The organism is Streptomyces phaeofaciens, from assembly GCF_014648915.1.
GTDB classification, from domain to species: Bacteria; Actinomycetota; Actinomycetes; order Streptomycetales; family Streptomycetaceae; genus Streptomyces; species Streptomyces phaeofaciens.
Genome location: NZ_BMSA01000002.1, coordinates 339,193 through 454,535, shown reverse-complemented (window position 1 = coordinate 454,535; position 115,343 = coordinate 339,193). Strand labels below are relative to the sequence as shown.

At 72.5% G+C, this 115,343-nt stretch carries 96 protein-coding genes and 1 pseudogene (2 of these 97 only partly in view); 42 read left to right on the top strand and 55 right to left on the bottom strand.

Translation table 11 applies throughout. The annotated features are described in order from the left end of the window. Positions 1-635, top strand: the 3' end of a protein-coding gene (locus IE275_RS05540) for a S9 family peptidase (RefSeq protein ID WP_189708135.1). The gene continues 1,501 nt to the left of window position 1, outside the view; only the last 635 of its 2,136 coding nucleotides appear in the window; its start codon lies off the left edge, out of view; the stop codon is at positions 633-635. A gap of 161 nt (positions 636-796) precedes the next feature. Here the strand turns inward: IE275_RS05540 and IE275_RS05535 are convergent, their stop codons facing one another. The 5 genes from IE275_RS05535 to IE275_RS05515 are packed head-to-tail and all read right to left on the bottom strand — an operon-like array spanning position 797 to position 6,436. Then, complete coding sequence (locus IE275_RS05535) at positions 797-1,870, bottom strand: ABC transporter ATP-binding protein (RefSeq protein ID WP_189708133.1); 1,074 nt, start codon at positions 1,868-1,870, stop codon at positions 797-799. Continuing rightward, positions 1,863-2,837: an ABC transporter ATP-binding protein gene (locus IE275_RS05530; RefSeq protein WP_189708131.1), complete on the bottom strand. Its 975-nt coding sequence runs from the start codon at positions 2,835-2,837 to the stop codon at positions 1,863-1,865. The genes IE275_RS05535 and IE275_RS05530 overlap by 8 nt, the downstream gene beginning before the upstream one ends. Before the next feature lie 7 nt (positions 2,838-2,844). After that, entirely contained in the window at positions 2,845-3,876 is a 1,032-nt protein-coding gene (locus IE275_RS05525) for an ABC transporter permease (protein WP_373299174.1), read from the bottom strand. Continuing rightward, a complete protein-coding gene (locus IE275_RS05520) occupies positions 3,869-4,792 on the bottom strand; it encodes an ABC transporter permease (protein WP_189708129.1) in 924 nt (307 codons plus the stop codon). Before IE275_RS05520 ends, IE275_RS05525 begins: the two co-directional genes overlap by 8 nt. 6 nt (positions 4,793-4,798) lie before the next feature. Further along, entirely contained in the window at positions 4,799-6,436 is a 1,638-nt protein-coding gene (locus tag IE275_RS05515; RefSeq protein ID WP_189708127.1) for a peptide ABC transporter substrate-binding protein, read from the bottom strand. A 592-nt stretch (positions 6,437-7,028) separates the two neighbouring features. On the opposite strand from IE275_RS05515, the gene IE275_RS05510 reads away from it, so the two are divergent. The 6 genes from IE275_RS05510 to IE275_RS05485 all read left to right on the top strand — a co-directional run bounded on the left by IE275_RS05510 (position 7,029) and on the right by IE275_RS05485 (position 14,098). Next, positions 7,029-8,018, top strand: coding sequence for an ABC transporter permease (locus tag IE275_RS05510; protein WP_189708125.1), 990 nt, complete (start codon positions 7,029-7,031; stop codon positions 8,016-8,018). Positions 8,019-8,097: 79 nt separating this feature from the next. After that, the gene (locus IE275_RS05505; protein WP_189708729.1) at positions 8,098-9,858 is read left to right on the top strand and encodes an ABC transporter substrate-binding protein; all 1,761 of its coding nucleotides are present in this window, start codon (positions 8,098-8,100) and stop codon (positions 9,856-9,858) included. A 101-nt stretch (positions 9,859-9,959) separates the two neighbouring features. Further along, complete coding sequence (locus IE275_RS05500) at positions 9,960-10,940, top strand: ABC transporter permease (protein WP_189708123.1); 981 nt, start codon at positions 9,960-9,962, stop codon at positions 10,938-10,940. Positions 10,941-10,987: 47 nt separating this feature from the next. Next, entirely contained in the window at positions 10,988-12,025 is a 1,038-nt protein-coding gene (locus tag IE275_RS05495; protein WP_189708121.1) for an ABC transporter ATP-binding protein, read from the top strand. Positions 12,026-12,051: 26 nt separating this feature from the next. Beyond that, entirely contained in the window at positions 12,052-13,113 is a 1,062-nt protein-coding gene (locus IE275_RS05490) for an ABC transporter ATP-binding protein (protein WP_189708120.1), read from the top strand. Between the two features lie 217 nt (positions 13,114-13,330). After that, positions 13,331-14,098 carry an AfsR/SARP family transcriptional regulator gene (locus tag IE275_RS05485; RefSeq protein WP_189708118.1) on the top strand — a complete coding sequence of 256 codons (768 nt, stop codon included), beginning with the start codon at positions 13,331-13,333 and terminating at the stop codon, positions 14,096-14,098. A 29-nt stretch (positions 14,099-14,127) separates the two neighbouring features. Here IE275_RS05485 and IE275_RS05480 read toward each other — a convergent pair whose 3' ends face one another. After that, entirely contained in the window at positions 14,128-17,433 is a 3,306-nt protein-coding gene (locus IE275_RS05480; RefSeq protein WP_189708116.1) for an AfsR/SARP family transcriptional regulator, read from the bottom strand. A gap of 399 nt (positions 17,434-17,832) precedes the next feature. Then, complete coding sequence (locus IE275_RS05475) at positions 17,833-18,339, bottom strand: DinB family protein (protein WP_189708114.1); 507 nt, start codon at positions 18,337-18,339, stop codon at positions 17,833-17,835. A gap of 100 nt (positions 18,340-18,439) precedes the next feature. Here IE275_RS05475 and IE275_RS05470 point away from each other — a divergent pair, with 100 nt between their 5' ends. Continuing rightward, positions 18,440-19,207, top strand: a complete 768-nt coding sequence (locus IE275_RS05470; RefSeq protein WP_189708111.1) for a class I SAM-dependent methyltransferase — start codon at positions 18,440-18,442, stop codon at positions 19,205-19,207. A gap of 31 nt (positions 19,208-19,238) precedes the next feature. Here IE275_RS05470 and IE275_RS05465 read toward each other — a convergent pair whose 3' ends face one another. The 7 genes from IE275_RS05465 to IE275_RS05435 form a co-directional block, all read right to left on the bottom strand. Continuing rightward, positions 19,239-20,378 carry an ABC transporter ATP-binding protein gene (locus tag IE275_RS05465; protein ID WP_189708109.1) on the bottom strand — a complete coding sequence of 380 codons (1,140 nt, stop codon included), beginning with the start codon at positions 20,376-20,378 and terminating at the stop codon, positions 19,239-19,241. 9 nt (positions 20,379-20,387) lie between these two features. Further along, a complete protein-coding gene (locus IE275_RS05460; RefSeq protein WP_189708107.1) occupies positions 20,388-21,449 on the bottom strand; it encodes an ABC transporter ATP-binding protein in 1,062 nt (353 codons plus the stop codon). A 21-nt stretch (positions 21,450-21,470) separates the two neighbouring features. Continuing rightward, positions 21,471-22,451 carry an ABC transporter permease gene (locus IE275_RS05455; RefSeq protein WP_189708104.1) on the bottom strand — a complete coding sequence of 327 codons (981 nt, stop codon included), beginning with the start codon at positions 22,449-22,451 and terminating at the stop codon, positions 21,471-21,473. Between the two features lie 89 nt (positions 22,452-22,540). Beyond that, entirely contained in the window at positions 22,541-24,346 is a 1,806-nt protein-coding gene (locus tag IE275_RS05450) for an ABC transporter substrate-binding protein (protein WP_189708102.1), read from the bottom strand. 50 nt (positions 24,347-24,396) lie between these two features. After that, complete coding sequence (locus tag IE275_RS05445) at positions 24,397-25,431, bottom strand: ABC transporter permease (protein WP_189708100.1); 1,035 nt, start codon at positions 25,429-25,431, stop codon at positions 24,397-24,399. Between the two features lie 653 nt (positions 25,432-26,084). After that, entirely contained in the window at positions 26,085-27,992 is a 1,908-nt protein-coding gene (gene typA / locus IE275_RS05440) for a translational GTPase TypA (RefSeq protein WP_189708098.1), read from the bottom strand. 203 nt (positions 27,993-28,195) lie between these two features. Then, positions 28,196-30,436 (bottom strand): ABC transporter family substrate-binding protein, encoded by a 2,241-nt coding sequence (locus tag IE275_RS05435; RefSeq protein WP_189708095.1) that lies wholly within the window; start codon positions 30,434-30,436, stop codon positions 28,196-28,198. A 293-nt stretch (positions 30,437-30,729) separates the two neighbouring features. On the opposite strand from IE275_RS05435, the gene IE275_RS05430 reads away from it, so the two are divergent. The 4 genes and pseudogenes from IE275_RS05430 to IE275_RS05415 all read left to right on the top strand — a co-directional run bounded on the left by IE275_RS05430 (position 30,730) and on the right by IE275_RS05415 (position 34,598). Continuing rightward, positions 30,730-31,020 (top strand): Rv0250c family protein, encoded by a 291-nt coding sequence (locus tag IE275_RS05430; RefSeq protein WP_189708093.1) that lies wholly within the window; start codon positions 30,730-30,732, stop codon positions 31,018-31,020. A gap of 26 nt (positions 31,021-31,046) precedes the next feature. Next, a pseudogene (sdhC, locus tag IE275_RS05425) lies at positions 31,047-31,876 on the top strand (succinate dehydrogenase subunit SdhC). 17 nt (positions 31,877-31,893) lie between these two features. Further along, positions 31,894-33,834, top strand: coding sequence for a fumarate reductase/succinate dehydrogenase flavoprotein subunit (locus IE275_RS05420; RefSeq protein WP_189708091.1), 1,941 nt, complete (start codon positions 31,894-31,896; stop codon positions 33,832-33,834). Then, the gene (locus tag IE275_RS05415) at positions 33,831-34,598 is read left to right on the top strand and encodes a succinate dehydrogenase/fumarate reductase iron-sulfur subunit (RefSeq protein ID WP_189708089.1); all 768 of its coding nucleotides are present in this window, start codon (positions 33,831-33,833) and stop codon (positions 34,596-34,598) included. The genes IE275_RS05420 and IE275_RS05415 overlap by 4 nt, the downstream gene beginning before the upstream one ends. 62 nt (positions 34,599-34,660) lie before the next feature. On the opposite strand, the gene IE275_RS05410 is transcribed toward IE275_RS05415, so the two are convergent. The 3 genes from IE275_RS05410 to IE275_RS05400 form a co-directional block, all read right to left on the bottom strand. Then, positions 34,661-35,599: a class I SAM-dependent methyltransferase gene (locus IE275_RS05410; RefSeq protein WP_189708087.1), complete on the bottom strand. Its 939-nt coding sequence runs from the start codon at positions 35,597-35,599 to the stop codon at positions 34,661-34,663. Positions 35,600-35,717: 118 nt separating this feature from the next. After that, on the bottom strand, positions 35,718-36,707 hold the full coding sequence (locus tag IE275_RS05405) for a phosphotransferase family protein (RefSeq protein WP_189708085.1): 990 nt from the start codon (positions 36,705-36,707) through the stop codon (positions 35,718-35,720). A 25-nt stretch (positions 36,708-36,732) separates the two neighbouring features. Then, on the bottom strand, positions 36,733-37,935 hold the full coding sequence (locus tag IE275_RS05400) for a glycoside hydrolase family 18 protein (RefSeq protein ID WP_189708083.1): 1,203 nt from the start codon (positions 37,933-37,935) through the stop codon (positions 36,733-36,735). 155 nt (positions 37,936-38,090) lie between these two features. Between IE275_RS05400 and IE275_RS05395 the strand changes: the two genes are divergently transcribed. Next, entirely contained in the window at positions 38,091-39,605 is a 1,515-nt protein-coding gene (locus IE275_RS05395; protein ID WP_308435634.1) for a hypothetical protein, read from the top strand. Positions 39,606-39,623: 18 nt separating this feature from the next. Here the strand turns inward: IE275_RS05395 and IE275_RS05390 are convergent, their stop codons facing one another. The 6 genes from IE275_RS05390 to IE275_RS05365 form a co-directional block, all read right to left on the bottom strand. After that, positions 39,624-42,263 (bottom strand): SpoIIE family protein phosphatase, encoded by a 2,640-nt coding sequence (locus IE275_RS05390; RefSeq protein ID WP_189708081.1) that lies wholly within the window; start codon positions 42,261-42,263, stop codon positions 39,624-39,626. 270 nt (positions 42,264-42,533) lie between these two features. Further along, on the bottom strand, positions 42,534-42,962 hold the full coding sequence (locus IE275_RS05385; RefSeq protein WP_189708079.1) for an ATP-binding protein: 429 nt from the start codon (positions 42,960-42,962) through the stop codon (positions 42,534-42,536). A 169-nt stretch (positions 42,963-43,131) separates the two neighbouring features. Further along, on the bottom strand, positions 43,132-43,542 hold the full coding sequence (locus IE275_RS05380) for a (deoxy)nucleoside triphosphate pyrophosphohydrolase (RefSeq protein ID WP_189708078.1): 411 nt from the start codon (positions 43,540-43,542) through the stop codon (positions 43,132-43,134). A gap of 30 nt (positions 43,543-43,572) precedes the next feature. Continuing rightward, positions 43,573-43,791, bottom strand: a complete 219-nt coding sequence (locus tag IE275_RS05375) for an SPOR domain-containing protein (protein WP_189708075.1) — start codon at positions 43,789-43,791, stop codon at positions 43,573-43,575. 350 nt (positions 43,792-44,141) lie between these two features. Then, positions 44,142-44,894 (bottom strand): GntR family transcriptional regulator, encoded by a 753-nt coding sequence (locus tag IE275_RS05370; RefSeq protein WP_189708073.1) that lies wholly within the window; start codon positions 44,892-44,894, stop codon positions 44,142-44,144. 160 nt (positions 44,895-45,054) lie between these two features. Continuing rightward, the gene (locus tag IE275_RS05365; protein ID WP_189708071.1) at positions 45,055-46,299 is read right to left on the bottom strand and encodes a DUF4190 domain-containing protein; all 1,245 of its coding nucleotides are present in this window, start codon (positions 46,297-46,299) and stop codon (positions 45,055-45,057) included. 327 nt (positions 46,300-46,626) lie between these two features. Here IE275_RS05365 and IE275_RS05360 point away from each other — a divergent pair, with 327 nt between their 5' ends. Continuing rightward, positions 46,627-47,436, top strand: coding sequence for a GHMP family kinase ATP-binding protein (locus tag IE275_RS05360; RefSeq protein ID WP_229870115.1), 810 nt, complete (start codon positions 46,627-46,629; stop codon positions 47,434-47,436). Here IE275_RS05360 and metF read toward each other — a convergent pair. From metF to IE275_RS05345, 3 genes are read right to left on the bottom strand one after another with little or no spacing between them, the layout of a single operon-like run. Further along, complete coding sequence (metF, locus tag IE275_RS05355; protein WP_189708067.1) at positions 47,420-48,310, bottom strand: methylenetetrahydrofolate reductase [NAD(P)H]; 891 nt, start codon at positions 48,308-48,310, stop codon at positions 47,420-47,422. The genes IE275_RS05360 and metF overlap by 17 nt on opposite strands. A 14-nt stretch (positions 48,311-48,324) precedes the next feature. After that, positions 48,325-49,737: a nitrosuccinate lyase gene (locus tag IE275_RS05350; protein WP_229870114.1), complete on the bottom strand. Its 1,413-nt coding sequence runs from the start codon at positions 49,735-49,737 to the stop codon at positions 48,325-48,327. After that, positions 49,734-51,725 (bottom strand): FAD/NAD(P)-binding protein, encoded by a 1,992-nt coding sequence (locus tag IE275_RS05345; RefSeq protein WP_189708065.1) that lies wholly within the window; start codon positions 51,723-51,725, stop codon positions 49,734-49,736. The genes IE275_RS05350 and IE275_RS05345 overlap by 4 nt, the downstream gene beginning before the upstream one ends. Before the next feature lie 191 nt (positions 51,726-51,916). On the opposite strand from IE275_RS05345, the gene IE275_RS05340 reads away from it, so the two are divergent. From IE275_RS05340 to IE275_RS05315, 6 genes are all read left to right on the top strand, one after another. Continuing rightward, entirely contained in the window at positions 51,917-52,930 is a 1,014-nt protein-coding gene (locus tag IE275_RS05340) for an NADPH:quinone reductase (RefSeq protein ID WP_189708063.1), read from the top strand. 101 nt (positions 52,931-53,031) lie between these two features. Continuing rightward, the gene (locus tag IE275_RS05335) at positions 53,032-54,237 is read left to right on the top strand and encodes a 3-hydroxybenzoate 6-monooxygenase (protein ID WP_189708061.1); all 1,206 of its coding nucleotides are present in this window, start codon (positions 53,032-53,034) and stop codon (positions 54,235-54,237) included. A gap of 138 nt (positions 54,238-54,375) precedes the next feature. Further along, a complete protein-coding gene (locus IE275_RS05330) occupies positions 54,376-54,930 on the top strand; it encodes an SRPBCC family protein (protein WP_189708059.1) in 555 nt (184 codons plus the stop codon). Between the two features lie 342 nt (positions 54,931-55,272). Continuing rightward, complete coding sequence (locus IE275_RS05325; protein WP_189708057.1) at positions 55,273-56,547, top strand: cytochrome ubiquinol oxidase subunit I; 1,275 nt, start codon at positions 55,273-55,275, stop codon at positions 56,545-56,547. A 12-nt stretch (positions 56,548-56,559) separates the two neighbouring features. Then, complete coding sequence (locus IE275_RS05320) at positions 56,560-57,330, top strand: cytochrome d ubiquinol oxidase subunit II (RefSeq protein WP_189708055.1); 771 nt, start codon at positions 56,560-56,562, stop codon at positions 57,328-57,330. Between the two features lie 119 nt (positions 57,331-57,449). Then, positions 57,450-59,627 carry an MMPL family transporter gene (locus tag IE275_RS05315; RefSeq protein WP_189708053.1) on the top strand — a complete coding sequence of 726 codons (2,178 nt, stop codon included), beginning with the start codon at positions 57,450-57,452 and terminating at the stop codon, positions 59,625-59,627. 66 nt (positions 59,628-59,693) lie between these two features. Here the strand turns inward: IE275_RS05315 and IE275_RS05310 are convergent, their stop codons facing one another. Both IE275_RS05310 and IE275_RS05305 read right to left on the bottom strand, forming a co-directional pair. Continuing rightward, a complete protein-coding gene (locus IE275_RS05310) occupies positions 59,694-61,628 on the bottom strand; it encodes a helix-turn-helix domain-containing protein (RefSeq protein WP_189708051.1) in 1,935 nt (644 codons plus the stop codon). Positions 61,629-62,001: 373 nt separating this feature from the next. Continuing rightward, positions 62,002-63,726 (bottom strand): MFS transporter, encoded by a 1,725-nt coding sequence (locus tag IE275_RS05305; protein WP_189708049.1) that lies wholly within the window; start codon positions 63,724-63,726, stop codon positions 62,002-62,004. 109 nt (positions 63,727-63,835) lie between these two features. Here IE275_RS05305 and IE275_RS05300 point away from each other — a divergent pair, with 109 nt between their 5' ends. Next, on the top strand, positions 63,836-64,369 hold the full coding sequence (locus IE275_RS05300; protein ID WP_229870113.1) for a MarR family winged helix-turn-helix transcriptional regulator: 534 nt from the start codon (positions 63,836-63,838) through the stop codon (positions 64,367-64,369). 89 nt (positions 64,370-64,458) lie between these two features. Here the strand turns inward: IE275_RS05300 and IE275_RS05295 are convergent, their stop codons facing one another. From IE275_RS05295 to IE275_RS05280, 4 genes are all read right to left on the bottom strand, one after another. After that, complete coding sequence (locus IE275_RS05295) at positions 64,459-65,673, bottom strand: IS701 family transposase (protein WP_229870112.1); 1,215 nt, start codon at positions 65,671-65,673, stop codon at positions 64,459-64,461. A 652-nt stretch (positions 65,674-66,325) separates the two neighbouring features. Continuing rightward, complete coding sequence (locus tag IE275_RS05290) at positions 66,326-67,351, bottom strand: Gfo/Idh/MocA family protein (protein WP_189708047.1); 1,026 nt, start codon at positions 67,349-67,351, stop codon at positions 66,326-66,328. Between the two features lie 22 nt (positions 67,352-67,373). Next, positions 67,374-68,165, bottom strand: coding sequence for an arylamine N-acetyltransferase family protein (locus IE275_RS05285; RefSeq protein WP_189708045.1), 792 nt, complete (start codon positions 68,163-68,165; stop codon positions 67,374-67,376). A gap of 35 nt (positions 68,166-68,200) precedes the next feature. Continuing rightward, a complete protein-coding gene (locus IE275_RS05280; protein ID WP_189708043.1) occupies positions 68,201-69,226 on the bottom strand; it encodes a 3-oxoacyl-ACP synthase III family protein in 1,026 nt (341 codons plus the stop codon). Between the two features lie 280 nt (positions 69,227-69,506). Between IE275_RS05280 and IE275_RS05275 the strand changes: the two genes are divergently transcribed. Both IE275_RS05275 and IE275_RS05270 read left to right on the top strand, forming a co-directional pair. Continuing rightward, positions 69,507-70,181, top strand: coding sequence for a hemerythrin domain-containing protein (locus IE275_RS05275; RefSeq protein WP_189708041.1), 675 nt, complete (start codon positions 69,507-69,509; stop codon positions 70,179-70,181). 52 nt (positions 70,182-70,233) lie between these two features. After that, entirely contained in the window at positions 70,234-71,259 is a 1,026-nt protein-coding gene (locus IE275_RS05270) for an FAD-dependent monooxygenase (RefSeq protein ID WP_189708039.1), read from the top strand. 111 nt (positions 71,260-71,370) lie between these two features. On the opposite strand, the gene IE275_RS05265 is transcribed toward IE275_RS05270, so the two are convergent. Then, positions 71,371-72,966 (bottom strand): multicopper oxidase family protein, encoded by a 1,596-nt coding sequence (locus IE275_RS05265; RefSeq protein ID WP_189708038.1) that lies wholly within the window; start codon positions 72,964-72,966, stop codon positions 71,371-71,373. Next, on the bottom strand, positions 72,963-73,394 hold the full coding sequence (locus IE275_RS05260) for a hypothetical protein (RefSeq protein ID WP_189708036.1): 432 nt from the start codon (positions 73,392-73,394) through the stop codon (positions 72,963-72,965). The genes IE275_RS05265 and IE275_RS05260 overlap by 4 nt, the downstream gene beginning before the upstream one ends. Before the next feature lie 227 nt (positions 73,395-73,621). On the opposite strand from IE275_RS05260, the gene IE275_RS05255 reads away from it, so the two are divergent. After that, on the top strand, positions 73,622-74,401 hold the full coding sequence (locus IE275_RS05255; RefSeq protein ID WP_189708034.1) for an AfsR/SARP family transcriptional regulator: 780 nt from the start codon (positions 73,622-73,624) through the stop codon (positions 74,399-74,401). 2 nt (positions 74,402-74,403) lie between these two features. On the opposite strand, the gene IE275_RS05250 is transcribed toward IE275_RS05255, so the two are convergent. Both IE275_RS05250 and IE275_RS05245 read right to left on the bottom strand, forming a co-directional pair. Beyond that, complete coding sequence (locus IE275_RS05250; protein ID WP_229870139.1) at positions 74,404-74,988, bottom strand: dTDP-4-dehydrorhamnose 3,5-epimerase family protein; 585 nt, start codon at positions 74,986-74,988, stop codon at positions 74,404-74,406. Between the two features lie 19 nt (positions 74,989-75,007). Continuing rightward, complete coding sequence (locus IE275_RS05245) at positions 75,008-76,075, bottom strand: glucose-1-phosphate thymidylyltransferase (RefSeq protein ID WP_189708030.1); 1,068 nt, start codon at positions 76,073-76,075, stop codon at positions 75,008-75,010. Between the two features lie 209 nt (positions 76,076-76,284). Here IE275_RS05245 and IE275_RS05240 point away from each other — a divergent pair, with 209 nt between their 5' ends. From IE275_RS05240 to IE275_RS46775, 5 genes are all read left to right on the top strand, one after another. Next, a complete protein-coding gene (locus IE275_RS05240; RefSeq protein WP_189708028.1) occupies positions 76,285-77,421 on the top strand; it encodes a nucleotide disphospho-sugar-binding domain-containing protein in 1,137 nt (378 codons plus the stop codon). A gap of 121 nt (positions 77,422-77,542) precedes the next feature. Further along, positions 77,543-78,526 (top strand): dTDP-glucose 4,6-dehydratase, encoded by a 984-nt coding sequence (gene rfbB, locus IE275_RS05235; RefSeq protein WP_189708026.1) that lies wholly within the window; start codon positions 77,543-77,545, stop codon positions 78,524-78,526. Next, on the top strand, positions 78,523-79,407 hold the full coding sequence (gene rfbD, locus IE275_RS05230; RefSeq protein WP_229870111.1) for a dTDP-4-dehydrorhamnose reductase: 885 nt from the start codon (positions 78,523-78,525) through the stop codon (positions 79,405-79,407). Before rfbB ends, rfbD begins: the two co-directional genes overlap by 4 nt. Before the next feature lie 41 nt (positions 79,408-79,448). Continuing rightward, positions 79,449-80,723, top strand: a complete 1,275-nt coding sequence (locus tag IE275_RS05225) for a class I SAM-dependent methyltransferase (protein ID WP_189708024.1) — start codon at positions 79,449-79,451, stop codon at positions 80,721-80,723. Positions 80,724-80,783: 60 nt separating this feature from the next. Then, positions 80,784-81,851, top strand: a complete 1,068-nt coding sequence (locus IE275_RS46775) for a helix-turn-helix domain-containing protein (RefSeq protein WP_189708022.1) — start codon at positions 80,784-80,786, stop codon at positions 81,849-81,851. Between the two features lie 78 nt (positions 81,852-81,929). Here the strand turns inward: IE275_RS46775 and IE275_RS05215 are convergent, their stop codons facing one another. The 7 genes from IE275_RS05215 to IE275_RS05185 form a co-directional block, all read right to left on the bottom strand. After that, positions 81,930-82,931 carry a beta-ketoacyl-ACP synthase III gene (locus tag IE275_RS05215; RefSeq protein WP_189708020.1) on the bottom strand — a complete coding sequence of 334 codons (1,002 nt, stop codon included), beginning with the start codon at positions 82,929-82,931 and terminating at the stop codon, positions 81,930-81,932. Beyond that, complete coding sequence (locus tag IE275_RS05210) at positions 82,928-84,658, bottom strand: fatty acyl-AMP ligase (RefSeq protein ID WP_189708018.1); 1,731 nt, start codon at positions 84,656-84,658, stop codon at positions 82,928-82,930. The genes IE275_RS05215 and IE275_RS05210 overlap by 4 nt, the downstream gene beginning before the upstream one ends. Before the next feature lie 41 nt (positions 84,659-84,699). Beyond that, the gene (locus IE275_RS05205) at positions 84,700-86,601 is read right to left on the bottom strand and encodes an anthranilate synthase family protein (protein WP_189708717.1); all 1,902 of its coding nucleotides are present in this window, start codon (positions 86,599-86,601) and stop codon (positions 84,700-84,702) included. Between the two features lie 86 nt (positions 86,602-86,687). Next, a complete protein-coding gene (locus tag IE275_RS05200) occupies positions 86,688-87,416 on the bottom strand; it encodes an isochorismatase family protein (protein WP_189708715.1) in 729 nt (242 codons plus the stop codon). 1 nt (position 87,417) lies between these two features. Further along, the gene (locus tag IE275_RS05195; protein ID WP_189708016.1) at positions 87,418-88,200 is read right to left on the bottom strand and encodes a 2,3-dihydro-2,3-dihydroxybenzoate dehydrogenase; all 783 of its coding nucleotides are present in this window, start codon (positions 88,198-88,200) and stop codon (positions 87,418-87,420) included. Between the two features lie 44 nt (positions 88,201-88,244). Further along, positions 88,245-89,417 carry a 3-deoxy-7-phosphoheptulonate synthase gene (locus tag IE275_RS05190; protein ID WP_189708014.1) on the bottom strand — a complete coding sequence of 391 codons (1,173 nt, stop codon included), beginning with the start codon at positions 89,415-89,417 and terminating at the stop codon, positions 88,245-88,247. 36 nt (positions 89,418-89,453) lie between these two features. After that, positions 89,454-91,034, bottom strand: a complete 1,581-nt coding sequence (locus tag IE275_RS05185; RefSeq protein WP_189708012.1) for a carboxylesterase/lipase family protein — start codon at positions 91,032-91,034, stop codon at positions 89,454-89,456. 210 nt (positions 91,035-91,244) lie between these two features. On the opposite strand from IE275_RS05185, the gene IE275_RS05180 reads away from it, so the two are divergent. Genes IE275_RS05180 through IE275_RS05170 form a run of 3 tightly spaced genes read left to right on the top strand, consistent with a single transcriptional unit; the run spans position 91,245 to position 95,292 of the window. Next, complete coding sequence (locus IE275_RS05180; protein WP_229870110.1) at positions 91,245-92,159, top strand: arylamine N-acetyltransferase family protein; 915 nt, start codon at positions 91,245-91,247, stop codon at positions 92,157-92,159. Further along, positions 92,159-93,736: a class I adenylate-forming enzyme family protein gene (locus IE275_RS05175; protein WP_189708010.1), complete on the top strand. Its 1,578-nt coding sequence runs from the start codon at positions 92,159-92,161 to the stop codon at positions 93,734-93,736. Before IE275_RS05180 ends, IE275_RS05175 begins: the two co-directional genes overlap by 1 nt. Beyond that, entirely contained in the window at positions 93,733-95,292 is a 1,560-nt protein-coding gene (locus IE275_RS05170; protein WP_189708008.1) for an FAD-dependent monooxygenase, read from the top strand. Before IE275_RS05175 ends, IE275_RS05170 begins: the two co-directional genes overlap by 4 nt. A 69-nt stretch (positions 95,293-95,361) precedes the next feature. Here the strand turns inward: IE275_RS05170 and IE275_RS05165 are convergent, their stop codons facing one another. Next, positions 95,362-96,162 (bottom strand): AfsR/SARP family transcriptional regulator, encoded by an 801-nt coding sequence (locus tag IE275_RS05165; RefSeq protein ID WP_229870109.1) that lies wholly within the window; start codon positions 96,160-96,162, stop codon positions 95,362-95,364. A 273-nt stretch (positions 96,163-96,435) separates the two neighbouring features. Here IE275_RS05165 and IE275_RS05160 point away from each other — a divergent pair, with 273 nt between their 5' ends. The 6 genes from IE275_RS05160 to IE275_RS05135 all read left to right on the top strand — a co-directional run bounded on the left by IE275_RS05160 (position 96,436) and on the right by IE275_RS05135 (position 102,107). Then, positions 96,436-97,173, top strand: coding sequence for an SDR family NAD(P)-dependent oxidoreductase (locus tag IE275_RS05160; protein ID WP_189708004.1), 738 nt, complete (start codon positions 96,436-96,438; stop codon positions 97,171-97,173). Positions 97,174-97,225: 52 nt separating this feature from the next. Then, positions 97,226-98,530 carry a beta-ketoacyl-[acyl-carrier-protein] synthase family protein gene (locus tag IE275_RS05155; RefSeq protein WP_308435633.1) on the top strand — a complete coding sequence of 435 codons (1,305 nt, stop codon included), beginning with the start codon at positions 97,226-97,228 and terminating at the stop codon, positions 98,528-98,530. Further along, positions 98,527-99,771, top strand: a complete 1,245-nt coding sequence (locus IE275_RS05150; protein WP_189708000.1) for a ketosynthase chain-length factor — start codon at positions 98,527-98,529, stop codon at positions 99,769-99,771. The genes IE275_RS05155 and IE275_RS05150 overlap by 4 nt, the downstream gene beginning before the upstream one ends. Positions 99,772-99,824: 53 nt before the next feature. Further along, positions 99,825-100,088 carry an acyl carrier protein gene (locus tag IE275_RS05145; protein WP_189707998.1) on the top strand — a complete coding sequence of 88 codons (264 nt, stop codon included), beginning with the start codon at positions 99,825-99,827 and terminating at the stop codon, positions 100,086-100,088. Continuing rightward, the gene (locus IE275_RS05140; RefSeq protein ID WP_189707995.1) at positions 100,085-101,011 is read left to right on the top strand and encodes a zinc-binding dehydrogenase; all 927 of its coding nucleotides are present in this window, start codon (positions 100,085-100,087) and stop codon (positions 101,009-101,011) included. The genes IE275_RS05145 and IE275_RS05140 overlap by 4 nt, the downstream gene beginning before the upstream one ends. Before the next feature lie 136 nt (positions 101,012-101,147). Further along, positions 101,148-102,107 (top strand): MBL fold metallo-hydrolase, encoded by a 960-nt coding sequence (locus IE275_RS05135; RefSeq protein ID WP_189707993.1) that lies wholly within the window; start codon positions 101,148-101,150, stop codon positions 102,105-102,107. Positions 102,108-102,167: 60 nt separating this feature from the next. Here IE275_RS05135 and IE275_RS05130 read toward each other — a convergent pair whose 3' ends face one another. From IE275_RS05130 to IE275_RS05120, 3 genes are all read right to left on the bottom strand, one after another. Next, positions 102,168-103,121 carry an aromatase/cyclase gene (locus IE275_RS05130; protein ID WP_189707991.1) on the bottom strand — a complete coding sequence of 318 codons (954 nt, stop codon included), beginning with the start codon at positions 103,119-103,121 and terminating at the stop codon, positions 102,168-102,170. Positions 103,122-103,444: 323 nt separating this feature from the next. Further along, complete coding sequence (locus IE275_RS05125; RefSeq protein ID WP_189707989.1) at positions 103,445-104,233, bottom strand: SDR family NAD(P)-dependent oxidoreductase; 789 nt, start codon at positions 104,231-104,233, stop codon at positions 103,445-103,447. Further along, positions 104,230-104,775, bottom strand: a complete 546-nt coding sequence (locus IE275_RS05120; RefSeq protein ID WP_189707987.1) for a flavin reductase family protein — start codon at positions 104,773-104,775, stop codon at positions 104,230-104,232. The genes IE275_RS05125 and IE275_RS05120 overlap by 4 nt, the downstream gene beginning before the upstream one ends. 162 nt (positions 104,776-104,937) lie before the next feature. Between IE275_RS05120 and IE275_RS05115 the strand changes: the two genes are divergently transcribed. Both IE275_RS05115 and IE275_RS05110 read left to right on the top strand, forming a co-directional pair. Beyond that, positions 104,938-106,008 (top strand): phosphotransferase family protein, encoded by a 1,071-nt coding sequence (locus tag IE275_RS05115; RefSeq protein WP_189707985.1) that lies wholly within the window; start codon positions 104,938-104,940, stop codon positions 106,006-106,008. A 35-nt stretch (positions 106,009-106,043) separates the two neighbouring features. After that, positions 106,044-107,513 (top strand): GMC oxidoreductase, encoded by a 1,470-nt coding sequence (locus IE275_RS05110; RefSeq protein ID WP_189707983.1) that lies wholly within the window; start codon positions 106,044-106,046, stop codon positions 107,511-107,513. Positions 107,514-107,584: 71 nt separating this feature from the next. Here the strand turns inward: IE275_RS05110 and IE275_RS05105 are convergent, their stop codons facing one another. The 6 genes from IE275_RS05105 to IE275_RS05080 all read right to left on the bottom strand — a co-directional run bounded on the left by IE275_RS05105 (position 107,585) and on the right by IE275_RS05080 (position 111,250). Beyond that, positions 107,585-108,640, bottom strand: a complete 1,056-nt coding sequence (locus IE275_RS05105; protein ID WP_189707981.1) for an LLM class flavin-dependent oxidoreductase — start codon at positions 108,638-108,640, stop codon at positions 107,585-107,587. Between the two features lie 65 nt (positions 108,641-108,705). Beyond that, positions 108,706-109,476, bottom strand: a complete 771-nt coding sequence (locus IE275_RS05100; RefSeq protein ID WP_229870108.1) for an SDR family NAD(P)-dependent oxidoreductase — start codon at positions 109,474-109,476, stop codon at positions 108,706-108,708. After that, complete coding sequence (locus IE275_RS05095; RefSeq protein WP_189707979.1) at positions 109,473-109,934, bottom strand: nuclear transport factor 2 family protein; 462 nt, start codon at positions 109,932-109,934, stop codon at positions 109,473-109,475. The genes IE275_RS05100 and IE275_RS05095 overlap by 4 nt, the downstream gene beginning before the upstream one ends. Continuing rightward, positions 109,922-110,455: a nuclear transport factor 2 family protein gene (locus IE275_RS05090; RefSeq protein WP_189707977.1), complete on the bottom strand. Its 534-nt coding sequence runs from the start codon at positions 110,453-110,455 to the stop codon at positions 109,922-109,924. Before IE275_RS05090 ends, IE275_RS05095 begins: the two co-directional genes overlap by 13 nt. A gap of 1 nt (position 110,456) precedes the next feature. Beyond that, on the bottom strand, positions 110,457-110,921 hold the full coding sequence (locus IE275_RS05085; protein ID WP_229870107.1) for a nuclear transport factor 2 family protein: 465 nt from the start codon (positions 110,919-110,921) through the stop codon (positions 110,457-110,459). Beyond that, positions 110,918-111,250: an antibiotic biosynthesis monooxygenase family protein gene (locus IE275_RS05080; protein ID WP_229870106.1), complete on the bottom strand. Its 333-nt coding sequence runs from the start codon at positions 111,248-111,250 to the stop codon at positions 110,918-110,920. Before IE275_RS05080 ends, IE275_RS05085 begins: the two co-directional genes overlap by 4 nt. A 224-nt stretch (positions 111,251-111,474) precedes the next feature. On the opposite strand from IE275_RS05080, the gene IE275_RS05075 reads away from it, so the two are divergent. Next, complete coding sequence (locus IE275_RS05075; protein ID WP_229870105.1) at positions 111,475-113,073, top strand: FAD-dependent monooxygenase; 1,599 nt, start codon at positions 111,475-111,477, stop codon at positions 113,071-113,073. A gap of 50 nt (positions 113,074-113,123) precedes the next feature. Further along, entirely contained in the window at positions 113,124-113,987 is an 864-nt protein-coding gene (locus IE275_RS05070) for an SDR family oxidoreductase (protein ID WP_189707974.1), read from the top strand. Positions 113,988-114,170: 183 nt separating this feature from the next. Here the strand turns inward: IE275_RS05070 and IE275_RS05065 are convergent, their stop codons facing one another. Next, the gene (locus IE275_RS05065) at positions 114,171-114,821 is read right to left on the bottom strand and encodes a hemerythrin domain-containing protein (protein ID WP_189707972.1); all 651 of its coding nucleotides are present in this window, start codon (positions 114,819-114,821) and stop codon (positions 114,171-114,173) included. A gap of 66 nt (positions 114,822-114,887) precedes the next feature. Beyond that, positions 114,888-115,343, bottom strand: the end of a protein-coding gene (locus IE275_RS05060) for an MFS transporter (protein WP_189707970.1). Its footprint extends 1,080 nt past the window's final position; 456 of the gene's 1,536 nt are visible here — the last part of the coding sequence; its start codon lies off the right edge, out of view; it ends in the stop codon at positions 114,888-114,890.

Below are 115,343 nucleotides of genomic sequence, written 5' to 3'. Positions count from 1 at the left end.
CCGCGCACAACGCGCACCTCACCTCGCAGTGGTTCGCCGACCAGGGCTTCGCGGTGGTGGTCGCCGACGGGCGGGGCACCCCGGGCCGCTCCCCCGGCTGGGAGAAGGCGGTCCACCACGACTTCACGGTCAGCCTGGACGACCAGATCGAGGCGCTCCAGGACCTCGCGAAGAGCCATCCCCTGGACCTCGGCCGGGTGGCGATCCGCGGCTGGTCCTACGGCGGCTGGCTGGCCGGCCTCGCGGTGCTGCGCCGCCCCGACGTCTTCCACGCCGGCATCGCCGGCGCCCCGGTGACCGACTGGCGGCTGTACGACACCCACTACACCGAGCGCTATCTCGGCGACCCGGCGGCGCATCCGGAGTCGTACGCGCGGAGTTCGCTCGTCACCGACGAGGGGCTCTCGGCGCCCGCCGAGCCGCACCGGCCGCTGATGATCGTGCACGGGCTGGCCGACGACAACGTGGTGGTCGCCCACGCCCTGCGGCTGTCCTCCGCGCTGCTGTCCGCCGGCCGGCCGCACGAGGTGCTGCCGCTGTCCGGCGTCACTCACATGACCCCGCAGGAGCAGGTCGCGGAGAACCTCCTGCTGCTCCAGGTGGACTTCCTGAAGCGGTCCCTGGGGATGGCGTAGGCCCGGTCCGGGCCGGGCAACGGGCCGGGGCGACATGGCGCGCCCCGGCCCGTTTACGGCACCCGCACGGCCGTACGCTGTTCAGCCTGACGCGTCCGTATATCGGAATCGGGTCAGTCAAGTTGCCTGCGTGTTAACGCGGTTGGTGTACGAATGTGCGGCTATGGGCCCTCCTTCCCAAGATCGTCCGTCGGTCCGGGAGGCCGCTGCCCGGGCGGGACCACCCGCTTCTCCTCCGCGAAATGGCATGCCGAATCGTGCGCGGCCGGCCCGCTCACGCGCCGGAACTCCTCCGGCACAGCAAGCAGCGGCACCTCCCGCGTGCACCGCTCCTGGGCCTTCCAGCAGCGGGTGCGGAAGCGGCAGCCGGAGGGGATGTTCGTCGGGGACGGGACGTCACCCGCCAGGATGATCCGGTCCCGCTGCTCGCGCGCCTCCGGGTCCGGCACGGGCACCGCGGAGAGCAGCGCCTGGGTGTAGGGGTGGGTGGGATGGTCGTAGATCTCGGCGTCCCTGCCGATCTCCACGATCCGCCCGAGGTACATCACCCCGACCCGGTCCGAGATGTGCCGGACGATCGACAGGTCGTGCGCGATGAAGAGGTACGACAGCTCGAACTCGGCCTGGAGCCGGTCGAGGAGGTTGATCACCTGGGCCTGCACCGAGACGTCCAGGGCGGACACCGGTTCGTCGGCGACGATCACCTCGGGGCGCAGCGCCAGCCCGCGCGCGATGCCGATGCGCTGGCGCTGGCCGCCGGAGAACTGGTGCGGATAGCGGTTGATGTACTCGGGGTTGAGCCCGACGACGTCCAGCAGTTCCCGGACCCGCGCCCGCCGGTCGCCCTTGGGTGCCACCTCGGGGTGGATCTCGAACGGCTCCCCGATGATGTCGCCGACCGTCATCCGGGGGTTGAGGGAGGTGTACGGGTCCTGGAACACCATCTGGATGTTGCGGCGGACGGTCCGCAGGGCCTTCCCCGACAGCTTGGTGATGTCCTCGCCCTTGTAGCGGATCCGCCCTTCGGTCGGCCGCTCCAGGTTGACCAGCATCTTGGCGACCGTGGACTTGCCGCAGCCGGACTCGCCCACGATGCCGAGGGTCTCGCCGCGGCGGAGCGCGAAGTCGACGCCGTCGACGGCCTTCACCGACCCGACCTGCTTCTTGAAGAGGATGCCCTGGGTCAGCGGATAGTGCTTGACCAGCCCGCTGACCTCCAGGATCGGCTCAGTCATGCAGGCACTCCCTCCAGAAGTGGCAGGCGCTCCTGCGTTCGCCGGAGACCTCGTACAGGGGCGGTACGTCCGTCCGGCAGACGTCCTGGGCCATCGGGCAGCGCGGGTTGAAGGCGCAGCCGGGCGGGATGTTCATGAGGTTGGGCGGCAGCCCCTTGATGGCGTAGAGCTCCTGGCCCTTCTGGTCGAGACGGGGGATGGAGTCGAGCAGGCCGCGGGTGTAGGGGTGCGCCGGGGCCTTGTAGATGTCGTGGACGGGTGCCGACTCGACGATCCGGCCCGCGTACATCACCGCGATGCGGTCGGCGACGTCGGCGACCACGCCGAGGTCATGGGTGATGAGGATGAGCCCCATGTGGTACTCGCGCTGGAGCTCCGCGAGCAGGTCCATGACCTGGGCCTGGACGGTGACGTCGAGGGCGGTGGTGGGCTCGTCGGCGATGATGAGGGCCGGCTCCAGGGCGAGCGCCATGGCGATCATGATGCGCTGGCGCATGCCGCCGGAGAACTGGTGCGGGTAGTCCTTGACCCGCTCCCGCGCCGCCGGGATGCGGACGTGGTCCATCAGCTCCACGGCCTTCGTCCGCGCGTCCTTGCGGGACATGCCCCGGTGCACCACGAACATCTCGCCGAGCTGGTCGCCGACCGAGAGCACCGGGTTCAGGGAGGACAGCGCGTCCTGGAAGATCATCGCCATCTCGGCGCCGCGGACCTTGCGCCGTTCGTCCTCCTTCAGCTTCAGCAGGTCCCGGCCCTGGAACAGGATCTCGCCGCCGGTGATCCGCCCCGGCGGGATGTCGAGGATCCCCATGACCGCCTGCGCGGTGACGGACTTCCCGGACCCGGACTCGCCGAGCACCGCGAGGGTCTCCCCCGCGTCCACGGCGTAGCTCACCCCGTTGACCGCCTTGGCGATCCCGTCCCGGGTCCGGAACTCCACCTGGAGGTCACGCACTTCGAGCAGCATCCGCCCCTCACCTCAGCTTCGGGTCGAGGGCGTCGCGGACCGCGTCGCCGAGCATGATGAAGGCCAGGACGGTGACCGCGAGCGCGCCCGAGGGCCACAGGAGGGCGTGGGGGGCGTTGCGGATGTAGGGGGAGGCGGCGGAGATGTCGATGCCCCAGGAGACGCGGGGTGGTTTGAGGCCGACGCCGAGGTAGGACAGGGTCGCCTCCAGGGAGATGTAGGTGCCGAGCGCGATGGTCGCCACGACGATCACGGGGGCGACGGCGTTCGGGGCGATGTGCCGCAGCAGGATCCGGGAGTTGGAGGCGCCGAGGGCGCGGGCGGCCTGGACGTAGTCGTTCTGCTTGGCGGTGATGACCGAGCCGCGGGCGATCCGGGAGATCTGGGGCCAGCCGAGCAGCACCATGAACCCGATGACCGGCCAGATCGTATTGCTGGTCACCACGGAGAGGAGGACCAGACCGCCGAGGACGACCGGGATCGCGAAGAAGATGTCGGTGATCCGGGACAGGACCGAGTCCCCGGCGCCCCCGAAGAACCCGGCCAGACCGCCGAGCACACTGCCGAGAAGGGCCACGCCGAGCGTGGCGCAGACGCCGACCGAGACGGACGTACGGGCGCCGTAGACCGTACGGGTGTAGACGTCGCAGCCCTGGCCGTCGAAGCCGAACGGGTGACCGGGCTGGGAACCCTCCTGGGCCTTGGCGAGGTCGCACTTGAGGGGGCTCATCCAGGTGATGGCCCCCGGCCACAGCGAGATGAAGACCAGGAACAGGATGATCAGGCCGGAGACGATGAAGACCGGGTTGCGGCGCAGGTCGCGCCAGGCGTCGGACCACAGGGAGCGCGGCTTCTCCGCGGGTCCGGTGCCGAGCGGTCCCCCCGGCGTCTTCTCCAGGCTCTCGCCCTCCGCGGTGGCCAGGTCCATCGTCCCGCCCGCGCCGGTGTCGGCGATGGCGCCCTCCTGCGGGGTGCGGGCCGGTCCCGGCACATGCGCGTCGGGCAGGCGCGGCTCCGGCTCCGGCGTCGGCTCAGGCATAGCGGATCCTCGGGTCGAGTACGGCGTAGAGGAGGTCGACGAGGAGGTTGGCCACCAGGAACACCAGCACCAGAACGGTCACGAAGCCCACCACCGTCTGGGTGTTCTGGCGGAGGATGCCCTGGTAGAGCTGGTAGCCGACACCGTGGATGTTGAAGATGCGCTCGGTGACGATCGCGCCGCCCATCAGGGCGCCGATGTCGGTGCCGATGAAGGTGACCACGGGGATCAGGGAGTTGCGCAGCAGGTGCCGGGTGACGACCCGGCGGTGCGGCAGCCCTTTGGCGACGGCGGTACGGACGTAGTCGGACCGCTTGTTCTCGGCGATGGAGGTCCGGGTGAGGCGGGTGACGTAGGCGAGGGAGACCGAGGCCAGCACCAGGCCGGGCACGATCAGCTCGCCGAAGGTGGCGTCGGTGGAGACCGACGGTTTGATCCACCCCCACTCGACCCCGAGCAGCAGCTGGAGCAGCAGACCGGTGACGAAGGTGGGGACGGAGATCACCACGAGGGTGAGCAGCAGGACGCTGGTGTCGACCGGGCGGCCCCGGCGCAGGCCGGTGACCACGCCGAGGGTGATGCCGATGACGATCTCGAAGAAGATGGCGACGAGGGTCAGCCGGATGGTGACCGGGAACGCCGTCGCCATCAGCTCGGTGACCGGCTGGCCGTTGAACGCCGTACCGAAGTCTCCGGTGAAGACGTTCCCCATGTAGGTCAGGTACTGCTGCCAGACGGGCTTGTCGAGGCCGAACTCCTTCTCCAGCTGGGCGGCGGTCGCCGGGTCGCACTGGCGGTCGCCGCACAGGCCCGCGATGGGGTCGCCCATCACGTTCACCATCAGGAAGATCAGCAGCGTGGCCCCGATGAACACCGGGATCATCTGGAGCAGACGCCGGATCACATACCGGCCCATGGCGGGTCAGCCGACCTTGATCTCTTCGTACACCGGGACGGAGAACGGGTTGAGGCGGACGTCCGAGAGCCGCTCGGCGTAGCCGGCGCTGCCGTTCTGGTACCAGAGGGGGATGGCCGCCATGTTGTCCCGGACGACCTCCTCGGCCTGCTGGAAGGTCTTGACGGCCTCGGCGATGTCGGTCTCGGCGTTGGCCTTGTCGACGAGGCTGTCGAAGTCCTCGTTGGACCACTTGCCGTCGTTGGAGGAGGCGTTGGTGTAGTAGAGCGGCTGGAGGAAGTTCTGGATGAGCGGGTAGTCCATCTGCCATCCCGCCCGGAACGGGCCGGTCATCTTCTGGTCGCCGATCTGGGAACGGAAGTCGGCGAAGGTGCCGACGGGGTTGCCGACGCAGGCCTTCTCGTTGTCGAGGGCGTTGTTGATGGAGTTGCAGACCGCGTCGACCCACTGTTTGTGGGATCCGGTGTCCGCGTTGTATGTGATCTTGACCTGGCCGCCCGGCAGTCCGCCGCCCTCCTCGATCAGCTTCTTGGCCTCCTCGGGGTCGTAGTCGCAGGCGTCCCCGCAGAAGCCCTCCTTGAAGCCGCCCTCCTCGCCGAGCACCGGGGAGGTCCAGTCGGTGGCGGGGGTGCGGGTGTCCTGGAAGATCGTCTTGGTGATCTGGTCGCGGTCGATCGCCCGGGAGAGTCCGGTGCGGACCTTGTCGGAGCCGCTCTTGTTCCAGTCCGGGTCGTAGAAGGGGAAGGCCAGGGTCTGGATGATGCCGGCGGGGGTGTTGAGGTAGCGGTCGCCGAGGTCGTTCTCGACGTTCTTGAGCTGGGCGGCGGGCACGTCGTCGACCAGGTCGAGGTTGCCGGCGATGAGGTCGGTGTAGGCGGTGTTGTTGTCGGTGTAGACCTTCAGGGTCACGCCGCCGTTCTGCGCCTTGTCCTCACCGGGGTAGCCGTCCCACTTCTTCAGGACCATCTGGGACCCCTTGGTGTAGGAGTCGATCGCGTACGGCCCGTTTCCGACAGGTTTCTTCAGCCAGCCGGCGTGGTCGGTGAAGAAGGTCTGGGGCAGCGGGGCGAAGGCGGCGTAGCCGAGGGTGTCGGGGAACGACGAGAACTTCTGCTTGAGCTTCACCGTGAAGGTCATCTCGTCGACGATCTTCAACCCGGAGAGGGTGCCGGCGCTCGGCGCGCTGCCGTCGTCGGGGTGGGTCTTGGTGTAGCCGTCGATGTACTCGAAGAAGTAGGCGTTCTTCTGGTTGTTCTTCAGTCCGGCGCCGTAGTTCCAGGCGTCGACGAACGACTTCGCCGTCACTTTCTCGCCATTGCTGAAGGTCCAGCCGTCCTTGACGGTGATGGTGAAGTTCTGCGAGTCCGTGGTGTCGATCTTCTCGGCGAGCCAGTCCTCGGCCGCGGCGGTCTCCGGGTTGTACCGCTTGAGACCGCGGAAGATCATGCTGAGCACCTTGCCGCCCTGCACCTCGTTGGTGTTCGCGGGTTCCAGCGGGTTCTGCGGGTCACCCCAGGAGGAGCTCAGCGTCGCGCCGCCGTCGCCCCCGCCGCCTCCGCTGTCGCTCCCCCCGCCGCAGGCCGTCGCCACGAGGGCGACGGCCGCCGCGCATGCGACCCACTTGGCGTGCGTGGCTCCACGCATGGATGCCTCCTCTTGCTTGCTCTTTACCTGGGCGCCGTGCCGACCGGACCGAAGCACTGATCCTTTATCGGCCAATATCGAGGCAATCGGCATGTATCGCATGCCCACCGCGCCCGTTCGGCGGCCGTTGGGGGGATATGACCACCGTGGCGCGAAAGTGATCGACTCCGGATGCAACTTGCTGCTGGGGGGTCGAAAAGGATCTTCTGCGCAGGTCACAATGGATCTTGGAGGCCGGGCGCAACGGATCACCGGCATCCGATGCGGAACCGTTGGATTGTGACCCTGAGATGTACGCATTCCGACACTGAGGCGTCCGCATATCGAACTCGTTGGCCGTTTTGCCCGGTTGGTCCGAGTTCGGACACGGAACGATTACGGCGCGCTACACGCGTAGCTACGGTTCGATCAAGCAGAGGTAAAGAAGGTAAAGAGAAGACCAAGGCAGACCAGAATTTATTGACCTTGAACGAATTGCGTTGAAAAAGTCCCGCGTAGCCCGTAGGGGAGTGCCCTGCGGAGTCATCAGACCCTCCCTTGGGCCAGGAGCACCATGACCCCCCCAACTCCATCAGCGGCTGCCCCGCTTGAGGTGACCGACGAGAGCGCCGAGAAGTCGACGCCTTCCGACGTCCCGAAGGTCAGCGAAGGCCGCTCACCCGGACGGCTGGCGTGGAACCGCTTCAAGCGGGACCGCACGGGCGTCATGTCCGCGTGCATCGTGGGCTTCTTCTTCGTGATCGCCGTCGCCGCTCCGCTGATAGCCAAGCTGTACGGCAAGGACCCCTACACCACGTACGCCAGCGAGCGTCCCGAGCTGCTGAACCCCTTCGCCTACCCGTCAGGCCCGAACGGCGGCATGAGCTCCGAGTTCTGGTTCGGCATCGAACCCCAGCTGGGGCGCGACGTCTTCACCTTCCTGCTCTACGCGATCCGCAACTCGCTGGGCATCGCGCTCGCCGCCACCGTCCTCACCGTGGTCCTCGGCGTGGTCATCGGTACCACCGCGGGCTACCTCGGCGGCAAGACGGACTATCTCGTGGGCCGGGTCATCGACATCCTGCTGTCGTTCCCCTCCACGCTCTTCTTCATCGCCTTCATGCCGGTCGTGTTCGGGCTCTTCGTCGCCCCCGACGAGGAGATCCCGACCTGGCTGCGGGCCACAGCTCTGATCATCGTCCTCGCCGCCTTCGGCTGGGCGTCCATCGCCCGACTGCTGCGCGGCCAGGTACTGGGCCTGCGTGAACGGGAGTTCGTCGAAGCCGCGAAGGTCACGGGTGCATCACCGGGGCGTATCGTCTTCAAGGAGCTGCTGCCCAACCTGTGGACGCCGATCATCATCCAGACCACGCTGATGCTCCCGGCGTACGTCACCGCTGAGGCTGGTCTCGCCTTCCTCGGAGTCGGCATGATCGACCCGACCCCGGACTGGGGCGTCATGATCGCCCGGGGTGCAAGTTTCTACACCGAGGACCTCACCTTCATGCTCTTCCCGGGCCTGGCCATGGTGATCTTCGTCCTCGCGTTCAACCTGCTCGGCGACTCGGTGCGTGACGCACTCGACCCCAAGTCCAAGCGCTAGCACCGGCCGTCTTCAGGACCACGGCAAGGACGCCGGGGTGCCGGATCTCTCTCATCACTCCCACTTCAAGGCAGGCAGCATGTCCTTCTCGCGCAGAAACTTCCTCATCGCCACCGGCGTTGCCGCGGCGTCGACGTCGGTGCTGAGCGCCTGCAGCAGCGGCAGCGAGGGAGGCTCCTCGCAGGACAAGGCCCCCAAGGTCACCGGGGCCAAGACCGTCGAGATCCCGGTCGGCACCAAGGCCGACTCCACCGGTCCGGCCGCCGAGGTCCCGGGCGCGGTCAAGGGCGGGACGATCTACTCGCTCCAGCAGTTCGACATGGACCACATGGACCCGGGTCAGATCTACGTCTCGACCGAGGCCGCCATCACCGTGCCGATCATGCGCGGTCTGACCGGCTACAAGCTGGACGCCAAGGGCAACGCCACCCTGGTCGGCGACGCCGCGACCGACGCCGGCACCATGAAGGACGGCGGCAAGACCTGGACCTTCACGCTGAAGGACGGTCTGAAGTGGGAGGACGGCGCCGAGATCTCCTCGGACGACCTCCGCCACACCTTCGAGCGCCTCTTCGCCACCTTCATCACCGAGGGTCCGCGCTACGTCCAGGACTTCCTGGTGGGCGGCGACAAGTACAAGGGCCCGTACGAGGGCAAGAGCCTCGACTCCATCGAGATCGACGGCAAGAGCATCACCTTCCGTCTCAAGGAAGCCCGCGCCGACTTCAACTTCACGCTCGCGATGCGCGCGTACTCCCTGGTGCCGAAGAAGCACGACACCAAGGAGAAGTACGACAAGCAGCCGATCTCCTGCGGCCCGTACAAGGTCGAGAGCCGCAACATCGGCAAGTCGATGACCTTCGTGCGCAACGAGCACTGGGACCCGAAGACGGACTCGATCCGCAACGCCTACCCGGACAAGTACCTGTTCCAGATGGGCTACGAGCTGGTGGCGTCGACCGACCGCTGGATCGCGGACAAGGGCACCGACCAGTACGCGGTGCCGATCTTCAACGAGGTCGCGCCCGAGCGCATCGCCCAGGTCCTCACCAGCGCCGAGCTGAAGAAGCGCGTCCTCACCGCGGTCGACACGGTCACCTACTACTGGCCGATCAACATGACCCGGATCAAGGACCTCAAGGTCCGCCAGGCCATCAACTACGCCTGGCCGCACCAGCAGCTCCAGACCATCGGCGGCGGTGCCTACAGCCAGGAGATCGCCACCACGATCTTCGCCCCGGTGACCCCCGGCTACACCAAGTTCGACCTGTACGGCGTGGACAAGAAGCCGGGCGGCGACCCCGCGAAGGCCAAGGCCCTGCTGAAGGAGGCCGGCAAGGTCGGCCAGAAGCTGGTCATCGCCTACCAGCAGTCCGACACCGCGGTGAAGACCGCCGTCGCCATCAAGAACGCGCTGGAGGCGGCCGGCTTCACGGTCGTCAACAAGCAGGTCGACAAGTCGACCTTCTACACCCAGATCGGAAAGGTCGACAACGACTTCGACCTGTTCGCGGCCGGCTGGAGCCCGGACTGGCCGAACGGTTACTCGCAGTTCTACCCCTGCTGGAGCGGCAAGAACATCGGCGACGGCCGCAGCAACTACGCCCAGCTGAACGACCCGAGCGTCAACAAGGCCATCGACGCGGCCTCCCAGATCGCGGACGTGGAAGAGGCCAACAAGGCCTGGGGCAACATCGACAAGATGATCATGGAGCTGGCCGCGGTCGTCCCGGACTACCACAAGATCCGGAACTACCTGTACGGCTCCAAGGTCGGCAACGTCATCTGGGACAGCGCCAACACCTGCGTCGCGCTCACCAAGCTCTACGCCAAGAAGTAAGCGCACGTCCCCCGGGGGTGGCCATCACCATGGCCACCCCCTGTGGTCCACCCCCCTCTCCTTACCGCGGCGACGGCGCCCCGTCCGGAAAGTCACGCCTCATGTTCCGCTTCCTAGTCCGCCGAGTCATCGGCGCCATGGTCATTCTGTTGATCATCAGCGCCATCACCTTCTGGCTCTTCTACGCCGTGCCGCGTGACCCCGCCATGATGTCCTGCGGCAAGAACTGCACGCCCGAGAACCTCGCGCAGATCCGGAAGAACCTGGGCATCGACCACTCCATCCCGGTGCAGTACTGGTACTGGCTGAAGGGCGTCTTCGTCGGCCGCGACTACGCCGGTTACGGGTACTGCGACGCGCCCTGCTTCGGCTACTCCTTCGCCAACAACGTGCCGGTCTTCGACACGATCATGGACCGCCTGCCGACGACGCTCTCGCTCGCCTTCGGCGCGGCCGCCGTCTTCCTGGTCCTCGGTGTCGGCGCGGGCATGCTCGCGGCCCTCAAGCAGGGCAAGTTCCTGGACAAGTTCGCCAGCTCGGCGTCGCTGCTCGGCTCGTCGCTGCAGATCTACTTCGTCGGCTACATCGCGATGTACTACTTCGTCGCACAGCTGGGATGGCTCGACCAGCCGTCGTGGACCCCCTTCTCCGACGACCCGGTCGCCTGGTTCTCCGGACTCCTGCTGCCCTGGCTGGTCCTGGCGATCATCTTCACCGCCAACTACACCCGGATGACCCGCTCGCAGCTCGTGGAGCAACTGAGCGAGGACTACGTCCGTACGGCCCGCGCCAAGGGCCTGTCCCGGTCGAACGTGTTCTTCCGGTTCGCCTGGCGCGGCGCGATGGGCCCCATCGTCACGGTGTTCGGCATCGACCTCGGCACGCTGATCGGCGGCGCCATCATCACCGAGCAGACCTTCAGCCTCCCGGGCATCGGCCGGCTCGCGGTGAAGTCCGTGGACCAGAGCGACCTGCCCATGCTGCTCGGTGTGACCCTCCTGGCCGCCGGCGCGATCGTGTTCTTCAACATCATCGTCGATGCCGTCTACGCCCTCATCGACCCGCGGATCCGGCTCGCCTGACCTCCGCCAGCCCCCTACCTCTCGCATCACCCCCCAGGAGCGTCCCCGTGACGAGCACCGATCAGCAGCCCTTCCTCTCCGTCAGGGATCTGAAAGTCCACTTCTCCACCGAGGACGGCATCGTCAAGGCCGTCGACGGGCTCTCCTTCGACCTGCTGAAGGGCAAGACGCTCGGCATCGTGGGCGAGTCGGGCTCCGGCAAGTCGGTCACCAACCTGGCCATCCTGGGTCTGCACGACCGCGACCGCACGGCGATCGAGGGCGAGATCCTGCTGGACGACAAGGAGCTGCTGACCGCCTCCGAGAAGCAACTGGAGAAGCTCCGCGGCAACAAGATGTCGATGATCTTCCAGGACGCACTGGCCTCGCTGTCGCCGTACCACACGATCGGCAAGCAGATCGCCGAGACGTACCGCAAGCACACCGGCGCCTCCAAGAGCGCGTCGCGTGCCCGGGCGATCGAGATGCTGAAGCGGGTCGGCATCCCGCAGCCGGAGACCCGGGTGGACGACTACCCGCACCAGTTCTCCGGCGGTATGCGCCAGCGCGCGATGATCGCCATGGCGCTGGTCTGCGACCCGGAACTGCTGATCGCCGACGAGCCGACCACCGCGCTCGACGTGACCGTGCAGGCGCAGATCATGGACCTGCTGAAGGACCTCCAGAAGGAGTTCGGCACCGCGATCATCTTCATCACCCACGACCTGGGGGTGATCGCCGACATCGCCGACGACGTGCTGGTGATGTACGGCGGCCGGTGTGTGGAGCGCGGCACCAAGAGGGAGGTGCTGAAGAACCCGCAGCACCCCTACACGCTGGGCCTGCTCAGCTCGATGCCGAGCCTGGACCACCCGGTCGACGTGCCGCTCAACCCGATCCCGGGCTCGCCGCCCTCGCTGCTGAACCCGCCGTCGGGCTGCCGCTTCCACCCGCGGTGCACCTTCGCCGACAAGGTCGAAGGGGGCCTGTGCTCCAAGGAGCAGCCGCTCCTGGAGATCACGGACGGCCGCGGCTCCGCCTGCCACCTGACCGCCGACCAGCGCGGTGAGTACTTCTCCGACCTCGCCGGCAGCGCCGCGAACTGACGTACAAGAGACGGGATTTCACCACCATGAGCAGCACCACTCCCCTCCTGGACGTCTCCGGGCTCACCAAACACTTCCCGATCAAGGGCGGCTTCCCGATCCGGCGTACGGTCGGTGCCGTGCAGGCGGTCGACGGGCTGGACTTCCAGGTCCACGCGGGCGAGGCCCTCGGTCTGGTCGGCGAGTCCGGCTGCGGCAAGTCGACGACGGGCCGGCTGATCACCCGGCTGCTGGAGCCCACCGGCGGGACGATCACCTACCAGGGCAAGGACATCACCCACGCCGGGCGCAAGCAGCTGGCGCCGGTGCGGTCCGAGATCCAGATGATCTTCCAGGACCCGTACGCCTCGCTGAACCCGCGCCAGACCGTCGGCAAGATCATCGCCGGTCCGATGGAGATCAACGACATCAACCCGGCGGGCGGCCGCGAGGCGCGCGTACGGGAGCTCCTGGAGATCGTGGGTCTCAACCCCGAGCACTTCAACCGCTTCCCGCACGAGTTCTCCGGCGGCCAGCGCCAGCGCATCGGCGTCGCCCGCGCGCTCGCCCTGGAGCCCAAGCTGATCGTCGCCGACGAGCCGGTCTCCGCGCTCGACGTGTCCATCCAGGCGCAGGTCGTCAACCTGCTCCAGAAGGTGCAGCGGGACCTCGGCATCGCGTTCGTCTTCATCGCCCACGACCTGGCGGTCGTACGGCACTTCTCGCAGCGCGTGGCGGTCATGTACCTCGGCAAGATCGTGGAGATCGCCGACCGTGACGACCTGTACGGCAACCCGCGCCACCCGTACACCCGGGCGCTGCTGTCCGCCGTGCCCGAGGCCACGGTGGAGGACGAGGGCACCCCGGCCCGCGAGCGCATCCGGCTCGCCGGCGACGTGCCCTCCCCCATCAACCCGCCGTCCGGCTGCCGCTTCCGCACCCGGTGCTGGAAGGCCACGGAGAAGTGCGCGACCGAGGCGCCGCCGCTGGTCCAGGTCGAGGGCAACAAGCCCGGCCACCTGACGGCGTGCCACTACCCGGAGACGACGGACGTCAAGGCCACCGTGCCGGCCCCGCGTCTCGCCAAGGACCCCGAGGCGGCGGCCTGACACACCCCTTTACCGTCAGCCGTCTCCTTTCGGAGCGGACTTTCTCGGCCCATTGACCCGAGCCCATGAACGTCCGGTCCAGGGGAAAGAAGGCCCGCGCTCACCCGGCGCGGGCCTTCGCCCGTTTCCGCGGCGCCCCCATGCAGGATCCGTGCACCACCCGAACACCCACCCCGCACAGTGGTGACTCGAGTGGTTCGAGGTACGGGGGTACAGCATGGAGATCCAGCTGCTCGGTTGTGTCGAGGCGCGCACGCGCTCCGGTGACAAGGTGCCGTTGCCGCACGGCACCAGGCTGCTGCTGGCGGCGCTGGCGTGGACGCCCGGGGCGTTCGTGGCGGACGAGACGCTCATCGAGCGGCTGTGGCCGGAGCGGCGGCCGCAGCATCCCCGGGACGCGCTCTACATCCAGGCCACCCGGCTGCGCAAGGCGCTGGGCGCGGGGGTGGGGCTGGCCCGCAGGCGCGGGGGGTACGTCCTGGTGGTCGACGAGCAGAGCGTGGACACCGCCCGGTTCCGCGCGCTGGTGCGGCAGGCCCAGCTGGCCGCGCGCTCCGGGGAGACGGACACCGCGCTCGGGCTGTACGGGCGGGCCCTGGAGCTGTGGCGGGGCGAGCCGCTGTCGGACATCCGTACGGCGTGGGCGGAGTCGGCGCGGGTCGCGCTGCGCCGTGAGCACCGGGAGGCGCTGGTCGCCAGCACGGAGCTGTCGCTGCGCTCGGGCCGGCACGAGGAGTGCCTGCCGCAGCTGCACTGGCTGGCGGAGATGCACCCGTTCGACGAGAAGGTCGCCGGTCTGCTGATGCTCGCCCTGTACCGGTGCGGGCGCCCGGCGGACGCGCTGGACTGCTTCCAGTTGCTGCGGCTGCGGATGACGGACCTGCTGGGCTGCGAGCCGGGAACGGAGCTGCGGGCGCTCCAGGAGCGGATCCTGACCGGCGATCCGCGCCTCGGGGGGCGTGCCGCCTTCGCGGCGAGCGTCTGAGCGGAGCCCGGGCCGGCCGCTCGCCCCGGTCAGCCGTCGAAGTGTTCCGTCAGGTACAGGGTGAGGCGGGACTCCGCGTCCTGGGGGAGGTCGCCCTCGCGGTGGTGGCGGCGTGGGGGGCCGAGCGGTGGGGAGCCGAGGGCGCTGAACAGGGCCGTGGCCTCCTGCCGGGCGGCCTCGGCGGCGTCGGTGTCGTCCAGGGCCTGGTGGGCCTCGGCGAAGGCGAGCACGGCCCGGGCCTGGATCAGCCGCTGTCCGGAGGTGCGGGCGAGGGCCGCGGCCCAGGTCGCCGCGTCCCTGGCCCGTCCGGGGTCGCCGGCCGCCAGCAGGGTCACGGAGAGGGCGAGATGAACGCGGGGGACGACCACGGGGGTGCCGTCCGCCGCGAGACGCTCGGCCCGCTCCAGGTGGTCCAGGGCCTCGGCGGGCCGGCCGTGGGCGCGGGCCAGCGCGGCGCGCTCCAGGAGCACGTCGACGAGGCCCGCGCGGTGGCCGGTGCGTTCGGCGATCTCGAAGGCGGTGTCGAGGTGGGCGGCGGCCTCGTCGGTGCGGCCCGCGCGCAGTTTCAGCGCGGCGATCCCGGCGAGGCTGTCCACCTGGCAGTTGCGGTTCTCCACCCGCCGGGAGACGGCGAGGGCGTCCTCGTAGGCGAGCAGGGCGCGGTCGTCCTCGCCGGCGTCGGCGCGGACCCGGCCCAGGGTCTCCAGGGCGACCGCCTCGGCGTAGGTGGAGCCGGAGTCGCGGCAGACGAGGAAGCAGGTGCGCAGCGCCGCCGACGCCTCCGCGAAGCGGGCCTGCCGCTGCCGGACCAGGGCGAGGTTCACCAGCGCCATCGCACGGTTGTGGTGGGCGACGTCGCCGATCAGTGCGAGCGCTCCGTCCGCCGCCCGCTCGGCCGCGTCGAGGCGGCCCAGGGCGAGGTTCAGGGACGCCGAGTTGATCAGCATGATCTCCTCGTTCTTGACGTTGCCCAGGGTGCGGTAGAGGGCGAGCGCGCGGTCGTAGCAGGGCAGGGCGCGCAGGGGTTCGCCGAGGAGTTTGAGGGTGACGCCCTTGCCCTGGAGGCTGGCGGCCTCGCCGTACAGCCAGCCGGCCCGGCGGGCCAGTTCCTCGGCCGCCTCGTACTCGGTGAGGGCGCCGCGCAGGTCGCCGTTGCGCCAGCGGGCGTGGCCGACGGACATGAGCATCGCGGACTGGCCCTTCTCGTCGCCGCCGCGTTCGGCGACCTCGCGGGCGAGGGTGGCCAGGCGCATCCAGTCGGAGAGCGGACGGCGGTGGTGGAAGAGGTCCTGGAGGGCGTCCACCAGCCACCATACGAAGGGGGCGGGGCCGTGTTCGGCGGCATGGCCGATCGCGGCGGCGATGTCGTCCCACTCGGCGTCGAACCAGGCGTACGCCTCCTCGGCGGTGCCGAACTCCCGGGGCAGGGAGCCGTGGACGGGATCCGGGCGCCCGCGCATGACGTACAGGCCCGCGGTGGACGCCGCGTTGACGACGCTCTGGAGGTAGTGGTCGAGGACGCGGGTGACGGCGGCCGTGCGCGCCTCGGGGGCGTCCTCGGCGGCGGTGCGGTCGCGGGCGTACTCGTGCACGAGGTCGTGCCAGGCCGGGCGGCCCCGCTCGACGTCGCGCAGCAGGTGGACGCGCTGGGCCAGCCGCAGCAGGTCGCCCGTCTCGGGCTCGCCGAGCCCGGCGGCGGCGGCCGCGGCGGCCGTCGACCGGCCGGTGCCGGGCAGCACCCCCAGGGTGCGGAAGGCGTGCCGGGCGTTCTCGGGCAGCGCCGCGTACGACAGGTCGAGCGCGGCGCGTACGGCGACGGACTCCTCGCCCTCGACGTGCAGCCGGGCCAGCCGGCCGCGGTCGGCGAGGTCGCGGACATAGGCGCGGATGCTGCCGGGGCGCTCGCCGATCCAGGAGCCGGCGACGCACAGCGCGAGCGGCAGGTGGTCGCAGAGTTCGACGAGCCGGGCGGCGGCCTCGGGGTCGGCGGCGACGGCGTCCGCGCCGACCGCGCCGCTGATCAGCTCCAGCGCGGCGGCCTGGTCGAGGACGTCGCAGGACACCCGGTAGGCGCCGTCCAGCGTGACGAGTCCGCTGAGCTTGTCGCGGCTGGTCACCAGGGTCAGCGAGCCCTCGGAGGCGGGCAGCAGCCGGCGTACGTGCGCGGGGTCGGCCACGTCGTCGAGGACGACCAGCATCCGGCGGTCCGCCAGCAGGGTCCGGTACAGCGCGGTCTGCGCCTCGGCGCCGAGCGGGATGTCGCGCGGGGCGCAGCCCAGGCCCTGGAGGAGGAGGGGCAGGGCCTCCTGCGGGGTCATCGGCTCGGCGTTGTCGAAGCCGCGCATGTCGAGGAAGAGCTGGCCGTCGGGGAAGCGGTCGGCGACCCGGTGGGCCCAGTGCAGGGCGAGGGCGCTCTTGCCGACGCCGGCCGGGCCGACGATCAGGGCGAGGGGTTCGGCGGTGTGCAGACAGGAGTCGAGGCGGGCCAGCTCGCCGCCCCGGCCGACGAAACGGCGGGGGGCGGGCGGGAGCTGGCGCGGGACCTGGCGGGCGGGGGCGGCGGCGGGTCTCGGCCGCGGCGGCGGTTCGCCTCCTCCGAGCAGGCGCTGGTGAAGGGCCCGGATCTCGTCGGAGGGCTCCATGCCCAGTTCGTCGACCATCCGGCGGCGCAGCGCGGTGTACAGCTCCAGGGCCTCGGCGCTGCGGCCGTCGCGGTGCAGGGCTCGCATGAGGAGGGCGTGCGGGCGTTCGCGCAGCGGGTGGGCGGCCGTGAGCCGCAGGAGTTCGGCGATGGCCTCCCGGTGGCGGCCGGTCTCGATCTCGGCCTCGGCGAGGACCTCACGGGCCGCGAGGTGCAGTTCGCCGAGGCGTCGCAGTTCGGCCTCGCGGACGGCCGCCTCGGACAGGTCGGACAGCGGTTCGCCCCGCCACAGGGCGAGGGCCTGCTCGCCGCAGCGCCGGGCGGTCGGCCAGTCGGCGGCGGCCGCGGCGCGTGAGCCGTCCCTGATCAGGTCCTCGAAGGCGAGCAGGTCGAGGTCCTCGGGTCCGGCGTGCATCACGTAGCCGGGCCGGCGGGTGGTCAGCAGGTCCTGCCCCGACGGGCCGAGAGCGCGCCGCACCTCGGCGACGAGGGCCCGGACGCGGGCCGCGCCGGCGCCCGGCGGCCGGCCGTCCCACAGGCACTGGATCAGCCGGTCGACGGAGACGACGTGGTTGGCGTGGAGCAACAGGACGGCGCACAGCGCGCGCTGACGCCCGGTGAGCACGACGGTCCGGCCGTCGATCTCCACGTCCAGGGGTCCGAGCAGGCGGAACCGGGGCCGGGGGGTGAGCATTCACAGAACGTAATGCAGTGGGGACGGCCGGGCAACGTCTGCCTTTTCATAGGCGAACCGGAGGGCGGCGCGAGGTCGCTTTTCGGCCAACTCGGCCGTGCCGACTCCGGATAACACCGCAAACTCGGCCGACTCCGCCCCGGAAGCCATGGCCAATACTGCGAATTCCGCACATCCCGCGCGGTGAGCGCCCCGGCCTGCCCCGGCCCGCGCCCTGCCCGCCCTGCCTGCCCTCGCCCCCGTTGCGGGGCGGGCGCCGCGTATCCCCCGTCGGTCGCCCGCCCCACATCACCAGTGTCGAGGGGCACCCTTTCACCGGTCTTTCATCGGCCTTTCCGGCCCCGCGCGCCCCGGCGAGAGCCGAAGCAGAGGCCCTGGGGCGTCTCCCCGAGACGCCCTCTAGACCCCGGTGCTGCCGTCGATCAGCTCGCGCAGGATGTCGAGGTGGCCGTTGTGCCGGGCCGTCTCCTCGACGAGGTGCAGCAGGATCCAGCGGAGGTCGACATGACGGCCGTCCCTGGTCGGGGTCTTCGCGCGGGTGTCGAGGTCGTGCGCGGCGACCAGCTCCCGGTACCGCGCGGCCTGGCCGGCGTACTCGTCCAGCAACTGCGCGAGCGGGAAGTCGGCGGCGATCCGCATCTCACGGTCGGGGTCCTCGTCGGTCCAGGGCCCTTCGTCCTCCTCACCGAGGAACACGACCTGGAACCAGTAGTACTCCACCCAGCGCAGATGGTTGACCAGGCCGCCCGGGGTCATCAGCGGCGAGCCCGGCAGGACCGCGCGGCGGGCGTCCTCGTCGGAGAGGCCCTCGCTCTTGGCTCGGGCGGTGTCACGGGCGTAGTCGAGGAACGTGGTGAGCTGGCTGCGCTCGTCCCACGCGGGAGGCATGTCGTCTGTTCTTGTCATCGCGCAGGAGCATGACCGCTCCGGCGTCCGGCTGTCGAGCGGGAATCACGATGTTGTGGATCTTGTCCTGTGTCACACGGTCCTGTGACACACTGCCGCGGTGGTCGATCATTCGTTCGCGGATCTCGCACTCGCCGCGCTGTACGACACCATCAATCCGTGGGGCCCCGACGACGACTTCTACCTGGACCTGGTGAGATCCGCGGGTTCGGTCCTCGACGTCGGCTGCGGCACGGGCCGGCTGCTCGCGCGGGCCGCGGCGGACGGCCACCCCGGCCGGCTCACGGGCCTCGACCCGGCGGCCGCGATGCTGGTGCAGGCGCGCCGCCGCGCCCCCGGCGTGGAGTGGGTGCTGGGCGACCTGCGGTGCCACCGATGGCAGGGCGACTTCGAGCTGGTCGTGATGACGGGCCACGCCTTCCAGACCCTGCTCGACGACGAGGAACTGCGCACCGCGCTGCGGGCCGTACGGTCGGCGCTCGGCACGGACGGCCGCTTCGTCTTCGAGACCCGCAACCCGGCCGCCCGCGCCTGGGAGGGGTGGACCCCCGACCGGGTCCACGAGGTCACCGACGCCGACGGCCGGACCGTACGGGTGTGGCAGGAAGTCGAAGGCGCAGGCGCAGGCGCAGGCGCCGGCGCGGGCCCGGCCGGTGACCGCGTGACCTTCACGGAGACCTACGACCACACCGAATGGCCCCGCCCCCGCAGCAGCCGGGCCACCCTCCGCTTCCTGTCCCCCGCCCGGCTGACCGGCTTCCTCGCGGAGGCCGGCCTGCGGGTGGCGGAGCGGTACGGGGACTGGGACCGGGGCCCGCTGACGGAGACGAGCCCGGAGATCATCACGGTGGCGACACCGGACCGCTGAGACCCGGCCCCGGCCGGCCGGCGGCGGACGCCTACCCCTCGCCCCCGTCCTCCAGCGCCGCCAGCGCCGGATCGAGCACGATGTCCTCGTCCCGTGCCTCGGTCGTCGGCTCCTCCGGGAAGTGGCAGGCCGTCAGGTGCCCTTCGTGGTTGCCGGAGATCCGGACCAGCGGCGGCTCCTCGGCCGCGCACTTCTCCGCCGCCTTCCAGCACCGGGTACGGAACCGGCAGCCGGACGGCGGGGAGATCGGCGAGGGCACGTCCCCGGCCAGCCGGATCCGCTCCCGCTGCGGCGCGGAGTCCTCGCCGACCGCCACCTCGGGGACCGCGGAGAGCAGGGCGTGGGTGTACGGGTGGCGGGGGCGCGTGTAGATGGAGGTCCGGTCGCCCACCTCGATGATCTTGCCGAGGTACATGACGGCCACACGCTGCGAGAAGTGCCGGACGACGGCCAGGTCGTGGGCGATGAACAGGAACGCGATGTCCAGTTCCCGCTGCACCTGCTGGAGCAGGTTGACCACCTGCGCCTGGATGGACACGTCGAGCGCGGAGACCGGTTCGTCGGCCACGATCAGCTTGGGTTCGAGTGCCAACGCCCGTGCCACACCGATACGTTGCCGCTGTCCGCCGGAGAACTCGTGCGGGAAACGGTTGAAGTGCTCGGGGTTCAGGCCCACGATCTCCAGCAGCTCCCGCACCCGTTTCTCCCGGCCTCCCTCCGGCTCGATCCCGTTGATCTCCATCGGCCCGGAGATGATCTTGCCGACGGTCTGCCGCGGGTTGAGGGAGGAGTAGGGGTCCTGGAAGATCATCTGGATCTCGGACCGGATCGGCGCGAGCTCCCTGCGGGACGCGTGGCTGATGTCCTGCCCCCGGTACGAGACCTTCCCGCCCGTCGGCTCCAGCAGCCGGGTGATCAGCCGGCCGGTCGTCGACTTGCCGCAGCCCGACTCCCCCACCAGCCCGAAGCTCTCCCCGACCGCCACGGTCAGGTCGATGCCGTCCACCGCCTGCACCTGCCCGACCGTCCGCCGGATCGGAAAGCCGCCCTTGACCGGAAAGTGCTTGGTGAGCCCCTCCACGACCAGCAACGGCTCCCGCTCACCGGCCTCGGCCTCGGACCTGCCCTCGGCCTCCCGGGGAGCGGGAAGAACCACATCCTCTTGCGTCACGTGTTCCTCCTACCCCAGCCGGGGCTTGATCTCTTCGACGAAAATGGTCCGCTTCTGGTCTGCCGTCAGATGGCAGGCGGAGGCCCGGTCCGGGGCCAGCAGGGGGCGTTCGTCGACGCAGCGGCCGCCTCCGACACGGTCCTGGAAGGTGCAGCGGGGGTGGAACCGGCAGCCCGAGGGCGGGTTCAGCAGGGACGGCGGGGCGCCGGGGATGGGGGCCAGCGGTGTCGCCGGGTCCGAGTCCAGCCGGGGCATGGAGTTCAGCAGGCCCCAGGTGTACGGGTGCCGGGGCGAGCGCAGCACCTCGTCGACCGTGCCGCGTTCGACCGCGTTGCCCGCGTACATCACCATGATGTCGTCGGCCATGTCGGCGATCACGCCCAGGTCGTGCGTGATGAAGATGATCGCCGAACCGGTGTCCTGCTGAAGGTCCTTGAGCAGGTCGAGGATCTGCGCCTGCACGGTCACGTCGAGCGCGGTGGTCGGCTCGTCGGCGATCAATAGATCGGGATCGCAGACCAGCGCCATCGCGATCATCGCGCGCTGGCGCATACCGCCGGAGAACTGGTGCGGATAGTCCTTCGCCCGCTCCCTGGGGTGGGGGATGCCGACCTTTCCGAGCATCTCCACCGTCCGCTCCCAGGCCGCCTTCCGGGAGGCGCCCCGGTGCTTCATGTACGGCTCGGCGATCTGCCGGCCCACCGTGTAGTACGGGGAGAGCGCGGTCAGCGGGTCCTGGAAGATCATCGCGACCTTGTTGCCGCGGATCCGCTCCAGCTCCGACTCCCGGGCCGTGGTCAGCTCCTGCCCCTCCAGCAGGATCTCCCCCTCGACGGTGGTGAACATCGGGTTGTGCAGGCCCAGGACGGTCAGGTTGGTGACGGACTTCCCGGAACCCGACTCGCCGACGATGCCGAGGGTCTTGCCGCGTTCGAGGTCGAAGGAGAGCCCGTCGACGGCCCCGACGACACCGTCCTCCGTGCGGAAGCTGACATGCAGGTCCCGCACCGAGAGGAACGCGCCCGCGCCGGCCGGTACGGGCGCCCCGGCCTCCTTGGTCACAGTGGTCACGACAGTGCTCCTCACAACGGCTCAGGACAGCCGTACGCGCGGGTCGATGAAGGCGTAGGCGGCGTCGACGACGATGTTGCACAGCAGGATCACGGCGGCCGCGAAGAGCATCACGCCCAGCAGCAGCGGCAGATCGCTGAACTGCACCGACTCCACCGCGAGATGCCCGAGTCCGGGCAGTCCGAAGGTGTACTCGGTGATGATCGCGCCGCCGAGCATCGAGGACAGGTCGATGCCGAGGATGGTGACGATCGGGATCAGGGAGCCGCGCCAGGCGTACCGGAAGAAGACGTACCGCCGGCTCATGCCCTTGGCGCGGGCGGTGCGGATGTGCTCCTCCTGGAGCTGTTCGATCATCGAGGAGCGCGCCATACGGGTGTACTGCGCCGCGAAGATCGTGGAGAGCACCACCCAGGGGATGATCAGCCCGGTGAACCAGGCGACGGGGTCCGCGGTCAGCTCGGTGTACCGGGGCTCGTCGAAGAGGTGCGTCTGGTAGACCAGCACGGCGAGCGCGAGCGGGCCCAGGAAGTAGATCTGCATCGAGCTGAGCACCATGGAGCCCGCGGTGAAGGACTTGTCGACCAGCGTCCCGCGCCGCCAGGCGGCCAGCATCCCGGTGCCGAGACCGACGAAGAGGAAGACGACGGTGGCGCCGAGCGCGAGCGAGACGGTGAGCGGCAGCCGGTCCATCAGGGTCGACCAGACCTGCTCGTTGGTGTGGTACGAGTAGCCGAAACAGGGGGCGGGGCAGGGCCCCTGGGCGAAGTCGTCCCGGCCCATGACGAGACCCTGGAGGAAGATCCAGAACTGTTCGGGGATCGACTTGTCGATGCCGAGGGTGCGGTGGATGTTCTCCAGCGCGTCGGGCGTGCAGGTCTTGCCGCACATCAGCAGCGCCGGGTCACGGGGCATGCCGAAGAAGAGCAGGAAGGCGACGACGGTCAGCAGGACCAGGATCACGATCGAGCCGAGGGTCCGGCGAAGGAGGAAGCGCAGCATCTCAAGGGCAGCTTTCGGACTCGAGGGCCGTGCGGCGAGGTGCGCCCCGTCACGGGACGGGGCGCACCGGGCACCGCGCTCGGGAAGGGCTACTTCACGAACAGCCTGCGCGGGTCGACGCCGCCGATGACGTCGTCGTACACGAGGCCGCCGATGTTGGCACCGGCGATCTGGGTCTGCTTGTAGTAGGCCGTCGGGATGTTGGAGACGACGTCCTTCACGATGTACTCGTTGATCGCGTTCCAGGCCTCGGCGGCCTTCACCGGGTCGGTGATGGTGGACGCCTTGTCGATGTCCGCGTTGACCTTGTCGTCGTTGATGTGCGAGTAGTTCGCCGCGCCGTCCTGGATCTGGCGGCCGTCGTACAGCGGCGGGATGACGGTCGAGGCGCTCGGCCAGTCCGCGCCCCACGCGGTGTGGTAGATGTCGAAGTTGTTCTCGACCTTGCCGACCTGGTCGTAGTAGGTCTCGGCCGGGATCTCCTGGCGCTGGACGTCGAAGCCGGCCTTCTCCAGGCCCGCCGCCATGGCGGTGGAGTACTGCTGGCCCTCGGGGGTGTTGATGTAGCCGAAGGTCAGCTTCAGGCCCACCTTGCCGGCCTTCTCCAGCAGTTCCTTGGCCTTGACCGGGTCGCCGGCGGGCTTCTTCTTCTTGCCGAAGGGGTCGAAGTTCGGGTTGTAGCCGGAGACGGTCGGGCTGATCAGACCGCCGGCCACCTCGCGGGCCGCGGCGCCGCCGTAGGCGCGCACGAACGGGGTGATCGGCAGGGCGTAGGCGATGGCCTCGCGGACCGTCTTGTTCTGCATCTCCGGGTGGGTGAGGTTGATGTCGATCTGGCCCACGTACGGCTGGTAGCCGGAGATGGTGCGGGACTTCAGGGACGCGTCACCGAGGATCTTGGACAGGTTGCCCGCGTCGACCTCGTTGTTGAAGCTGACCGCGGTGGCGTTGGCGCCGGAGCCGTCGAGGATCGCCTTGGTGGAGTCCTCGAACTGCTTGTTGAAGGCGATGGCGAACCGGTCGACGTACTGGTGCCGGATCGGGTCGGTGTTCGGGTCCCAGTTGGTGTTCTTGACCAGCGTCATCGACTTGCCGGACTTGAACTCCTGGATCTTGTACGGGCCCGCCGTCATCGGGGACTTGTCGTACTTCTCCTTGGTGTCCTTCGCCTCGGAGACGATCGAGTAGCCGGCCATGGCGAGCGCGTACGGCAGGTCCGGCTTGGCCTTCTTGAACTTGAAGACGATCGTTTTGGCGTCCGGTGTCTCCAGGACGGTGTCCGGCAGGTGCTTGCCCTTGTACGGGCCGTCCTTCAGCAGATCGCGGTACGCGGTGCCCGGTGTGTCGGCGAGCCACTGCTGGATGAAGGTCGGGCCGTTGGCGACGAACGGCGCGAAGAGCCGCTCGAAGGTGTGGCGCACGTCGGTGGCGGTGATCGCGGAGCCGTCGGCCCACTTGATCCCGTCCTTCAGCGTGTACGACCAGGTCTTCCCGCCGTCCGACGTCTTGCCGCTGTCGGTGGCCAGGTCGCCGACGACCTCGTGCTTCTTGCCGTCGTCGCTGGTCGCCTTGTAGCCGGTCAGGCCTCTGTGGATCAGCTGCGACAGGGCCATCTCGTCGGAGACGTAGATCTGCGCGGGATCGAGGTGCGCGTAGCTGTCGCGCTGGAGCACCGTGACCGTGCCGCCCGGCTTGGCGCCGGGAACCTCGGCGGCCGGGCCGGTCGAGGCCTTGGCGTCACCGAAGTCGATGGACGACTGCTGCCGTTGGGCGTTCTCCTTGTCCTCCTTGTTGTTGCCTTCCTTGCTGCCGCCCTCGCTGCATCCGGAGAGCACGAGCGCTCCCGCCGCGACGAGGGACAGCGCGGCATACGCGCGGCGTCCACCCTTACCCATCACTCGTTTCCCACCCATCTCTGTGAGTTCAGCAGTGCGTGATGTGCGGGTCAGCGCGCCGTCTTGGGGTCGAAGGCGTCCCTGACCGAGTCCCCGAGCAGGTTGAACGCCACGATGAAGATGATCATCGAGACGCCGGGGAAGAACATGTAGGTGATGTCGTTCTGCATCACGAGTTCGGTCGCCGCCTTGGAGAACATCTGGCCCCAGTCCGGCGTCGGTTCGACCAGTCCCACGCCGAGGAAGGACAGACCGGCCTCGGCGGTGACGAAGTTCGGCAGCATGTAGGTGGCCTGCACCAGGATCGGTGTGACCACGTTGGGCAGGATCTCCTTGCGGATGATCCGTCCCGGGGGTGCCCCGCTCACCTTGGCGGCCTCGATGAACTCCCGTTCGCGCAGGGCGAGGCTGGTGCCGCGCAGGATGCGGCCGAGGCTCATCCAGCCGAGGAACCACTGCACCGCGATCAGCGCGACGACCCGGACGTAGACGGGTGTCTCGTCGCGCGGGCTGACGAAGAGGGAGACCACGACCGGCATGCTCGCGATGAAGAAGAGCTGGGCCGGGATGGCGAGCAGGAAGTCGATGACCCGGCTGATCAGGAAGTCCGTCCGGCCGCCGAGATAGCCGGCCGCGACCCCGAGGACGATGCCGGTGAGCACGGTGGCGAGGGTCACCGCCAGGGAGATGCCCAGGGAGTTGCGGATGCCGTAGAGCAGCTTGGTGAAGACGTCGTAGCCGTTGCCGGGTTCGAGGCCGAACCAGAACTCGCCGCTGATGCCGCCGTTGGGCTGCACCGGGACGCCCGCGCTGTCGAAGAGTTCCGGCCGTTCGTCCGCGTAGACGGTGTACGGGTTCTTGCCGTAGAGCTGGGAGATCAGCGGGGCGAGCAGTCCGACCAGGAAGAAGAGGATCACGACGTAGGCCGAGATCACGCCCGCGCGGTCGCGCTTGAAGCGGAGCCACATCAGCTGGCCGGGGGACCGGCCGACGGGCACCCGGGTCCCGGTCTCCGCCGTCGGCTCGGTGTCGCCGTCGACGAGGACCGGGGTGCCGCCGCCCTCGATGTCGGTAGAACTCGTCACAGTTCGCCCATTTCACAGGTGTGGGTGTGCCGAACGGCGACCTGCGCGGGTGAGGCGCGATCGCTGCCCGGTGGCACGACGGGACGTCGGATCACGCCCGGACGGGGGCGTAAACCCACAGCCGGACGCGCGTAGCCGCACGACCGCGCGGGGCGGCCGGGCTCAAGCTCAGTGACAGGTACTGCGGACCGGGACGAACGGGCCGGATATCAGATGCAGGGACAGCATGGGACTCCTCCTCGTGACTCCACGTGTTCACCAACAGGAGGGGGCGCTCGTCTGTCCTCCGACACCCCTGACGGAGGGTCAGACACCCCCTGGTGCTCGTGAGTCGGCGCTGTCCCCACAGCGCGAGACCCATTGACCCGAGCGCTACGCGGCTAACTATCTGACATGGGCCTGGTGCCGACCACTGTCTTTAAATCTCAATTCAGTCACAGCTGCCGCTTAGATCTTCCAAAATCCGGACAAACACTCTGTCGCGAGAAGGGCGCGAAACGGACTTGTTACATGGGTATCGGTCGACGATCTCCGCATTACGGACAGTTGGTCCCAGTCACCCCATCAAAAAGGGGTTGCAAAAAGCCCGGGCACCCCCACCATGGGGGCACCCGGGCTCAAGTCGCCGGCGATCAGCCGTTCTTGACCGGTGATCAGCCGTGCTTGGCGCGGCTCGCGGTGCGGGCGCGGTCACGCTGGTCGAGCACGACCTTGCGGATGCGAACCGCCTCCGGGGTCACCTCGACGCACTCGTCGTCGCGGCAGAACTCCAGGGACTGCTCCAGGGAGAGCTTGCGCGGCGGGACGATCGCCTCGAACGAGTCGGCCGACGACGACCGCATGTTCGTGAGCTTCTTCTCCTTGGTGATGTTCACGTCCATGTCGTCGGAGCGCGAGTTCTCGCCGACGATCATGCCCTCGTACACCTCGGTGCCGGGGTCGGTGAACAGCACGCCGCGCTCCTGGAGGTTCGTCATCGCGAACGCGGTGACGGCGCCGGAGCGGTCGGCGACGAGCGAGCCGTTGTTACGGGTCGTCAGCACACCGAACCAGGGCTCGTGGCCCTCGTGGATGGAGTGGGCGATGCCGGTGCCGCGCGTACCGGTCAGGAACTCGGTACGGAAGCCGATCAGACCGCGGGACGGAACCACGAACTCCATACGGACCCAGCCGGAACCGTGGTTGGACATGTTGTCCATCCGGCCCTTGCGGACGCCCATGAGCTGCGTGACGGCGCCCATGTGCTCCTCGGGCACGTCGATCGTCATGCGCTCGACGGGCTCGTAGACCTTGCCGTCGACGTCCTTGGTGACGACCTGCGGCTTGCCGATGGTCAGCTCGAAGCCCTCACGGCGCATCTGCTCGACCAGGATGGCCAGCGCCAGCTCACCGCGGCCCTGCACCTCCCAGGCGTCGGGGCGCTCGGTGTCCAGGACGCGCAGCGAGACGTTACCGATCAGCTCGCGGTCGAGGCGGTCCTTGACCTGGCGGGCGGTGACCTTGCGGTCCTTGACGGCGGCCTTGTTGTCGGCGCCCTTGCCGGTGCCGCCCCGGCCGACCAGCGGCGAGGTGTTGGTACCGATCGTCATGGAGATCGCCGGCTCGTCGACCGTGATCAGCGGCAGCGCGATCGGGTTCTCGGGGTCGGCGAGGGTCTCGCCGATCATGATGTCCCCGATACCGGCGACGGCGCAGATGTCGCCCGGGCCGGCCACCTCGGCGGGCTTGCGGGTGAGCGCCTCGGTCATCAGCAGCTCGGTGATGCGGACGTTCGACATCGTGCCGTCACGCTTGATCCACGTGACGGTCTGGCCCTTGCGCAGCTCGCCCTGCTCCACCCGGAGCAGCGCGATACGGCCGAGGAAGTTGTCGGCGTCCAGGTTGGTGACGTGCGCCTGCAGCGGGGCGGCCTCGTCGTACTCCGGGGCGGGGACGTGCGACAGGATCGTGGAGAAGAACGGCTCCAGGCTGTCGCTGTCGGCCGGGACGGTGCCGTTCTCCGGCTTGGTCAGCGACGCGACACCGTCACGCGCGCAGGCGTAGACGATGGGGAACTCGATCTGGTCCTCGTCGGCGTCGAGGTCGAGGAAGAGGTCGTACGCCTCGTTGACGACCTCGTCGATGCGCGAGTCGGGACGGTCCGTCTTGTTGATGCACAGGATGACGGGCAGACGGGCCTGGAGCGCCTTGCGCAGCACGAAGCGGGTCTGCGGCAGCGGGCCCTCGGAGGCGTCCACGAGCAGCACGACCGCGTCGACCATGGACAGGCCGCGCTCGACCTCACCGCCGAAGTCGGCGTGGCCGGGAGTGTCGATGATGTTGATGGTGATGACGTCGCCGCCATCCTTCGGGTGGTACTTCACGGCCGTGTTCTTGGCCAGGATCGTGATGCCCTTCTCACGCTCCAGGTCGTTCGAGTCCATCATGCGGTCGTCGAGCGACTCGGCGGCGTGCGCGGCGAAGGCGCCGGCCTGCTTCAGCATGGCGTCGACGAGGGTCGTCTTGCCGTGGTCGACGTGGGCGACGATGGCGACATTGCGGATGTCGTGGCGCGTGGCCATATTGCGGCGATCTCCCGGAGTGTGAGGAGGGCCCCCTGCGTACATCTGCGTTACGCGGGCCCTGCCGGGCTTGACATGCCACGGCCTCACCCCATGTTACGTGGCTTCGGGGGTGATGGCCTCCGCGGGGTCGCCGCCGCGGGCCGCGGCGGGTGCATCGGCCCACGTCAGCGCCTTTTTCGACGGATCCGACGGGAGGGGCCCTAGGAGGGGCTCACGGACGGCTCGGCGCCCTTCTTCAGGAAACCCATGTCCTCGTAGACCGGGGTCTGGAATCCGAAGGCGCCGGCGTTGGCGATGTTCTTCCTGGCGGCCGTGAGCTGGGGGCGCTGGTAGAGAGGAATCGATCCGGCAGCGGCCCAGATCCGGGCGTCGGCCTTGCGGATCAGGGACCGCTCCTCTTCCTGGTCGAGCGTGGAGACCGCCCGGTCGAACAACTGATCGACCTGGTCCGTGCCGACCCGGGTGTAGTTCTGCTCGACGCTCAGCGAGCCGTCCGCGGCGGGCACCGGCTTGGCGTAGATCGGCCGGGCGTCGGTGGCCGGGAAGGCGGAGCCGGGCCAGGAGTACAGCGCGAGGTCGTACTCACCGGACGCCACGTGGTCCTTGAAGTAGCTCTCGTCGGAGACCTTCACGGTCTCGGTACGGATACCGACCTTCTCCAGCATCCGCGAGATCCGCCCGGCGACCAGGCGCAGGGAGTCCGAGCCGGGCCCGGACGGCAGCACGAACCGCAGGCTGAGCGCCTTGCCGTTCTTGGCCAGCGCCCCGGCGGCGGCACCGGCCGGCGCGGCGGTGCCCTTCGGGGCGTAGGCGCCGGGGGCGCCGCCCTGGTGGGGGTGCTTGTACTGCTTGCCGTCCTGGGCGAGGTCCTTGTCGCCGTCGCTCCCGCGCGGCGCCTTGCCGTCCTGGCCGACGATGTACGTCCCGTCGTCACCGCCCCGCGAATCGTCCCCGTCGGACTTCTTGCCGTCGGACTTCTTCCCGTCGCCCTTCTCGCCCTCGCCCTTCTTCCCCTCCGACTCCTTCCGTCCTTCCGACGTCTTCCCTTCCGACGTCTTCCCTTCCGTCTTCCCTTCCGTCTTCCCTTCCGACTTCTCTCCCGAGTCGTCCCCGGAGCCCTCTTCGGAGTCCTCCCCGTCGCCGGACTTCTTCCCTTGCGACCCGGCCGCCTTCTCGCCCTTCTTCTCCTCCGTGACCGGGCCCCCGGCCACCCAGCCCGCGTCCGCGAGCAGCGCCTGCGCCTCCGCCGTGTCCTGGCCGCCGAGCGCGTCGCTGTTGTCCGCGTACGCCTCCTGCCCGGCGAGCGCCAGATGGCTGCCGACGGGCACCGCCGGCAGCCCCAGCGGCTTCAGGACCAGCTCGGCCAGCGCCTCGCGGTCCAGGGCCCGGGCGACCGCCCGCCGCACCCGCTCGTCCGCGAGCGGCCCGTCGGCGCCGTTCAGGGCCAGCTGGGTGTACGCCGGCTCCAGCGACCTGCGGACCTCGAAGCCGGTCAGCGCCTTCCCGGCGGTGCGCCGTGCGCCGGAGCCGGACGCCGGTCCGGCCGCGCCCTCGGCGGCGCCCCTCGCGGCGCCCTCGATGCGCCGCGCGGCGGACGGGTCGATCTCGGCCAGATCGATCTTCCCGGCGGCCAGCGCGGTCTCCCGCTTCTGGCGGGGCACGGCCTTCAGCACGATCTCGGACAGCTTGGCCCGCTGCCCCCACCAGCGCGGATTGCGGGTGAGCCGCACCTGGTCGTTCTTGCGGTCGACCTTCTTCACCACGAACGGCCCCGCGGTCACCTTCAGCCTGCGCCGCGCCCCGTCGTTGAACGAGTCGGGGGTGCCCATCACCTGTTTGGGGTAGAGCGGCGAGAACAGCGACTGCCAGTCGGAGTAGGGCCGGGCGAAGGTGACCCGGACCTCCAGGTCGTTCTCGCCGCGCTCGATCTTCTCGATGCGGTCGTAGCCGGCGTTGCGAGCCGTCCAGTAGGCGCTGTCCTTCCCCGACAGGGCACGCCACTGGGCGGCGAAGTCGGCGGCGCCGATCTCCCGGCCGTCGCTCCAGACGGCCTGCTGGTTGAGCTTGTAGAGCACGACCTGCTTGGGCTCGGTGTCGACGACCGAGGCGGACTCCAGGTAGTCGGGATTGCGCCGGGCCCGCCCCGTCTCGTCGATCCGGTAGAGGGACGGCAGCACGGCCTGGGCGACCCGGGTGGTCGTGGTGTCGGCGTCCGACTGGAAGGTGTTGAAGGTCTCCGGGACGGTGTCCACGGCCCAGCGCAGCGTGCCGCCGTCGGCGATCAGGGCGCGGCCCGCCGGGGCGATGTCCTGGCCGGCCAGGGGCTTTCCGGCCTCGTCGTCGGAACCGCAGCCGGCCAGCAGGGGCACCGCGAGCGCGCCCGCGGTGAGGAAGGCGACCGAGCGCATGACCGCGCGCAGTCCGACGCCGTCGTAGGACATCTCTGGTACCTCCGGGGGAGCCGCTGCCGCCGGTGACACGGGCGCGATTGGGTGCGTTCTGATCACGTTTGGCGGTATTTTGGAGTTGATCAGATCTACGGCCCACTGAAGAGGAAAGGGTTCGCCTGCCGGGAGCGACACGGCGGCGGGCGGCCGTAAGGCCACCCGTGCGGAGCAAAGCACCCGCCAATCGCTGCACACGCCTTCACAGCGACAGGCGTGACGCGCAACACTCGCAGGCGCATGAACGTTGCCGTCCAGGGCACAGCCGCCCACAGAAGCGAGGTCACGTCATGTCCGTGCACGACGACCTGACTACGGTCCAGCGCTGCCTCGAGGACCTCTCCCGGTCCGTCGGCCGTCTGGAGCAGCAGCTCGGCAGCGGCGGTCTGGAGATGCGCCGCGTCCGCACCGACGCCGCCCACCTCCGGGAGAGTGTCGCGCTGCTGCGCGACGCGGCCGCGCAGCCCGCCGCGCCCCGCAAGCCCGAGCTGGTCACCATCCCCGACACCCCGTACGACGACTCCCTCTGGATCGACACGGACGACGAGGGACTCGGCGCCCGGGACCGTCACGCCCCCTGAGAACCCACACCGACCGGAGTCCTGCATTGGCCACTGGTACGGAACCCTCCACCGATCCCCATCCCACGGGCGGCGTGCGCGGCGCGGGACGCGCCGCGATCGCCGCCCCCCATCTGCGGACCGACCGCTGGTGGCTGGCCCCCGCCGCCACCGCAGCCGGTCTGCTGGCGTTCATCGTCTACTCGACCTGGCGGGCCTTCGCGAACGCCGACTACTACGCGGCGCCGTACGTGTCGCCGTTCTACTCGCCCTGTCTGGCCGAGAACTGCGACACCATGCGGGCCGGGCCCAACGCGGAGATCTTCGGCGGGTGGTGGGGCATCTCGCCCGCGATCATCATCCTGATCTTCCCGCTCGGCTTCCGCCTGACCTGCTACTACTACCGCAAGGCCTACTACCGCAGCTTCTGGGCCTCGCCGCCGGCCTGCGCGGTGGCCGAGCCGCACGCGAAGTACACCGGTGAGACCCGCTTCCCGCTGATCCTCCAGAACATCCACCGGTACTTCTTCTACGCCGCATCGTCGTCGCCGGGATCCTGACCTACGACACCGTGCTCTCCTTCCGCGACGAGCACTACAACTGGGGTCACATGGGTCTGGGCACCCTGGTCTTCCTGGTCAACATCACGCTGATCTGGGCGTACACGATCTCCTGCCACTCCTGCCGGCACATCGTCGGCGGCAAGCTGAAGCACTTCTCCCGGCACCCCGTGCGGTACCGGGCGTGGCAGTTCGTCGGGAGGCTCAACGCCCGTCACATGCTGCTGGCGTGGGCGTCGCTGGTGAGCGTGGCGCTCGCCGACTTCTACGTGTACCTGGTCGCGTCCGGTGTCTTCGACGATCCGAGGTTTTTCTAGATGAGTGGGGCCTGCTGATGTCCGTGGTCGACCGCCAGGAGTGGGACGTCGTCGTGGTCGGCGCGGGGGGTGCCGGGCTGCGCGCGGCCATCGCGGCCCGCGAACGCGGCGCCCGTACGGCCGTGATCTGCAAGTCGCTGTTCGGCAAGGCGCACACCGTGATGGCCGAGGGCGGGATCGCGGCGGCGATGGCCAACGTCAACGAGCACGACAACTGGCAGGTCCACTTCCGCGACACCCTGCGCGGCGGCAAGTTCCTCAACCAGTGGCGGATGGCCGAACTGCACGCCCGGGAAGCCCCGGACCGGGTGTGGGAACTGGAGACCTGGGGCGCCCTGTTCGACCGGACGAAGGACGGCCGGATCTCCCAGCGGAACTTCGGCGGCCACGAGTACCCGCGCCTCGCGCACGTCGGCGACCGGACGGGCCTGGAGCTGATCCGCACCCTCCAGCAGAAGATCGTCGCCCTCCAGCAGGAGGACCACCGCGAGACCGGCGACTACGAGTCCCGGCTGAAGGTCTTCCAGGAGTGCACGGTCACCCGGGTCCTCAAGGACGCATCGAAGGTCGGCGGCGTCTTCGCCTACGAGCGCGAGACCGGCCGGTTCTTCGTCCTCCAGGCGCCCTCCGTGGTGATCGCGACGGGCGGTATCGGCAAGTCCTTCAAGGTCACGTCGAACTCGTGGGAGTACACCGGCGACGGCCACGCCCTGGCGCTGCTCGCGGGCGCGCCCCTGCTCAACATGGAGTTCGTGCAGTTCCATCCGACGGGCATGGTCTGGCCGCCGTCGGTGAAGGGCATCCTCGTCACCGAGTCGGTGCGCGGCGACGGCGGGGTGCTCAGGAACTCCGAGGGCAAGCGGTTCATGTTCGACTACGTCCCGGACGTCTTCAAGGAGAAGTACGCCGAGTCGGAGGAGGAGGGCGACCGCTGGTACGAGGACCCGGACCACAACCGGCGCCCGCCCGAGCTGCTCCCCCGTGACGAGGTGGCCCGCGCGATCAACGCCGAGGTGAAGGCGGGCCGGGGCTCCCCGCACGGCGGGGTCTTCCTGGACGTGTCGACGCGGATGCCCGCCGAGGTCATCCGGCGCCGGCTGCCCTCCATGTACCACCAGTTCAAGGAGCTGGCCGACGTCGACATCACGGCGGAGGCGATGGAGGTCGGTCCGACCTGCCACTACGTGATGGGCGGCATCGCGGTCGACTCCGAGACGGCGGCGGCGCGCGAGGTGCCGGGGCTGTTCGCGGCCGGTGAGGTGGCCGGCGGCATGCACGGCTCCAACCGGCTCGGCGGCAACTCCCTCTCCGACCTGCTGGTGTTCGGCCGCCGGGCGGGACTGCACGCGGCCGAGTACGCGGCCGGGCTCGGCGACGGCCGCCCGGTCGTGGACGACGTCCAGCTCGACACGGCCGCCGCCGAGGCCCTGCGTCCCTTCTCCGCCGAGGCCGAGGCGCAGAACCCCTCCGCGGGCCCGCCGGAGAACCCGTACACCCTCCACCAGGAACTCCAGCAGGCCATGAACGACCTGGTCGGCATCATCCGCCGGGAGGGCGAGATGGAGCAGGCCCTGGAGAAACTCGCCGACCTGCGGGTACGGGCCCGGCGGGCCGGGGTGGAGGGCCACCGGCAGTTCAACCCGGGCTGGCACCTCGCGCTCGACCTGCGGAACATGCTGCTGGTCAGCGAGTGCGTGGCCCGGGCCGCGCTGGAGCGCACCGAGTCGCGCGGCGGGCACACCCGCGAGGACCACCCGACGATGGACCGGGGGTGGCGCCGGATCAACCTGCTGTGCCGGCTCACCGATCCGACCGGCGCGCTCGCGGCCACCGACCCGGTGCACGGCCAGATCGACCTCGTACGGGAGACCACCGACCCCATCCGCCCCGACCTGCTCTCCCTCTTCGAGAAGGAGGAGCTGGTCAAGTACCTCGCCGAAGAGGAGCTCTACGAGTGAGCAGCTACGAGGCCCGCTTCAAGGTGTGGCGCGGCGATGCCGAGGGCGGCGGCCTGGAGGACTTCGCGGTCGAGGTGAACGACGGCGAGGTGGTCCTGGACATCATCCACCGGCTCCAGGCCACCCAGACGCCCGATCTCGCGGTCCGCTGGAACTGCAAGGCGGGCAAGTGCGGTTCGTGCTCGGCGGAGATCAACGGACGGCCCCGGCTGATGTGCATGACCCGGATGTCGGTGTTCACCCGGGACGAGACGATCACGGTGACCCCGCTGCGCGCCTTCCCGGTGGTCCGCGACCTGGTGACGGACGTCGGCTTCAACTACCGCAAGGCGCGGGAGGTGCCGGCCTTCGTCCCGCCGGAGGGGGTCGGACCCGGCGAGTACCGGATGTTCCAGGAGGACGTGGACCGCTCGCAGGAGTTCCGCAAGTGCATCGAGTGCTTCCTGTGCCAGGACACCTGCCATGTGGTGCGCGACCACGAGGAGAACAAACCGGCGTTCGCCGGCCCGCGCTTCCTGATGCGGGTGGCCGAGCTGGACATGCATCCGCTGGACGCGTCCGAGGAGTCCGGCCTGGACCGCAGGCGCACGGCCCAGGACGAACACGGTCTCGGCTACTGCAACATCACCAAGTGCTGCACGGAGGTGTGCCCCGAGGGGATCAAGATCACCGACAACGCCCTGATCCCGCTGAAGGAACGGGCGGTCGACCGCAAGTACGACCCCCTGGTCTGGCTGGGGAACAAGATCTCGCGGCGGACCTGAGGAGAAGCCGCGCGAGGCCCCGCGAGGGGGCGTGCCTCACACGGGGCCGTGGGGCGCGCGCCTCACGCCCCCGCGCGCAGATAGCCCGAGTGCGCCACCTGGCCGAGGAAGGTGAACCGGGTGTCGGTGGCCATGTGCTTCTCGAACGCCTCCTTGATGCCCGGCCACTTGGGATGCCCGAAGTCGTCCAGCACCACGATCCCGCCGGGCGCGACGATGGTCTCCGCCCACTCCAGGTCCGCCGCGACCCCCGCGGCGGAGTGGTCGCCGTCCACGACGACGACACCGTAGGAGCGGTCGGAGACCAGGGCGCGCACCTCGGGGTCCTCGGAGAAGCCCTGCTGGATCCGGGCGGCGGCGCCGGCCGGGCCCACCAGGCTCAGATTGGTGCGCACCGCGGCCTCCCGCACGGGGGTGCCCGAGGCGTCGTCGCCCATGGTGGCGCCGGGCTGCAACTGCGTTCCGGCGAGCGGGTCGACGATCGTCAGCCGCGGGTCGCGTCCGGCCTTCTCCATCATCCGGATCAGGGACGCGCCGAACATCCCGTACAGGGTGCCGATCTCCAGGATCTCGTCGTTCGGCGGATCCAGCAGCGGTACGGCGGAGAGCTTGCCGACGATGTTCATCGTGCCGCCGGCGATCCGGCCGACGCCGAGTGCCTCCATGGCGATGAGCAGCCGGAACGCCTGGGCGACGGTGCCTTCGGCACGCTCCTCGTTCCCCGTCACCTCGGCCAGTTCGGCGATCGTCCGGTTGAGGTGGGGCGCGGACGGCAGCCGGGACGCGCCGCGCCCGGTCCCGTCGAAGAACAGTTCCAGGGGGCGCTGGCGGTTGCGCAGCTTCTTCAGCTCCTGCGCCGCGTCCGACGGTGCGGCCGCGGCGGCGCCCGCGCCGTTGTTCCCGATCATGCGCCGGACCTGGCGCTCGATGCGCCGGTCGATGAGTTCGGCCACCGGGCGCAGCGCGCTGCGGACGGCCTTGCTGGTGAGTAGCGATCGCATCAGTGGGTGACCCTCACAGGGATAGGAGATGTGGACGCTAGGGCGCACACAGGCCTGGCACAACCAACGGACGTGCCCCTGGAGGGAAAACCCGGATGACACATGGGCGACGGGACGGCTACGGCCGCGGCACGGTCCCCGCGCACCCGGCCAGCTCCAGCGCCCGGCGCAGATTGGACTCGGCGATCTCCCGCATGGGCGCGGGGTCGGGGAAGTCGCCGTCCAGCAGCCGCAGCGGGCCCGCGACCAGCGAGAGGTGCATGGCGAGGCGGTAGAACTCCAGCCGGGCCTCGTCGAGACCGGGGGCGCGCAGGGCGTCGTACCAGGGGCCGAAGCGCAGGTCCAGGAAGACGTGCTCGCGCTCCACGTCGGCGTACTCCAGGCCCTCGACGTCGATCAGGACCGGCTCGCCGTCCTCGGTCAACAGGACGTGGTCAGGCCCGAGTTCGCCGTGGATCAGCGAGCGGGCGGAGCGCGGGCGGACGGTGTCGCGCAGTTCCCGCACCCGCTCCGTCAGCCGGTCGCGGGCCTCCCGGACCCGCCGGTCGCGCGCGGACACCTCGTCGATGTCGCGGACGGCCCGGTCGGCGACGGCCCGCACACCGGGACCGCCGGGCACCGGGCCGCGCTCCTCGCCGGCGGCGCGCATCACGGCGAGCATCCCGGCCAGCCGCTCCAGGGCCGCGCGGCCCCCGGCCGGGTTCTCGCGCAGCGCGTCCTCCAGGGTGCCGCCGGTGACGTCCTCCACGACGGCCGCGGCGACCGGGAGGTGCGCGCCGTCGTCGTCGGCGAGAAGCAGCCGGGGGACGCGGACGCCGAGGCCGGTCAGCCGGGCGTGGGCCGACCGGAACCGGGCGAGGCCCGCGGCGCCGGAGCGGCTGCCGGCGCCGTCCGCTGCGGGCGGGGCCCAGTAGTCCTCCTGCGGGGACCAGACGTAGGCGATCGCCGTGGAGCCGTCGTCGAAGGCGAGCCGGTAGACGCCCTTGCTGGTGCCGCCGGTGAGCCGGGTGGCGGCGAGGAGCGCGCGGTGCCCGCCGACCGCCGCGCGGGCGAGCGGGGCGAGGTCGGCGGCGGTCAGCTGCTGTCGTCGGGGGTGCGATGTGGTCATCCCGCCGAGTCTTCCGTGTCCGCGCTCACCTGACCCAGCCCTTTTCGTACGCCGTCCAGTCGGTCTCGGAGGCCGCGAAGTCGACGTACGCCGCCACGCCGAAGTTCTTCCGGTCGGCGTCCGTACGGGACAGGCCGAGGCGCACGCCCCGGACGGCGGCGGCGACGGTCTCGGCGTGGGCCCAGTGACCGAAACGGTTCTCCTTGTAGAACGGCAGGCCCATCAGCAGGTCGGTGGAGGGCGGGGTGACCTCCAGGGCCAGGGAGGTCTGCTGGGCGACATAGCCGCCGTAGGTGCTCTCCAGCGGTTGCAGGGTGTCGTACGACATCACCGCGATCTGGTCGACGCGTCGGGCGACCTGGCCGAAGAACCGCTGCGACCACCACTTGGGGTGGCCGGTGGTGGTGCCCCAGAAGGAGTGGAAGCCGGGGACGGGGTCGATCTGGTGGGCGGCGACGGAGAGCTGGGCGCCGCGGGAGCGGGTGAGGTCGCGCAGGGAGTCGAGGAGGGTGAGGTAGTCGCGGTCGCCGGAGTGCAGCGGTTCCAGGTCGAAGTGGGTGCCCTCGAAGCCGGTGTCGAGGATCTGGCGGGCGGAGCGCACGACGGCCGCCCGGGTCCCGGCCTTCTCCAGCCGCATGCCGTGCGGGCTCTCGGAGGCGAGCACATCACCCAGCCAGGCCTGCACCCGGACGCCGGGCGCCTCCCGGTGGATCGCGTCGATGAACCAGGCCGCCCTGGGGTAGGCCGACGCGGGCAGCGTGCCGTCGTGCTCCAGGGGCCCGGAGTGCACGTACAGGTCGCGCATGCCGGTGTCGCGCAGCCGCTCGGCCAGCGCCTCGACGTCGGCGTCGGTCTTGCGCCCGTCGACCCAGGCGTGTCCCAGCCAGACCGCGTCCTTCCCCCGGGTGTACGTGCCGTCCGCCGGATCGCCCAGGTAGTTCACGCCGAGGGCGATCTGGGAGGCGAGGACCGGGGCGAGGAGCAGCAGGACACCGCCGAGGGCCCAGCGGCGCAGACGGCGACGGCGACGCCGGGGCGCCGGCGGCTCCGGCTCCGCTCCTTCTTCCGGTCCCGGCGCCTCCGGTTCCCTGGCCTCCGGTTGAGCCGCCTCCGGTTGCGCCGCCTCCGGTTCTGTCCCTTCCGGTTCTGTCCCTTCCGGTTGCGCCGCCTCCGTTTCCGTCCCCTCCGGTTCCTTCGCCTCCGTGTCCGTGACCTTGTCGGTCTCCATCCCCGTTTTCCCCTTCTGTGGTGCCCCGCCCCACCGTCCCCGCCTCGGGCGCATCCCGGTCGCGTGGCCGCATTCGCGGCCATACGCTCCGAAATGTGACGTCATCCTTGCCCCGAGGCCGGCCGCGGCGTGTCCCCTCCCACATATCCGTGCGGGTGGCTCATGCCCTGGTGGGCGGTGCGGCCGGGCTGGTGTGGCTGGTGTTGCCGTGGATGACGTCGGAGAACGACGCGCCGGTTGCGATCAAGGAGCCAGGGGCCACCGCGAGCGCCGCCGCGGCCGACCCCGCGGACGAGTCGTCCGGCGCCGATCTCGTGCTCCCGGTGGTCGCGGTCGGCGCGGCGGGCGCGCTCGCCGGGTACGGGTACATACGCCGGGTCCGGCGCACCCGCGACCGGACGACCCCCGGCGGGGCGAGCGGCCCACCGCCCCCGGGCTCGTCGCCGCCGCTCGCCGGACCCGACGAGGAGGCCCAGCGGGCCCTCGTACGGGCCGACGACCGGCTGCGGGCCGGGCGCGGCGAACTCGCTTTCGCGGAGGCGCGGTCCGGTGCGGGGGCCGTGGCCCCCTTCCGGGCGGCGTGGGAGGAGGCCGAGCGCGAGTGGGCGGCCGCGGCCCGGATGCGGCAGCGGTACGACCACGGCGAGCCGGCGGAGGACGCGGCCCGGCGGCACGCGCTCGCCGGGATCGTCGGGCGGTGCGAGGAGGCGGGGCGGCGGATGGACGCCGTGGCGGGGGACTTCGCGCGGCTCAGGGGGCTGACCGAGGAGGCCGCAGGACCTGGCGGGGTGTCCGCCGCGGAGACGGCGGTCGGGGTGGCGGAGGAACGGTTCCGGGAGCTGGCCGGGCGCACCCGGGCCGTCGACGCCGTCCTCGACGGGCTGCGCGCCCGGTACGCGCCCACCGCGACCGCGGCATTCGTCGGGAACGTCGAACAGGCCAGGGACCGGCTCGTGTTCGCCACCGTCCGGCTCAACCAGGCGCGGCAGTCCGCCGACGCGGGGGACGCGGAGCGGGCGGCGCGCCGGCTGCGGGCCGCCGAGGGGGCCGTGGCCCAGGCGGCCGTCCTCCTCGACGGGATCGACCGGCGGGCGGACGAGCTGCGGACGGCCGAGCGGACCGTCCCGGCCGTGCTCACCGGGGCGCAGGCGGAGCTGGCGCGGGTGCGCCGGGAGGCACCGGCGGACGATGTGCCGGCGGGCGAGCTGTCCTCCCGGCTGCGGAACGCGGACGCCGTCCTGGCCTCCGTACGGCAGGAGATCACCGCGCGGCAGCCGTACGACCCGCAGGCCGTCCTGCGGCGGGTCGTCCGGGCGGTCGGGGCGGCCGTCCCGGGGCGGGGCGGGGTGCTCGCGGCCGCCGCGCTGATGGTGGCCCGTGCCTCGGTGGCCGCCGCGGACGACCAGGTCGCCACGCACCGGGGTGCGGTGGGCGCCACGGCCCGCACCAGGCTGGCGGAGGCCCGGCGGCTGCTCGCGGACGGCGACCCGGCGGACCGGGCGCCCGCCGACGCGCTCGCCCTGGAGGCGCTGGACCTGGCCGAGCGGGATGTGCGGGCGCACGGCAATCCCTACGCGGGGCCGGAGGTCACGGCCGGGACGGGTGGGGCGGTCCTCGGCGGGATCGTCCCCGCCGAAGACCCCGAGGAGGGTCCGCCGGCGGGTTTCTGACCCGCCGCCGACTCCTGCTCAGAACAGGCTCAGCAACGCCTCCGCCGGATCCATCAGGCCCGTCTCCCCGTCCGGCAGCGGCAGTTCGAACCACACCGTCTTGCCGCGCGGGGTGCGCCGGGAGCCCCAGGCCGCGCTGAGCAGGCCGACGAGCTGGAGGCCGCGGCCGCCCTCGTCGGTGTCGCGCGCCCTGCGGCGGCGCGGCTGGACCAGGCCCGCGTCCCAGACCTCGCACACCAGGGTGCGGTCCAGCAGCAGCCGCAGTCTGATCTCGCCCTCGCCGTACCGCAGCGCGTTCGTGACCAGCTCGCTGACCAGGAGTTCCGTCGTGTCCACGAGGGGTTCCAGGTCCCAGGAGAGCAGCTGGCCGCGCGCGTACTCCCGGGCCCGGCCCACACTGCGCGGCTCGCGCGGCAGCGTCCAGTCGCCGACGGACTCGGTGGGCAGGCCCTGTACACGTGCCATCAGCAGGGCGATGTCGTCCTCGCCGTGGTGCGTGTCGAGGGTGTTGAGGACGTGGTCGCAGACGTCCTCCAGGGGGCTGGAGGGGTCGGTCAGCGCGCCGACGAACGCCTGGAGGCCCTCGTCCAGCGGGTGGTCGCGGGACTCGACCAGGCCGTCGGTGTAGAGCGCAAGGAGCGCGCCCTCGGGCAGGTCGACCTCCACCTCCTCGAAGGGCTCGCCGCCCACGCCGAGCGGCATGCCGGGCGGCACGTCGAGCATCAGCGCGGGCTCGCCGGGTTCGACGAGGACCGGCGGGAGATGACCGGCGTTGGCGAAGGTGCAGCGGCGGGTGACGGCGTCGTAGACCGCGTAGACACAGGTCGCGAGATACACCTCGGACAGGTCGGCCTCGCGGGGGCGGCGGGCGGCGCGGGTGGCCTGCTGGACGCCGCCGGGGGTGCCGAGGCCGCGCGCGATCTCGTCCAGCGCGGAGAGCACTTCGGCCGGTTCCAGATCGAGCAGCGCCAAGGTGCGCACCGCCGTGCGCAGTTCACCCATGGCGACGGCCGCGCGCAGCCCGCGGCCCATCACGTCACCGACCACCAGGGCGGTGCGGTGGCCGGGGAGTTCGATGACGTCGAACCAGTCGCCGCCGACCTCGCTGGGGCGGCCCGTGAAGGCGTTGCCGGGCAGGTAGCGGCAGGCGATGTCGAGGCCGGACGCCACCGGGTCGCCGGGCGGCAGCAGGGACCGTTGCAGTATCAGCGCCCGCTCGTGCTCGCGCCGGTAGAGGCGGGCGTTGTCGATACAGACGGCGGCGCGGGCGGCCAGTTCCACGGCCAGATCGCGGTCCCGGTCGCCGAACGGCTCGCTGCCCTTGGTACGGGAGAACTGCGCGAGGCCGACGACGGTGTCGTGGGCGACCATCGGGACGGCGAGGGTGGACTGCACCAGACCGCCCTCCTCGCCGGGGATGGCCTGCGGCCGGGCGGTGCGCAGGGCGTCCGCGCAGGGCGAGTTGAACGGGAAGTGGTGGACCGCGCCGACCGCGACGGGTGTGCCGCTGCCCGTGAAGGGGGCGTCGGAGACGGCGGACGAGAAGGCGACGCGGCGCAGTTCGGCACTGCCGTCGGCGAGGCCGGGCGGGGTCTCGTCGCCGGCCAGCAGGCCCTGGTAGAGGTCGACGGTGGCCAGGTCGCAGAAGCCGGGAACGACGACGTCGAGGAGTTCGCGCGCGGTCGTCTCCAGGTCGAGGGAGTTCCCTATGCGGGCGCCCGCCTCGTTCAGAAGGGCGAGATTGCGCCGTGCGGCGGCGGCCTCACGGGCGGCGGCGCGGCGGGCGGTGATGTCGGTGCCGAGCCAGGCGACACCGATGGGGCGGCCCGAACCGCTGTGCACGCGGTAGAGGTTGATGGACCAGTGCCGGCGTTCGTCGGAGCCGGGCAGGAACCCGGTGACGTGCATGTCGGTGATGGAGTCGCCGGTCTTCAGGACCCGGCGCAGGGTCGCGGTGACCCGCTCCGCCTCGGGCCGGGGCAGGTAGTCGTGGACGCCTCTGCCGCGGTGGTCGTCGGGGGTGCCGCCGAAGAGGGAGGCGAACCGCTCGTTGGCCCGGCGGACCCGCAGGTCGGGGTCGATCAGCAGGAACCCGAACGGGGATTGGCCGAAAATGGCCTGCGAGGCGGCGAGGTCGGTCTCCATGCTGCGCAGGGTGCGGACGTCGACGACGATGCACACGGCGGCCTTCTCGCCGTCGAGGCTGCGGGTCGGCATGACGTAGACCTCCGCGAGGCCCTGCTCGCCGCGGCCGCCGCCCGCCACCGGGTCCGGCATCCGGAACGGGACCACCCCGGTCCACTCCCGGCCGTCGAGGATCTCGGCCATCTTGCGCTGGCCGCGTTCGCGCAGGTCCGGGTCGATGAAGGCGTCGATCGGGTCCATGCCGAGGGCCCGCTCGGCGGGGATGCCGAAGATCTGCTCGGCGCGCAGGCTCCACTGGTCGACGAGCCCGTCGGGGCCGATCGAGAACGACGCGACCTTGATGTAGTCGTAGATCGAGCCGGGCGGGCTGCTCTGCCACATGGCGTCGCCGGGTGTCTCCCCGTCCGCGAGGCCGCCGTGCGCGGCGTCGGCGGCGAGCATGCCCGCGGCCTCCGCCCTCGCGCCGCCCGACGGGTCCTCGGACTCCGTGGCCTTCGCTGGTATCTCGCTCACGCGAACCGTCCCCTCCAGCTCACCGCGTCCGGCACCGGTCACCGGCGGCGGCTGCCCGCAGTATCCAGCACTACGGGTCCGCACGACACGGTGTTCACGATCACAGCACGGTCCAGGCGTTTTTTGGCCCGTTCCGCGACAACACTTCCAGTCTTCTAACCAGCGGGCACCAGGTCGAATCACACCTTCCGGGACCGGTCGGCGATCGGGGCCGGAAGGTGGGCGGCCGGGCCCCCGTCGTACCCCGGCTCATCCCCGCGCGAGGGCCCGTCAACCCGGCACCGTCAACTCGAACCACACCGTCTTCCCGGCACCGCCGGGACGGCTGCCCCACCGGCGCGAGGAGGAGGCCACCAGCTGGAGTCCGCGGCCGCTCTCGTCCTCGGGCCGGGCGGCGCGTTCGCGGGGCGGGTCCGGTACCGGGTCGGAGACCTCGACCAGCAGCACGCGCTCCAGTCCCGCGGGACGGACCAGCCGGACGCCGATGGGGCCGCTGGCGTGCCGCAGGGAGTTGGTGACCAGCTCGCTGACCAGCAGTGCCGCCACATCGCCCAGGCTGTCGAGACCCCAACCGCTCAACTGGCTGCGCACCGCGCCCCGTGCGGTGCGCACCGCTCCGGGATCCGCGGGGAACGTCCACTCGGCGCGGTCGCCTTCGGTGTCGATCACGCCGATCACTTCCCAGGCCAGCGAGTACACCCATGTCCGGTTTCGTGGGGTTAATGGGCACATACCCGATATCCGGGAGCGATTACCGCGCGGAAGGGCGCACTGTGGCACGAACGGCACACCGCGCACCCTCCGCACTCCGGGGGCGGTGCGCGGACCGGACGGCCGCGCCCCCGCCGCGCCCCGGCCGGGGGGAAGCTCAGCGGGTGCGTGTGCCCAGGCGGGTCAGGACCTCGCGCACCGCCGGGACGTCCTGGTCGAGCCAGGGGACGTCCCAGATCCGGTCCGGGGTGAGCCAGCGGAGTTCGTCGTGGTCCTCGAGGGGGGCGGGGGCGGCCGAGCCGGGACGCAGGGAGGCGGTCCACACCTGGAGGACGTAGGGGGGCCGCAGGGGCCACTCCCCCGGGACACGCTCGACCGGTTCGGCGTCGACGCCGAGTTCCTCACGGAGCTCACGGACGAGGGCCGCCTCGGGGCGCTCGCCGGGCTCGACCTTGCCGCCGGGCAGCTCCCAGCGGCCGGCGAGTTCGGGGGGCGCGCTGCGGCGCGCGGCGAGCAGGCGGCCGCCGTCGAGCAGGGCGGCCCCGACCACCACGATCCGTTCCGTCATGCGCCGGAGCCTACGGGACTCCGGCACACGTCAGTTCCGCGCGCCGTCCCCGTTCTGGGCCGGGGACGGACCCTGGGTCTGGCTGATCCGCTCGACCCAATAAAGCTGCTTGTGACCACGGCTGTCGAGGCTGTCCGCGATCTTCTGAGCCTCGGCCCGGGTCGCGTACCGGCCCACGCGGTAGCGATTGCCGTTGTCGTCCTGCCGTATGACGAGCCAGGGCAGTGAAATGGTGCCGCCCTCGTTCATCGCGCCCCTCCGCTTCCCGTCCGCGGCTCGCTCCGTACCCCGCCGTCTAAGGAAACCGCAATCCGCATATGCCCGAGCGTACGCCTTACCTTTACACAGCGAATACGGCTTTTCACAAAGAGGTACGCAACCAGCCATGACGCAGGGGGCGCACGGGAGAGAACGCGCCGTGCGAGCGCTGCGACGCATCCGGTCGGCGGGGTGACGGGCACCCTCGGGGCGACCTGCGGGAACGACGGGAAACGACCGGATTCCGACGGCGTGCGCCGGGCCCCGGGGCGGGCGGACGCCCCGGGCGGACGCCCGAAGGGTGTGCGCCGCTCGCCGTCGCGCGCTCCCGCAAGATCCGGCTACCGCACCGGAAGGTGGTACGCGACGCGGAAGCGGTCGGCCGGGACGACCACATCGGCCGTCTCGACCGGGCGGCCCGAGGCGTAGTACGTGCGGTGGACGACCAGCACCACATGTCCCGGGACGCCGCCGAGGGCGAGCAGTTCCTCGGCGAGGCCGGGGCGGGCGCCGACCTCCTCCGTGACGTTGTCCACGATGACGTCGATCCCGCGCATGCGCTCGACGACGCCCATGCCGCCGAGCGGGCCCTCCTCGGGCAGCATGACGGGGGTGCGGCCGGTCACCGCGAGGGGCTCCCAGGAGGTGGAGAGCATCATCGCCTCGCCGGCCTCCCGGAAGACGTACTTGGTGCACATCACGCGGTCGCCGGCCTTGATGCCGAGCCGCTCGGCGACGGCGCCGCTCGCCTCGGACTGTTCGCTGCTGGACTCCCAGGTCCCGCGCACGAGCTCCTCGGCCTGCTCCTGGCGGAACGGGGTGGCGCCGCTCGCGGGGCGGTTCCCGGAGCGGGCGATGCGGCGCGGCACGGGCCGCTCGCGCACATAGGTGCCGGAGCCGGAGCGGCCCTCCACCAGCCCCTCCGCCATCAGCACCTTGCGCGCCTCGAGCGCCACGGTGTCCGAGACGCCGTACTCCTCGCGGATTCTGGCCTGGGAGGGCAGACGGGTGTGCGGTGGCAGCGAGCCGTCGACGATCTTCTGGCGGAGATCACCCGCGACACGCAAGTAGGCCGGCTGCTCACCGAATGTCACGGGCCACTCCCATCAGGTTGTACAGACAGCTACAGCCTGGCAACCGTGGGTTCTCCCGTGCAAGTAAAGGCCAGAGAATCACTCGATGTGATGACAAGTGCCCGCGGGGGGCTTTACGCAGGCACTTTCTCCCCGCTATGGGCGCGATCACACCTCGGCATCACACTTCGAGGCCGCCGGCGTCCTCGCCGCCGCCGTCACCGCCGGAGTCCTCGCCCTCCGCGTCGTACGCGGGCGGGGTGGTGGCCAGGCCCAGAGCCTCGCGGGCGGTGACGGTGGAGTCGCCGTCCACGTAGGCGTAGGCCTTGTCGTAGTGCTCGTAGTACGCGTCGACGTTCGGGGACGTCCCCGCCGCCGTCCACTCCTTCCCGGCCCTGCGCATCTCCTTCACCAGCGCGGCGACGGGCCCGCGGGCGGCGGCCGGCCACGTGTGCGCCTCCAGGGCCTCCGCCCGGGCGTCGGTCGCCTCCGCGACCTCACCGGCCCACACCTGGTTGGCGAGGAGGTCCTCCTCGGCGTAGTCCTCGGGCTCCTCGTACAGGACCTCGTCGACGGCGTTCATCGCCTCGAGGAAGGCCACCTGGTCGGCGTCGAGGGTCGAGGCGTCGGCGCGCAGCGAGCCGGTCAGGGCGGCCGACCCGTCGGTGTGGGAGTAGACGCAGGTGATCTCGCGATCGCCCCAGTCCCAGCTCTCGGCGGTGGGCGTGAGGTAGTAGACGTCGACCTCCGGGGGCAGCGACCAGTGGTCCAGCACGTAGGCGTCCTGAAGGGTCCAGCACTTGTCCTCGGCGATGTCCGTGACCCGGTCGTCGCCGGGGAAGTCGCCGCCGGACAGCGGGACCACGGCGAACACCTCGCCCTCGTGCTCACCGGTGCAGGGCACCTCGTCGACGTCGTAGACGTTCTCGTCGAAGTCCGGGCCCGGGACGTCGAAGCAGTCGCCCTTGGCCAGCGAGAAACTGGAGCCGACCGCGCCCTCCTTGAAGCCCTCCCAGAAGTCGGAGGCGACGTTCGTGGACAGCGACACCACCCACAGGGCGAGCCCCACGGAGGACAGGACCGCGCCCGCGATCGCCATCCCCTTGCCCCGCTCGCCACGCCTCCTGATCTGCACCAGCGCGATGATCCCGAGGATCAGCCCCACGGCCGGCAGGAAGCAGAGGATGCCCAGCACGAGCGCGGCGATGGCGACCCCGTTGACCGGCGAGGGCCGGTTGAAGGGGCTGTACCCCTGACCCCACGTCGGGTAGGGCGGAGCGCCGTACGGGGCCTGCGGCCAGGGGCCGGGGCCCTGCGGGCCGTACGGCTGCCGCCCGTAGGGGTCCTGCGGGTGCGCGCCCTGCGGATACGCGGGCCCGTACGGGTCCTGGGGCTGCTGGGGCCCGGAGGGCGGGGGTATGGACACGGGTACCGTGCTCCTGGTTCGGACGGGTTCGCGGATCTGACGGCGACTCGGTTCGGCCAGTCTCGCAGGGGGCTACGACACCGGATCCGAACCGGCGTACGAGACTGACCGCGACAGTGGCGTCGACTGGCGCATGGTATGCGCGTGACGAGCGGGGACGGAATGGCGGTCGCGAATGCGTCGATCCGGGCGGTGAACGGGCTCACCACCAGGTGGGCGGGGGTACCGGACGGCGGATCGGTCGCGAGCCGCGGGCCCGGCGGGCCCCCCGCGGCGCCCCGCGGTACCGGCACGGCCCCCGTCCATCACGGGGAGCTGTTGCAGGGGATGTTCACCGGCCCCGGGGGTGTTCCGGTGCGGGGGCTGGTCACCCTGCCGTGCCCGCTGTTCACGACCCGGGCGGTCTTCACGCCGTCGGCGGTGGGCGGGGTGAGCGTCTCCCCGCCGTGGAAGCGCAAGGCCGCACGGGCGGCCGGGCTGGCGCTGGGCGGCCTCGCGGCGGGCGGACGGCTGGAGTTGACGGGCGAGGTCCCGCCGGGCCGGGGGTTCGGTTCGTCGACGAGCGATGTGCTCGCGGCCGTACGGGCCGTACGGGACGCCCTCGGCGCCCCGCTGACGGCCCGGGAGGCGGCCCGGCTCGCGGTACGGGCGGAGACCGCCTCCGACGCCCTGATGTTCGAGGACACGACGGTGCTGTTCGCGCAGCGCGAGGGCACCGTGCTGGAGGACTTCGGCCACCGGCTGCCGCCGCTGCGGGTCCTGGGCTTCGGCACCCGCCCCGGCACCCTCGGCGTGGACACCCTCGCCCTGCCGCCACCGGACTACGACGCCACGGAACTCGCCCGCTTCGAACGGCTGCGTGCCCGGCTGCGCGAGGCCCTGCGCACCGGGGACGCGGCGCTGGTGGGCGCGGTCGCCACGGAGAGCGCCCTGCTCAACCAGCGCCGGCTGCCCGTGCCCGCGCTCGGCACACTCCTCGGCGTGGCCCGCTCCTGTGGCGCCCTCGGACTCCAGGTGGCCCACAGCGGCGACCTGGCGGGCCTCCTCCTGGCGCCGGGCACCGGCACCGGCCCCGCCCGGACGCTGCTGCGCCGGGCGGGGGTCGCGGAGTGCTGGGAGTTCACGGCCGGGGGCTGAGGGTGCCCGTCACGTTGCGGTGGATGTCCAGGGCCGCCTCGGGGCGGTTGAGGGTGCAGTAGTGCAGGCCGGGGGCGCCCTCGGCGAGCAGCCGGGTGGCCATGGCGGTGGCGAAGTCGACGCCTATGCGGTGGCCCTCGGCGGGGTTGTCGCGGGCGGCCTCCAGACGGTGCGCGAGGTCCTCGGGGAAGGCCGCGTCGCTGAGTTCGGCGAAGCGGCCGATCTGGCGGACGTCGGTGGCGGGCATGATCTCGGGGATGATCGGGATGTCGCAGCCGGCCGCCGCGACCCGGTCGCGCAGCCGCAGGTAGTCGTCGACGTGGAAGAACATCTGGGTCACGGCGTAGTCGGCGCCGGCCCGGCACTTGGCGACGAAGTGGCGGATGTCGGCGTCCCAGTCGGTCGAGCGCGGGTGGCGCTCGGGGAACGCGGCCACGCCCACCGTGAAGCCGCCCAGTTCCTTGAGCATCCCGACCAGCTGGTAGGCGTACTCGATGCCCTCGGGGTGCGGGACCCAGGGGCCCCGCGGGTCGCCGGGCGGGTCGCCGCGCAGCGCGAGCACGTCACGGACGCCCGCGTCGGCGTACTGGGCGATGACATGGCGCAGTTCGGCCGTGGAGTGGCCGACGGCGGCGAGGTGGGTGACCGGGCGCATGGTCGTCTCACCGGCGATCCGCCGGCTCAGGTCGATGGTGCCGGTGCGGGAGGAGCCGCCGGCGCCGTAGGTGACGGAGACGAACGCGGGGGACAGCGCCTCCACCCTGCGCAGCGCCCGCCACAGGGACGCCCGGCCCTCCTGTGTGTTCGGCGGGAAGAACTCGAAGGACACGCTCGGGTCCGGGCCCCAGGGGGACTCGCGGGTGACCGTGCTCATGGGACTGCCTCCAGTCAGGGGGTGAGGGCGCGGTCCACCAGCGGGCCCGCGGCGCCGGGATATCCGGTCGGGTCGCACAGGGCGGCCAGGTCGGCGAGGCCGAGCCGGCCGGTGAGTTCGGGCAGGGCGGCGAGCACCTCCGCGAGCGGGCGGCCGGTCTCGGCGGCGGTGGCGGACGCGGCGGACAGCAGGTCCTTCGCGGCGGCCTTGCCGACGTGCGGCGCCAGCCGCGCGGCGACCCGCTCGGAGACCAGCCGGCTGCCGGTGAGGTCGAGGTTGGCGCGCATCCGGTCGGGCCGTACCTCGAGGCCCTCGGTGAGCTCCACGGCGGTGCGGGCGGCGCCGCCGGCCAGCCGAAGGCACTCGCGCAGCGGCAGCCACTCCGCGTGCCAGACGCCCGCCGACCGCTCCTCCTCGGTGACCAGGCACTGGGTCAGGGCGGCGGCGAACGCCGGCACCTGGAGGGCCGCGGCACGGATCAGGGTGGACAGGACCGGGTTGCGTTTGTGCGGCATGGCCGAGGAGCCGCCGCGTCCGGCGACCGCGGCCTCGGCGACCTCCGCCACCTCGGTCCGGGCCAGGGACTGCACGTCCACGGCGAGCCGGCCCAGCGCCCCGGTGGTGAAGGCCAGGGCCGCGGCCAGGTCGGCGAGCGGGGTGCGCAGGGCGTGCCAGGGCAGCACGGGCACGGCGAGCCCGGTCTCCTCGGCGAACGCCTCCACCAGCCGCTGGTGGTAGCCGTCGTCGGCGGGGCCCGCGGCGCCGTCCACGCGGGCGTACTCCAGGTAGCCGGCGAGGGTGCCGGCGGCGCCGCCGAGGGACACCGGGAGGCCGCCGTCGAGGACCCGGTCGACGCGGCGGACGGCGTCCCTGAGCAGCTCGCGCCAGCCGGCCGCCTTCAGGCCGAAGGTGGTGGGGACCGCCTGGAGACCCAGGGTGCGGCCCGCCATCGGGGTGTCGCGATGGGCGCGGGCCAGCGCGCCGAGGGCGGTGACCGAGCGTTCCAGGTCGGCGCGGACGATCCGCAGGGCGCGGGCGGCCACCAGCATGGCGCCGGTGTCGAAGACGTCCTGGCTGGTGGAGCCGCGGTGCACGTAGTCGGCGGCGGCCGGGTCGAGCGCGGCGACCTCCCGGGTGAACGCCCGGACCAGGCCGACCACCGGGTTGGCGGTCTCCCGGGAGTCGACGGCGAGGGCGCGGACGTCGAGCGAACAGGACGCGGCGGCCCGGGAGATGACGTCCGCGGCCTCCTTCGGGACGGCCCCGAGCCGGGCCTGCGCCCGGGCCAGCGCGGCCTCCGCCTCCAGCATCGCCCGCACCCACGCGTCGTCGGCGACGGCCGCCTCGACGGGGGTGCCGGCCCGCACGGGCGAGAGCAGTCCGGTGTCGGCGGCGGCGCGGGGGGCGGTCCCTCCCGGGGCGGTCACACGATCACCCCGAGCAGGTCCGTGTCGTCGGCGGCCGGGCGTACCTCGCTCGGGACCCGGGTGGCCGGGGGCAGGCCCAGGACGGCGCGGGCGATGGCGTCGGAGTCGCCGAGGGTGACGGAGTCGACGCCGGGGCGGATGCCGGCCGCGGTCACCCAGTGCACGGCCTCGGTGGGCACGCCGAAGGCGAAGCGGCGCGGGTGGGAGCGGCCGCGCGAGTCCAGCAGGTGGTAGGGCCGTTCGCTGACGGCGAGGCCGCCGGTCTCGTAACTGGTGCCGCACTCGCCCTCGATGCGGTACGGCACCGCCTGCTCGGTGGCGAGGAGGTGCCGCAGCAGCGGGTCCTCGGTGCGGCGCAGGTCGGGTTCGGGCAGCCGGGCCTCGATCAGCGCACGGGCGCGGACGGCCGGCCCGGGCACCTCCCCGGACTCGGCGACGAAGCAGGGCTGGGCGGCGTCGAAGCGGATCTCGGTGCCGGGGCCGGTGAGTTCGAGGAGGCCCGCCTCGATCAGGGCGATCATCTCCTCGATCCGGGAGGCGGGCGGGCCGATGGAGAGGAAGGCGTTGAGCGGGGTGTACCAGCCCTCCAGGTCGTCGCGGTAGGAGTTCCCCTCCAGGCCGCCGTGGTCGACGGCGAGCCGGATCTCGTTGCGCAGGTCGCGCAGGACGTCGAGGGCGGCCTTGAGGGGGCCGTCGGCGTTGCCGGCCCGGGCGGCCTCGACATCGCGCCGCAGATGGCCGAGGAGCCAGGCGCGGAACTCGTCGCGGTCGGCGAACCGGGTGCGGCCCAGCGGCGCGGAGATCCGTTGCCAGTCCCAGCGGTCCTCGGGCCGGATCTCGTACGCGTCCAGCAGCGCGGCCGCCCGGACGGCGTCGCCGCCGACCTCCAGGTAGCGCTCGGTGAGGGCCTCGGTCTCGGTGTCGCCGGCGCCGCGGGACCTGAGGAGGGTGGCGTAGTAGACGCTCTCGACCTCCCGGCGGATCAGCGGCCACAGGTCCTCGGTGAACCGCATCCGGGCGCCGGCCGCCGAGCGGGCGCGCAGCTCCGCGATGCGGTCGGCGGTCAGCAGCCGGGGGAAGTAGCGGCCGTGCGCGCCCTTCTGGTTCTCGCCCCGGGCGTGGTACGGCACTCCGCGCCGCGAGCTGGCGTACATCCGGGGCTCGCGGCCGGAGGGACGGTAGACGAGGCGGCCGTCGTCGTCGCGGACGAAGGTGCCGCCCCGGCTGTGCGTGAACAGGGCCATGTAGTCGAAGAAGTTGAGCCCGAGCCCGCGCAGCAGCACCGGGGTGCCCGGTTCGATCGCGTCGAGGTCGACGTCGGCCGGGTTGGAGGGGGTGATGTAGGTCAGGTAGTGGATGCGGGCCAGGGCGGCGGTGCGTTCCTGGCGCGGGGTCAGCTTGGCGGGCACATGGCCCAGGGCCAGCACGATCGCGTCGAGGTCGTTGAGCCGGGTGCCGTCGGCGAGGCGGACGCCCTGGGGGCCGCCGGTGACGCCGTGGGTGTCGGCCATGGCGACGGCCCGGGACCGGTGGACATGGACCCGGACGTGGTCCGGGGCGCCGGCCACGATCCGCCGGAAGCTGTCGTTGAGGTAGTGGCCGTAGAACGCCCTGGTCGGGTAGGTGTCGGGGCCCAGCCGACGGGCCTCGGCGAGGGTGGCCTCGTCGTGCTCGCCGCCCTCGGTGCCGAGCAGTGCCAGCTGCCGGGCCCACTCGTACAGGCTCGGACCCTCCTCGATGGGGCCCGGGATCCGGGCGCTCGGGTCGGTGAAGACGGTGACCTGTGAGGCGACCGTGTTCATCAGCAGGTGGCGGGACTGGTCCGTGCGCCACACCCCGCCGGCGCCGGGGGCGGCGGGGTCGACGACATGGACGAGGACGGAGGCTCCGGACGGGCTGTGCCGCTCGTTGGCGCACACCCGCTCCAGGACGGACAGTCCGCGCGGTCCGCCGCCGACAATGCAGACCTCCACGCACCTGCTGCTCATGAACTCTCCCCATGCGGCCGGTATTTTTCCGGGATCATCGCAGCGGGGGTCGGGAGCGGGTCAATCAATGCCGGGCCAGTCCGTCAGGTTCTCCGGCGACCTCGCGTGAGTGCGGTAATCCGCGCCGAGGACCTGACGCATTCCGCCGAATTCCCGGGGCGCCCGGGAGAACGGGCACCATGCTGCGAACCATGCGTGCTGCCTTTGTCGAGCAACTCGGTTCCCCCGACGAGATCCGCGTCGCCGAACTGCCCGCTCCCCGCCCGGGCCCGACCGACGTCCTGGTCGAGGTCACCGCCACGACCGTCAACCCCGTCGACACGTTCGTACGGTCCGGGGTGTTCCGTACGCCGGTGCCGATGCCGCTGGTGCTGAGCCGGGACCTGGTGGGGACGGTGGTCGAGGCCGGTCCGGGCGCGGCGGGCCTGCGGCCGGGCGATGCGGTGTGGAGCAACAGCCTCGGACACGAGGGCCGGCAGGGCGCCGCGGCGGAACTGGCCGTGGTCGCCCGCGACCGGCTCTACCGGCTGCCGCCGGGGGTGGACCCGGAGACGGCGGTGGCCGTGCTGCACCCCGGGGGCACCGCGTACCTGGCGCTGTTCACCCACGCCCGGCTGCTGCCCGGCGAGACGGTGTTCGTGGCCGGGGCCGCGGGGAACGTGGGCGCGGCACTGACCGTCATGGCGGTGGACGCCGGCGCCCGGGTGGTGGCGACCGCGTCGGCGCGCGACGCGCAGTACGTGCGCTCGCTCGGTGCCGCCGAGGTGTTCGACTACCGGGATCCGGCGCTCGGCGAGCGGCTGCGGGCCGCCTGTCCGGCCGGGATCGACGTGCATGTCGACTCGGCCGGGACCAACGACCTCACCGAGGCGGTCGCCCTGCTCGCCCCGCGCGGCCGGATCGTGCTGCTGGCCGGTGTCACGGCCCGGCCGGTGCTGCCGGTGGGGCCGTTCTACATGAAGGACGCCTCGATACTCGGCTTCGTCATCTCGCACGCGAGCACGGCCGAACTCGCCGCCGCCGCGGGCACGGTGAACCGGCTGCTGGCGGCGGGCCGCCTCGCGCCGCGCCACACCGAACGCGTCCCGCTGTCCGCCCTGCCCGAGGCGCACCGCCGGATGGAGAAGGGCGATCTGCGCGGCAGACGCCTGATCGTCCGCCCGGACCTGGACGCGCCGTCGCCGTCGCGGGTCGCCGGGCACTGAACCCCCTACCGGCGGCCGCCCGTACGGACCCGGCGGCCCGCCCCGGCAGCGCCGGCCCGTCGAACGCGGGCCGTGTCCCCTGGAGCGCTGAGAGGAGTGCGATGTCACACATAGTGGTAGTCGGCGGGGGGATCGGCGGGCTGGCCGTCACCCTGGGTCTCGCCCGGCGCGGGCACCGGGTCACGGTGCTGGAGCGCCGCGGGGAGTTCACCGAGCTGGGGGCCGGCATCCAATTGGCGCCGAACGCCTTCCACGCCCTGGACCGGCTCGGGGTGGGCGAGGCGGTGCGCGAGCGGGCCGTGTTCATCGACGAGCTGCGGCTCTTCGACGGCACCACCGGCGAACGCATCAACGCCATGCCGCTGAGCGAGGCCTACCGGCGGCGCTACGGCAACCCGTACGCGGTGGTGCACCGCACCGACCTCTACCGGCCGCTGCTGGAGGCCTGCCGGCCGCTGGCCAACGTGGAGCTGCTCACCGGCTGCCAGGTCACCGGGTACGAGCAGGACGCGACGGGCGCCACGGTCGTCCTCGCGCCGGGCGATCTGCGGCTGACCGCGGACGCGGTGCTGGGCGCCGACGGGCTGCGCTCCGCCGTCCGCGCCCAGCTGGTCGGCGACGGCGAGCCACGGGTGTCCGGGCACACCATCTACCGGTCGGTGATCCCGATGGAGCGGGTCCCCGAGGAGCTGCGGTCCAACGCGGTGTCCCTGTGGGCGGGCCCCAAGTGGCACTTCGTGCACTACCCGATCAGCGGCGGGCGGGCGCTGAACCTGGCGGCGACCCGGGACGACGGCGCCACCGAGGCGGTCACCGGGGTGCCCGCCGGCCGCGCCGGGGTGCTGGAGGAGTTCCCGGGGCTGAGCCCGAGGGCGCGGGCGCTGCTGGAGCTGGGCGACGACTGGCACCGGTGGGTGCTGTGCGACCGGGATCCGGTGGAGCGCTGGGTGGACGGCCGGGTCGCGCTGCTCGGCGACGCGGCGCACCCGATGCTCCAGTACGCGGCGCAGGGCGCCTGCCAGGCGCTGGAGGACGCGGTGCTGATCGGCGATCTGCTCGGGGACGCGGGCGACGCGGGGGACCGCGCCGCCGATCCGATCCCGCGCGCGCTGACGGCGTACAACGAGCGGCGCGGGCCGCGTACCGCCAAGGCCCAGTGGGTGGCCCGGGAGATGGGCCGCCAGGTGTACCACCCGGACGGGGTGGCCGCGAAGGAACGGAATGTGGCGCTGTCGGCGCTGTCCAGCGAGGAACTCTACGAAAAGGTCGACTGGCTGCACGGTGCGCGTGATTACGCGCGGGTGTGAGAAACGCCTTTCCGCCCTTTCCGCTCCCCACGAGTTCGGCCGGCTCCGCCAGTTCCGCACGTTCGGCCAGTTCTGCCAGTTCGGCCATTGACGCCATTGACGCCATTTCGAGAAGAACCGAGGAGACGGGATTCCGGCATGAGTGACCTGACTGCCTACACGACCGAAGGTGTCACGACGTTCGAGGCGCGCGCCGAGACCTTCGTGGCGGCCTCTCCCGACAAGGTCTACGACACCGTCAGCGACCTCTCCCGCAGCGGCGAGTGGAGCGTGGAGTGCCGGGGCGGCACCTGGGTGGAGGGCGCGCCCCGCACGGTGGGCGCGATCTTCCGCGGCGAGAACACGCGCGGCACCGACACCGTCGCCTGGGCGCCGGTGATCCGGGGACCGTGGCAGACGGAGTCCGAGGTGGTGGAGGCCGTGCCCGGCAAGGTGTTCCGCTGGGTGGTCCTGGACAGTGCGCGCCGCCGCCAGGAGAGCACATGGTCGTTCGAGATCGAGCCCACGGCGGGCGGCTGCGTGCTGGTCCACCACTACCGGCTGGGCCGGCTCACCGAGGGCCTGTCGAAGATCTTCGCGGCGGGCCTGGACGAGGCCGGCCGCGAGCGCTTCGTCCGGGAGTGGAACGCCAAGCTCTCCCAGGACATACGGACCACCCTGGACCACCTGAAGTACGTACTCGAGAAGGACTGACCCGCAACCCCGGGTGTACGTCCGGGAGTGGTACCGCCACTCCCGGAGTACCCGAGGTGTCCTCCCCCGGCCGACGCGCGAGTCCCCCTCCCGGCCGGAAAGTAGGAGCGTGAACAGTCCGTTCACCGTTCCGGCGCCGACATCCCCCGCGGTGCGCGGGACCCCGCCGCCCTCTTGTGCCGTGTGCACGGGAGGGCGGCGTTTTCGTGCCCCGCCCTCCTCGCGGCGGCCCCGGGGCACAACCCTGGGTGTACCGCGCCGCCGCACCGCCACTCCCGGAGTAACGCAGGTGTCCTCCCCGGGCCGACGCGCGAGGACCCCTGCGGGCACGACGGTAGGGGGGTGGAATCACAGACCGTCGAACTGGCCCGCTGGCAGTTCGCCCTCACCGCGGGCGGCCACTTCCTCTTCGTATCCCTGACCCTCGGGCTGGCCACCGTGCTGGCCGTGCTCCAGACCCGTGCCACGCTGCGCGGCGGGCAGCCCGTCCATCTGCGCATGGTCCGCTTCTGGGGGCGGCTGTACGTCATCAACTACGCCGTGGGCATCGTCACGGGCCTCGTGATGGAGTTCCAGTTCGGCATGGCCTGGAGCGGGCTCGGCACCTACGCCGGGGACGTCTTCGGGTCGTCGCTGGCGCTGGAGACCGTGCTGGCCTTCTTCGTCGAGTCGACCTTCCTGGCGCTGTGGCTGCTGGGCTGGGGCCGGTTCAACAAGTGGGTGCACCTGGGCGTGCTGTGGGTGGTGACCCTCACCGCCTACCTGTCCGCGTACTGGGTGCTGGTGACCAACGGCTTCCTCAACCGCCCGGCGGGCCACGCGCGGGGCGCGGACGGCCGGCTCGTCCTGTCGGACACCTCGGCGATGCTCACCAACCCCAACGCGCTGCTGGCCTTCGGGCACATCCTGGGCGGCGCGCTGCTGACCGCGGCACTCTTCGTGGCCGGGGTCAGCGCCTACCACCTGCGCAGGGGCACCGCGGACGAGGACGGGCTGCTGCGCCGCTCGCTGCGGGTCGGCGTGTTCACCGCGCTGCCCGCGCTGCTGCTGACGGTGGCCTTCGGCGGGATCCAGTTCGGTGAGATCGAGGAGTGGCAGCCGCTGAAGGCCGCCGTCTTCAACGAGGACAACGCCGAGGTGGTGCGGCTCCAGGCGGAGATGGTGCGCGAGTTCGGCCCCGGGAACTACGTGCCGCCGGAGGCGCTGACCCGGGGCGCGGGCCTGCTGATGCTGATGGTGTTCGGCGTCCTGACGCTGGCCGTGCTGGTCTCGGTGGTCCTGGTGTCGGTACGGCGGTGGGCCGTGGGGGCCCGCCGCTGGCACCTGGTGCTGATGGCCCTGGTGCCGCTGCCGTTCGTCGCGATGACCGCCGGCTGGGTGTTCCGGGAGGCCGGCCGGCAGCCGTGGGTGGTCTACGGGCTGCTGCGCACCGAGGACGCCGTGTCCCACGTGACGGCCGGCCGGATGTGGCTGTCCCTGGCCGTCTTCGTGCCGCTGTTCGCGGTGCTGACCGTCGGCAACTGGTGGGTACTGCTGCGGGCCGTGCGGCAGGGGCCCGTCGAGCCGGAGCCGGAACGTGCCGAACCCACCGAACCCACCGCGGCCGTCGCGTACTGAGAGGCACCGTCCATGGAAACCCTTGCCGTCGCACTGCTCGGCTTCTTCTTCGTCGGATACGTCGTCCTGGGCGGCGCCGACCTCGGGCTCGGCATGCTCCTGCCCTACCTGGGCCGCAACCGTGAGGAGCGGCACCGCACGGTGTCCGCGATCTGGCCCCTGTTCCTGGCCAACGAGGTGTGGCTGGTGGCCGCGGCCGGGCTGTTCATCGGCGCCTTCCCGACCCTGGAGGGCGAGGTGTTCAGCGGGCTCATGGTCGTGTTCGTGCCGCTGCTCGCGGGCTGGATGATCCGGGACGCCGGGCTGTGGTGGCGGGCGGCGGGCAGCGGTCCGGCCGCCGACTGGCTGGTCTGCGGCGGCAGCTGGCTCGCGGCGGGCGGCTGGGGCTGGCTGATCGCGTCGCTGCTGAACGACTCCCCGACCGAGCCGACCTCCCTCGGGCTCGGCGCGGTGACCACGCTGTTCGTGCTGCTGCTGTTCCTCGCCCACGGCCTGGGCTTCGCGGCGCTGCGGCTGACCGGGACGCCGCTGGCGCGCGCCCTGCGGCTGACCGGGCGCGGCGGACGCGGCGGACGTCACTCGCTGCTGCTGACCTCGCTGGTGAGCGCCACGCTGGCGGTGCTGGCCGGGGCGCGGCTGCCGCTGAGCGAGCACGCGGCGAGCGACACGGCGCTGACGTTGATCGTCCCGCTCTCGCTGGCGGCGCTGCCGCTGCTGCTGGCGGCCCATCTGTGGCTGTGGCGGCTGGTGAGCCGGACCGGCTTCCGGCTCTCGTCGCTCTGACCCGCACCTCGTGCCCCGTACCTCGTATCCCGTCCCTGCCCCGCCCTGTCCACCCCCCTCCCCCCTCCCCCCCTCCACCCCCTGTGTCCCTGCGCACGGAACGTACGGAAGTGAGCCCAATGTCCCTCACCGAAAAGGATCCCCGCGCCCCGGAGACGGGCGCCCGGCCGCCCGCCCCGGGGGTGTTCGCCCGGGTGGCGCGCTTCTCGCACCGGCGCCGCTGGCTGGCCCTGACCCTCTGGGTGGTCGTCCTGGTCGGCGTCTGGGTTGCCGCGTCGGGCGGCGACGACTACCGCGAGAACTACTCGCTGCCCGGCACCGAGTCGCAGGCCGCCGCCGACCTGCTCAACCACAGCAGCAAGACCAAGACCGGCGACAGCCTCCAGATCGTCCTGCACGACGAGGACGGACTGCGCGGCGCCGACGTACGCCGGCGCGTCGACGGCATGCTGGCCGAGGTGGCGAAGCTGCCCAAGGTCACCCAGGTGCGCAGCCTGTACGAGGACGAGTCCGCGATCTCCCGGGACGGCACGATCGGTTACGCCACCGTCGTGCTGGACGTGACCTCGCCCAACATGCCCCGCGAGGACACCGAACGGATCCTGGAGACGGTGCAGGAGGTGGACGGGCAGGGGCTCCGGGCCGAACTCGGCGGCGGCGCCGCCCGCAAGCTGGCCACCGGCGAGGGCGGCTGGGGCGAGATGCTCGGCCTGGTCTTCGCGCTGGTCATCCTCGTCTTCATGTTCGGCACGCTGATCGCCGCCGGACTGCCCATCGTCACCGCCCTGTTCGCCGTCGGCTCCACCCTCGCGGTGATCGTGGTCGCCTCGCACCTGGTCACCATCGCCGACTACACGCCGTACGTGATGATGCTGGTCGGGCTCGGGGTCGGTATCGACTACGCGCTGCTGATCTTCGCCCGGTTCCGCAGTGAGCTGGTGCGGGGGGCCACGCCGGAGGAGGCGAACGTCAAGGCGCTGGACTCGGCCGGACGGACCGCGTTCTTCGCCGGCTCGACGGTCATCCTGGCGCTGCTCGGCCTGGTCGCCCTCGGACTCGGCTCGCTCCAGGGCATGGCCCTGTCGGTGGCGCTGACCGTCCTGGTCACCCTGCTCGCCTCGCTGACCCTGCTGCCCGCGCTGCTGGGCATCTTCGGCGACCGCTTCGCCCGTCAGTTCACCGCACGGGCCGCCAAGCGGGCCGCATCGAAGCGTCCCGAGGAGGGCGCGGGCTGGCGCCGGTTCGCCACCGGCGTGCAGCGCCGTCCGCTGGCCGTGCTGCTGGTCGCCGTGGTGGCGCTCGGGGCGCTCGCCTTCCCGGCGCTGAGCATGCGGCTCGGGTTCACGGACGCGGGCAACGACAAGACGGGTTCGACCAGCCGCGAGGCCTACGACCTGCTGTCGAAGGGGTTCGGCCCCGGCTTCAACGGCCCGCTGTACGTGGTCGTCGAGGGCGAGGACGGCGCCGAGGCGCCGGCCACCGCGGTCGCGGCGGCCCTGAACGACACCGAGGGGGTGGCGGCCGCCACCGGCCCGATCCCCACCGACGACCCGAACGTGGCCACGGTGATGGCGTTCCCGACGACCTCGCCGCAGGACGAGGGCACCTCCGAGCTCGTCGGCACGCTCCGCGACGACGTGCTGCCCGAGGTGGCGAAGGAGACCGGCGCCCGCTATCTGGTCGGTGGCGCCACGGCCGCCAGCGAGGACTACTCCGACAAGGTCGCCGCCCGGATGCCGGTCTTCATGGCGATCGTGGTCGGGCTGTCCCTGCTGCTGCTGATGGTGGTGTTCCGCTCGATCCTGATCCCGCTGAAGGCGGCCCTGCTGAACCTGCTGAGCATCGGGGCCGCGCTGGGCGCCATCACGCTGGTGTTCCAGCACGGGATGTTCGGCGTCGAGCCGGGGCCGATCGAGGCCTATCTGCCGGTCGTCATCTTCGCCATCGTCTTCGGTCTGTCCATGGACTACGAGATCTTCCTGGTCTCCCGGATCCAGGAGGAGTGGCACCGTGCCAAGGACCCGGCGGTCGCGGTCCGTGAGGGCCTCGGGCACACCGGGTCGGTCATCATCGCGGCCGGCGCCATCATGGTCGTGGTGTTCGGCTCGTTCATGCTGAGCCCGGAGCGGATGCTCCAGCAGATGGGCTTCGGCATGGCGGTGGCGATCTTCGTGGACGCGCTGGTCATCCGCTGTCTGATCGTGCCCGCGGTGATGCAGCTGCTCGGCCGCCGGGCCTGGTGGCTGCCGGCGCCGCTGGCCAAGGTCGTGCCCGGCATCCAGCTGGAGAAGCACTGACCTGACGCGACGGGCCCGGACCCCGGCGGCCGCCCCGCCACCGTGGTCCGGGCCCGTCCCGCGCGGTCAGTCGGCCTCCGTGCCCGGGGCCCCGGTGTCACGCAGCGACTTGCCGACCTTGTGCAGCCGCAGCGCCAGCTGGATCTCCAGCGCCGGGCCCGGCTGCTGCCAGTCGGGGCCGAGCAGCTGCGAGATGCGCTCCAGCCGGCGGGCCACCGTGTTGGGGTGGACCTGGAGCGCCTCGGCCGCGTAGGTGGGGCTGGCGCCGGCGTCGAAATAGGCCTCCAGGGTGGCGGCGAGGGTGGTGGAGCGCTGCTCGTCGTAGCTGATGACCGGGCCGAGGACCTGTTCGATGAAGGCGCCGATGTCCCGGTTGCCGCCCAGCAGCATGCCGACGAAGCCGAGTTCGTCGGCCATCGCGGGCGTCTCCATGCCCTCCTTGCCGAGGACGGTGAGGACGTCCAGGCAGACGACCGCCTCCCGGTAGGCGGCGAGCAGTTCCTTGGGTCCGCCGTGGGCGGCCGCCGCGCCCACCGGGACGGGCCGGCCGAGGGTCTCGCCGAGCCTTTGCATGACGTCCCGGGCGGCCTCGCGGGCGTCGGAGTGCGGCAGCAGCAGCACCAGATGACCGTCGTGGAGCGTCTTGGCGCCCCCGCGGAGCCAGACGAACGTGGAGGCCCAGGTCGACACGCGCTGGCGGTCGCCGACCTGGACCCGGGTGACGATCACGGCGTGCCGGCTGCTCAGGTCCAGCCCGAGCCGCTGGAGCCGGCGCTGCCAGCGGCGGCTGGACGGCACCCCGTTGATCAGCTCCTCCAGCGCCTCGTCGCGGACCTTGCGGTCGGCGGATTCGGTGCTGCGGTTGAGCATGGCGAGGATGCCGGTCGCCTGGACGGCGTACTGGACGAGGGTGGGGTCGGGTTTGTGGCGGGGGTCGTGGCCGCACAGCACCAGCGCCCCCAGGTCCTCGTCCCCGGCGCGTACCGGGGCGACGGTGAGACCGTCGGCGGGCTGGACGGTGCGGTGTTCGGCGCGGGCGGTGAACACCGCCTCGGCCAGCTCCCGTTCGTCGCCCTCCCAGCGGCGGCCGGAGTGGGCGAGGATCTCGTCGTTCTCGTCGCGCAGCCACACCGAGCCGCCGAGCGCGGCGCCGACGGTGGCGGCGAAGGCGTCCAGGTCGACGCCCTGGAGGGCGAGTTCGACGAGTTCGCGGCCGCGGCCGGCGGTCTGCTCCCGGGTGCGTTCGCGGGCGCGCAGCCGGTCGACCTCCAGGGTGAGGTCGGAGATCCGGCCGTGGGTGTACTCCACGGCGCGCACCCATTTCATGGCGGCGGCGCCGTAGTCGGAGAGGGCGGACATCAGGGCGACCTCGTCGGCGGTGTAGGAGCGGGAGACCCGGTCCCCGCCGAAGACGACGCCGACCACGTTGTCTCCGACGCACAGCGGGACGGCGAGCACGGCGGTCAGGCCCTCGTCCATGACGACGGACTCGACCTCCTCGGAACGCTCCACCGCGTCGTCCCGGAGGTAGTCGGAGGTCCACACCGGGGTCCGGCCGACCGACTCGATCGCCCGCAGGCCCTCACGGGCCGGGATGCGGACCACCTCGTTGCGGTCGGAGATCGCCCCGTCGCTGGCCCGGATGCACACGGTGCCCTGTCCGTCGAGCAGCAGCGCCCAGGCCATGTCGAAGTGCAGCAGCAGCCGGGAGCGGCGGACGAGCGTGGTGAGCAGGGCGTCGAGGTCGTGCTGTTCGGTGAGGTCGCGGGCCGAGTCCATGAGGAGGGCCAGCTCGTTCTTGCGCCGGTCGAGGTCGGTCATCCACTGTTCGATGCCGAGGGCCAGTTCCTTGGCGCGCTCCAGTTCCCTCATCAGGCCGGGCGGCGCGCCGACGCGCCGCGCGTGCGCCGCCGGCTGGCTGAACGCGCCTCGTGGCGCTCGGGACGCCAGGAGTTCCAGATAGGTCAGGACACCACTCAGGGTGGCCGTGTCTTGAGACATCACGCTCCGAGCTGTGGGCAGGGGGCACGCTCTGCCGGCGTGTCGATCCGGCGCGGCAGGGCGCTGTCGGGTGGGGGACCGTGCGCGTCCGCCTGTCCGATTCACGGCGGAAGGAATGCGGATGGTGCGGGTGGCGGCCAGGCCGAAAGTCGTCTCGCCGCGGCGGTGTGGGGGGCGGGGCCTGAACTGCTGTTGTCCTCCGTCACGTCCCGGTCAATCCCAAGGATGTCCATGGACGTCATTAGCTCTTCTTCGGACAGTCGCGATCAAGCGACTCCTGGTAATTGTCCGAAACTGTCGGCTCGGGCCCGCTCCGTCCGGGACCGCACCCTGGGGGAGGTACGGGCGGCGGCGCGGAGCGGTCCCTGAGCACTCAGGTTTCCTGCGGCCGGGCCATCCGGGGCAGCGAGATCATCAGCACGGTCATGACGAGAAACAGTCCCGCCGAGTAGAGCAGTCCCCGGCCGAAGGAGCGGGAGAAGGTCTCGGCCCGCACCTCGGGGACGCTCTCGGCGAGGACCGCCGCCGCCGTGCTTGCCTCCTCGGCGGTGACGCCCGGGGGTGTGCTGCGGCAGCTCTCGGGCACGACGGCCGGATCGGACTCGCCGAGCCGGTCCTCGGTGCAGGCCCGGAAGCCCGCCAGGACGTCGTCCTGGACACCGCGGTCGGCGAGGCCGGCCGCCGCCAGCTCCTGGCGCACCGTCGGCTCCACCGCGTCGACGCCCTTGCCGGACTGACCGGGCATCGCGCCCAGGAAGACGACGGCGACCATCGCGATGCCGATCGACAGGCCCAGCTGGCCCGAGGTGTTGAGGACACCGGAGGCGGATCCCGCGTCCTTGTGCGGTACGTCGGTGAGGGCGAAGTCGACCACGGGGGCGACCACCGCTCCCATCCCGAGGCCGAAGACGAACAGCGGTCCGGCCATCAGCCAGGAGCTGATGTCGGTGCCGTAGTGGTCGCTGACGGCCACGAACAGCAGGGCGCCGGTGACGAGCAGGACGCCGCCCGCGAAGAGGACCTTGCGGCCGTACTTCGGGGTCAGCTTGTCGCCCGCCATACCGGCCGTGATCATCAGGCCGAGGAACATGGGGAGCGCGGTGAGTCCGGCCCGCATGGCCGACCAGCCGAGCCCCGTCTGCATGTAGAGGGACCACATCAGGAAGAAGGTGCCGTAGGCGATGCTGTAGAGCAGGTTGACGCCGAAGCCGCCGGCGAAGCTCCGGGTGCGGAACAGGCTCAGCGCGATCAGCGGGGTCCCGCCGCGGGCGATCACCCGGCGCTCGTGGGCGACGAACAGCAGCAGTACGGCGACGGAGCCGGCCATCATCGCGAACGACCAGGCGGGCCAGCCCAGTTCGCGGCCCTGGGTGAGCGGATAGACCAGCATCAGCACGCTGGCGGTGGCCAGCACGACACCCACCAGGTCCAGGCGGGGCTTATCGGGGGCGCGGGACTCACGGACGTAGAGGACGCCGGCGATGAAGGTGACGATCCCGACGGGGATGTTCACCAGGAAGATCGGGCGCCACTGGAGGCCGAACAGGTCGGCGCTGACCAGGACGCCGCCGACGACCGGGCCGAGCACGAGGGCGAGTCCCGCGACACCTCCGTAGGTGCCGAGGACCTTGCCGCGCTCCTCCTTCGGGAAGGTGACGTGGATGATCGACAGGACCTGGGGGATCATCAGGGCCGCGGCGGCGCCCTGGACGGCGCGGGCCACGATCAGCAGGGCGGGTCCGGGGGTGAGCCCGCAGACCAGCGAGGCGACGGTGAAGGCACCGAGGCCCAGTAACAGCATGCGCTTGCGGCCGTAGATGTCGCCGAGCCGGCCGCCGGTGATCAGCAGGGCGGCGAAGGCGAGCGAGTACCCGGCGGTGATCCAGGCGATGGCGGAGTAGCTGGCGTCGATGTCCTGCTGGATGCTCGGGATCGCGACGTTGACGATCGTGACGTCGAGCAGGTCCATGAACGCGGCGAAGAGAATCACGGCAAGCGCGTACCAGCGCTTGGGGTCGGGAGGAGGGGTCGAGCCCGCCTCCGGCACCTCCTCCTCCTGGGAGGTGTCCTCGGCGGACTTGTCGGTGGGGACGGTCATCGCAGCTTCCCAGCCCTTCCTCGGATCGTGTAGCCTCACTCTTAAAGCATCTCAGGGAGAGAATATCTCGAAAACAAAGATATAAGGAAAGTAAGGTGAGGCTTGCGCCGTGTCAACCGAGAACATTGAGCCGACGGGCCCCAGCAGCTACCACGAGGGCATCGGCAAGCACACGGGGGACGCGGAGCGCGACGAGGTGTTGAAGCAGGCGATGGTCGCGGGCCGTGAGCTCGGCCTGGCCTTCCTGTCCCTCAACGCAGCGGCGGCCCGCGCGCTGAACATGCATCCCACGGACGCGTGGATCCTGTCCTACCTCCAGAGCGTGCCGCCGGACGTGCCCACCACTCCCGGTGACATCGCCCGGGTCACCGATCTGACCACGGGTGCCGTCACCGGCGTCGTCGACCGCCTGGAGGCGGCCGGCTACGTCAGCCGCGAGCGCGATCCGCACGACCGGCGCAAGGTCGTCATCAAGCCCGCGGAGAAGAGCAAGAAGGTCGCCGAGGTCTTCCGTCCGACCCTGGACGACTCGATAGACCACGGCCTGGCGTACACCACCGAGGAACTCCTCACGGTGATCCGCTACCTGCGTGAGGGCAAGGAGATCACGGACCGGACCACGGCCCGCCTCCGCGAGATGTGACGGGCCCCGGCCCGCCGCGCTCCCCACGCCCACAGCCGCCGGGCCCCCTGTTCCCAGGGGGCCCGGCGGCTGTCGTCGTCGGCGTGCCCTCAGCAGGCCTCCGCCATCATCCCGTCGGACAGCGAGCCCAGCACCGAGACCGCGTGGGCCGCGGACGCCAGGGTGACATGGCGGTTCCAGCCGCCGTAGGAGCGGCCGATGAAGTCACGGATGCCCAGCCGGTCGGCGGTGTTGCGGAAGTCGTGCTCGACGCGCCGGGTGAGCCGGGTCAGCCGTACGAGCGCGTGCAGCCGGGCCTCCGTCATGTCGGTCAGCCAGAACTCCGTGGGCCACTGCCGGCGCCCCTCCCCCACGCCCAGCAGGGTGAGTTCGCCCGGCCCGGTGACCTGCTGGACGACCCGTGAGGGCCGCACCCGGACCAGGGCCGCCAGCTGCACCGCCCGGCCGGCGTCCGCGCCCGCGCCGGCCGGCAGCACCGGCCTCACCCGGTCCCGGGCCGAGGTCATGATCTGCGCCGCCTGGAGGACGTCCGGCTTGCGGCCGCGCAGCGCCGGGTCCGTCACGGTCAGCTGGAGCGAACCGGAGACCCGGGCCAGGAAGGACGTACCGGACGCCCGGAACCGCGAGATGGCGGACGCCAGGTCCAGATGGCGGGCGTCCAGGACCACCGGCCGCGGCGGCAGACCCCAGCCGCGGGCCACCTCCACCGCCGCGCCGACCGCCGACTCCGCCGGGGACAGCTCCTCCACGTCCTCGGGGATCGACGCCTGACGGCGCCGGGAGCGGTCGTTGAGCCACGCGGCGGACAGGTGCAGCCGCCAGTTCACCGGCGCGCTCAGCTCCTCGGTGGCGAACCAGACCCCGGTCGCCTGCTGGGCGTTGACGAGCTGGCCCATCTCGGAGACGTAACTCCGGTCCACCCCGACGGAGTTCTCGCCGGCCTTCGGGATGACCATCGGCCGCACCACGTACGCCAGCGGCGAGGCCTGCTCGGCCAGGTGCCGGGCGAGGGACCAGCGCACCGGCATCCAGTCCCAGGTGGAGTTGCACACGAAGTGGTGCAGGCTCTGCTCGGTCGCCGAACCGCCCAGCAGGACGGCCATGTTGCGGATCGAGCGACGGCCCTGCGCGCCGAGCAGGCCGCGCAGGTAGTCGACGCCCTTGCTGCGCTGGTCGCTGCGGCGTAAGGAGGCGAACAGCGCGGCGCTGAGTTCGTCGAACACCCGGTCGTCCCAGGTGTGCGGGCATCCCCGGCTGCGGTTCTCGGTGAACCGTCCGGCCGGTATCTGACCAACAGCATTCATGTGTTCCCCCGTTGACGTCGGACGAGTGTGGTGGAGACGGAAGGAGAGACGGAGCGATGCGCCACGCCTGACCGGCGGCCTTCGAACTCCTGGCGGCATCTGCCCTCGGGGCGAGCCACCGTGCCCTTTACGCCACCACAGTGCCCTTTCCGCCGTCGCGGGCCAAGGTTGAGAGGCCACCCTCTGACCGGCCGGACGTGAGGGTGACCACCTCCTTCCGCTTTCGTGCTTCCGTTCGAGTCCGGGGAGGCGTCCGGTCCGGACGCCGGGGGCCGCGCGGGTGGTGGCCGGGCAACCCAGGAAGCCTCGGTTCCGCCCGTCGCGCGGGTGCCGGACGACCACAGCCCGCCAGGAGGACGGCAGGGCTCCCGGTCGGGACGGGCTGGTGAGCGGGGTGGGGCCGGACACGGCGAGGGCCGGGCCACCGCACACCGCCGGGTGGGGTTCCCGCCACACACCGGCCGTACGACGACGCGCACCGGCCACCCACCCGGCCACGGGGACACGGCGCGCGCCGGCCGCGCGGGGACACGGCGCGCACCGGCCGCTCGCCGGCCATACGCGGACCGTACGCCGAACGCCCGGCCGTGCGGCCCACGAGGGGCTGCGCGGCCGGGCGTTCGGCGGCGAGCGGACGGTGGCGCTCGCATGGTCAGGACAGGGTGACCACCCGGGCCTGCGCCGCGGACGCGAACAGCGCGTCCATCACCCGGGCCTGCTCCAGCGCGTCGGCCCGCCCGTACGGCGGCTCGGCGGAGGAACGGACCGCCCGTGACACGTCGTCGAACTGCATCCGGGAGACGGCGTACGGCTCGTCGCAGCGGTGGACCCCCTCGGGGTCGACCGCCAGGTACTCGCTGACCGGGTCGGCGTGCGGCGGCGGCCCCTGGGTCTGGAGTTCGAGCCGGGAGATGTCGCGGCTGAACCACGGGTCGTCCAGGACCAGCCGCCCGGTGGTGCCGACGATGTGCAGGGTGTCGCCGCGGCACACCTCCTGCCCGACCTCGAACTGGGCCAGGACGTCGTTCGGCAGCCGCAGCTGGGCGGAGAAGTTGAAGTCGGCCCCGCCGTCGCGGCGCACCTCCTCCCCGTACACCCGCTCGGGGGTGCCGCCGAAGAGCCGTATCGCGGCGAGGGTGAAGGCGCCCAGGTCGAGCAGGCCGCCGCCGCCCAGGGCCCGGTCCCGGCGGAAGTAGTCCGGCGGCAGGCTGGCCGTGCAGGCGGCGTAGAGGTACCGCAGGTCGCCGATGCGCCCCTCGTCGACCAGCCGCTTGGCCAGCAGGGTCCGCGGATGGTGGCGGAAGAAGACGCCCTCCACGCAGAGCCGGCCGGCCTCCTCGGCGGCGTCGAAGACCCGCTCGGCGTCCGCCGCGCTCAGGGCCAGCGGCTTCTCCACCACGACGTGCTTGCCGGCCCGCAGGGCGCGGATCGCCCACTCGGCGTGGTCGACCGGGTGGAGCGCCACGAAGACGGCCTCCACCTCGTCGTCGGCCAGCAGTTCCTCGTACGAGCCGTGCGCCCGGGCCAGGCCGTGGTTGTCGGCGTACTTGCGGGCCTGTTCGGCGTCGTCGTGCGCGACGGCGACGAACTCGGTCGTGCGGGAGGCGGCGTTGGCGCGCATCGCGACGTCGGCGTAGCCGCCCGTGACGAGGAGCCCCCATCGCACCTTGCTGCTCATGAGATGTGTGTCCCTTCCGGTGTCAGACGCCCTGGCTCGCCCGCGGCAGGTCAGGCACCTCGGTCAGGGTGATCCCGAACCACTTCTCGAACTCCGCGATGAACTCGGCGTCGTCCGTCAGCTCCCGCGACTCCTTGCCGCCGTCGCGGTGCCGGGTGAGCACCCGGTTGAAGAGGGAGACCCGGCCGGTGTCGGTGACGATGGACGCCCACAGCTGGCCGGCGCTGCTGGCGTCCGGGGAGGTGGCGAAGTACCACATGAGGGGCTCGAAGTCCTCGAGGTCGCGCGGGTGGGTCTCCGCCCGCCAGCGCAGCACGCCGTCGTGGACCATCTCGATGTCGCCCTGCGGGGTGTGCACGAGCTGGTACTCGCCGTGCTCGTCCTTCTGCATCCCCCGCTCGGCGATCTTCAGCGGCCGGCGGCTGGCCCAGCGGAAGCCGACGTCCACCAGGTACGACTGGTCGAGTTCGACCCGCAGCACCAGATGGCCGTTGTGGACGCCGCGGAACGCGGAGTGGCCGTTGTGCAGCACGCGTCCGCCGAGCGGGACGACCCGGAATCCGAGGGACTTCAGCAGCAGCGCGAACGCCGAGTTCAGCTCGCCGCAGCCGCCGCCGCGGCGCCGTCGGACGATCTTGTCGAAGACGAACTCCTCGGTCATGCTCGGTATCTCGCGCTCGACGAAGGAGAGCGTCTCGAAGGGCACCGTCATGAGATGGCGTTCCTGGAGGTAACAGAGCGCCTCGTAGTCCGTTTTCTCGGGCCGGGTGGCCCCGATGCGTGCGAGATACGCGTCGACGTCGATGTCGGTCATTTCTCGTCCATCCTCGTGTGGGTTGCGGGCGCGGTTCACCAGCGCAGAAGAGTGAAGGCGTAGGTCAGTCCGGCCCCGAAGGCGATCATCAGCACGAGGTCGCCGGGGCGTACGGCGTCCTCGCGCACCGCCTGGTCCAGGGTGACCGGGATGGAGGCGGAGCCGGTGTTGCCGTAGACGGGTGCGGTGAGATGGGCGCGGGCCTGCTCCAGGCCGAGCATGCCGGTGAGGTGGGCCACCAGGTTCGCGTTCCCCTGGTGCATCACCACATGGGCGATCTCGGACTTCTCGACGCCGTTCTCCTTGAGGAAGTCGTCGAGCATGCCGGGCACGGCCTCCTGGAGCGCCGCGGAGACCGAGCGGCCGTCCATGTGGACGTAGTGCGCGCGGCCGTCGACGGTCTCGTGGGTGGCGGGGCGCCGGCTGCCGCCGGCCGGGATCGTGGCCAGCCCGGCGATGGAGCCGTCGCTGAGGAGTTTGGTGGCGAGGATCCGGGGGCGGCCCTCGGCGGCCGGTCCGAGGACGACGGCGCCGGCTCCGTCGCCCCACAGGACGACCGTGCGCCGGTCGGCCGGGTCGAGGAAGCGCGTGTAGGCGTCGGCGCCGATCACCAGGGCGTGTCCGGGAGTTCCGCCGGAGGATCCGAGGAGGAACTTCTCGGCCGTCGCGAGGCCGGTGAGGAAGCCGCTGCACGCGGCGTGCACGTCGAACGCGGCGGTGTTCGTGTCGCAGCCCAGCTGGTCCGCGACCTGGCAGGCCACGGCGGGTCCGAGGACGTCCGGGGTGGTGGTGCCGACGATGACGAGGGAGAGGTCGGCGGCCCGCAGCCCGGCCTTGGCCAGGGCCTGGCGTGCGGCCTCGGCCGCGAGGTCCGAGGTGGCCTGCTCCGCGCCCGCACGGCGGCGGGTGTGGATGCCGGTCTTGCGGACGATCCAGTCCTCCGTGACGCCCGCCGGGCCGGCGAGTTCCGCGTTGGTGATGACGTTCGGCGGGACGTACGAGCCGATGCTCGCGATGCCGACGGCGAGGCCGTCGCTCCGAGTTCCGTGATGGGTGCTCAACTGTCGCGTTCCTCCTCTGCGCGGACTCGCCCGAAGGGCCCGGGAGAGGTCCCGGCGAGCCGAAAGCCGCACGTGCGGGTCCCCAGCGACTGTGCCGGGGTCCGGGCGGAGGACAAAGGGCGGCCGTCCGACTCTGTCAGGTGAGGGAATGAAGACACCCACCAAGGAGCTTTTTGAGTGAGATGCTTGCTCACTAAGACATTCTGCGACTACGGTGCGGTCTACCGAGGCCGGCACCCAGGGCGGTGGCCGTCATGCCCGAAACGTTCCAGGAGACCCCATGAGCAGCCAAGACACGGAACTCGACAGCGTGGGCAAGCGCTTCCGCGACCAGCCGCCGGGGGCGGTCGACTTCACCGTCATGTTCCTGACCCATGACGCCCTGCTGCGCGATCTGCGCCGGTTAGAGGCGGCCGCCGCCGAGGGGCGGCACGGCGAGGAGGCCGTGCGCAACGGCTGGGACACCATCAAGCACGAGCTGCACATCCACCACGTCGGCGAGGACGAGGCGGTCTGGCCCCAGCTGCGGGAGAAGGTCACCGCCCCCGGGGAGCTGGCCACGCTGGACCTGATGGAGGCCGAGCACGGGCAGATCGACCCGCTCCAGGCCCGGGTGGACGCCGCGTTCACCACGGGCGGCGCGGAACTCCAGGCCGCGGTCAAGGAGTTCGCCGCCTCGCTGGCCCTGCACATGGAGCACGAGGAGGACCGGGCGCTGCCGCTGGTCGAGCACCACCTCGGCCCCGAGGGCTGGGCCAAGTACCACCAGTACATGATGGGCAGCCAGGGCATGGACGAGGTGGGCTTCTATCTCGCCTGGCTGCTCGACGACGCTCCCGACAGCGCCCGCACGAAGGTCCTCGGCATGCTTCCGCCGCCGGTGCAGGGCCTGTTCCAGCAGTCGTTCGAGCCCGCCTACCGGGCGGCACCGCGCTGGACCACGCCCACCGTCTGAGCCGCGGCGGCCTCTGGCGGCCGTCGCGCGCGCCCGGCCCAACCGGAAGGTGATGATGCCCCTCTCCATGGGCGAGGTCGTCGTCGCGGGGAGCGGCGTCGGCGGCCTCGCCGCGGCCCTGGCCGTGGCACGCCAGCGGCACTGGGTCACCGTGCTCAAGGAACGCGACCCCTTCGTGCCGCCGGACGCCGGGGTCCATCTGACACCCACCGCGCTGCGCGCCCTCGACCAGCTGGGGATCGGTCTGGACGCGCACCGGCGGGCCGTCACCGTGCACGAGGTGCACCTGGTCAACGGGGTGACCGGCCGGCCGATCTCCACCGTGCCGACCGACTCGCGCCACGGCAGGCCGCACGCCGTGGTGCACGGCGGCGATCTGTACGACCTGCTGCTGGAAGCCTGCGGAAACGATCCGGCAATCCGGATCCGCGAGGACACCGCGGTGGTCCACTACGAGCAGACGGACCAGCGCCTCACCGTGTTCCTCGGCACCGGCGAACGGCTCCGCGTCGACGCGCTGATCGGCGCCGACGGCGTCTGCTCGCCGGTCCGCCGGCAGCTGACCGGCCAGGCCGGACGGGTCTCGCCGTACGCCACGTTCCATACGGCCGTCCCCCGGGAGCGGGTGCCCGCACGGCTCCAGCCGCAGCTGTCGGCGCGCACCGCCGTCACCCTGTGGGAGGGACCGTCCTGGCAACTGGCCCACTACCCGTCCGGGGACCGGCGGGTGGGGATCACCGCCACCTGCGCGCACGACGCGCCCGCCCTGGTGCGCGGCACGCCCGCGACCGCCGCACAGGTCCTGGACCGGATGCCCCGGCTCGCCGAGGCGGCCCGGGAACTGGTCGGGCTCGGCACCGAGTGGCGGATGTGGGTGCCCTGCGACGGGGACCGGGACCCGCCCTGGTGCGACCGCCGGGTGGTACTCACCGGCGCGGCCGTCCGGCCCGCCTTCCAGCACTCCCTGCCGACCGCCTTCCAGGCCGTCGACGACGCGGTCCGGCTCGGCAACATGATGGACTGCGACCCGGCGGACTTCCCGCAGGCGTTCCGGTCCTACGCGGGGCGGCGGCACTGAGCGGCGGCACTGCGCCACGGCGCCGAGCGGGATGCCGACGCCCGGCCGGGGCACCGCACGGGCGCCGCTCCCGCGGCACCGCCGCACGCAACCACCCCTCGCCCCGCCGCCTCACACCACGTCGAAGTTGGCCATCATCGCCATGTCCTCGTGCTCGAGGTTGTGGCAGTGCACCATGTAGCGGCCCCGGTGACCGGCGAACCGGACCAGCACCTCCACCGTCTCGTACGGGCGCACGTCCACCGTGTCCTTCCAGCCCGCGTCGGTCGCGGCGGGCGCCCGGCCGCTGCGCGAGACCACCTTGAAGTGCGCCATGTGCAGGTGCACGGGGTGGTGGAAGTCGCTGCTGAGCGCCCACAGTTCGACCGTGTCCAGCCGGGGCCGCGCCCAGGTCCCGTCGAGCGAGAAGGGGCGGCCGTTGACGGTCCACAGCGCGTGCCCGCCGTCCTCGTTCGTCAGCCGGAAGTCGAACCTGCGGCTCGCCACGGACTGCCGGCGGGCGATCCGCTCGGGCGCGGACAGGACCGCGGGCACCCGGCTGTCGTCCTTCGCGCGGCGCGCCACCCGGAACCGCATCACCCGGCCCATGCCGTCGGTGTCCCCGCCCAGCTCGTTCACCAGGTCGACCGCGCTCCCCGCCGGGAAGCGGGAGAAGTCGACGACGACGTCGAACCGCTCCCCCGGCGCCAGGGTGAGCGTCTCGTGCGTGAGGGGCTTCTCCAGCAGGCCCGCGTCACTGCCGATCTGGGTGAACCGCGCCGCCCGCGCGCCGTCCCGCTCCAGGGCGAGGCGGTAGCGGCGGGCGTTGGAGGCGTTGAGCAGCCGCAGCCGGTAGCGGGTCGCGGTGACCTCCAGCACCGGCCAGGGCGCCCCGTTGACCAGCTGGATGTCACCGAGGACGCCCGAGTGGTAGGCGTCCCGCACGCCCGGCTCGCCCGTGAGGGAGGGGTCGAGGGACGGGTAGCGGAAGGAGCCGTCCTCCTCGAAGGAGCGGTCGGTGAGCATCAGCGGGACGTCCCGCTCCTCGCGCGGCAGCGGCAGCGCCTCCTCCTCGGCGTCGCTCAGCAGGAAGAACCCGGCGAGCCCGCGCCAGACCTGCGGGGCGCTGAAGTCCATCCGGTGGTCGTGGTACCAGAGGGTCGCGGCACGCTGGCGCAGCGGGTACTCGTACGTCCGTTCGCCCTCGTGGAAGGTCCAGCCGTCCGTGCCCCCGTGGTGGGACGCGTGCCCGGAGTGCGAGCCGCGCGGCCCCCAGTCGGCGGCGCTGTCGCCCTCGGGCAGCACCAGGTCGGTGGGGTGGCCGTCGGAGCCGGGCGGGGTGACACCGCCGTGCAGATGCGTCGAGGTGGGCACCGGGAGGGTGTTGCGGACCACCAGGTCGGTGCGGCGGTCGGCGCGGGCGACGAAGGCGGGGCCCGGGAAGGTGCCGTCGTAGCCCCAGATCCTGGTCCGCAGCCCCGGCAGGATCTCGACGTCCGCCTCGCGCTGCTCCACCTCGAGACGGTCGGTGCCGTTCGGGCCCCGGGTGGGGGTGAGCCGCCTCGGCAGGGGCAGCGGCACCCTGAACGGCTCCGGGCGCGGCGCCCGCGTGGTGAGGACCTCGCCGGTGGTCTCCCCGGCCAGGGCGCCGCAACCGGTGACACCGGCGGTGACGGCGGCGCCCGCGGCGGCCAGTTGCAGGGCGCGGCGGCGGCTGAGGCCGGTCATACGGCCTCCCCGCGCGCCGACACGGCCTCCCCGCGCGCGGCCGTCGTACGGCGGGCCGTGCGCAGACCGAAGGACCAGTGGGCCAGGACCGCCTCCGCGGCGCAGATCGCCATGCCGAGCGGCATGTGGCCGGAGAGGATCCGGCTGTCGCCGAGGCCCATCTGGACCACGACCATGACGACCACCAGCGCGTTCGCGCCGAGCGGCCAGCGCAGGCGGGCCCCGCCGCGCCACAGGGCGACGGAGTCGCCGAGCTGGATCAGGACCAGGACGGCGAGCAGGGTGGCGAACGTCGAGTGCCAGGCGAGCAGGTCGACGTCACCGGTGGTGAACAGGCCGGCCAGGGCGGCCAGGACGAGGGTGGTGAGGAAACCGAGCGTGGTCGCTGCGCGCATGACGACGACGGCCGTCCGGTGGGCTTCCTTCATCGGCGTGCGGTCCTTCCGTGGTGCGGGCGGTCCGGTCCGCATTAGATGCGGGGTCCGCCGCGCGGGGCCACGGAATCGAACGCTTTTCGTCAGGTCGCGCCGCCGTCCGCGCGCCGGGCGCGCCGGCCGCGCCGCCGCACCTGACACAGTCCCCCGTTCCTCGGCCGGACCGCTCCCCCGGGTCGTTACCGTCGGCCCCGGGGGACCTGACTGACGGGGAGGTCGCGGTGATCGAGTTCGTGGTGCTCGGACGGCTGGAGGCACGGTCCGCGCGCGGGGTGGTGGCGGTGCGCGGGGCGTTCCGGCGGGCCCTGTTCCAGGCCCTGGCCGTGAGCGAGGGGCGCGTCGTGCCGACCCAGGCGCTGGTGCGGGAGGTGTGGGGGCGGGACCGGCCGGACGGGGTGGGCAACGCGCTCCAGGCGCACGTCAGCCGGCTGCGCCGGCAGCTCGACGCGCTGGAGCCGCACCGGGAGCACAGCCGGCTGGTCGGGGATCCGCACGGGTACCAGCTGCTGCTGGACGACGCCACGCTGGACGCCGACACCTTCGTCCGCGCGGTGCACGAGGCACGGGCGGCGGCCGGCCGGGATCCGCGGCGGGTACGGGACCTGCTGCGCGGCGCGCTGCGGCTGTGGCGGGGGCCGGCCGTGGGCGGGGAGGCCGGCGGAGTGCTGTGCCGGTCGGCCGCCGCGCGCTACGACGAGTACCGCATCCAGGCCCTGGAGCTGCTGATCGACAGCGAGCTGGCGCTCGGCCACCACGCCCATGTCCTCGGGGAGTTGCGCGAGGTGTGCGCCGAGAACCCGCTGCGGGAGCGGTTCTTCGAGCAGCTGATGCTCGCCCTGTACCAGTCGGGCCGGCAGGCCGAGGCGCTGGAGACCTACCGTCAGCTGTCCTCGCGGCTCACCGGGGAGCTGGGCATCTCGCCCTCACCTGTGCTGCGGCGGACCGAGCGGGCCATCCTGGAGCACGACCCGGTGCTCGCCCCGCCGGTGGCGGCCTCCTGAGGTCAGCTCGCCCCGAGCCGCGTCCGCGTCGCCGCGTAGGACGGGAGCAGGCCCTCGGCGCGGGCCTGGGCGAGGGTCGGGGCCGTCGCGTCGCGCGGGGACTGGACGGCGTCGGCGACCGGCCAGTCGATGCCGAGCCCGGGGTCGAGGGCCTGCACGACGTGCTCGCGGCGCGGGGCGTAGGTCTCGTCGAAGAGGTAGAGCATGGCGGCCTCCTCGGTGAGCGCGCAGAAGCCGTGGCCGAGGCCCTCCTCGATCAGCAGGGCCCTGCGGCCGGTGTCGTCCAGCCGGACGGCCTGCCAGGCGCCGAAGCCCGGCGAGCCGGTGCGCAGGTCGACGACGACGTCGAGGACCGCTCCGCGGACACAGGTCACGTACTTGGCCTGGCCGGGCGGCACGTCCGCGAAGTGGATGCCCCGCACGACCCCGCGGGTGGAGAGCGAGACGCTGCCCTGGAGCGTGTCGAAGCGGCGGCCCGTCACCTCGGCGAGCCGGTCGGGCCGGAAGAACTCCCAGAGCGCGCCCCGCGCGTCCTCGTGCACCTCGGGGACGATCTCCCAGGCGCCCTCCACGGCGAGCGGCCTGATGTCCATGGCCCTTCCCCCTTCACATCGGCAGCTGTACGGAACTGTGGTCGCCCAGCACCAGCCGGGTGCTGTTGGGCACGCGCGGCGCGGCCGTCACCACGGCACGGCGGCCGATCAGGGACGCCTGGAGCCGGGAGACGCCCTCGATGGAGGCGTCCGGCAGCACGATGGAGAACTCGATCTCGCTGCGGACCACCCGGCAGCCGTCGGAGACCGAGGTGAAGGGGCCGATGTAGGCGTCGGTCAGCTCGCAGCCGGCACCGATCACGGCGGGGCCGATGATCCGCGAGTTGCGCACCACGGCCCCGGGGGCGACGACCACCCGGCCGACGATCTCGCTGGCCTCGTCGACGTCCCCCTCGACGAGCGGCTCGACCCGTTCCAGGACCTCCCGGTTGACCTCCAGCATGTCCTGGACGTTCCCGGTGTCCTTCCAGTAGCCGGTGATCTCGGACGAACGCACCCGGCGGCCGCCGTCGATGAGCCGCTGGATGGCGTCGGTGATCTCCAGCTCGCCGCGCGCCGACGGGGTCAGGGTGCGGATCACCTCGTGGATGCCGGCGGTGAAGAGGTAGACGCCGACGAGGGCCAGGTCGCTCTTGGGGAACTCGGGCTTCTCGACGAGGCCGACGACCTCGCCGCGCTCGTCGAGTTCGGCCACGCCGAAGGCGGTCGGATCGGCGACCTTGCTGAGCAGGATCCGGGCGTCCACGGATTCGCGGCGGAATTCCTCCACGAACGGCACGATGCCGTCGACGATGAAGTTGTCGCCGAGATACATGGCGAAGTCGTCGTCGCCGAGGAATTCCCGCGCGATGAGGACGCCGTGGGCCAGCCCGAGCGGTTTGTCCTGCCGGATGTAGGTGATCTCCACGCCGAAGCGCGAACCGTCGCCGACGGCGTCCCGGATCTCGGCCGCGGTGTCGCCGACGATCATGCCGACCTCGGTGATCCCGGCCTCGGCCAGCGACTGGAGGACGTAGAAGAGGACCGGCCGGTTGGCGACCGGGACCAGCTGCTTGGCGGACGTGTGGGTGATGGGGCGCAGTCGGGTGCCCGACCCGCCGGCCAGTACCAGTCCTTTCACGGCAACTCCTGAACAGTCGGTGCTCTCGTGGACCTTCGACGGTCGGCTCCCATGCTGGGCCCCGCCGCTGACACCCCCCTGGGCCGCCGAGCACGCCCCGCTGACCTTCCGCTGACACCTCGCTGACGGACCTGATTTATTACCTGGCAGGTAATGGACCGGGGTGCCGGAAAACCGGGAAATTGAGGGCCGGAAGGGAGCCGAAAACCATGAGAATCCTCTTTGCCACCACCCCCGGAATCGGCCATTCGTTTCCCACGGTCCCGCTCGCCTGGGCGCTGCGCCTGGCCGGTCACGAGGTGCTGTTCGCCAGTGGCGGCGACGGTCTCGCGGTCCGCAACGCCGGACTGCACGTCGAGGACGTCTGCCCGGGCGAGACGGTCGTCAGCATGGTCCAGAAGACCTTCGCCGAACGCCCCGACCTGGCGGGGCAGTACGCCGAGGTGGACCACACGTCGTTCGAGTCCACCCAGCGGTTCTACGCGGTGCTGATGAACCGCCAGACCGCGATGATCGACCGGTACGTCGAGGTCGCCGAGGAGTGGAAGCCCGACGCGGTCGTCTTCTCCTCGCTGGGCATCGGCGGTCTGCTCGCCGCCGGCAAGCTCGGCATCCCCGCCTTCGAGCACGGCTACGGCTTCGTCCAGACCGGCCGCTTCACCCGCGACCTGCGCGACTGGAACGCCGAGCTGTTCGAGCGCCACGGCGCCGAGCTGCCCGAGGTGCTGCACACCCTCGACGTGGCGCCGCCGAGCGTCTCCGGCAACGCCGAGGGCGGCTGGCCGCTGCGCTACCTGCCGTACAACGGCGGCGGGATCGTGCCCGAGTGGCTGCACGAGAAGTCCGGCCGGCCGCGTATCGCGGTCACCCTGGGCACCACCGCGCCGGGCTTCGGCGGACTCGGCCCCCTCGACCGGGTGATCGAGCTGGCCGGGGACACGGACGCCGAGTTCGTGCTGGCCCTCGGCGACATCGACACCTCGTCGCTGCCGACGCTGCCGGACAACGCCCGGCTGGCCGGCTGGGTGCCGCTGGGCCTGCTGCTGGAGAACAGCGCGGGCCTGATCCACCACGGCGGTTCGGGCACCACCCTGGCCGCGCTGGAGGCGGGCGTCCCGCAGATCCTCATGCCGGACGAGGGCGAGCGCGCGGAGAGCGCGGCACGGGTCGCGGGCCGCGGCGCGGGCCTGAACGTCCGCCACGACGAGATCTCCAAGACGCACCTGGACGCGCTCCTGGGCGACGAGGAGCTGAAGCGGTCCGCGGCCGAGGTCCGTGCCGAGATCCACGGGCTGCCGCTGCCGGGCGAGGTCGCCGAGCGGCTCGTCGCCACCGTCCGGGGCTGAGCACCCCGCTGCCCCGGCGGCGCCGATTCCGGCGACCGCACCGGTGCATCCGTTCCATCCGTTGCATCCGTTCCATCTATTCCCCTCGATCCCACCGACCGAGCTGAGAGAGCGGTAGACCATGCGCATTCTCGTCACGGGCGGCGCGGGCTTCATCGGATCCGAGTTCGTGCGCGGGCTGCTGGCCCGCCGCACGGACCGGGTGACCGTGCTCGACGCGCTGACGTACTCCGGCAACCTCGCCAACCTGGCGCCGGTCGCGAACCTGCCCGGCTTCCACTTCGTCCGGGCGGACATCCGGGACGCCGACGCCGTCGGCCGGGCCATGGCGGGCCAGGACGCCGTCGTCCACTTCGCCGCCGAGTCCCACGTCGACCGGTCGATCGCGTCCGCCACCCCGTTCGTCACCACGAACGTCCTGGGCACCCAGGTCCTCCTGGACGCGGCGCTCGCCCACGGCGTCGGACGGTTCGTCCATGTCTCCACGGACGAGGTCTACGGCTCGATCGACGCCGGCGCCTGGTCCGAGGACCAGCCGCTCGACCCCAGTTCGCCCTACTCGGCCTCCAAGGCCGGCTCCGACCTGCTGGCCCTGGCCTACCACCGCACGCACGGCCTGGACGTGGTGGTCACCCGCTGCTCCAACAACTACGGCCCGTACCAGTACTCGGAGAAGCTCATCCCGCTGTTCGTGACCCGGCTGCTGCGCGGCGAGCAGGTGCCGCTCTACGGCGACGGCGGCAACGTCCGAGAGTGGCTGCACGTCGCCGACCACTGCCAGGGCGTCGAACTCGCCCTGGACAAGGGCCGGTCCGGGCAGATCTACCACATCGGCGGCGGCACCGAACTGACCAACCGTGAGCTGGTCGGCCGACTGCTCGTGGCCTGCGGGCGGGACTGGGACGCGGTGCGGCAGGTCCCGGACCGCAAGGGCCACGACCGCCGGTACGCCCTCGCCGTCGACCGGATCCGCGACGAACTCGGCTACGCGCCGCGGATCCCCTTCGACGAGGGGCTGGCGGGGACCGTCGCCTGGTACCGGGACAACCCCGGCTGGTGGCGGCCGCCGGCCGGTGCCGCCGGGGAGCACCCGGCCGGCGCGTGACCCGCCCCGTGGGCTGGCTGGTCACCGGTGCGGCGGGCATGCTCGGCCGCGAGGTGCTGGCCGTGCTGCGGCACGACCCCACCGCCCGGGTGACCGCCACCACGCGGGCCGCCCTGGACATCACCCACGCCCACGCGGTGCGGGCCGCGGTCCCCGGCCACGACATCGTCCTCAACGCCGCCGCGTGGACGGCCGTCGACCTGGCCGAGACCCATTGGTCCGAGGCCCTCGCGGTCAACGGCGAGGCGGTGGCCGGCCTGGCCGCCGCCTGCGCCGCCGCGGCCGTCCCGCTCATCCATGTCTCCACCGACTACGTCTTCCGCGGCGACGACCCCTCCCCCTACCCGGAGTACGCGGCGACCGCCCCGCTCAACGCCTACGGCCGCAGCAAGCTCGCCGGGGAACGGGCGGTGCTGGAAGGACTGCCCGCGACCGGATACGTCGTACGCACCAGCTGGCTCTACGGCGAGCACGGCCGCGACTTCGTCAAACGGGTCGCGCGCCGGGTCCGCGCCGGGGAGACCGTCCGGGTCGTCGACGACCAGCACGGGCAGCCGACCTGGGCCGGGGAACTGGCCGTGCGGCTGGTCGAGCTGGGCCGGCGGGCGATCGCCCGGCGGGCCCCGGCCGGGATCTACCACGGCTCCGCCGGCGGGCGCACCACCTGGTTCGGGTTCGCCCGGGCCGCCGTGACCCGGCTGGGGCTCGACCCCGGACTGGTCCACCCCTGCCGTACCGAGGACTTCCCCACCGCGGCCGCCCGGCCCCGGTACGCGGTGCTGGGCCACGACCGCTGGGCGCTGGCCGGCCTGCCGCCGCCCGCGCCCTGGCAGGACATGCTCCGCGAGGCCCTGCCGCTCCCCCCGGGGGCGGCCCGCTGAGGCCGACTCCCCATGCCCACTCCCATGCGAAAGGTACCGACATGAGCCAGGAAACGTTCGATCCGGTGCAGCAGGTCGAGGTATGCCGGGTGTGCGGCGGATCCGACTGGCAGGAGGTCGTCTCCTTCGGTCCGCTGCCGCTGGCCAACAGCTATCTCGAGCCCGGCGGATCCCTCGACGACGAACCCCGCTACCCGCTCGGCGTCATCTCCTGCCGCTCCTGCCGGCTGCTGACGCTCACCCACACCGTGGACCCCGAGGTGCTGTACCGCACGTACTTCTACGTCACCTCCGACTCCGACACCATCGCCACCCACATGCGGGGGCTCGCCGAACTGTGCGTGGAGCGCTTCGGGATACCCGAGGGCGGCTTCGTCGTCGAACTGGGCAGCAACACCGGCCAGCAGCTCGCCGCCTTCCGCGACCTCGGCATGGAGGTGCTCGGCATCGACCCGGCGCGCAGCCTGGCGGCCCAAGCCACCGAGCGCGGCATCGAGACCCTGCCGGACTTCTTCTCCGCGCAGACCGCGGCACGCGTGGTGAAGGAGTACGGCCGGGCCCGGCTGCTGCTGGGGCGCCATGTCTTCGCGCACATCGACGACGTCGCCGACATCGCCCGCGGCGCCCGTGACCTCCTCGAACCCTCCGGTGTGTTCGCGATCGAGGTGCCGTACGCGCTGGACATGCTGGAGCACAACGAGTTCGACACGATCTATCACGAGCACCTCTCGTACTACTCCGTCTCCACCCTGTCGACGCTGTTCGCCCGGCACGGGATGCGGGTCGTGGACGTGGAGCGGGCGGCCGTGCACGGCGGGTCCGTCATCGTCTTCGTCAGCCGCGAGGACGCCCCCTGGGAGCCGCGCCCCGTGGTCGCCGAACTCCAGGAGCTGGAGCGCGCGTCGGGCTTCTTCGAGGACGCCACCTACGACACGTTCGCGGGGCGAGTGGACCACGTACGGCAGACCCTGGCGCCGCTCGTGCGGGAGCTGGTCGCGGACGGCAAGCGGGTCGCCGGGTACGGCGCGCCCGCCAAGGGCAACACCCTGCTCGGGGTGAGCGGGCTGAACGCCGGGGACCTGGAGTTCTGCATCGACACCACCGACCTGAAGCAGGGCCGCCTCCAGCCCGGCTCGCACATCCCGATCACGTCGCCCGAGCACGGGGCGCAGAACCCGCCGGACTACTACCTGCTGCTCGCCTGGAACTACGCCAAGGAGATCCTCGGCAAGGAGCGGGCGTTCCTGGAGAACGGCGGACGGTTCATCGTGCCGGTGCCGTCGCCGCGGATCGTGTCCCGGGTGGAGGACCTGTGAGGTGACGGATCACGCCGGCATCCGGCGCCGCCGGCCCGTGCCGGGGCTAGCCTCCGAAGCGTGATCGCCACCAGCGAACGGCCGACGGACACACCGGACCTGGGATCCGTGCTGCGGGAACTGCGGCGCCGGCGAGGGCTGAGCCAGCTGGACCTCGCCGCCGCCGCGGACGTCTCCGCCCGGCATCTGAGCTTCGTGGAGAACGGGCGCTCCCGGCCCGGCCGCGAGCTGCTGCTGCGGCTCGCCGACCGGCTGGCCGCGGATGCCGCCCAGCGCGACACGCTCCTGGTCGCCGCCGGACACGCGCCGCTGCGGCCCGGGGCGACGGGAGCCGTGGTCGACGGCATCGGCGGCGTCCTCGACACCGGGGCCGCCCCCAGGGACACCGGGGACACCGGATCGCCCGCCGCGTCCGCCGTGGAGGCGGGGCGGCGGGCGCTCCTGTCCGCCGGGTCGCCGGCCGTGGACACCGTGGTCGTCGCCACCGCCGCGCCCGGCCGCCCCGGGCGGCCCGCCGCGCCCGAGGTCGCCGACCGGCTGGGGCTCGGGGACGCGGCCGCGTTCGACCTGGCGACCGTGTGCGGGGGCTTTCTGTACGGGCTCGCCAACGCGGTGGGGCTGGTCGCCTCCGGCGCCTCGGAACGGGTGCTGCTGATCGCCTCCGACGCGGGCGCCCCGGAGCCGTGTCCGCCCTGGACCACGGCGGCACGGCAGTGGCTGGCCGGGGCCGGGGCGGTGGTCCTGCGGGCCGGCTCGGCGGACGAGCCGGGGGCGTTGGGCACGGTGGTGCTCGGTACCGATGCCCGGCGGGCCGCGCCGTCCGCGGAGCGGTTGTACGCGGCGAGCCTGCGGGCGATGGAGGCCGTCGGATGGACGGCGGGCGACATCGACCGGCTCGCGGCGGACCGGGGGGAGCCGGAGGCCGTGGTCGCCCTGGCGGGGCGGCTGAACGTGTCCGCCGAACGGCGGCTGGGCCCGGCGGGAGGGTCGGCGGGGCTCGCGTCGTCGCTGGCCCGGGCCGCGCAGGACGGGACGCTCGCCGCCGGGCACCGGGTGCTGCTCACGGCCTACGAGGGGGACCGTACGTGGGCCGCCGCGGCGCTGCGGTGGCCCCGGTTGCGCGGGTGACCGACGGCGGCTCCGCCCGCGGGGAACAGCGAAGTGCCCCCCGGCCCGCGAGGCCGGGGGGCACTTCCGTGTTCGGGGTCAGGGCAGTTCCACCACCTGCGCCGCGTACAGCAGGCCCGCCCCGAAGCCGACCAGCAGCGCGCGGCTGCCCGCGGGCAGCGAGCCCAGGGAGAGGACCGACTCCATGGCCATGGGGATCGACGCGGCCGAGGTGTTGCCGAGGGTGGCGACCTCGCGGGCGATCACCACGTCCTCGGCGAGACCGAGGTCCTTCGCCAGGCCGTCGATGATGCGGGCGTTGGCCTGGTGGGGGATGAAGGCGGCGAGGTCGCCGGCGGTGACACCGGCCAGTTCCAGGGCGCGCCGGGCCGTGTGGGGGACGGTGTGCACGGCCCAGCGGAAGACCTCGGGGCCCGCCATCCGCATGGTCGGCCAGGGGTGCGGTGCGTCGCGGACCGCCAGCCAGGAGCGGTTGTGGGCGAGCAGGCCGGCCTTCTCGCCGTCCGATCCCCAGGCCACCGGGCCGATGCCGGGACGGTCGGAGCGGCCCACCACCACCGCCCCGGCGCCGTCCCCGAAGAGGAACGCGGTGCCGCGGTCCTCGGGGTCGATGATGTCGCTCATCCGTTCCGAGCCGACGACCAGGACGTGCCGGGCGGAGCCGGAGCGGATCAGGGAGTCGGCCACGCCCAGGGTGTAGGAGAAGCCGGCGCAGGCCGCGCCGGTGTCCAGGGCGGCCGCCGAGCGGGCGCCGACGAGATGGGCGATCCGGGGCGCGGTGGGCGGGGACTGCTGGAGGTCGGACATGGAGGCCAGCAGGACCATGTCGACGGCCTCGGGGGCGACGCCGGCGGCGGCGAGCGCCTTGAGGGAGGCCTCGACCGCCATGGTCACGATGGTCTCGTCGGGGCCCGCGTGCCGCCGGCTGCGGATACCGGTGCGCCGGGTGATCCACTCGTCGCTGGAGTCGATCCGCGCGGCGATCTCGGCGTTGCCCACCACCCGGGTCGGCCGGTAGGAGCCCACCCCCAGGATCCGGGCGCCGGGGCTGGTGTCCGGGGCGCGCAGCGGGCGGGTCATGACGCCCGCCCCACGGCCGGACTGAGGGCGCCCTCCAGGTACCGGGCGCGACAGGCGCGGCGCTGCACCTTCCCGCTGGACGTCTTGGGCAGCGAGCCGCGCCGTACGACGACGACGTCGTCGACGTGCAGTCGCTGGCCCTCGTGCACGGCCTCCCGGATGCGCCGGCTGAGGGTGGGCACATCGGTGCCGCGCAGGACCCGGCCGTCGGCCTCGACGACCACGACGAGACGTTCGTTGGTGCCGTCGTCGACGGAGAACGCGGCGGAGCAGTTGGGGTGCAGTCCGCCGTCGGTGCCCTCCACCTGGACCTCGATGTCCTGCGGGTAGAAGTTGCGGCCCTTGCGGATGATGACGTCCTTCAGCCGTCCGGTGACGAAGAGTTCGCCCCGGTGGAGGAAGCCGAGGTCGCCGGTGCGCAGGTGGGGGCCGTCGTCCGGGCCGCCGTCGGTGCGGGCGTCGAAGACCTCGGCGGTCTCGGCGGGGCGGTGGTGGTAGCCGCCGGCGACGCCGGGGCCGCTGAGCCAGATCTCCCCGACCTCGCGTTCGGCCCGCTCGCGGCGGGTCGCCGGGTCGACGATGCGCAGGCCCGCGTCGAGCACGGTGACGCCCACGCCCACGAGCGGCTGGGCGGCCTCGCCGGGCGCGGCGAGCCGTACGGTGTCCTCGCGCAGCGCGTCCGGGTCGACCCGCAGGACGGTGGGCAGGTCGCCGGGGCGGCTGCCGGTGGCCTTGAGGGTGTTCTCGGCGAGGCCGTACGCCGGGCACATGGCCTGCGGCCGGAAGCCGGCGGGGGCGAAGGCGCGGGCGAAGGCCTCGACGACCGGCCAGCGGACCGGTTCGGCGCCGTTGACGGCGATCCGCCAGGACGACAGGTCGAGTTCGGGGTCCACGCCGGTCCGCTCGGCCTCGCGGACGCACATCTCGTAGGCGAAGCTGGGCGCCGCCGCGTGGGTGCCGCGGTACCGGGACAGGGCCTCCAGCCAGCGCATCGGGCGGCGGACGAAGGCGTCCGGCGCCATCAGGTAGGAGGGGCGGCCCGTCCACACCGGCATGATGATTCCGAAGAGCATGCCCATGTCGTGGAAGTGGGGCAGCCAGGACACGAACACGCCGTCGGGTTCGGTCGGCCAGAGCGCGTCGGTCTCCAGCACGTTGTGCACGAAGTTGGCGTGCGAGACGACCACGCCCTTGGGGTCGCCGGTGGAGCCGGACGTGTACTGGAGGAGCGCGGTGTCCCCGGGCCCGGGCGCGGGGGCGGCCCCGACGGCCGGGCGCGCGGGCAGGTCGTCGGTGGCGACAAGGGTGAGACCGGCCAGATGGGGCGAGTCGCCGAACCGGGCCAGCAGGTCGTCGCGCACCTCCTTGCAGGTCAGGACGGTGGTGGTGCCGGCGTCGTCGGCGATCTTGCGCAGCCGCTCCAGTCCGCGCTCCCGGCTGGGCACCTGGACGGGGGCGGCGGCGACCCGGGCATACATGCAGCCGAAGAGGGTGCGGACGAACTCCAGGCCCGCCGGGTAGACCAGGACGACCGGGCTGCCCTCCAGACCGGCGGCGCGCAGGGCGGCGGCCCGGTCCTCGGCGTCCTCGTCCAGGCGGAGGTAGGTGAGGCTGTCGCCGGGCTCCTCGCCCGCCGTCAGGAAGGCGAAAGCGGGCCGGCCGCCCTGCTCGCGGGCGCGCAGCCGCAGCACGTCGGGCAGGGTGCGGAGGCTGTCAACGGATGTCATCTGAGGTCAACTCCCCGGTGGATGCGGACTCTTCATGGGGTTCACAGCAGCCCGCGCAGCAGTGACTCGAAGACGCGGGGGCCGTGCTCGGTGAGCACCGACTCCGCGTGGAACTGGAGGGAGGCGAAGTGCGGGCCGCGCAGGGCGTGCACCTCGTCGCCCTCGGGATCACGGCAGACCTCCACGGCACCGACGCCTTCGACCTCGGCCTTGTCGTGGGTGCTGCGGGCGGCGAACGTGTTGTAGAAGCCGACGCGTTCGACGGTGCCGAACAGGTCGATCTCGCGTTGCACGCCCTGGTTGGGGGTGGCGCGGCGGCCCAGGTCGAGGCCGAGCCGCAGGCTGAGCACCTGGTGGCTGAGGCAGACGGCGAGGAACGGCAGGCCCTTCTCCAGCAGCCGGGCGACGGCGGAGTGCAGATGCGCGATGCGCGGGTCGCCGGTGTCGCGCGGGTCGCCGGGGCCGGGGCCGAGGACGACGAGGTCCCAGCCGTCGAGGTCGTAGCTCTCGTCGAACCGCCGGACCGTCACCTTCAGCCCGAGCGAGGCGAGCTGTCCGCACATCATCGCGGTGAAGGTGTCCTCGGCGTCCACCATGAGCACCCGCCGCCCGTCCAGTGCCGGTACGGCGGCGAGCGCCCGCCGGGCGGGGTCGGCGAGCCAGAACCCGGAGATCCGCGCGTTGCGGTCCTCCAGTGCGCGGCGCACGCGGGGGTGTCCGTCGAATCCGGGTGCCCGCGCACCGCTCGGCGGCCCGTCGGCGCGGCCGGTGCCCGCCCCGCGCAGCGCGGTCAGCAGGCCCTCGGCCTTCGCCGCCGTCTCGGCGACCTCCGAGCGGGGGTCGGAGTGGCGGACCAGGGTGGCGCCGACACCGATGCGGAGGCGGCCGGCGGGGTCGATGTCGGCGGTGCGGATGAGGATGGCCGAGTCGAGGGCGGGGGCGCCGTGTTCGTCGCGGCCCAGGAGGGCGGCGACGCCGCTGTAGTAGCCGCGGCCCCGGGTCTCGTAGCGGCCGATGACCCGGCAGGCGCTCTCCAGGGGGCTGCCGGTGACGGTGGGGGCGAACAGCGTCTCGCGCAGGATGTCGCGCGGGTCGCGGGTGCTGCGGCCGGTGATGACGTACTCGGTGTGGGCGAGCCGGGCCATCTCCTTGAGCCGGGGGCCGACCACCCGGCCGCCGTCGGCGCAGATCCGGGCCATCATCTTCAGTTCCTCGTCGACGACCATGTACAGCTCGTCGGTCTCCTTGCGGTCGGCGAGGAAGTCGAGGACGCCGTCGAGGGTGGGCCCGCCGGGCGGGTAGCGGTAGGTGCCGCTGATCGGGTTCATCACGGCGGTGCCGTGGTGCAGGCTGACATGCCGTTCCGGGGTCGCCCCGACGAGGGTGCGCTCGCCGGTGTGCACGAGGAACGTCCAGTAGGCGCCCGACTCGGCCCGGGCCAGGCGCCGGAAGAAGCCGAGGGCGACCTCGGGGCCGTAGTCCCCGATGTCGGCGACGAAGGAGCGCCGGATGACGAAGTTGGCGCCCTCGCCCCGGCCGATCTCGTCGGTGACGACCCGGCGGACCAGCTCGGCGTACTCGTCGTCCGGGACGTCGAAGTGGTCGCCGGAGAGCCGGATGGCGGGCTCCGGAAGGCGGTCGAGGGCCGCGTCCAGGGGCAGCGAGGTCTGGCGTTCGGCGCGCAGCGCGAGCAGCGGGGCGCCGTCGTCGGTGCAGGCGAAGCCGCGTTCGGCGAGCTGCCGGTAGGGCACGAGGGCCAGGACGTCGTGGCGGGGGCGGCCGTTCGCCGGGCCGGGCGCGCCGGGCTCCGGCAGCGGCAGCTCGGCGAGCGTGCGCGGGGTGCCGACCGGGCCGGCCAGCACCTCCAGCCGGCCCGGGGCGCGCTCGGGGCGGTGCAGCAGCGCGAAGGCGGGCACGCGCAGGGCGAGGACGTCCTCGAACAGCGCCTCGTCGTCGTAGGCGTCGGGGCCCGGCGCGTCGGGGCTCTGCGGGTCGCGGCTCTGCGGGTCGCGGCTCTGCGGGTCGCGGCTCACACCACCACCCACTCCGGATGGGCCGCCGTCCGGTGCCAGCGGACCGCGTCGGCGGGCACCGCCAGCTCCAGCGCGTCGACGAGGCCGTCGGTGTCGGCGACGACCGCGCAGCGGCCGGCCGCGTACCGCAGGGCCAGCTGGTGGTGCTCACGGCTGAAGTCGGCGACGGCGTCGGCGGCCAGGAAGGTCTCGATGTCGTTGCTGAACGCCTCGACGGCCGTCATCAGCACACCGACATGCGCGTAGACCCCGCACACGATCAGCTGGTCACGGCCCGCCTCCCGCATCCGGCCGAGCAGCCCGGAGTGGTGGAAGGCGCTGTAGCGCCACTTGGTCAGCAGCCAGTCCCCGTCGGCGGGGGCGAGGGCGTCGACGACCCTGCGGTCGTCGTCCGCGGCCCGCATGCCGGGGCCCCAGATGTCCTTGAGCAGTCCGCGCTGCTCCTCGGTCATCGAGCCGGGCTGCGCGGTGTAGGCGACCGGCATGCCGAGGCCGGCGCAGCGCTCCCGCAGCCGGGCGGCGTTGTGCAGCACGGTGTCGCGGGGGCGGGCGGGCAGCGGCCGCAGGAAGTAGTGCTGCATGTCGTGGACGAGCAGGACCGCCCGGCGCGGATCGGGGGACCAGGAGGCCACGGCGGCCGGCAGCTCGTCGCGGCCCGGGGGGTCGTAGGGCTCGATGGGGGGAATTCCGGCGGTGAACTCGGTCACCTGTTCGCTGGACACCATGTCAGACACCGAGTCCGGCACCTCCGTCCACGGTCAGTTCGTGCAGGGTGATGTGGGCCGCGCGTTCGGACAGCAGGAAGTCGACGGCGTCGGCGACGTGTTCGGGGCGGGCGATCCGGCCGAGCGGGATGCCCACGCGGTAGGCGTCGGGGCGGCCCTCGACGGTGCCCCGGGGACCGGAGTCGTCGGTCCACATGGAGCTGAGCATCGGGGTGTCGGTGGAGCCCGGCGCCACGATGTTGCAGCGCACCCCGTAGCGGGCGACCTCCAGGCCGAGGCTCTTGGTGAACATGGTCGCGGCGGCCTTGGAGGCGGCGTACGCGGCCATCTCGGTGCGCGGGGTGCCGGCCGCGTTGGAGGCGACGGTGACGATGGCGCCCCGGCGGCGCTCGATCATGGGGCGGACGGCCGCCCGGGACATCAGGAAGACGCCCGTGGCGTTGACGGCGAGGGTGTCGTGCCAGTCCTCGGTGCGGTAGCCGCTGACCTCGCCGAGCCGCAGCACCCCCGCCGCGTTGACGAGGAACTCCACCGGCCCGAGGGAGCGTTCGACGGCGGCCACCACCTCCTCGGCGGCCGGGGCGCTGGTGACGTCGGCCGGGAACGCGGTCACGGGCAGCCCGTCGGCGGTGAGCTTCTCCACCGCCTCGGTGAGGCGGGCGGCGTCCCGGTCGACGGCGGCGACGGCCAGGCCGCGGGCCGCGAGGGTGCGCGCGACCTCGGCTCCGATACCGCCCGCCGCCCCGGTGACGATCGCGGCGCGGTCATACGTCTGTGGGTCCATGGGGTTCCTTCCTCGGGGACGACGGGCTCCTGGGGGCCGCGGTCTCAGCCCGTCCACGCGGACAGCACCTCGACCGCCTGCTCGGGAGTGAGCCGCGGGTCGCAGAACGTCGTGTACTTGTCGCCGACCCGGCCGATGGCGCTCGCGTCGGCGACGCACTCGGTGACCTCGTCCGGGGTGGTCTCCAGATGGACCCCGCCGACGACGCCCCCGGCGGAGCGCACCGCCTCCTGGAATCCCTCCAGTTCGCGGCGGACGGTCTCCACGAAGCGGGTCTTGAGGCCGTCGGGCGCAGTCACCGTGTTGCCGTGCATGGGGTCGCTCAGCCAGATCACCGGGTGCCGGGCCGCCCGGACGGCGGCCACCAGCGCGGGCAGCCGCCCGACGACCCGCTCGGCCCCCATCCGGGCGATCAGGGTCAGCCGGCCGGGGACGCGGTCGGGGTCGAGGGCCTCGCACAGCCGCAGCAGCTCGTCCTCGGTCATGGTGGGCCCGACCTTGCAGGCGACCGGGTTGCTGACCCGGGCAAGCAGGGCGACATGGGCGCCGTCCACCTGGCGGGTGCGCTCGCCGATCCAGGGCCAGTGGGTGGAGGTGAGGACGAGGTGCCCGGTCTGGTCGCGGCGCAGCAGCGGGAGTTCGTAGTCGAGGACCAGCGCCTCGTGGCTGGTCCAGACGGGGGTGTCGATGCGCAGCCGTTCGGCGGGCAGGTACCAGTCGAGGTTGTTCACCGCGTCGCGGGCCGCCTGGTAGCAGGTGAGCAGCCGGCGCGGGTCGGGGCGGCGGCCGGCCGCGTCCGGCTCGGGCCGGTTGACCAGGTGGCCCCGGTAGACGGGGAGTTCGCGGCCGCCGATGCGTTCGGTGTCCTGGGAGCGGGGCTTGGCGAACTGTCCGGCGATCCGGCCGACCCGCAGCACCGGCCGGCGGCTCGCCATCCGCATGGTGCCGGCCAGCAGATCGAGGACGGCGGCCTTGGCGGCGATGTAGCCGCCGGTGCACTCGGCGGGGTCCTCGGCGCAGTCCCCGGCCTGGACCACGTGGGCCTCGCCCGCGGCGACCTGGGCGAGCTGGCCGCGCAGGAACCGGACGTCGGCGGCGTTGACGACGGCCGGCCGGCCGGCCAGGTCGTCGGTCACGCGGCGCAGCAGCGCGGGATCGTCCCACCGGGGCTGCTGGCGGGCCGGACGCGAGCGGATGAGACGCGGAACGTTGTCCACAGCTTTTCTCCCTACGAAGGCGCGGGTGCCGGTCGGTCAGGGCTGGAGGCGGCGGCCCGGTCCGTCCCAGAACCGCAGCCGGCTGCGCCCCGGGGTATGGGCGAGGCGCGCCTCGGCGGGCCCGCCGAGGACGAGGGTGGTGGGGTCCTGCGGCGCGTGGACGGGCCAGTCGGGGACGCCGGGGGCGGTGGGTGCCCCGCCGCGCACGAACGAGGTCACGAGGTCGGCGAAGGTGTCGGAGATCCGCCGTTCCAGCGGCCCGTCCCCGAACTGGGCCACGTTCAGGGGGTGGGCGTGGGAGCCGAACAGGAACTTGGACGTGGCGTCGTGCGGCGTGCCGTGGTGCGGGGGCCGGACGGGGTGGGCGAACTCCATGACGTACTGGGGGGTGCGGCCCTCGCGGGCGTGCCGGTCGGCCTGGCGGACGATGGGGGCGCGGAAGAGGGCGTCGCCCCAGATCTCGGTCCACAGGGTGCGTGGCTCGGCGGGTGTCCCGTCGGCCGCGGCGGCCTCGCGGTAGGCGCGGACGCAACTCTCGGCGAGGCCGTCGGGCACCTCGGCGGCGCACTTCAGGAGCACGTCGTGGACGGCGTCCCGCAGTCCCGCGTCGTCGGTGGGCGCGGGCGGGGCGGGCGGGAACGACGGGGAGAGGGGGTCGGTGAAGAAGGAGCCCTCGGTGTGGTTGTGGACGCTCATGACCGGGACCGCCGGTACGGGCGGCAGCGCGGCGGGGACGGTCACGCCGTCGAGGACGGGCCCGCGGTACTCGCGCCCCGAGGTGACGGGCCGCAGTGCCGGGGGCGGGGCGAAGAAGTCCCCCCAGGCCCGGTGCAGCCGGTCGGCCGGCACCTCGCGCAGACCGGGGACGGTGGTGCCGCACTCCTTGGCGAGCGTCTCGTAGACGGTGCGGGCGTCGTCGGGGGTGAGGGCGCAGGCGGGCGCCCACACGGGCGGGGCGCTGACCGCGATCAGCCGGGCGACGAGGCCGGCCGTCTCCGGGTGGGTCGCCAGCAGCCGGGCGGTGGCCGCGCCGGCGGAGGTGCCGCACAGGGTGACGGCGTCCGGGTCGCCGCCGAAGGCCGCCGCGTTCTCCCGCACCCAGCGCAGCAGGGCCGTCTGGTCCTGGAGGCCCCAGTTGGCGCAGCGCCCGGTCCCGGGGTCGGCGAGGTCCTCGTGCAGACCCCAGCCGAACACCCCGAGGCGGTAGTTGAAGTTGACGACGACGATGTCACCGCGGGCGGCCGGCTTGGCTCCGTCGAAGGTGGGCACGCTGCCGGCGCCGACCGCCCAGCCGCCGCCGTGGACGTACACCATGACGGGGCGGCGCCCGGCGGGGTCGGGGGTCCACACGTTGGCGTACAGGGCGTCCTCGGCGCTCTCGGGCCGGCCCGACTGGACGAAGGGCGGCGCGAACCGGGTGGCGTCGCGGACCTCCCGCCACGGCCGGGGCGGGCGCGGTGAGGCGAAGCGCAGCGGGCCCACGGGCGGCTCGGCGTAGGGGACCCCGCGGAACACGGCCAGGGTCCGGCCGTGGTGTTCCTCCAGGGTCCCGCGCAGCGCACCGGCGGTGGTGCGCACGACGGGTCCGGCGGGGTTCGGGATTACGCCTGTGGTCATCGTGGGAGCAGCTCCTTGGCAGGGGGGAGAGGCGCTGGCCGATCCTGTGCCGAGGGCGGCGGGGCGACCAACGCACCGCCGTGAATTCCGTCAAGTGACCGCAAAATCCGTCAGGTTCTCGCAGCGACCTGACACATTCACGGATTCGACCTGACGGAATGCGCGGGCGTCCGTTGCCGGGTGGGCCGGACGGTCCCCAGGATCCGGCGCATGGCTATGGAAAAAGGCGCGCTCTCACCGGTGGGGCAGCAGACGGTCCGGCCCGATCCGCAATGGGGCGGGGATCTCCTCGATCTCGACGCCTATCTGCGCCGTACCGGGTACGACGGTCCGCTCGACACCTCGGTGGAGACCCTCTTCGCGCTGCACCGGGCGCACAAGGAGTCCATCGCCTTCGAGAACCTCGACGTGGCGCTGGGCCGGGGGATCTCCCTCGACCTCGGCGACATCGGGCGCAAGCTGGTGGACGGCGGGCGCGGCGGCTACTGCTTCGAGCACAACCTGCTCCTCGCGGCCGTGCTGGAGCGGCTCGGTTTCCCGGTGACCCGGCTGCTGGCGCGGGTGCGCAACGGGCGCCGGCTGACCCGCTACCGCGCCCACACCGTCCTGGTGGTCTCGGCCGGCCTCGAACTGTGGGCGGTCGACGCCGGCTTCGGCGCGGAGGGGCTGATCGAGCCCGTGCGGCTGGGCGCGGGCGAGGTGACGAAGGTGGGCGCCTGGAGCTGGCGGGTGATCCGCGAGCAGGACCAGTGGGTGCTCCAGACCCTGCACGAGGACGGCTGGTTCGACCTGTACACGTTCCGTGTGGAGCGTCATTTCGCCGTCGACTTCGAGGTGTCCAACTACTACACCGCGCACCACGAGCGGTCCACGTTCACCGGCAAGGTGATCGCGATGCGCGGCACCGAGGACGTCCAGCAGACGCTGGTCGACCGGGAGCTGACGACCCGGCACGGCGACGGCCGCACCGAGCGGACCGTGCTCTCCGGCGACGCGGTGGTGGGCCTGCTCCAGGACACGTTCGCCATCCGCCTGACCGACCGGGACGCCCGGCTGCTGCGACAGCGCCTGGCGGCCCTCGCTCCGGCCCCCCAGGACCCGATCCCCACTCCCCAGGAGGCATGATGCTGCTCCATCTCCCGGCCAGCAGGCGCCCGTTGCGGCTCGGCCTGATCCCCGAGGAGGCCGCCGCCCGGCATCCGCACGTCCCCTTCACCCTGGACCACGACATGGACGCGGCGCCGGAGGCGGGACGGACGCTGACCGTCGCCGCGCTCGCCGACCTGGTGGACGACATGGCCGCCCGGCTGTGGGCGGCCGGGGTGCGGGCGGGCGAGCACCTCGCGCTGTACAAGGCGCACAACTTCGACATCTGGGTGCTGGCCTGCGCGGCGTCCCGGCTGGGCGCGGTGCCGGTGCTGCTGTCGCCGGCCCTGGACGGGCCCACCGTGGGCGCGCTGCTGGACCGGCTGGACCGGCCGCACCTGCTGACCGACGGGGGCAAGCTGGCGGACGAGCTGGCCGGGCTGGACCTGGCGAAGGCGGCGGCCACGGTCGTCGTACCGGCCGGGGAGCTGCCGGGCACGGTGTCCCTGGAGTCGCTGGCGGGTTCGCCGCGCCGCCAACCGGTGCTGCTGGACGGCGACCATCCGGCGCTGATGACCCACACCTCGGGCACCACGGGCATCCCCAAGCTGGTGGTCCACACGGCGCTGTCGCTGCGCGGCCGGTACCGCCCGCAGGAGTACCTGGTGAGTCTGCTCCGCCGCAAGGAGACGTACGCGATCCATGTGTCGTTCGTGCACTCGCGGATGTACATGGCGCTGGCGGTGATGCTGGAGCACGGGATGCCGGTGGTGGTGATCGACCACGGCGCGCCCGAGGAGGTCGCCCCGCTGCTGGCCCGCACCCGGCCGGGCATCGTGGAGACCCACCCCAACTCCTATGTGGAGTGGGCGGACCTGGCGGACCATCCGCTGCGGCCGCTCGCCAACGTCCGCGTCTTCAGCGGGACGTTCGACGCGATCCACCCGCCCACGATCCACAAGCTGCTGTCGGCGTCGCGGCGTTCGCGTCCGCTGTTCTTCCAGTTCTACGGGCAGAGCGAGTGCGGTCCGCTGGTGGCCCGCTGGTACACCCGCAAGAACGCGTACCGGGCGAACGGCCGCTGCCTGGGCTATCCGCTGCCGGGCATGACCCATGTCCGGGTGGTGCCGCGCGACGGACAGCGGCCGTCGAAGAAGACGCCCGGGTTCATCGAGGTGCTCAGCGACGGCCGGGCGGTGGACTACTACGCGGAGGGCGAGCGCTACCGCAAGGAGCTGAACGGCCGCTGGTGGCGCACCGGTGACGTCGGCTACCGCGACCGCTGGGGCCGGGTGCACGTGCTGGACCGCGCGGTGGACGTCATCCCGAACGTGGACAGCACCCTTGAGGTGGAGGACGCCGTGCTGGGCCGGCTGGAGGAGCTGCTGGAGCTGGTCCTGGTGCCGGGCCCGGCCCAGGAGCCGCTGCCGGTGGTGTGCACCAAGGGCGACGTGCCGCTGGACCCGGTCCGCTGGCGGCGCGCGGTGGTGGACTTCCCGCAGCTGGCCGACCCGGTGCAGATGCCGCTGTCGGAGCTGCCGCGCACGGCGACGATGAAGGTGCAGCGCATCGAACTGGCCCGCCGGCTCAGGGAACGCCTGGAGCAGGCCGGATGAGCGAGCGGGCCGACGTACTGGTCGTGGGCGCGGGTCCGACGGGGCTGTTCACGGCGTGCGAGCTGCTGCGGCGGGGGGTGGGCGTCCGGCTGATCGACCGGGCCGAGGGGCCGTCCACCACGCCGAAGGCGCTGGCCCTGTGGCCGCGCGCCCTGGACCTCCTCGACGATCTGGGGGTGGGGGGCGCGCTGCGTGCGGCGGCGCTCCCCGTCACCGGGCTCGACTACTTCTCCGGCGGGACGCCGCTGGCGTCGTTCACCATCCCCGAGGAGCTGCGGCCGGTGCATCTGCCGCAGTACGAGACGGAACGGCTGCTGACCGCGCGGCTGCACGAGCTGGGCGGGAAGATCGAGCGCGGGGCGCGGCTGCTGGCCTTCGACGACGTGGACTACGGCGGCCGGATCGACGCGACCGACGGGGTGACCGCGGTGGTGGAGCACGGGGACGCCGGGGTACGGCGGGTGCGGGCCTCGTTCGTGGTCGGCGCGGACGGCGCGGCGAGCGCGGTGCGCGGGGCGCTGGGCATCGGCTTCCAGGGCACCACGTATCCGCTGTCGTTCGCGCTGATCGACGCCCGGGTGGAGGGCGAGCTGCCGGCCGGGCGGCTGCTGTACTACCAGGCCGCGTCCGGCACCCTGATGATCGCGCCGCTGCCCGGCGGGGTGTTCCGGATCCTGGCCGTGCTGCCGGAGGGCGGGGAGCGGGTCACCGTGGAGTCGATGCAGCGGCTCCTCGACGAGCGCGGGCCGGGCGGGGTCGTCATCACCGAGCCGGTCTGGCAGACGGTGTACCGGGTGCACGCCCGCACCGCGACCGAGTACCAGCGGGGGCGGGTGTTCCTGGCCGGGGACAGCGCGCACGTGCACAGCCCGGCCGGCGGTCAGGGCATGAACAACGGTCTCCAGGACGGGTTCCAGCTGGCCTGGAAGCTGGCCGCCGTGCTCGGCGGGGACTCCCCCGCGTCGCTGCTGGCCGACTACACGGCGGAGCGGTCCGAGGCCACGGACCGGATCGTCGCCGACACCGACCGGCAGACCCGGGCCTGGATGGCGCGCACCCGGACCCGGATCGCGGTCCGGGACACCCTGTTCCGGGCGGCTGACCGCTCCGGGCTGGTCCCGGACCGGGTCTTCCCCGTGATGGCGGGCCGCCGGGTCCGCTACACGCCGGTGCGGCCCACCCAGGAGCCCTCCGGCCGCCCGCGCTGCCGGCTCCTCTCCCGGGTCCCGGGCCGGCTGCGCACCGGCATGGTGTTCCCGCGCGAACTCGCGGTCCGCTACGGCATGACGGGCCCCGGGCCGGCCGGCTGGACGCTGGCCGTCGTCCCGTCGAGCCCGTACGACGGCCTTCCGGAGCTGGCGGCGCGGGCGCTGGATCCCTGGCCGGGGGTGCGTTTGGTGGTGCTGCACCCGTTCGACGCCGTGCCGCTCACCGGGTGCGCCGAGGCGGGCTACCACCTGGTGCGGCCGGACGGGCACATCGCCGCGCACGGGCACGCACAGGATCTCGGCCGGCTGCGGGCCGAGCTGACCGGGGTGCTGCGCCCACGCGGCTGAACCCGGACACGCGACGGCCCCCTCGCACTGCGAGGGGGCCGTTGCGCATGGGGGGTGGCGGCCGCCGGTTCAGGCCGACCTCGCCGCGAACCCCCGGGACAGCAGGTCCAGGGTGAGCAGCGGGGCGGACTCGGCGGGGGCGTCGATGCCCGGGTCGCAGGCCAGCACGGCCTGGTGGAGGCGCTTCATCCGGGGCGACGGCTCCAGGCCCAGCTCGTCGTGGAGCATGGTCCGCAGCCGGTGCACGACCTCCAGCGCCTGGGTGCGCCGCCCCGAGCGGTACAGCGCCAGCATGAACTGGGCGTGCAGGCTCTCGTGGGTCGGGTAGTGGGCGCACAGCGCGCTCAGCTCGCCCAGCAGGTCGTGGTGGCGGCCGAGCCGGAGGTCGGCGTCGATGCGCTGCTCCTGCACGCTGATCCGGGTCTCCTCCAGGCCGGCCAGATGGACCCGCAGCACGGGCCCGGCCTGGACGTCGGAGAGGGCGGTCCCCTCCCACAGGGCGAGCGCCCGGGAGAACAGCTCGGAGGCGGCCTCGTCGTCCTTGCCCAGCTCCGCCCGGCCCCGCCGCACCAGCTCGTGGAAGCGGGTGACGTCCAGTTCCTCGGGGCCGACCGCGAGCAGATAGCCGCCGTCGCGGGTGCGCAGCAGTTCGCGCGCCGCCTCCAGGCTGCCGATCCGGGGCACCCGCTTCAGGATCCGGCGCAGCTGGAGGACGTACGACTGGAGGGTGGACAGTCCGGTGTCGGGCGGGTTGCCGCCCCACAGCTCCTCTATACAGGTGCCGACCGAGACGACGTGATTGGCGTTGAGCACGAGCAGCGCGAGGAGCTGACGCTGCTTCGGTGCCGTCGGAGCATAGTCGCAGCCCATTTCACGTACGCGTAGTGAACCAAGCACAGAAAATTCCATGTCGACCTCTCGCACGCGTTTATCGTGCCGTTTTACCGACCCATTACCAAAAGCCTTGGCAATCGGCGTTTTCCGGTGTCACGAGCGTATCCCCGTGGATCGGGACTCCCTCCGATGCACGTACGGGATCCGTCAACTCGCCCCTTCTCCGCCCCCTATCGGGAATTCAGCCAGCCTCCCTCGGGATTCCGTAGCGTCGGTCGGCGTCGGCACGAAATCCCCGAGGAGGCACGCGTGCGACTCGCAGGGAAAGTCGCCATCGTCACCGGTGGCACCAAGGGCCTGGGCCACTCCGTCGCCCAGGCGTTCGCGAAGGAGGGGTGCCGGGTCGTGTGCGCGGCACGCCGGCCCGACGAGCGGGGCGAACTGCCGCCGCTCGGCGCCGGCGACCTCGCCCACCACCCGGTCGACGTGCGCGACCCCGGCTCGGTGGATGCGCTGATGCGGGCGACGTACGAGACGTACGGCCGGCTGGACGTGGTGGTCGCCAACGCGGGCCTCAGCCGCCCCGGCCCGGCCGAACGGCTGACGCCCGAGGACTGGTCGGACGTGATCGCCACCAACCTCAACGGCACGTTCCTGACGGTGCGTTCGGCGATCCCGTACGTGGAGCGCGACGGCGGCGGCCGGATCATCACCCTGTCCTCGGCCCTGGCCACCCGGGTCGCGCGCGGCAGTTCCGCCTACGCCGCGTCCAAGGCCGGCATCGAGGCGCTCACCCGGGTCGTCGCCGTGGAACTGGCCGGCCGCCCGGTGACCGTCAACTGCCTGAGCCCCGGCTTCGTCGACGAGGGCATGGGCCGGGAGCTGGCCCGCAACGAGGCCCTGTGGTCCTACTACGGCGGCAAGATCGCCCAGGGCCGCGCGGGGCGCGCCGACGAGATCGCCGAGGCGGCGCTCTTCCTCGCCGGTGACGCCTCCTCGTACGTCAACGGCCATGTGCTGGAGGTCAACGGCGGACTGAGCTGGTGAACGGGCCGGTGCACCCGGCACGCCCACACGAGGACCCACCCATGGAAGGTCAGTGGCAGTGACACAGGCAGGCACACACACATCGGCGCACCGGCGCCGGGTCGTGATCACCGGTATCGGGGTGATCGCCCCCGGCGGGCTCGGGACCAAGGCGTTCTGGTCCACGCTCACCGCCGGACGCACCGCGACCCGCGCCATCACGCACTTCGACGCCTCCACGTTCCGCTCCCGGATCGCAGGCGAGGCCGACTTCGACCCGGCGGCCGAGGGACTCGGCCCGCAGGAGCTGCGCCGGATGGACCGCGCGGCACAGTTCGCGGTGGTCGCCGCCCGCGAGGCGCTCACCGACAGCGGTCTGGAGGACACCGGCCGCGCCCCGCACCGCACCGGTGTCGCCATCGGCAGCGCGGTCGGCGCCACCATCAGCCTGGACCGCGAGTACGCGGTGGTCAGCGACTCCGGCGCGACCTGGACCGTGGACCACCGTTACGCCATGCCGCATCTGTACGACTGGTTCGTGCCCAGCTCGCTGGCGCGCGAGGTGGCCTGGGTGGCCGGCGCGGAGGGACCGTCCGCGGTGGTCTCGGCGGGCTGCACCTCCGGCATCGACTCGGTCGGGCACGCCACCGAGCTGATCCGGGAGGGATCGGCCGATGTGATGATCACCGGCGCCACCGACGCGCCGATCTCCCCGATCACGGTGGCCTGCTTCGACGCGATCAAGGCGACCACCCCGCGCAACGACGACCCGGAACACGCCTCGCGCCCCTTCGACCGCACCCGCAACGGCTTCGTGCTCGGCGAGGGCTGCGCCATGTTCGTCCTGGAGGAGCTGGAGCACGCCCGGGCCCGCGGCGCGCACGTCTACGCCGAGATCGCCGGGTTCGCCGGGCGCTGCAACGCCTACCACATGACCGGACTGCGGCCCGAGGGCCGGGAGATGGCCGAGGCCATCCGGGTCGCCCTCGACGAGGCGCGGATCCCGCCGGAGCGGATCGACTACATCAACGCCCACGGCTCGGGCACCAAGCAGAACGACCGGCACGAGACCGCCGCGTTCAAACACAGCCTCGGCGCGCACGCCTACGCCACCCCGGTCAGCTCCATCAAGTCGATGATCGGGCACTCGCTGGGCGCCGTCGGCTCCATCGAGATCGCGGCCTCCGCCCTGGCGATGGAGCACGGCGTGGTGCCGCCGACCGCGAACCTGCACGAGGCCGACCCCGAGTGCGACCTGGACTATGTGCCCCTGGTGGCCCGGGAGCACCGCACCGACACCGTCCTCACCGTCGGCAGCGGCTTCGGCGGCTTCCAGAGCGCCATGGTGCTCACCCGGCCCGATCGGCGGGCGGCATGAGCGCCCGCGCGGTGGTGACCGGCCTGGGTGTGGCCGCGCCCAACGGCCTGGGCACCGAGGAGTACTGGAAGGCGACCCTGCGCGGCGAGAGCGGCATCGGCCCGCTCACCCGCTTCGACGCCTCCACCTACCCGGCCCGGCTGGCGGGCGAGGTCACCGGCTTCCACGCCCCCGACCACATCCCCGGCCGGCTGCTGCCGCAGACCGACCACATGACCCGGCTCGCCCTGGTCGCCGCCGACTTCTCGCTCGCGGACGCGGGCGCCGACCCCGAGAAGCTCCCCGAGTACGGGATGAGCGTGGTGACCGCCAACTCCTACGGCGGCTTCGAGTTCGGCCAGCGGGAGCTGGAGAAGCTGTGGAGCCAGGGCGGCAGCCATGTCAGCGCCTACCAGTCCTTCGCCTGGTTCTACGCCGTCAACACCGGCCAGATCTCCATCCGGCACGGCATGCGCGGGCCCAGCGGGGTGCTGGTGACCGAGCAGGCGGGCGGCATCGACGCCACCGGCCACGCCCGCCGGCACATCCGCAAGGGCACGCCGTTCGTGCTCACCGGGGGCGTCGACGGGGCGCTGTCGCCGTGGGGCTGGACGGCGTATCTGTCGGTGGGCGAGCTGAGCACCCGCGAGGACCCGCGCCGGGCCTACCTCCCCTTCGACGCCGACGCCTCGGGCTGGGTGCCCGGGGAGGGCGGGGCCGTCCTCACCGTCGAGGACGAGGAGTTCGCGCGCGAGCGCGGCGCGGGGCGGCCCTACGGCGAGATCGCCGGCTACGCCAGCGGCGTCGACCCGCGGCCGGACTCCGGCCGCCCGCCCGTGCTGCGCCGGGTGATCGAACAGGCCCTGGCCGACGCCGGACTCGGCCCCCGGGACATCGACGTCGTCTTCGCGGACGCGGCCGGGGTGCCCGAACCGGACCGGATCGAGGCCGAGGCCGTCACCGCCGTGTTCGGCGAGCGCGGGGTGCCGGTCACCGCGCCCAAGACCCTGGTCGGCCGGCTGGCCGCCGGCGGCTCCGCGCTGGACACGGCGACCGCGCTGCTCGCCCTGCGCGACGGGGTGATCCCGCCCACCGCGCACGTCACCGACCCCGCCCCCGGCTGCGCCGGACTCGACCTCGTGCTGGGCGCCCCGCGCGAGGCACGGCTGCGCACCGCCCTCGTCCTGGCCCGCGGCACCGGCGGCTTCACCGCCGCGCTGGTGGTCCGCGCACTCGACGGGCCGTGGCCGCGGTCCGCCTGACCATCCGCCAGTCCCGATCGGACAACCCTCACGCCCAAAGGAGAACCCTCGCCATGTCCCAGTTCACCGTCGAGCACCTCAAGGCCCTGCTGGAGCAGGCCGCGGGTCAGGACGCCGACGCCCCGGCCCTGACCGCCGACACCCTCGACTCCTCGTTCGGCGACCTCGGATACGACTCGCTGGCCATGCTGGAGGTGGCGAGCCTCGCGCAGCGCCAGTGCGGCATCACCCTGGAGGACGAGGCGGTGTCCGACGCCGACACGCCCCGCAAACTCCTGACCCTGGTGAACGGGCTGATCACGGCGGACGCGGCGTGAAGGCGCTGGTCACCGGGGCGTCCGGCCCCCGCCTCGAGTCGGTCGCCGAGCCGCGGCCCCGGCCGGACCAGGCGCTCGTCGAGGTCCGCGCCATCGCCGTCAACCGCGGTGAACTCGCCCTGATGGGCCAGCTGCCCGCCGGCTCCCGGCTCGGCTGGGACGTCGCCGGCACCGTCCTGCGGGCCGCCGCCGACGGCAGCGGCCCGCCGGCCGGCACCCGGGTCACCGCGCTGGCCGACCGCGACGGCTGGGCGGAACGCGTCGCCGTCTCCCCAACCCGGCTCGCCCCCGTCCCGGACTCCGTGGACTGGCCGGCCGCCGCCGCCCTGCCGGTGGCCGGACTGACCGCCCTGTACGCGCTGGAGTACGCCGGGGTGCTGCTCGGCCGGACCGTCCTGGTCACCGGCGCGGGCGGCGGCGTGGGCCGCACCCTGGTCCAGCTGGCCGCCGCCGCGGGCGCCGACGTGCTCGCCCAGGTCGGCTCCCCCGGCCGCGCCGAGGGCCTGCGGGCCCTGGGCGCACGGTCGGTGACGACGTACGACGAGACCGACGCGGACGCCGTGAACGGCGAGCCGGTGGACGTGCTCCTCGACAGCAGCGGCGGCCAGGTGCTCAACCGGGCCTTCCGTCGGCTGCGCCCCGGGGGCACGCTCGTCGCCTACGGCAACACCGCCCGCGAGGAGCTGCGGCTCACCGTCGACTGGGGGCACGCCCGCCCCGGCCTGCACATCCGCTATCTGCACCTGTTCGACGAGCTGACCCGCCGCACCCCGGCCGGCGACCTCACCGCGCTGGTCCGTCTCGTGACGACGGGCCGGCTCGCCCCGCAGCTGGCGTCCGTGGGCTCCTGGATCGACCCGGGCCCCGCCCTCGACGCCCTGCGCGACCGCAAGGCCAACGGCAAGGTCGTCCTCACGCTCTGACACCTCGCGTGCGTCACCTTGCGTGTGCCGGGCCCGGCGGTGTGCGGACCGCCGGGCCCCGTCGCGTCCGCGGGCCGGGACCGGACCCGACCCGCCCACCTGCCGTCCTCCAGCACCCCCGGGCACGGTGGGAGGCATGAGCCTGCCCACCACCACGCCGTACGACCGTCTCCGCCCGTCCGTGCCGCCGCCCCGGGTGGAGGAGGTCGCCGACGGGATCCACGCCTTCGTCCAGCCGGACGGGGGCTGGTGCCTGAGCAACTCCGGGATCCTCACGGGCCGCCGGTCGGTGGCCCTCGTGGACTCCGCCGCCACCGAGGCCCGGGCCCGGGGCCTGCGGGCGGCCGCGCTCGGCCTCGGGCGCGGGGAGCCGCGTACCGTCCTGAACACCCACCACCACGGCGACCACACCTTCGGCAACGCGGTGGCCGCGCCGGGGGCGACCGTCGTCGGCCACGAACTGGCCCGCACCGAGATGGCCGAGCGCGGCGAGGCCCTCAAACAGGTGTGGCCCGACACCGACTGGGGCGACCTCGGCGGCATCGAACTCTCCCTGCCCACCGTCACGTTCACCGACCGGCTGACCGTGTACGTCGACGATCTCGCCGTGGAACTGATCCATGTCGGCCCGGCGCACACCAACAGCGACGTCGTGGTGTGGCTGCCCGGGCAGCGGGTGCTGTTCGCCGGTGACGTGCTGATGCCGGGCTGCACGCCGTACGTGCTGGCCGGGTCGGTGCTCGGCTCGCTGCGGGCCGTGGAGCGGCTGCGCGCGCTGGCGCCCCGGGTGGTCGTCGGCGGCCACGGCCCGGTCGCCGGACCCGGGATCCTCGACGAGACCGAGGCGTATCTGCGATGGCTGGGACGCCTCGCCGACGAGGGCCTCGCCGCCGGCCTCACCCCCTACGAGACCGCCCGGGAGGCCGCGGCCGGCCCGTACGCGGAGCTGCGCGACCCGGAGCGGATCGTCGCCAACCTGCACCGCGCCTTCTCCGAGGCGCAGGGCAGGCCCCTGGACACCCCGATCCGCTCCGGCCCGGTGTTCGCGGAGATGACCCGCTACAACGGCGGCCGCCCGCCCACCTGCCTGGCCTGAGCGCCGCACGCGAAGGGCCCGCCCGGTCTGCACCGGGCGGGCCCTCCTGTCACGCCCGCGTCAGACGGCGGCCACTCCGGCCCGCTGCTCCGCGTACCGCTTGGCGTGGCCGAGCGTGGCCAGGCTGTTGGTGCCCAGCGCCTTGCGCACGAACGCGCGGGCGTCGGCGACCGTGGCGCTCTCGCCGAGCACGGCGGTGACGTTGTCGGGGTTGATGACGACCGTGTGCCGGGAGGTCGCCGACAGGCCCTGCGGGGTGTCGGTCAGCGTCCAGGCGCCGGTGTGCACGGTGAGCAGGGCCGGCACCCGCTGCTGCTTGTAGACGATCCGGCCGGGCGCGAAGCCGACCCGGACCGACTTGGTGGTGTGCGTGGAGCCGTCCGTGGCCCGTGTGTCCATCTCCAGTTCCTGGATGCCGGGCGCGGGCTCGTCCAGCACCAGCCGCACCACGTGCGGCAGCCGCTCCTGCCAGAGGTCGGCGCGCCAGACGAAGTCGTACACGTCCTCGGCGCGGCCCTGGACCAGCACGGTGTCCTCGAACTCCAGGAGGAGTTCGCCGAGCCGGTCGGCCTGTTCGGCACTGGCGCGCAACCGTTCCAGTTCGGCGCCGCTGTTGTGGTCCAGGGCCCGCTCGATCCAGGAGACGTTCTCCGGCAGGTCGTCCACGGCGGCGAAGTCGTGGTCGAGGACCACCTCGCTGCCGCCGTCCGGCAGCGGGCGGACCGTCCAGGTGCCGCCCATCGCGGCGACCGGCGGCTGGGAGACCTCCTGGCGGAAGGTGATGGTGCGGGCCACCGGGTCGAGGCGGCGGCGTGAGGTCCAGGCCTTGACCTCGCCGTTGGCGGTGGCCCAGATCCGCAGGGTCTCCTCGCCCTCGCCGGCCGGGGTCTGCTCCACGTGCACCGAGGGCGGGAAGACGTGCGGCCACCGCTCCGCTCGCGCGAGCAGGCCGTAGACGGTGTCGGCCGGGGCGGCGACGGTGACGGTGTGACGGGCGTGGTGGGTCTGCGCCATGGGGAAGCCGTTTCTCTCGGAGGAGGCCGAGGGCCTCTCTTTCGGATCTTGCCGTGGGTCGCGGGGTCTGGCACGCACATCTGCCGCGTTGTCGTCGGTTGTCAACGCTCCGCGTTGCCGCCCTCCTCCGCCTTGCAGCTGCACGCACCAGACCCCGCTCGACCAAGCTCACAACTCCCGCGGACCGGAACCGGCCTGATCCGAAAGACAGGCCCTAGGTCGCTCGGAGGGGTCGGTGGGGGCCAGGTCGTGTCCGCAAAGTCCCGCCTGGCTCGCGCTGCCCTTCGGGCAGACGGCGCTACTTTGCGGACACGACCCAGGGCTCAGTAGTTGCCGAGCCCGCCGCACACGTTGATGGCCTGGGCGGTGACGGCCGCGGCGGCGTCGCCCGCCAGGTAGCGGACCAGGGCGGCGACCTCGTCCGGCTGGGTGTAACGGCCCAGCGGGATCTTGGCGTTGAACCGGTCGAGCACCTCGTCGGTGCCGATCTCCCAGGCCGCCGCGTAGCCCTCGCGGACCCGCTGGGCCATCGGGGTCTCGACATAGCCGGGGCAGACCGCGTTGACGGTGACACCGGTCTTCGCCAGTTCCAGGCCGAGTGCCTTGGTGAAGCCGACCACGCCGTGCTTGGACGCCGAGTAGGGGGCGCCCAGCACCACGCCCTGCTTGCCGCCGGTGGAGGCGATGTTGATGATCCGGCCCCAGGACTTCGCGCGCAGGCCGCCGGTGGTGAGGACCTCGCGGGTCATCCGGAACACGCTGTTGAGGTTGGTCTCGATCACGTCGTACCAGAGGTCGTCGGCGATGTCGGCGGTGACACCGCCGCCGGACCGGCCCGCGTTGTTGACCAGGACGTCCACCCCGCCGAACCGTTCCACCACGGCCGTGACCGCCCGCCGGACGTCCTCGGCCTCGCGCACGTCGGTCGCGAGGCCGGCGGCGTCGACACCCTCGGCGGTCAGCTCCTTCACCGTGCTCTCCACGGCGTCGGCGGTCCGCGCGGTGACGAACACCCGGAAGCCGTCCTGGCCGAGGCCGCTCGCCACCGCGCGGCCGATGCCGCTGGTGGCGCCGGTGATGAGGGCCGTCCTGGGGTGCTGCTGGCTCGTCATGCCTGGTTCCTTCCGTCGGATGTGGTGTCGGCCGAGACGGTCCGCAGGGCGCCCCGGTGGAAGACCAGCGGGGGCCGGGAGGCGTCCACGCCCAGCTGGACCACCTCGGCCACGGCGAAGAAGTGGTCGCCGAGCCGCTGGACCTGCCGGACGAGACAGTCCAGCCAGGCGGAGGTGCCGGGCAGGACGGGGTTGCCGTGCGGCGACTCCCACCAGGACAGGCCGGCGAACTTGGCGGCCGGACCGCCCGTGCCGCTGCTCGTGGCGAACCGCGCGCACAGCTCCCGCTGGTCGTGGGCGAGGACGTTGACGGTGAAGGAGCCCGCCCGGCTCATCGGCGGCCAGCTGGCGGACTTCTCGTCGATGAAGATGCCCACGAGCGGCGGGTCGAGCGACACCGACACGAACGAGCCCACCACCAGTCCCGCGGGCCCGTCGCCGGTGGCGGCGGTGACCACGGTGACGGCGGTCGGGACGTGGCCGAGGATGTGCCGGAACACCTGCGGTTCCACATGCTCTCCCACAGGCGGAGCCGTGGTCATGACGACCTCCCGGTGGTTGTGCTGGTCAACGGCGATGCTGGCAGCGGCGGTTGGAGAACCGGTCTGGGATCGCTGTAGGGCCGCCGCCGTCCGTCCTCCACCGGGGCCCCAGCGGCCCCGCGCACGATGAGGGCACCCCGCCCGGCGCAAGGAGGCCCGCCCGTGCCCGTACCGCAGCAGCGCGATCCCGACCTGACCCGCGAACGGCTGACCGCCTGGCTGTCCGCCCGGCTGCCCGGCGCGACGGATCTGCGGACCCGCGTCGAGGTGCCCGAGGGCCTCGGCTTCTCGAACGAGACGCTGCTGGTGGACGCGGCGTGGGAGGAGAACGGCACCGCGCGCGCACGCCGGCTCGTGGTCCGGGTCGCGCCCACCCGGTACCAGGTGCTGCCGGGCTCCCGGCTCGCCGAGGAGTACCGGGTGCTGAGCGCGCTGCGGGACACCGACGTCCCCGTGCCGGGCGTCCTGGGCTTCGAGCCGGACCCCGGGCCGCTCGGCGCCGCGTTCCTCGTCATGGACCGGGTGTCCGGCTGGGTGCCCCCGGACCTGCCGTCGTACCACCGCCCGGGCGGCCCGCTGGCCGCGCTGGCCGGGCCGGAGCGGGCGGCCGTGTGGTGGGCGGGCGTCGAGGTGCTGCACCGGGTGCACCGGCTCGACGTCACCGGGCTCGGCCTCGACGGTCTGCGGGACTCCCCGCACGGCCCGGGCGGCCTCACCCGCCAGCTCGACCACTACGAGACCCATCTCGACCACTTCGGCGGCGGCACCCCGGTCACCGCGGACGCCCTGCGGCTGCTGCGCGACGGCCTGCCGCCCGAGCCGGCCGCGCCGAGCCTGCTGTGGGGCGACGCCCGGCTCGGCAACCTTCTCCTCGACGGGGTGGCCCCGGCCGCCGTGCTCGACTGGGAGATGGTCTTCCTGGGACCCGGCGAGGCCGACCTCGCCTGGTACCTCTACTTCGACCGGCACCTCAGCGAGGGCGTGGGCGTGCCCCGGCTGCCCGGACTGCCCGGCCGCGCCGAGACCGTGCACCGCTACGAGGAGCTGTCCGGCCGGTCCGTGGCGCACCACCTGGACTGGTTCGAGGTGTTCGCCGGCTTCCGGTTCGCCCTGATCGCGGCCCGTGTGGGCCGGCTCCTGGTGGAGCACGGCCTGGTCGCCGACGCGGCCGACGTGCCGCTCGCCCGCAACGCCGAACGGCTCCTGGCCCGCACGCTGACCGCCCTGAGCTGATCCGACGTACCCGATCCCCATCGAAAGGCCGTCCCATGGAAACCCATCAGCACCGCGCCGACGCCCTGGTCGTCGGCACCGGCTACGCCGGTTCGATCGCGGCCCTGCGGCTGGCCGAGGCCGGGGTCGCCACCCTCGTGCTGGAGCGCGGCCGGCGCTGGCCGGTCGGCCCCGAGGGCGACACCTTCGCCACCCAGCACGCGCCGGACGGCCGCGCCTCCTGGCTCAGCCCGCGCTCCCCGCTCACGGACCGGACGCTGGACATCCGTACCGGCGTCCTGGAGTCCCTGGAGGGCGAGGGCCTGACGATGATCGCGGCGGCCGGTGTCGGCGGCGCCTCGCTGCTCAGCAACGGCACCATGGTCGAGCCGTCCGCCGCCCTGTTCGAGCGGGCCTTCGCCGGGGTGCTCGACCGGGACGAGATGCACGATGTCTGGTACCCCGAGGCCCGGGAGCTGATCGGCTGCTCCCCGATCCCCAAGGACGTCCTGGAGTCGGACTTCTACCGCTCCTCCCGGGACTTCATGGAGCAGCTGGACCGGGCGGGCATCCCGCACGAGCCGGTCGACCTGGCCGTCGACTGGGACGTGGTCCGCGAGGAGATGGCGGGCCGCAGGACCGCCTCGCACATCGCCGGGCTCAACGTGTTCGGCGTCAACAGCGGCGCCCAGCGCAGCATGGACGTCACGGTGCTGGCCCGCGCCGAGGCCACCGGCCGGGTCGAGGTCCGCCCGCTCTCCCGCGTCACCGGGATCCGCCCGGCGGGCGAGGGCCACCTGGTGTCCTACGACGAGCTGGACGAGGGCGGCCGGGTGGTCGCCCGGCACGAGGTGCGTGCCGCTCATCTGGTGCTGGCCGCCGGGACGCTCGGCACCACCCGGCTGCTGCTGCGGGCCCGCGCCGAGGGCGCCCTGCCGGACCTGGACGCCTCGGTGGGCAGCCGGGTCGGCAACAGCGAGGTGATCACCGCGCGGACCGGGATGGCGCCCAACAACCCGGCGCAGGGCGGCCCGTGCTCGGTGCTCGTCCGGGACTGGGAGGACAACCCGTACGCCCCGGTCACCCTGCTCAACTTCCCCTGGGTGGACGCGCCCGCCGACGAGGGCTGGATCACCACCATCGGCGCCTCCCCGACCGAACCGCTGGGCTCCTTCGGCTACGACGCCGACGCGGACGACGTCGTCCTGAACTGGCCCGTCGAGGACCCGCGGGTGCAGCGGGCGGCCCGGGCGGTGCAGGACACCCTGGACCGGCTGAACGCGGCGACCCCGGGCAGCCGTACCGCGTTCAACCGCATCGGCACGACCGGCGGGAACGTCGTCGGGGGTGTGCCGCTGGGCCTGGCCACCGATGCCGGCGGCCGGGTGCACGGCGCGCGGAACCTGTACGTCGTGGACAGCTCGCTGCTGCACGGCTCCTCCGGCGCGGTGCCGCCGGCGCTGACCGTGGCGGCGGTGGCCGCGCGGGTGACGTCGCTGCTGGTGCCGTCGGTCGCGGGCCGCTGACGGCCCGGCACGACAGGAGGGGCTCCCCGAACCCGGCCGGTTCGGGGAGCCCCTCCTCATGTGCCCTGCCGTCAGCGGAAGTTCGGCATGACCTGCTCGGCGAAGAGCCGGGCGCTGCGGGCCGACTCCTCGTAGGTCGGGTTGCCGGAGATCAGCTGGAGGCTGATGGTGACGTCCCCGAACCACTCACGGATGGTGCGCAGCCGCTCGGTGACCTCCTCGGGGCTGCCGACCAGGGTCTTGTTCTCGGTCAGCGACTTGTCGAAGTCCGCCTTGTTGATCTTGTCGACGATCGACTCGTACCCGGCGTACCCCTCGCTGCGGCGGGTGCCCCAGGCGGCGACCGCGTCCACCATCACCGCGTTGGTGCGACGGGCGTACTCCCGGCCCTTGGTGCGGGCCTCGGCAGGGTCCTCGCTGAGGTAGCAGCCGTAGCTGAGGTGCACCTCGTCGCCGCCCGCCGGGTGGCCGGCCTCGGCGTAGGCCTTGCGGTAGAGGGTGAGCATCTCCTGGACCTTCTCGCGCTTGGAGATCGACGGCACGAGCAGCAGCCCGTGACCGTCGCGGCCCGCCTGCTCGCAGGAGGAGGGCGTGATGGCCGCGGCGACCAGGATCCTGGGGTGCGGGCGCTGGTAGGGGCGGGGCAGCAGGGTGACCGGGCCGAAGCTGTGGAACTCGCTGTCCCAGACCACGTTCTCCTCCGCCCACAGCTTCTGGCAGGCGCGCAGACCGTCCAGGAAGCGGGGCCGGCTCTCGTCCATCGGCAGCTGGAAGGCGTCGAACTCGTCGGGCAGGAAGGCCCGTCCGAAGCCGACCTGGAGCCGGCCGTGCGAGATGTTGTCCAGCATGGCCAGCTTGCCGGCCAGCTTCACCGGGTGCGTGAACGCCGGGATGACGGCGCCGGTGACCAGCTTGACCCGGCTGGTGCGGGCGGCCACGGCGGCCAGGAAGGTCACCGGGTCCGGGCTGTAGCCGCCGTACTCGAAGAAGTAGTGCTCGACGGTCTTCACATGGTCGTAGCCGAGTTCCTCGGCGAGTTCGGCCAGGCGCAGAGCCTCGTCGAAGTACTGGTCGGCCGGCTTGTCGTCCGGGCCGACGGTCGGGAAGAAGTTGATGCCGAATTCCATGGATGCTCCAAGCTCCGTGTGGTCGGACGAGTCGGGCGGGGCGCTCGGTCGGGCTGCGGGACCGCTCAGAACACGACGCCGGCGCCGCCGTCCACCGGCAGCACCAGGCCGGTGGCGTACGACGCCTCGGGGCGGGCCAGGTTCACCAGCCACCAGGCGATCTCCTCGGGCTGTCCGACCCGGCCGAGCGGCACCCGCCGGCGCTGGCGCTCGCGCAGCCGCGCCACGCCCTCGGCGTCCAGGCCCGCGTGCTCGCCGATCGGGGTCTCGACCGGGCCGGGCGCCACGGCGGCGACCCGGATGCCGCGCGGGGCGAGTTCCAGCGCCCAGGTGCGGGTGAGGAAGTCCAGGGCGGCCTTGGTCGCGCCGTACACCGAGTGGCCGGGCCAGCCGCGCTGGTTGCCGGCCGTGGTGACGTTGAGGACCGTGCCCTTGGCGGCCTCCAGAGGGGGCAGCGCCTCCTGGGTGAGGAAGAGCGGGGCGAGCAGGTTGGTGGCGACCTGCTCGTGGGTGTTTTCGCGCGCGATGGCGCCGAGCGGTGCCGAGCGCATGGTCACCGCGTTGTTGACCAGCACGTCGAGGCCGCCGAGCGCGCTCAGCGCGGCCTCGACGATCCGGGCGGGCCCGTCGGCCGCGCCGACGTCCGCCACGCAGGGGTGGATGCCGGGGCGCCCGTGGGCGGTCTCGGCGAGCCGGGCGGCGCCCCGCCCCACCACCAGGACACGGGCGCCCTCGTCCGCGAAGGCGTGCGCGGCCGCCCGGCCGATCCCGGTGCCGCCGCCGGTGACGACGACGGCCCGTCCGGCCAGGCTCCGCACACCGTCGGCGGCGGTCACAGCTCCGTGCGCTCCCCGTCCGTGCCGACCGGCGACCACCACAGGTTGGCCCGGGTCACCCCGTCGGCGAACAGACCGCTGCGGCCCTCGACGATCCGCCCGTTCTCCCAGCGCAGCACGTGCACGCCCTCCACCTGGAGGCGCTCGTACGGCGAGGTGGCGCCCTCCTCGGCGTGGGCGCGGTAGCCGTCGAGGCGGTAGATGTCGACGGAGATGCCGTCCTGCTCGTTGACCAGGACGCTGACGGTCTCGGAGGTGATCCGGCCGCCGCAGGCCTCCATCAGCTTGGCCATCTTCTCCAGGTAGTCGTCGAGTCCGGTGAACCAGCCCGCGAACTGGTGGTTGCCCGGCATCTGGAAACGGAGGTCCTCGGACCAGTACTCGGTGATCTTGTCGCGGTCGCCGGTCAGGAGGGCCGCGTAGGCCGCCTCCACCCGCTCGCGTGTCAGATCGGCCATGGCTTCTCCTTCTGCTGTCCGAGGCCGGTGTGCGAACCGGCCTCACTGTCGTGGGAGTTGATCCGGTGCCGGACCAGCCAGCGGTCGCCGTGGCGTACCAGCAGGTCCCGGCCGGTGGTGCTCAGATGCAGTGCGGCACGGCCCCCGGGCGGGGTCTGCACCAGCACCGCGCAGTAGCGGGTGGTGAGCGCGCCGTCCGGCAGCCGGCGCACCGTGAGCATCCCGATGAGGTAGCGCCGCACCCGCCCGGCCGCGGCGCGTTCGGCGACGGCCCCGCGCGCGGCGGCGGCGATCTCCGCGCGCCCGCGCCGGACGGGCGGCGCGTTCCCGGCGAAGACCTTCTCCGGCGGGGCCTCCTGCTCGAAGACGGCGTCCTCGGCGAAGGTCAGGGCCCAGCGGTCGACGTCCCCGTCGCCGAGGAGCTGCACCTGGCGGGCGTAGAACCGCTGGACCTCGTCGTAGAGACGGGCATCGACACCTACGGCGGGAACGCCGGGCGCGCCGCTCTCCGGCGGCGTCATGTCAGGCCCCGTCGTGGAAGATCTCGCGGTGCTTGATGAACCACCGGGCACCGCGGCGGACCAGCAGGTCCTCGCCGGTGGTGCTGAGGTACACCGACGCCTGGCCGCCGCGCGGGGTCTCGAAGACGACGGCGTAGTAGCGGGTGCGCACGGTGTCGTCGGCCCCGTCGACGGGGTCCGCCGGCGTGGCGACGACCATGGACAGCCAGTGCCGGCGCTGGACCCCGCGCTCGGCGAGCCGGTCCAGGCCGCGGCGCATGGAGGTGGCGATGTGGGTGCGGCCGCGCCACGGCTCGGGCTTGACGTTCTGGGCGAAGACGCCGTCCTCGGTGAAGCCCTCGGCCCACTCCTCGGCGGCACCCGTGTCGAGGTCCTGCATGTGCCCGGCGTAGAACTGGAGGATCTGGGCGTAGGCCTCGGCGGTGACCGCGGGCGCGGTGGCCGGGGCGGTGCCGGCGGCGGTCACCGGGCCGCGCCGGGCTGCCGGGCGACGCCCTCGACGACGACGTCGCTGAGGTGCGGCTCGCCCTCGATGACCGTGCCGAGCGCCTTGAGCCGGGCCCGGAACTCCGGTTCGGCCAGCGCCTTGTCGAAGGACTCCTTGCTGTCCCACTCGGCCACGTTGAACCAGATGCCGGGGTCCTTCTGGGAGCGGACCAGCTGGTAGCGGATGAGGCCGGGCTGCTCCTCCATGAACTCCGCGACGTGCGCGTAGATCCGCTCCAGCTCCTCGGGTTTGCCGATGAGCGTCAGCTTGTTGACGAAGACGACCACGAAGACTCCTCGTTGGGGCACGGGCGTTGAGTGCGGAAATCAGGTGCGGGGTCCACCTTTCAGGCCGGCGCTGATGGCGGGGTGGTGGCGTGTTGGAGGCCGGAGGCAGACCGGCACGACCGAGCCCCCTGCCGGGCGGCACCGCGCCCCGAGCCGTCCACGATCCGGGCTGCCGATCCTGAGGGCCGCGACCCTTGCGCCGCGGCCCGCGGGCCGCGACCTTCCGCCGAGCCACAGGAGCAACCGTGTCCCAGACACCCGTGTCCGAGGCGACCGTGCCGGTCCTGATCGCCGGTGGCGGTCTGTCCGGCCTGTCCACCGCACTCTTCCTCGCCCTGCACGGCGTCCGTCCCCTGGTGGTCGAGAAGCACCCGGGCACCTCGGTGGTGATGAAGGCGCGGGGCCAGTACCCGCACACGATGGAGGCGCTCAGGATCGGCGGGGTCGCCGACCGGATCGTCGCCGCTTCCCCGGGCGGCACCGGCTCCTTCTACATGGCGCTCGCCGACACCCTGGCCGGCCCGGTGCTGCGCGGCATCATGACCCAGGGCGAGATGAGCATGAGCCATGTGTCCCCCGAGGGCTGGGGGATGGCGAGCCAGGAGCGCACCGAGGTGATCCTGGCCGACCGGGCCCGTGAGCTGGGCGCGGACCTGTCCTTCGGCACCGAGCTGGTCTCCTTCGTCCAGGACGCCGACGGGGTCACGGCCCTGCTGCGGGACACGGCCACCGGCGCCGAGCGCGAGGTGCGGGCGGGGTGGCTGGTGGCGGCGGACGGCCGGCACAGTCCGGTCCGCCGGGCGCTGGGCGTCGGCACGCACGGGCGGGGCCGGATCGGCGAGGTCTTCCGGGTCTTCTTCGACGCGGACATGAGCGGATCCCTCGCCCACCTGGAGGGCGGCGTGGCGGAGGGAAAACGGTTCGCCCTGTTCCATCTGCTCCAGCCGGTGCCCGGCGTCTTCTACACCACCGACGTGCCCGGCCGGTACGGCTACATCCGGGGCATGACGAAGGACCGGCCCGACTTCTCCGGCTACTCCGACGAGCAGTGCGCCGAGCTGGTCCGCACCGGCCTCGGCATGCCGGACCTGGAGCTGACGGTGACCGGCGCGGGCGGCACGGAGATCGTGTGCGAGGTGGCCGACCGGTTCTCCGTGGGCCGCGTCCATCTGATCGGCGACGCGGCGAAGGTCGTCCCGGCACCCGGCGGCCTCGGCGGCAACACGGCCGTGATGGACGGCTTCTACCTCGCCTGGAAGCTGGCCCTGGCGGCCCGCGGCCTCGCCGGTCCCGGCCTGCCGGCCAGCCATGACGCGGAGCGCCGCCCCGTCGCCGACATGATCGCGGAGCAGCAGTTCGCCAACACCGTGGAGCGGCTCGGCCCCGACCTCGACGACGGGACGGCGGCCGCGCCGATCTCCCCCGTCACCCAGGTCTTCGGCTACCGCTGCGCCGACGGCGGCGCGGTGGTCCGCGAACCCGGCGACGAGGGCGAGCCGCTGGAGGACCCGACGGCGCCCACCGGCCGGCCCGGCTCCCGGGCGCCGTACGTGCCGCTGGACTCCGGCGGCTCCACCACCGCCCTGTTCGGCCACGGCTTCGTGCTGCTCGCCGGGGCGGACGGCGCCGCCTGGGAGGCCGCCGCGGCCAACGCGTCCCTGCGGCTCGGCATCCGGATCAGCGTGCACCGGGCGGGCGGCTGGGAGAAGACGTACGGCGTGAGCTCGTCCGGGGCCGCGCTGGTGCGCCCGGACCGGTTCGTCGCCTGGCGGGCGGCGGACGACCGGGACCCGGCCGGCCTGGAGTTCGCGCTGCGCACGGTCCTGGACCGCCCGGCGGGCTGATCCTGCCCCGCCCCAAGACCCCCTGTTGAACCTCTGGATTGGAGACAGCCATGACGATCGTGGTGACCGGGGCCACCGGCAACGTCGGCGGCAAGGTGCTGAGGCGGCTGCTCGCGGCGGGCCACCCGGTGCGGGCGCTGACCCGTGACCCGTCCCGGGCCGAGCTGCCCGCCGGGGTGGAGGTGGTGCGCGCGGACCTGGACCTGCCGGACACGCTGCCGGACGCCCTGGAGGGCGCGCGCCGGGTGTTCCTGATGGCGCTCGGCCACAACAAGCGCACCCATGACGCGAACCTGGTGGCGGTGGCCCGCAAGACGGGCGTCGAGCACATCGTCCAGCTCTCCACGCTCGGCGTGGAGGAGGTCGACGAGGAGCACGACACCCCGCTGGGCACGTGGCACCGCCAGGCGGAGAACGCCCTGCGGGAGTCGGGGCTCGGCTGGACGATCCTGCGGCCCAACGGGTTCATGACCCAGGCCCTGGGCTGGGCGCCGGCGATCCGCGGCGAGGGAGTCGTGCGCTCCCCGGTCGCCGATCTGCCGGAGGCGCTGATCGACCCCGAGGACATCGCGGAGGTCGCGGTGCGGGCCCTCACCGAGCCGGGGCACACGGGACGGGCGTACGCGCTGACCGGGCCCGCGGCGCTGACCGCGCGGGAGCAGGTCGCGGCGCTCGGGGAGGCGCTCGGGCGGCCGCTGCGGTTCGAGCAGATCTCGGTCGAGGCCCATCGCGCGATCCTGGCCGAGCGCTACGGCGAGGCGACGGCCGCCGGGGTGGCGAAGGCGCTGGCGACGGTGCTGGAGTCGGGCGACGACTTCCGGGGGCGGCTGTTCCCGGACCTCGAACGGGTCCTCGGCCGACCGGGCCGCTCCTTCCGGGACTGGGCATCGGCCCACGCCGCACACTTCGCCTGACCCCACCGGGGCGAACGCAGGCCGTGCCCGGTGTCCGCCGACGGACACCGGGCACGGGCGTGCGCCGGGGGGGCGGGGCCGCCGGCCCGGCCCGGCGACCGGGAGCGGCCGTTTGGGCACGGCCGACCGGCCACCTCGTCCGGCGACGGCCGACCGTGGTGCCCGGCCCGGTCGTGCGGGCCGTCAGGCGGCCGCCCGGGTGAGGGTTCGGCGGTCCTTCTCGTAGCGGGGCCGCCAGACCGCCCGGTACACGAACCGCACCGGCGGCGGCAGTACGCCGAGCGCCTTGCGGCGGGTCTCCTCGGGGGCGCCGTCGAGCACCCACGGGAAGTACACGGCGCCGCCCTTGAGGCCGAGCAGCCGTCGCTGGGCGGCGCCGAAGGTGTCGTACTCCTCCCTGCTGAGCAGGGTGGCGACGACGGGCAGGGCCGCCTTCTCCTCGTGGTCGAGGTGGTACACCAGCCGCTCGGCGACCGTCTCGACGAGGCCGGGCAGCAGGTCCTGGCGCCGGTCGGCCAGGACGTCCTCGACGGACTCCAGCATCGGGTCGATCACCGCGTGCTCGGCGTCCATCTCGTCCATCAGCCGCAGCCCGGCCGCGTCGTCGGCGAGCTTGGCCCGCATGAGGGGCCACAGCACGTCGTCCTCGGCGGTGTGGTGGATCGTCAGGAAGCGCTGGAAGACGTCCCAGCCGGTGCGGAAGGCCGAGCCGGAAGCGGCGCCGTCGTTGCGGGCGGCCGCGGCCAGCAGGCCCAGGTCGCGCCGGAACGCGTCGTGGGTGGCGTACATCAGGGTCAGGTCGGGCGCCGTGCGGGCGCCGTGGGTGCCGGTCATGGGTGGGGCTCCTTTCGGGCGTCGTACGGGTGCGGGAGCAGAGCCGCCGGCGCGGCGGCGCTGGGCTCAGACGACCGCGGCGACATCCGTGCGGGCCGCGTCCTCGGCCGAGACCCGGATGGTGAACAGGGCGATCAGGAAGGCGGCGACCAGGACGCAGCCGGCGACCAGGAAGCCCACGCCGTAGCCGTGCGAGAGGGCGTCGTTGACGGCCTCCTGGACCTGCGGCGGCATCGCTCCGCCGGTGGCCCCGTGCGCGTCACCGCCGCCGGAGCCGGGCATCAGCTCCTTCATCCGTTCCTCGGTGGCGTTCGCGGCGATCGTGCCGAGTACGGCGAGCCCGAGCGCGGCACCGACCTGCTGGCCGGCGTTGAGCAGCGCCGAGGCGACGCCGGCCTCCTCGTCGCGTACGCCGGCCACGGCCGCGAGGGCCAGCGGGACGAAGCACAGGCCGGTGCCGGCGCCGCCCAGCACCAGCGGGCCGAGCAGGTCGGCGGCGTAGGAGCTGTCCGAGCCGAGCGC

What these genes read in the sequence shown, in the direction of transcription:
- IE275_RS05290 (WP_189708047.1), bottom strand. Translation starts at nt 67,351, where the DNA reads ATGAGCAGCAAGGTGCGATGGGGGCTCCTCGTCACGGGCGGCTACGCC.
- IE275_RS05320 (WP_189708055.1), top strand. Translation starts at nt 56,560, where the DNA reads ATGGAAACCCTTGCCGTCGCACTGCTCGGCTTCTTCTTCGTCGGATAC.
- IE275_RS05380 (WP_189708078.1), bottom strand. Translation starts at nt 43,542, where the DNA reads ATGACGGAACGGATCGTGGTGGTCGGGGCCGCCCTGCTCGACGGCGGC.
- IE275_RS05170 (WP_189708008.1), top strand. Translation starts at nt 93,733, where the DNA reads ATGAGCGAGCGGGCCGACGTACTGGTCGTGGGCGCGGGTCCGACGGGG.
- IE275_RS05240 (WP_189708028.1), top strand. Translation starts at nt 76,285, where the DNA reads ATGAGAATCCTCTTTGCCACCACCCCCGGAATCGGCCATTCGTTTCCC.
- IE275_RS05225 (WP_189708024.1), top strand. Translation starts at nt 79,449, where the DNA reads ATGAGCCAGGAAACGTTCGATCCGGTGCAGCAGGTCGAGGTATGCCGG.
- IE275_RS05180 (WP_229870110.1), top strand. Translation starts at nt 91,245, where the DNA reads ATGGCTATGGAAAAAGGCGCGCTCTCACCGGTGGGGCAGCAGACGGTC.
- IE275_RS05340 (WP_189708063.1), top strand. Translation starts at nt 51,917, where the DNA reads ATGCGTGCTGCCTTTGTCGAGCAACTCGGTTCCCCCGACGAGATCCGC.
- IE275_RS05285 (WP_189708045.1), bottom strand. Translation starts at nt 68,165, where the DNA reads ATGACCGACATCGACGTCGACGCGTATCTCGCACGCATCGGGGCCACC.
- IE275_RS05145 (WP_189707998.1), top strand. Translation starts at nt 99,825, where the DNA reads ATGTCCCAGTTCACCGTCGAGCACCTCAAGGCCCTGCTGGAGCAGGCC.
- IE275_RS05095 (WP_189707979.1), bottom strand. Translation starts at nt 109,934, where the DNA reads ATGGCCGATCTGACACGCGAGCGGGTGGAGGCGGCCTACGCGGCCCTC.
- IE275_RS05070 (WP_189707974.1), top strand. Translation starts at nt 113,124, where the DNA reads ATGACGATCGTGGTGACCGGGGCCACCGGCAACGTCGGCGGCAAGGTG.
- IE275_RS05420 (WP_189708091.1), top strand. Translation starts at nt 31,894, where the DNA reads ATGTCCGTGGTCGACCGCCAGGAGTGGGACGTCGTCGTGGTCGGCGCG.
- IE275_RS05330 (WP_189708059.1), top strand. Translation starts at nt 54,376, where the DNA reads ATGAGTGACCTGACTGCCTACACGACCGAAGGTGTCACGACGTTCGAG.
- metF (WP_189708067.1), bottom strand. Translation starts at nt 48,310, where the DNA reads ATGAGCACGGTCACCCGCGAGTCCCCCTGGGGCCCGGACCCGAGCGTG.
- IE275_RS05210 (WP_189708018.1), bottom strand. Translation starts at nt 84,658, where the DNA reads ATGACATCCGTTGACAGCCTCCGCACCCTGCCCGACGTGCTGCGGCTG.
- IE275_RS05410 (WP_189708087.1), bottom strand. Translation starts at nt 35,599, where the DNA reads ATGCGATCGCTACTCACCAGCAAGGCCGTCCGCAGCGCGCTGCGCCCG.
- IE275_RS05480 (WP_189708116.1), bottom strand. Translation starts at nt 17,433, where the DNA reads ATGCTCACCCCCCGGCCCCGGTTCCGCCTGCTCGGACCCCTGGACGTG.
- IE275_RS05215 (WP_189708020.1), bottom strand. Translation starts at nt 82,931, where the DNA reads ATGACCCGCCCGCTGCGCGCCCCGGACACCAGCCCCGGCGCCCGGATC.
- IE275_RS05305 (WP_189708049.1), bottom strand. Translation starts at nt 63,726, where the DNA reads ATGACCGTCCCCACCGACAAGTCCGCCGAGGACACCTCCCAGGAGGAG.
- typA (WP_189708098.1), bottom strand. Translation starts at nt 27,992, where the DNA reads ATGGCCACGCGCCACGACATCCGCAATGTCGCCATCGTCGCCCACGTC.
- IE275_RS05515 (WP_189708127.1), bottom strand. Translation starts at nt 6,436, where the DNA reads ATGCGTGGAGCCACGCACGCCAAGTGGGTCGCATGCGCGGCGGCCGTC.
- IE275_RS05175 (WP_189708010.1), top strand. Translation starts at nt 92,159, where the DNA reads ATGCTGCTCCATCTCCCGGCCAGCAGGCGCCCGTTGCGGCTCGGCCTG.
- IE275_RS05490 (WP_189708120.1), top strand. Translation starts at nt 12,052, where the DNA reads ATGAGCAGCACCACTCCCCTCCTGGACGTCTCCGGGCTCACCAAACAC.
- IE275_RS05430 (WP_189708093.1), top strand. Translation starts at nt 30,730, where the DNA reads ATGTCCGTGCACGACGACCTGACTACGGTCCAGCGCTGCCTCGAGGAC.
- IE275_RS05295 (WP_229870112.1), bottom strand. Translation starts at nt 65,673, where the DNA reads ATGAATGCTGTTGGTCAGATACCGGCCGGACGGTTCACCGAGAACCGC.
- IE275_RS05120 (WP_189707987.1), bottom strand. Translation starts at nt 104,775, where the DNA reads ATGACCACGGCTCCGCCTGTGGGAGAGCATGTGGAACCGCAGGTGTTC.
- IE275_RS05520 (WP_189708129.1), bottom strand. Translation starts at nt 4,792, where the DNA reads ATGGGCCGGTATGTGATCCGGCGTCTGCTCCAGATGATCCCGGTGTTC.
- IE275_RS05405 (WP_189708085.1), bottom strand. Translation starts at nt 36,707, where the DNA reads ATGACCACATCGCACCCCCGACGACAGCAGCTGACCGCCGCCGACCTC.
- IE275_RS05200 (WP_189708715.1), bottom strand. Translation starts at nt 87,416, where the DNA reads ATGGTGTCCAGCGAACAGGTGACCGAGTTCACCGCCGGAATTCCCCCC.
- IE275_RS05065 (WP_189707972.1), bottom strand. Translation starts at nt 114,821, where the DNA reads ATGACCGGCACCCACGGCGCCCGCACGGCGCCCGACCTGACCCTGATG.
- IE275_RS05505 (WP_189708729.1), top strand. Translation starts at nt 8,098, where the DNA reads ATGTCCTTCTCGCGCAGAAACTTCCTCATCGCCACCGGCGTTGCCGCG.
- IE275_RS05165 (WP_229870109.1), bottom strand. Translation starts at nt 96,162, where the DNA reads ATGGGCTGCGACTATGCTCCGACGGCACCGAAGCAGCGTCAGCTCCTC.
- IE275_RS05275 (WP_189708041.1), top strand. Translation starts at nt 69,507, where the DNA reads ATGAGCAGCCAAGACACGGAACTCGACAGCGTGGGCAAGCGCTTCCGC.
- IE275_RS05185 (WP_189708012.1), bottom strand. Translation starts at nt 91,034, where the DNA reads ATGACCACAGGCGTAATCCCGAACCCCGCCGGACCCGTCGTGCGCACC.
- IE275_RS05110 (WP_189707983.1), top strand. Translation starts at nt 106,044, where the DNA reads ATGGAAACCCATCAGCACCGCGCCGACGCCCTGGTCGTCGGCACCGGC.
- IE275_RS05360 (WP_229870115.1), top strand. Translation starts at nt 46,627, where the DNA reads ATGTTCACCGGCCCCGGGGGTGTTCCGGTGCGGGGGCTGGTCACCCTG.
- IE275_RS05535 (WP_189708133.1), bottom strand. Translation starts at nt 1,870, where the DNA reads ATGACTGAGCCGATCCTGGAGGTCAGCGGGCTGGTCAAGCACTATCCG.
- IE275_RS05475 (WP_189708114.1), bottom strand. Translation starts at nt 18,339, where the DNA reads ATGACAAGAACAGACGACATGCCTCCCGCGTGGGACGAGCGCAGCCAG.
- IE275_RS05105 (WP_189707981.1), bottom strand. Translation starts at nt 108,640, where the DNA reads ATGGAATTCGGCATCAACTTCTTCCCGACCGTCGGCCCGGACGACAAG.
- IE275_RS05345 (WP_189708065.1), bottom strand. Translation starts at nt 51,725, where the DNA reads ATGAGCAGCAGGTGCGTGGAGGTCTGCATTGTCGGCGGCGGACCGCGC.
- IE275_RS05270 (WP_189708039.1), top strand. Translation starts at nt 70,234, where the DNA reads ATGATGCCCCTCTCCATGGGCGAGGTCGTCGTCGCGGGGAGCGGCGTC.
- IE275_RS05195 (WP_189708016.1), bottom strand. Translation starts at nt 88,200, where the DNA reads ATGGACCCACAGACGTATGACCGCGCCGCGATCGTCACCGGGGCGGCG.
- IE275_RS05125 (WP_189707989.1), bottom strand. Translation starts at nt 104,233, where the DNA reads ATGACGAGCCAGCAGCACCCCAGGACGGCCCTCATCACCGGCGCCACC.
- IE275_RS05260 (WP_189708036.1), bottom strand. Translation starts at nt 73,394, where the DNA reads ATGAAGGAAGCCCACCGGACGGCCGTCGTCGTCATGCGCGCAGCGACC.
- IE275_RS05135 (WP_189707993.1), top strand. Translation starts at nt 101,148, where the DNA reads ATGAGCCTGCCCACCACCACGCCGTACGACCGTCTCCGCCCGTCCGTG.
- IE275_RS05375 (WP_189708075.1), bottom strand. Translation starts at nt 43,791, where the DNA reads ATGAACGAGGGCGGCACCATTTCACTGCCCTGGCTCGTCATACGGCAG.
- IE275_RS05265 (WP_189708038.1), bottom strand. Translation starts at nt 72,966, where the DNA reads ATGACCGGCCTCAGCCGCCGCCGCGCCCTGCAACTGGCCGCCGCGGGC.
- IE275_RS05130 (WP_189707991.1), bottom strand. Translation starts at nt 103,121, where the DNA reads ATGGCGCAGACCCACCACGCCCGTCACACCGTCACCGTCGCCGCCCCG.
- IE275_RS05310 (WP_189708051.1), bottom strand. Translation starts at nt 61,628, where the DNA reads ATGTCTCAAGACACGGCCACCCTGAGTGGTGTCCTGACCTATCTGGAA.
- IE275_RS05450 (WP_189708102.1), bottom strand. Translation starts at nt 24,346, where the DNA reads ATGGGTAAGGGTGGACGCCGCGCGTATGCCGCGCTGTCCCTCGTCGCG.
- IE275_RS05400 (WP_189708083.1), bottom strand. Translation starts at nt 37,935, where the DNA reads ATGGAGACCGACAAGGTCACGGACACGGAGGCGAAGGAACCGGAGGGG.
- rfbB (WP_189708026.1), top strand. Translation starts at nt 77,543, where the DNA reads ATGCGCATTCTCGTCACGGGCGGCGCGGGCTTCATCGGATCCGAGTTC.
- IE275_RS05530 (WP_189708131.1), bottom strand. Translation starts at nt 2,837, where the DNA reads ATGCTGCTCGAAGTGCGTGACCTCCAGGTGGAGTTCCGGACCCGGGAC.
- IE275_RS05455 (WP_189708104.1), bottom strand. Translation starts at nt 22,451, where the DNA reads ATGCTGCGCTTCCTCCTTCGCCGGACCCTCGGCTCGATCGTGATCCTG.
- IE275_RS05090 (WP_189707977.1), bottom strand. Translation starts at nt 110,455, where the DNA reads ATGACGCCGCCGGAGAGCGGCGCGCCCGGCGTTCCCGCCGTAGGTGTC.
- IE275_RS05435 (WP_189708095.1), bottom strand. Translation starts at nt 30,436, where the DNA reads ATGTCCTACGACGGCGTCGGACTGCGCGCGGTCATGCGCTCGGTCGCC.
- IE275_RS05335 (WP_189708061.1), top strand. Translation starts at nt 53,032, where the DNA reads ATGTCACACATAGTGGTAGTCGGCGGGGGGATCGGCGGGCTGGCCGTC.
- IE275_RS05525 (WP_373299174.1), bottom strand. Translation starts at nt 3,876, where the DNA reads ATGCCTGAGCCGACGCCGGAGCCGGAGCCGCGCCTGCCCGACGCGCAT.
- IE275_RS05485 (WP_189708118.1), top strand. Translation starts at nt 13,331, where the DNA reads ATGGAGATCCAGCTGCTCGGTTGTGTCGAGGCGCGCACGCGCTCCGGT.
- IE275_RS05150 (WP_189708000.1), top strand. Translation starts at nt 98,527, where the DNA reads ATGAGCGCCCGCGCGGTGGTGACCGGCCTGGGTGTGGCCGCGCCCAAC.
- IE275_RS05315 (WP_189708053.1), top strand. Translation starts at nt 57,450, where the DNA reads ATGTCCCTCACCGAAAAGGATCCCCGCGCCCCGGAGACGGGCGCCCGG.
- IE275_RS05500 (WP_189708123.1), top strand. Translation starts at nt 9,960, where the DNA reads ATGTTCCGCTTCCTAGTCCGCCGAGTCATCGGCGCCATGGTCATTCTG.